The 115,343-nt window shown below is 42.7% G+C and carries 73 protein-coding genes, 13 tRNA genes and 2 pseudogenes (1 of these 88 running past the window's edge); 50 read left to right on the top strand and 38 right to left on the bottom strand.

What is annotated here, in order from left to right; all coding sequences use genetic code 11:
* The 5 genes from lnt to miaB all read right to left on the bottom strand — a co-directional run.
* Positions 1–282, bottom strand: the start of a protein-coding gene (gene lnt, locus OO184_RS06115; RefSeq protein ID WP_265378407.1) for an apolipoprotein N-acyltransferase. 1,248 nt of this gene lie to the left of the window's left edge; 282 of the gene's 1,530 nt are visible here — the first part of the coding sequence; its start codon is at positions 280–282; its stop codon lies beyond the left edge, outside the window.
* A 7-nt stretch (positions 283–289) separates the two neighbouring features.
* Positions 290–1,171 (bottom strand): CNNM family magnesium/cobalt transport protein CorC, encoded by an 882-nt coding sequence (corC, locus tag OO184_RS06110; RefSeq protein WP_265378406.1) that lies wholly within the window; start codon positions 1,169–1,171, stop codon positions 290–292.
* A 73-nt stretch (positions 1,172–1,244) separates the two neighbouring features.
* Complete coding sequence (gene ybeY, locus OO184_RS06105) at positions 1,245–1,712, bottom strand: rRNA maturation RNase YbeY (protein ID WP_265378405.1); 468 nt, start codon at positions 1,710–1,712, stop codon at positions 1,245–1,247.
* A complete protein-coding gene (locus tag OO184_RS06100; protein WP_265378435.1) occupies positions 1,709–2,686 on the bottom strand; it encodes a PhoH family protein in 978 nt (325 codons plus the stop codon). Before OO184_RS06100 ends, ybeY begins: the two co-directional genes overlap by 4 nt.
* 87 nt (positions 2,687–2,773) lie before the next feature.
* On the bottom strand, positions 2,774–4,204 hold the full coding sequence (miaB, locus tag OO184_RS06095; protein WP_265378434.1) for a tRNA (N6-isopentenyl adenosine(37)-C2)-methylthiotransferase MiaB: 1,431 nt from the start codon (positions 4,202–4,204) through the stop codon (positions 2,774–2,776).
* A gap of 198 nt (positions 4,205–4,402) precedes the next feature.
* Between miaB and ubiF the strand changes: the two genes are divergently transcribed.
* Complete coding sequence (gene ubiF, locus OO184_RS06090) at positions 4,403–5,584, top strand: 3-demethoxyubiquinol 3-hydroxylase (RefSeq protein WP_265378433.1); 1,182 nt, start codon at positions 4,403–4,405, stop codon at positions 5,582–5,584.
* A gap of 118 nt (positions 5,585–5,702) precedes the next feature.
* On the opposite strand, the gene OO184_RS06085 is transcribed toward ubiF, so the two are convergent.
* From OO184_RS06085 to OO184_RS06035, 11 genes are all read right to left on the bottom strand, one after another.
* Positions 5,703–5,777 (bottom strand) — tRNA-Gln (locus OO184_RS06085).
* Positions 5,778–5,782: 5 nt separating this feature from the next.
* Positions 5,783–5,859, bottom strand: a tRNA-Met gene (locus tag OO184_RS06080).
* Between the two features lie 54 nt (positions 5,860–5,913).
* Positions 5,914–5,988 (bottom strand) — tRNA-Gln (locus OO184_RS06075).
* Positions 5,989–6,040: 52 nt separating this feature from the next.
* Positions 6,041–6,115 (bottom strand) — tRNA-Gln (locus OO184_RS06070).
* 28 nt (positions 6,116–6,143) lie between these two features.
* Positions 6,144–6,228, bottom strand: a tRNA-Leu gene (locus OO184_RS06065).
* Between the two features lie 5 nt (positions 6,229–6,233).
* Positions 6,234–6,310 (bottom strand) — tRNA-Met (locus OO184_RS06060).
* Between the two features lie 151 nt (positions 6,311–6,461).
* Complete coding sequence (nagC, locus tag OO184_RS06055) at positions 6,462–7,685, bottom strand: DNA-binding transcriptional regulator NagC (RefSeq protein ID WP_265378404.1); 1,224 nt, start codon at positions 7,683–7,685, stop codon at positions 6,462–6,464.
* A 15-nt stretch (positions 7,686–7,700) separates the two neighbouring features.
* Positions 7,701–8,861 carry an N-acetylglucosamine-6-phosphate deacetylase gene (gene nagA, locus OO184_RS06050; RefSeq protein WP_265378403.1) on the bottom strand — a complete coding sequence of 387 codons (1,161 nt, stop codon included), beginning with the start codon at positions 8,859–8,861 and terminating at the stop codon, positions 7,701–7,703.
* A gap of 84 nt (positions 8,862–8,945) precedes the next feature.
* Positions 8,946–9,758: a glucosamine-6-phosphate deaminase gene (gene nagB / locus OO184_RS06045; RefSeq protein ID WP_265378402.1), complete on the bottom strand. Its 813-nt coding sequence runs from the start codon at positions 9,756–9,758 to the stop codon at positions 8,946–8,948.
* A gap of 279 nt (positions 9,759–10,037) precedes the next feature.
* Entirely contained in the window at positions 10,038–11,567 is a 1,530-nt protein-coding gene (nagE, locus tag OO184_RS06040; protein WP_265378401.1) for an N-acetylglucosamine-specific PTS transporter subunit IIBC, read from the bottom strand.
* 367 nt (positions 11,568–11,934) lie between these two features.
* Positions 11,935–13,233, bottom strand: a complete 1,299-nt coding sequence (locus OO184_RS06035; RefSeq protein ID WP_265378400.1) for a glycosyltransferase — start codon at positions 13,231–13,233, stop codon at positions 11,935–11,937.
* Positions 13,234–14,271: 1,038 nt separating this feature from the next.
* On the opposite strand from OO184_RS06035, the gene glnS reads away from it, so the two are divergent.
* Entirely contained in the window at positions 14,272–15,939 is a 1,668-nt protein-coding gene (gene glnS / locus OO184_RS06030) for a glutamine--tRNA ligase (RefSeq protein WP_265378399.1), read from the top strand.
* Between the two features lie 273 nt (positions 15,940–16,212).
* On the opposite strand, the gene OO184_RS06025 is transcribed toward glnS, so the two are convergent.
* Positions 16,213–17,106 (bottom strand): LysR family transcriptional regulator, encoded by an 894-nt coding sequence (locus OO184_RS06025; protein WP_139656191.1) that lies wholly within the window; start codon positions 17,104–17,106, stop codon positions 16,213–16,215.
* A gap of 424 nt (positions 17,107–17,530) precedes the next feature.
* Here OO184_RS06025 and OO184_RS06020 point away from each other — a divergent pair, with 424 nt between their 5' ends.
* The 4 genes from OO184_RS06020 (at position 17,531) to OO184_RS06005 (ending at position 24,136) form a co-directional block, all read left to right on the top strand.
* Positions 17,531–18,295, top strand: coding sequence for an iron-containing redox enzyme family protein (locus OO184_RS06020; RefSeq protein WP_265378398.1), 765 nt, complete (start codon positions 17,531–17,533; stop codon positions 18,293–18,295).
* 1,537 nt (positions 18,296–19,832) lie between these two features.
* A complete protein-coding gene (locus OO184_RS06015; protein ID WP_265378397.1) occupies positions 19,833–20,282 on the top strand; it encodes a cupin domain-containing protein in 450 nt (149 codons plus the stop codon).
* Between the two features lie 697 nt (positions 20,283–20,979).
* Positions 20,980–23,655 (top strand): beta-N-acetylhexosaminidase, encoded by a 2,676-nt coding sequence (locus tag OO184_RS06010; RefSeq protein ID WP_265378396.1) that lies wholly within the window; start codon positions 20,980–20,982, stop codon positions 23,653–23,655.
* Between the two features lie 217 nt (positions 23,656–23,872).
* On the top strand, positions 23,873–24,136 hold the full coding sequence (locus OO184_RS06005; protein ID WP_265378395.1) for a type II toxin-antitoxin system RelB/DinJ family antitoxin: 264 nt from the start codon (positions 23,873–23,875) through the stop codon (positions 24,134–24,136).
* A gap of 203 nt (positions 24,137–24,339) precedes the next feature.
* Here OO184_RS06005 and fur read toward each other — a convergent pair whose 3' ends face one another.
* The 7 genes from fur to OO184_RS05965 all read right to left on the bottom strand — a co-directional run bounded on the left by fur (position 24,340) and on the right by OO184_RS05965 (position 33,045).
* Positions 24,340–24,786 carry a ferric iron uptake transcriptional regulator gene (gene fur / locus OO184_RS05995; protein WP_036776678.1) on the bottom strand — a complete coding sequence of 149 codons (447 nt, stop codon included), beginning with the start codon at positions 24,784–24,786 and terminating at the stop codon, positions 24,340–24,342.
* Between the two features lie 365 nt (positions 24,787–25,151).
* On the bottom strand, positions 25,152–25,682 hold the full coding sequence (fldA, locus tag OO184_RS05990) for a flavodoxin FldA (RefSeq protein WP_049583609.1): 531 nt from the start codon (positions 25,680–25,682) through the stop codon (positions 25,152–25,154).
* Positions 25,683–25,856: 174 nt separating this feature from the next.
* Positions 25,857–26,144 carry a LexA regulated protein gene (gene ybfE / locus OO184_RS05985; protein ID WP_049583800.1) on the bottom strand — a complete coding sequence of 96 codons (288 nt, stop codon included), beginning with the start codon at positions 26,142–26,144 and terminating at the stop codon, positions 25,857–25,859.
* A 138-nt stretch (positions 26,145–26,282) separates the two neighbouring features.
* A complete protein-coding gene (locus OO184_RS05980) occupies positions 26,283–27,251 on the bottom strand; it encodes a GlxA family transcriptional regulator (RefSeq protein ID WP_265378394.1) in 969 nt (322 codons plus the stop codon).
* A 190-nt stretch (positions 27,252–27,441) separates the two neighbouring features.
* Positions 27,442–29,589: a type I secretion system permease/ATPase gene (locus OO184_RS05975; RefSeq protein ID WP_265378393.1), complete on the bottom strand. Its 2,148-nt coding sequence runs from the start codon at positions 29,587–29,589 to the stop codon at positions 27,442–27,444.
* Positions 29,590–29,591: 2 nt separating this feature from the next.
* Positions 29,592–30,947, bottom strand: a complete 1,356-nt coding sequence (locus OO184_RS05970; protein ID WP_265378392.1) for an HlyD family type I secretion periplasmic adaptor subunit — start codon at positions 30,945–30,947, stop codon at positions 29,592–29,594.
* Positions 30,940–33,045, bottom strand: a complete 2,106-nt coding sequence (locus OO184_RS05965) for a peptidase domain-containing ABC transporter (protein ID WP_265378391.1) — start codon at positions 33,043–33,045, stop codon at positions 30,940–30,942. The genes OO184_RS05970 and OO184_RS05965 overlap by 8 nt, the downstream gene beginning before the upstream one ends.
* Positions 33,046–33,368: 323 nt before the next feature.
* On the opposite strand from OO184_RS05965, the gene rtxH reads away from it, so the two are divergent.
* From rtxH to OO184_RS05880, 17 genes and pseudogenes are all read left to right on the top strand, one after another.
* Positions 33,369–33,719 carry a protein RtxH gene (gene rtxH, locus OO184_RS05960; protein ID WP_265378390.1) on the top strand — a complete coding sequence of 117 codons (351 nt, stop codon included), beginning with the start codon at positions 33,369–33,371 and terminating at the stop codon, positions 33,717–33,719.
* Positions 33,720–33,740: 21 nt separating this feature from the next.
* Positions 33,741–34,202 carry an RTX toxin-activating lysine-acyltransferase RtxC gene (gene rtxC, locus OO184_RS05955; RefSeq protein WP_265378389.1) on the top strand — a complete coding sequence of 154 codons (462 nt, stop codon included), beginning with the start codon at positions 33,741–33,743 and terminating at the stop codon, positions 34,200–34,202.
* 27 nt (positions 34,203–34,229) lie between these two features.
* Entirely contained in the window at positions 34,230–46,853 is a 12,624-nt protein-coding gene (gene rtxA / locus OO184_RS05950; RefSeq protein ID WP_265378388.1) for an MARTX multifunctional-autoprocessing repeats-in-toxin holotoxin RtxA, read from the top strand.
* Positions 46,854–47,500: 647 nt separating this feature from the next.
* Complete coding sequence (rtxA, locus tag OO184_RS05945; RefSeq protein ID WP_265378387.1) at positions 47,501–59,719, top strand: MARTX multifunctional-autoprocessing repeats-in-toxin holotoxin RtxA; 12,219 nt, start codon at positions 47,501–47,503, stop codon at positions 59,717–59,719.
* A gap of 653 nt (positions 59,720–60,372) precedes the next feature.
* Positions 60,373–61,236 (top strand): phosphoenolpyruvate mutase, encoded by an 864-nt coding sequence (aepX, locus tag OO184_RS05940; protein WP_265378386.1) that lies wholly within the window; start codon positions 60,373–60,375, stop codon positions 61,234–61,236.
* Positions 61,237–61,424: 188 nt separating this feature from the next.
* The gene (locus tag OO184_RS05935; protein ID WP_265378385.1) at positions 61,425–62,759 is read left to right on the top strand and encodes an LLM class flavin-dependent oxidoreductase; all 1,335 of its coding nucleotides are present in this window, start codon (positions 61,425–61,427) and stop codon (positions 62,757–62,759) included.
* Positions 62,760–62,795: 36 nt separating this feature from the next.
* Complete coding sequence (locus OO184_RS05930) at positions 62,796–63,932, top strand: hydroxymethylglutaryl-CoA lyase-like TIM-barrel protein (protein WP_265378384.1); 1,137 nt, start codon at positions 62,796–62,798, stop codon at positions 63,930–63,932.
* Positions 63,929–65,170 carry a 3-isopropylmalate dehydratase large subunit gene (locus OO184_RS05925; RefSeq protein WP_265378383.1) on the top strand — a complete coding sequence of 414 codons (1,242 nt, stop codon included), beginning with the start codon at positions 63,929–63,931 and terminating at the stop codon, positions 65,168–65,170. The genes OO184_RS05930 and OO184_RS05925 overlap by 4 nt, the downstream gene beginning before the upstream one ends.
* Positions 65,163–65,705, top strand: a complete 543-nt coding sequence (locus tag OO184_RS05920; RefSeq protein ID WP_265378382.1) for a LeuD/DmdB family oxidoreductase small subunit — start codon at positions 65,163–65,165, stop codon at positions 65,703–65,705. The genes OO184_RS05925 and OO184_RS05920 overlap by 8 nt, the downstream gene beginning before the upstream one ends.
* Positions 65,706–65,716: 11 nt before the next feature.
* On the top strand, positions 65,717–66,502 hold the full coding sequence (locus OO184_RS05915) for a class I SAM-dependent methyltransferase (RefSeq protein ID WP_265378381.1): 786 nt from the start codon (positions 65,717–65,719) through the stop codon (positions 66,500–66,502).
* The gene (locus OO184_RS05910; RefSeq protein ID WP_265378380.1) at positions 66,502–66,963 is read left to right on the top strand and encodes a GNAT family N-acetyltransferase; all 462 of its coding nucleotides are present in this window, start codon (positions 66,502–66,504) and stop codon (positions 66,961–66,963) included. The genes OO184_RS05915 and OO184_RS05910 overlap by 1 nt, the downstream gene beginning before the upstream one ends.
* Positions 66,960–68,126: an ATP-grasp domain-containing protein gene (locus OO184_RS05905; RefSeq protein ID WP_265378379.1), complete on the top strand. Its 1,167-nt coding sequence runs from the start codon at positions 66,960–66,962 to the stop codon at positions 68,124–68,126. The genes OO184_RS05910 and OO184_RS05905 overlap by 4 nt, the downstream gene beginning before the upstream one ends.
* Entirely contained in the window at positions 68,126–69,259 is a 1,134-nt protein-coding gene (locus tag OO184_RS05900) for an ATP-grasp domain-containing protein (protein WP_265378378.1), read from the top strand. The genes OO184_RS05905 and OO184_RS05900 overlap by 1 nt, the downstream gene beginning before the upstream one ends.
* A complete protein-coding gene (locus tag OO184_RS05895; protein ID WP_265378377.1) occupies positions 69,256–70,494 on the top strand; it encodes an MFS transporter in 1,239 nt (412 codons plus the stop codon). The genes OO184_RS05900 and OO184_RS05895 overlap by 4 nt, the downstream gene beginning before the upstream one ends.
* Positions 70,487–71,497: a hypothetical protein gene (locus OO184_RS05890; protein ID WP_265378376.1), complete on the top strand. Its 1,011-nt coding sequence runs from the start codon at positions 70,487–70,489 to the stop codon at positions 71,495–71,497. The genes OO184_RS05895 and OO184_RS05890 overlap by 8 nt, the downstream gene beginning before the upstream one ends.
* A 47-nt stretch (positions 71,498–71,544) precedes the next feature.
* Positions 71,545–71,999: pseudogene (locus tag OO184_RS05885) on the top strand (RNA-guided endonuclease InsQ/TnpB family protein); the annotation flags it as partial.
* Positions 72,000–72,780: 781 nt separating this feature from the next.
* Positions 72,781–73,584 carry an MBL fold metallo-hydrolase gene (locus OO184_RS05880; protein WP_265378375.1) on the top strand — a complete coding sequence of 268 codons (804 nt, stop codon included), beginning with the start codon at positions 72,781–72,783 and terminating at the stop codon, positions 73,582–73,584.
* Positions 73,585–74,892: 1,308 nt separating this feature from the next.
* Here the strand turns inward: OO184_RS05880 and OO184_RS05875 are convergent.
* Positions 74,893–75,015: a hypothetical protein gene (locus OO184_RS05875; RefSeq protein WP_265378374.1), complete on the bottom strand. Its 123-nt coding sequence runs from the start codon at positions 75,013–75,015 to the stop codon at positions 74,893–74,895.
* A gap of 46 nt (positions 75,016–75,061) precedes the next feature.
* Here OO184_RS05875 and OO184_RS05870 point away from each other — a divergent pair, with 46 nt between their 5' ends.
* The 11 genes from OO184_RS05870 to der all read left to right on the top strand — a co-directional run bounded on the left by OO184_RS05870 (position 75,062) and on the right by der (position 92,326).
* A complete protein-coding gene (locus tag OO184_RS05870; protein WP_265378373.1) occupies positions 75,062–80,095 on the top strand; it encodes an alpha-2-macroglobulin family protein in 5,034 nt (1,677 codons plus the stop codon).
* Positions 80,096–80,151: 56 nt separating this feature from the next.
* A complete protein-coding gene (gene pbpC, locus OO184_RS05865) occupies positions 80,152–82,473 on the top strand; it encodes a peptidoglycan glycosyltransferase PbpC (protein ID WP_265378372.1) in 2,322 nt (773 codons plus the stop codon).
* Positions 82,474–82,691: 218 nt separating this feature from the next.
* On the top strand, positions 82,692–83,117 hold the full coding sequence (gene ndk / locus OO184_RS05860) for a nucleoside-diphosphate kinase (RefSeq protein WP_046397558.1): 426 nt from the start codon (positions 82,692–82,694) through the stop codon (positions 83,115–83,117).
* Positions 83,118–83,298: 181 nt separating this feature from the next.
* Positions 83,299–84,477: a dual-specificity RNA methyltransferase RlmN gene (gene rlmN, locus OO184_RS05855; RefSeq protein WP_265378371.1), complete on the top strand. Its 1,179-nt coding sequence runs from the start codon at positions 83,299–83,301 to the stop codon at positions 84,475–84,477.
* Between the two features lie 79 nt (positions 84,478–84,556).
* Entirely contained in the window at positions 84,557–84,982 is a 426-nt protein-coding gene (locus OO184_RS05850) for a tetratricopeptide repeat protein (RefSeq protein WP_265378370.1), read from the top strand.
* A 120-nt stretch (positions 84,983–85,102) separates the two neighbouring features.
* Positions 85,103–86,131, top strand: coding sequence for a cytoskeleton protein RodZ (rodZ, locus tag OO184_RS05845; RefSeq protein ID WP_265378369.1), 1,029 nt, complete (start codon positions 85,103–85,105; stop codon positions 86,129–86,131).
* A 78-nt stretch (positions 86,132–86,209) separates the two neighbouring features.
* Positions 86,210–87,331 (top strand): flavodoxin-dependent (E)-4-hydroxy-3-methylbut-2-enyl-diphosphate synthase, encoded by a 1,122-nt coding sequence (gene ispG / locus OO184_RS05840; RefSeq protein WP_265378368.1) that lies wholly within the window; start codon positions 86,210–86,212, stop codon positions 87,329–87,331.
* A gap of 234 nt (positions 87,332–87,565) precedes the next feature.
* Positions 87,566–88,843 carry a histidine--tRNA ligase gene (hisS, locus tag OO184_RS05835; protein WP_265378367.1) on the top strand — a complete coding sequence of 426 codons (1,278 nt, stop codon included), beginning with the start codon at positions 87,566–87,568 and terminating at the stop codon, positions 88,841–88,843.
* Between the two features lie 11 nt (positions 88,844–88,854).
* Positions 88,855–89,475 carry a YfgM family protein gene (locus OO184_RS05830; RefSeq protein WP_265378366.1) on the top strand — a complete coding sequence of 207 codons (621 nt, stop codon included), beginning with the start codon at positions 88,855–88,857 and terminating at the stop codon, positions 89,473–89,475.
* A 13-nt stretch (positions 89,476–89,488) separates the two neighbouring features.
* Positions 89,489–90,661: an outer membrane protein assembly factor BamB gene (gene bamB, locus OO184_RS05825; protein WP_265378365.1), complete on the top strand. Its 1,173-nt coding sequence runs from the start codon at positions 89,489–89,491 to the stop codon at positions 90,659–90,661.
* A gap of 183 nt (positions 90,662–90,844) precedes the next feature.
* Positions 90,845–92,326 carry a ribosome biogenesis GTPase Der gene (gene der, locus OO184_RS05820; protein WP_265378364.1) on the top strand — a complete coding sequence of 494 codons (1,482 nt, stop codon included), beginning with the start codon at positions 90,845–90,847 and terminating at the stop codon, positions 92,324–92,326.
* A 30-nt stretch (positions 92,327–92,356) separates the two neighbouring features.
* Here the strand turns inward: der and OO184_RS05815 are convergent, their stop codons facing one another.
* The 3 genes and pseudogenes from OO184_RS05815 to hemF form a co-directional block, all read right to left on the bottom strand.
* Positions 92,357–92,674, bottom strand: coding sequence for a protealysin inhibitor emfourin (locus OO184_RS05815; RefSeq protein ID WP_265378363.1), 318 nt, complete (start codon positions 92,672–92,674; stop codon positions 92,357–92,359).
* 343 nt (positions 92,675–93,017) lie between these two features.
* Positions 93,018–94,100: pseudogene (prtS, locus tag OO184_RS05810) on the bottom strand (metalloprotease PrtS); the annotation flags it as partial.
* Positions 94,101–94,333: 233 nt separating this feature from the next.
* Positions 94,334–95,242, bottom strand: coding sequence for an oxygen-dependent coproporphyrinogen oxidase (hemF, locus tag OO184_RS05805; protein ID WP_265378362.1), 909 nt, complete (start codon positions 95,240–95,242; stop codon positions 94,334–94,336).
* 138 nt (positions 95,243–95,380) lie between these two features.
* On the opposite strand from hemF, the gene OO184_RS05800 reads away from it, so the two are divergent.
* Positions 95,381–95,812, top strand: a complete 432-nt coding sequence (locus OO184_RS05800; protein ID WP_265378361.1) for a GNAT family acetyltransferase — start codon at positions 95,381–95,383, stop codon at positions 95,810–95,812.
* A gap of 45 nt (positions 95,813–95,857) precedes the next feature.
* Here OO184_RS05800 and OO184_RS05795 read toward each other — a convergent pair whose 3' ends face one another.
* Positions 95,858–96,277 carry a YgiW/YdeI family stress tolerance OB fold protein gene (locus tag OO184_RS05795; RefSeq protein WP_376712541.1) on the bottom strand — a complete coding sequence of 140 codons (420 nt, stop codon included), beginning with the start codon at positions 96,275–96,277 and terminating at the stop codon, positions 95,858–95,860.
* Between the two features lie 169 nt (positions 96,278–96,446).
* Between OO184_RS05795 and OO184_RS05790 the strand changes: the two genes are divergently transcribed.
* The 6 genes from OO184_RS05790 (at position 96,447) to cysM (ending at position 102,111) form a co-directional block, all read left to right on the top strand.
* Positions 96,447–97,046, top strand: a complete 600-nt coding sequence (locus OO184_RS05790) for an RpoE-regulated lipoprotein (protein WP_265378360.1) — start codon at positions 96,447–96,449, stop codon at positions 97,044–97,046.
* A gap of 241 nt (positions 97,047–97,287) precedes the next feature.
* The gene (locus tag OO184_RS05785; RefSeq protein ID WP_265378359.1) at positions 97,288–98,310 is read left to right on the top strand and encodes a sulfate ABC transporter substrate-binding protein; all 1,023 of its coding nucleotides are present in this window, start codon (positions 97,288–97,290) and stop codon (positions 98,308–98,310) included.
* A complete protein-coding gene (gene cysT / locus OO184_RS05780; protein ID WP_265378358.1) occupies positions 98,310–99,143 on the top strand; it encodes a sulfate/thiosulfate ABC transporter permease CysT in 834 nt (277 codons plus the stop codon). Before OO184_RS05785 ends, cysT begins: the two co-directional genes overlap by 1 nt.
* Positions 99,143–99,988, top strand: coding sequence for a sulfate/thiosulfate ABC transporter permease CysW (gene cysW / locus OO184_RS05775; protein WP_265378357.1), 846 nt, complete (start codon positions 99,143–99,145; stop codon positions 99,986–99,988). Before cysT ends, cysW begins: the two co-directional genes overlap by 1 nt.
* 14 nt (positions 99,989–100,002) lie before the next feature.
* Positions 100,003–101,091, top strand: a complete 1,089-nt coding sequence (gene cysA / locus OO184_RS05770) for a sulfate/thiosulfate ABC transporter ATP-binding protein CysA (protein ID WP_265378356.1) — start codon at positions 100,003–100,005, stop codon at positions 101,089–101,091.
* A 138-nt stretch (positions 101,092–101,229) separates the two neighbouring features.
* Entirely contained in the window at positions 101,230–102,111 is an 882-nt protein-coding gene (gene cysM, locus OO184_RS05765) for a cysteine synthase CysM (RefSeq protein ID WP_265378355.1), read from the top strand.
* A gap of 170 nt (positions 102,112–102,281) precedes the next feature.
* Here the strand turns inward: cysM and crr are convergent, their stop codons facing one another.
* The 6 genes from crr to cysZ form a co-directional block, all read right to left on the bottom strand.
* Entirely contained in the window at positions 102,282–102,791 is a 510-nt protein-coding gene (crr, locus tag OO184_RS05760; protein ID WP_015833547.1) for a PTS glucose transporter subunit IIA, read from the bottom strand.
* Between the two features lie 47 nt (positions 102,792–102,838).
* The gene (ptsI, locus tag OO184_RS05755; protein WP_265378354.1) at positions 102,839–104,566 is read right to left on the bottom strand and encodes a phosphoenolpyruvate-protein phosphotransferase PtsI; all 1,728 of its coding nucleotides are present in this window, start codon (positions 104,564–104,566) and stop codon (positions 102,839–102,841) included.
* A gap of 121 nt (positions 104,567–104,687) precedes the next feature.
* Complete coding sequence (locus OO184_RS05750; protein WP_265378353.1) at positions 104,688–104,810, bottom strand: hypothetical protein; 123 nt, start codon at positions 104,808–104,810, stop codon at positions 104,688–104,690.
* Between the two features lie 64 nt (positions 104,811–104,874).
* Complete coding sequence (gene ptsH / locus OO184_RS05745) at positions 104,875–105,132, bottom strand: phosphocarrier protein Hpr (RefSeq protein WP_021323875.1); 258 nt, start codon at positions 105,130–105,132, stop codon at positions 104,875–104,877.
* 552 nt (positions 105,133–105,684) lie between these two features.
* On the bottom strand, positions 105,685–106,638 hold the full coding sequence (gene cysK, locus OO184_RS05740) for a cysteine synthase A (RefSeq protein WP_265378352.1): 954 nt from the start codon (positions 106,636–106,638) through the stop codon (positions 105,685–105,687).
* Positions 106,639–106,752: 114 nt separating this feature from the next.
* On the bottom strand, positions 106,753–107,523 hold the full coding sequence (gene cysZ, locus OO184_RS05735; protein ID WP_265378351.1) for a sulfate transporter CysZ: 771 nt from the start codon (positions 107,521–107,523) through the stop codon (positions 106,753–106,755).
* A 220-nt stretch (positions 107,524–107,743) separates the two neighbouring features.
* Between cysZ and zipA the strand changes: the two genes are divergently transcribed.
* The 4 genes from zipA (at position 107,744) to OO184_RS05715 (ending at position 112,577) form a co-directional block, all read left to right on the top strand.
* Positions 107,744–108,652, top strand: a complete 909-nt coding sequence (gene zipA / locus OO184_RS05730; protein WP_265378350.1) for a cell division protein ZipA — start codon at positions 107,744–107,746, stop codon at positions 108,650–108,652.
* Between the two features lie 61 nt (positions 108,653–108,713).
* Complete coding sequence (gene ligA / locus OO184_RS05725; protein ID WP_265378349.1) at positions 108,714–110,732, top strand: NAD-dependent DNA ligase LigA; 2,019 nt, start codon at positions 108,714–108,716, stop codon at positions 110,730–110,732.
* A gap of 235 nt (positions 110,733–110,967) precedes the next feature.
* Complete coding sequence (locus tag OO184_RS05720; RefSeq protein ID WP_132344189.1) at positions 110,968–112,152, top strand: NupC/NupG family nucleoside CNT transporter; 1,185 nt, start codon at positions 110,968–110,970, stop codon at positions 112,150–112,152.
* 209 nt (positions 112,153–112,361) lie between these two features.
* A complete protein-coding gene (locus tag OO184_RS05715) occupies positions 112,362–112,577 on the top strand; it encodes a DUF3820 family protein (RefSeq protein ID WP_088372462.1) in 216 nt (71 codons plus the stop codon).
* Between the two features lie 95 nt (positions 112,578–112,672).
* Here the strand turns inward: OO184_RS05715 and OO184_RS05710 are convergent.
* From OO184_RS05710 to gltX, 3 genes are all read right to left on the bottom strand, one after another.
* Positions 112,673–112,748: transfer RNA gene (locus tag OO184_RS05710), tRNA-Ala, on the bottom strand.
* A 56-nt stretch (positions 112,749–112,804) separates the two neighbouring features.
* Positions 112,805–112,880 (bottom strand) — tRNA-Ala (locus OO184_RS05705).
* Positions 112,881–113,130: 250 nt separating this feature from the next.
* Positions 113,131–114,549 (bottom strand): glutamate--tRNA ligase, encoded by a 1,419-nt coding sequence (gltX, locus tag OO184_RS05700; RefSeq protein WP_265378348.1) that lies wholly within the window; start codon positions 114,547–114,549, stop codon positions 113,131–113,133.
* A gap of 270 nt (positions 114,550–114,819) precedes the next feature.
* On the opposite strand from gltX, the gene OO184_RS05695 reads away from it, so the two are divergent.
* The 5 genes from OO184_RS05695 (at position 114,820) to OO184_RS05675 (ending at position 115,343) form a co-directional block, all read left to right on the top strand.
* A tRNA-Val gene (locus tag OO184_RS05695) sits at positions 114,820–114,895 on the top strand.
* Between the two features lie 30 nt (positions 114,896–114,925).
* Positions 114,926–115,001: transfer RNA gene (locus OO184_RS05690), tRNA-Val, on the top strand.
* Positions 115,002–115,046: 45 nt separating this feature from the next.
* Positions 115,047–115,122: transfer RNA gene (locus OO184_RS05685), tRNA-Val, on the top strand.
* Positions 115,123–115,164: 42 nt separating this feature from the next.
* Positions 115,165–115,240 (top strand) — tRNA-Lys (locus tag OO184_RS05680).
* A 45-nt stretch (positions 115,241–115,285) separates the two neighbouring features.
* Positions 115,286–115,343 (top strand) — tRNA-Lys (locus OO184_RS05675).

Below are 115,343 nucleotides of genomic sequence, written 5' to 3'. Positions count from 1 at the left end.
GACCAGCAGAATATTGACCGCAGTTGGCATGCCGCCGAAATTGGCAATGCTGACATACACCCAGTTTGTACCACTGCCAAACAGACCGAATCCCCAACAAAAAGCAATAAATGCCGCTTGTCGGGGTGTTCTGTTCAAAGTCAGAAGTTGTAGTCCAAACAGGGAGATAATAGCGGCAGGCCAGAAGTCAAAAGGCGAAAAAGCCAGTGTTCCACTGGCTCCAAAAAATAGTGCCAGTAGGGCGCGCAGCCGCTGGCAATTTAATAATGAAGCTTTGTTCATTCAGATTTTATTCTTCTTCGAGGTTAGGTATTGGCGCATCATCCGGTATCGTAACATAAACCTGAATAATTCTTCGGCTATCGGCCATAGCCACTTTAAAGAGATAACCATTGATATCAACGGATTCCCCTCTGGCGGGCAAATGACCAAATGCCTGCATAACCAGACCGCCAATAGTATCCACTTCTTCATCGCTGAATTGGGTGCTAAAGGCTTCATTAAAGTCTTCAATCTGAGTTAGCGCTCGTACCATATAGGTATGACGGCTCAAGGTACGAATATCGACATCTTCTTCTTCATCATATTCGTCTTCAATTTCACCGACGATCAGTTCAAGAATATCTTCGATAGTGACTAGGCCCGATACCCCACCAAACTCATCAATGACAATTGCCATGTGATAACGTTGAGAACGGAATTCTTTCAGCATGCGGTCAACCCGTTTACTTTCAGGTACAACGACAGCCTGACGCAGAACTTTATCTATGCTGAATGGTGGGGCATCGGTACGCATAAATGGCAATAGGTCTTTTGCCATTAACATCCCTTCAATATGATCTTTGTCTTCACTGATCACAGGGAAACGAGAGTGAGCCGAATCGATAATTACATCCAGACATTCGTCCAGAGTTTGATTACGTTTTAAGGTAACGATTTGGGAACGGGGGATCATGATATCCCGGACACGCTGATCGGAAATATCCATTACCCCTTCGAGCATATCGCGGGTATCAGGGTCAATCAGATCGTTTTGTTCAGAGTCACGGATCAATTCCACCAGCTCGTCACGGCTTTTTGGCTCACCGTGAAAAAGCTGGTTAAGAAGAAGAGTGAAAAACCCTTTCTTAGGGCCAGGGTTGTCGTTACTTGAAGGATGGTCGTCGCTCATGGCGTTTTAATGAAAATTTCCCACTAAATTAAGTTATTGTTGGTATTTTTTAGCATAAAAATGGTACGAATGGTTACTCTTTTTCTGCAAGGTAGGGGTCAGCATAACCTAACTCTTGCATAATTTCTGTTTCCAAAGATTCCATTTCTTCAGCTTCATCATCTTCGATATGGTCATAACCCAGCAAATGTAGACAGCCGTGTATAACCATATGCGCCCAATGTTCTTCTACGGTTTTTTGTTGCTCCTCCGCTTCTTTTTCAACAACCTGACGACAGATAATGAGATCGCCAAGCAGGGGTAAATTAACCTCTGGTGGTGCTTCAAATGGGAAAGATAACACATTTGTTGGTTTATCTTTACCACGGTAGGTCAGATTTAGATCGTGGCTTTCTGCCTCATCAACAATGCGGATAGTGACTTCACTTTCAGATTGAAATTGAGGTAAAACCCCATCCAGCCAGCGCTGGAACAGGGTTTCTTCAGGAAGACTTTGTGAATGTTCACAAGCAATTTGTAAATCAAGTATTACTGAACTCATTGTGCTTCCTGCTTGCGTTGCTCACTGAGTGCCTGTTTGCGTTTTTGCTCAGTTGCTTCCCACTCTTCGTAGGCAATGACAACTTTGGCAACAACCGGGTGACGGACAACATCATCACTGTGGAAAAAGTTGAAACTCAGCTCGCCGACGCCTGATAGAACTTCAATGGCATGGCGTAGGCCGGATTTCTGCCCACGAGGCAGGTCGATCTGCGTAACGTCACCGGTAACAACCGCTTTGGAGTTGAAGCCGATACGGGTCAGGAACATTTTCATCTGTTCGATGGTCGTGTTCTGGCTCTCATCCAGAATAATAAAAGCGTCGTTTAAGGTTCGTCCACGCATATAAGCTAATGGGGCAACTTCAATAACGTTACGCTCGATCAGCTTCTCAACTTTTTCAAAACCTAGCATTTCAAACAAGGCATCGTAGAGTGGGCGCAGGTACGGATCAACTTTTTGGCTCAGGTCGCCAGGTAGAAAACCCAATTTTTCGCCCGCTTCTACCGCTGGACGGGTTAACAGGATACGGCGGATTTCCTGCCGTTCCAGTGCATCAACCGCAGCAGCAACGGCAAGGTAAGTTTTTCCCGTGCCGGCAGGACCAATCCCAAACGTAATATCATGGCTAAGAATATTAGCAATATATTGTGCCTGATTGGGGGTGCGTGGTTTCACCATGCCACGTTTGGTGCGAATGTTAACGGCTTTACCGTATTCGGGTATGCTCTCGGCGGTTTGCTCCAGAACCCGACTTTCGGTAATTGCCAGATGAATCTGTTCTGGTTTGATATCAGGGATCACACCACGGATAGGAGAGGTTTCTGCATATAAATGCCGTAGGATATTAGTGGCTGCGCTAACGCACAGCGGTTTGCCCATCAGTTTAAAACGGTTATCACGACGGCTAATTTCAATACCTAACCGGCGTTCAAGCTGCTTCAAATTGTCATCAAACGGACCACACAGGCTCATTAGGCGCTGATTATCGGCGGGTTCGAGGAAAATTTCCTGAGTTGCTATTTGTGAATGAATTTGTTGAATCACTGATTATCTCTATATTTAGGGCTGATAAGTGCCGACTCCGATTTCATCTTCTTTACGGGTACGGGCTATAACGGACTCAGGTGATTCGTGTGTACGAAGATCCATTTGATCTTCGGTACGGATAACTTTACCGCGTAGTGAGTTGGCGTAGACATCAACAATTTCAACATCAACGAATTTGCCAATCATATCAGGCTGGCCTTCAAAGTTGACAACCCGATTGTTTTCGGTACGGCCAGAAAGTTCCATCACATTCTTACGGGAAGTTCCTTCAACCAGAATACGTTGTACACTGCCCAACATAGCACGGCTATAGCTCATTGCTTGTTGGTTGATACGTTGTTGTAACAGGTAAAGACGCTGTTTCTTCTCTTCTTCGCTGACATCATCAGGTAGATCGGCTGCTGGTGTTCCCGGACGAGCAGAATAGATGAAGCTGTAGCTCATATCGAAATTGACATCAGCGATCAGTTTCATGGTTTTCTCGAAGTCATCTTGGGTTTCACCTGGGAATCCGATAATGAAGTCAGAGCTTATCAAGATTTCGGGACGTGCTTTACGCAGCTTGCGGATGATGCTTTTATATTCAAGAGCTGTATGTGCACGTTTCATCAAGGTTAGAATACGGTCCGAGCCGCTTTGCACCGGTAGGTGTAGGAAGCTAACCAATTCCGGCGTATCTTCGTAAACAGCAATAATATCGTCTGTAAACTCAATTGGGTGGCTAGTCGTAAAGCGAATACGGTCAATACCATCTATAGCGGCGACTAAACGAATTAACTCAGCGAAAGAGCAGATATCGCCATCGTAAGTGGCGCCCCGATAAGCGTTCACGTTCTGACCGAGAAGATTAACTTCACGTACACCTTGCGCGGCCAGTTGCGCGATTTCAAATAGAACATCATCACATGGGCGGCTAACTTCTTCTCCGCGGGTATAAGGTACGACACAGAAAGTACAGTATTTGTTGCAGCCTTCCATAATGGAAACGAATGCAGATGGACCTTCAGCACGCGGCTCGGGTAGACGGTCAAATTTCTCGATTTCCGGGAAGCTGATATCAACAACCGGGCTGCGGGTGCCTTTCACCTGGTTGATCATCTCAGGTAAGCGGTGCAATGTTTGCGGCCCGAAAATAATATCTACACATTGAGCGCGTTGACGGATGAAATCCCCTTCCTGAGAGGCTACGCAGCCACCGACTCCAATGATGATATCTGGATTAGTATCTTTTAGGTTTTTCCAGCGGCCTAATTGATGGAAAACCTTTTCCTGTGCTTTTTCGCGGATTGAACAGGTATTCAATAGCAAAATGTCTGCTTCTTCGGCGACATCGGTTAACTGATAACCGTGAGTACTTTCCAGCAGGTCGGCCATTTTAGATGAATCATATTCATTCATCTGACAGCCCCAAGTTTTAATATACAGTTTTTTTATCGTCGACATTTTCTTGTGCATCCGAGCTTTCTACCGCGCTGAAAGGTGTTATTACACGGCAAAAGCAATTGTGTATTAGGCATAAAGTTGTCGGATATTGTAGTCATTTGCAGGAGCAGTGACCAGACTGTTAAACAGGATATTCTCTACCGGAGAATTAAAAATTCGGTACACTGTACTAATCAATGGGTTAATAGCATGACTGAGATGAATAATTCACAACAGATTTTTGATGTAGTGGTGGTTGGCGCAGGCATGATCGGCGCTGCAACAGCATTGGGGCTGGCACAGGAAGGTTGGACGGTTGCTTTATTGGATCATCAACCACCACAATCTTATGATGCACAGAGTCAGCCTGATATACGTGTGTCGGCGATCAGTTGTGCTTCTGTAGATTTGTTCAAACAGCTTGGCGCATGGGATGCGGTATTACAGATGCGCAGTGCGCCGTATCGAACATTAGAGACTTGGGAACAGAATGATTCTAATTTGGTGTTTGATGCACAAAGTCTAGGGCTGCCTGAATTGGGCTATATGGTTGAAAACCGTATTTTGCAATTGGCTCTGTGGCGGCAGTTTGAAAAATATCCCAATTTGACTTTGCTATGCCCGGCAGCATTGCAATCAATGCAGCGGCAGAAAATGGGTTGGTTAGTGACTCTGGCTGACGGAACGGAAATAACAACCCGCTTGATTGTCGGGGCTGATGGCGCTCGTTCTCAGGTTCGGCAAATGGCGGGAATTGGCAGTCGTGGTTGGCAATACAGACAGTCTTGTATGTTGATAACGGTAAAAACAGAACAGCCACAGCAGGATATTACCTGGCAGCAGTTTTTTCCTTCTGGCCCAAGAGCGTTTCTTCCACTGTTTGATCAATGGGCTTCGCTGGTGTGGTACGACAAACCGGCACGCATACGACAATTACAGGCAATGTCAATGGCTCAACTTGAGCAGGAGATTTTCCAGGCATTTCCCGTTCGGTTAGGTAAAGTGACTCCTATTGCCGCCGGTTCATTTCCTTTGGTTCGTCATCATGCTAACAGTTATGTGCGTGAAGGATTAGTGTTATTAGGTGATGCAGCTCATACCATTAATCCACTGGCTGGACAGGGAGTAAATCTTGGTTATCGGGATGTGAATACTTTGCTTAATGTTTTGATAAGGGCGAGGGAATTAACAGAGCAGTGGGATTCATTGGAAGTGTTGAAGCGTTATCAACGTCGCAGAATGCCGGATAATCTGATGATGCAAGCTGGAATGGATCTATTTTATACCGTGTTCAGTAATGAGTTGCCTGGGTTGAAAGTCGCTCGTAATCTGGCGCTGATGGCAGCTCAACGGGCTGGTGTAATGAAAAAAGCGGCGCTTAAGTATGCACTGGGATTGTAACGTATAAATTGATAGTGAATATCACAAGCACGTCGTAAATCTATTTATGGCGTGGATAATTTGCTTTTTTTAATATGCAGTTAATTGACAGGAGAGAAAAGTAACACATTGACAAATATGGCTGGGGTACCAGGATTCGAACCTGGGAATGCTGGAATCAGAATCCAGTGCCTTACCGCTTGGCGATACCCCAATGAATGGTGGCTACGACGGGAATCGAACCTGTGACCCCAGCATTATGAGTGCTGTGCTCTAACCAGCTGAGCTACGTAGCCTTTTTTGATGCGAGAAATTCACGACAAAACATTGAGTGGACAACATTCAGTTAATGGCTGGGGTACCAGGATTCGAACCTGGGGATGCCAGGATCAAAACCTGGTGCCTTACCGCTTGGCGATACCCCAACTGAAAGTAGTCACTGTACAACATGTTGTCAGAATTGTGTTATCAGGATTATGGCTGGGGTACCAGGATTCGAACCTGGGAATGCCAGGATCAAAACCTGGTGCCTTACCGCTTGGCGATACCCCATCTGAATAACGACAACTCGATGAATGAATGGTGCGGGAGGCGAGACTTGAACTCGCACACCTTGCGGCGCCAGAACCTAAATCTGGTGCGTCTACCAATTTCGCCACTCCCGCAAAGATGGTGGCTACGACGGGAATCGAACCTGTGACCCCAGCATTATGAGTGCTGTGCTCTAACCAGCTGAGCTACGTAGCCATCTTTTTTGCATTACCTTCATCGGCGTTGCGGGGCGCATTATGCGTATATCAGCTAAATGCGTCAACTGCTTTTTTCTCGAAATCTGCTTAAAGTCGCTTGTTTGTTTGGCATATAAGCATTTTGCTGACAAAACCAACAAAAAATGGTGTTACCCTTCGAGTAAGTGTTGTAACAGAACACCATTAAGCATAGCACGTTTAGTCAGAGCGAAGGCGCCAATAGCAGAACAGTGAACTAATTCAGAAACAACGATCGGCAGATCTTGACGAAATTCTTTCAAGACCTGAGAGTTGATACAACTTTGAATAGCGGGTAAAAGCACTTTCTGAGCTTCAGTAATTTCTCCCGCCAGAACAACCTTCTGTGGATTAAATAAATTAATCGCGATAGCGATGGCTTTACCGAGGTAATGGCCGACACTTTTTATCACTTCAGATGCTAATGGATCATTTTGATTAGCGGCTTGGCAGATAGCTCTGATATTGCAATTATTCAATGTTAGCTGGCTTGGAAAACCTTGCTTTAATTGATGTTGAACTCGCGCTTCTATTGCTGAGTTAGCGGCGATAGTTTCCAGACAGCCAAAATTGCCGCAGTGACAGCGTTCACCGAGTGGATCGATTTGGATATGACCAATTTCACCTAAATTTCCTCTATTATTGAGAAGTATCTGGTTATTGATAATCACCCCGGCGCCAGTACCTCGATGGATACGTACTAATATTGAGTCTTCGCAATCACGGGTGGCGCCGAAATAGTGTTCAGCCAATGCCAAACTGCGAATATCATGACCAACAAAACAGGTAATATTGAAATGCTTTTTCAAATTATCGACCAGAGTCCAGTGAGTCACTTTAATATGAGGCATATAACGGACGATGCCAGTATCTGGGTCAACTAATCCCGGCAGAATAACTGAAATGGCGATGAGTTCGCGGATCCTTGGTTGATTTTGTTGAATAAAATTTTCTATTGCGTTGATGAGTTGGTTTTCAACTTTTTGCTGAGTCGCTTCAGGCAGTGGATAATGTTCTTCAACCAAGGCTTTGCCACTCATATCATAAAGAGCCAGAGTAGCATCATGGCGGCCAAGACGAACACCGATAGTATGGAAGTGACGATTTTCTGTAACGATGGAAATGGCGCGGCGGCCTCCGGTAGACGCTTGTTGATCGACTTCTTTAATCAAGCCCCGTTCGAGTAACTGACGAGTGATTTTAGTCACACTGGCTGGCGCAAGTTGACTTTGCTCAGCAATTTGAATGCGAGAGATTGGCCCTTGCTGATCAATCAACCGATATACCACGGCCCCGTTAAGTTGCTTTACAAGGTCAATATTACCAATTTGTTTTTGTGTGTTGTTATAACTCATCAGCTATTTCGTCCGTTAAAGTTCAGTTTCTTTTCCGTTAACGATAGTTTTGCGGATTTTAAAATCGTGACTGAAAACACTAAAGTTAGCGATTTTCCCGGCTTCAATGGCGCCAAGATATTTATCAACACCAATTGCGCGGGCAGGGTAGAGAGTTGCCATCCTCAGTGTTTCATCTAGTGCAATACCAACATGTTCAACGCTATTTTTAACGGCATCGATCATAGTGAGAGAGGAGCCACTTAGGACGCCGTTTTGATCAACACATAACCCGTTGCGATAGTATATGGTCTTACCTGCGAAGGTGAAATGTTCCATTTCACAGGTGGTAGGATCGAGTCCTGCTGGAGCCACTGCATCGGTTACTAAAATTAATTTATCATTCTTCAAACGCTTAGTATTACGAATATTTGGCCATGAAACGTGTAAACCGTCAGCGATGATGCCAGCATAGATTTCAGGTGTATCAAAGATAGCGCCAATCAAGCCGGGTTGACGGCCCGAAATAGCTGGCATGGCATTATAAAGATGGGTTGAGATAGTAATCCCGTTTTGGAATCCCTGCCGGGCTTCTTCATAACTGGCATTTGAATGACCGGCGGAAACGACAATACCGGCCTCTACCAACTGCTGAATATATTTTTGTTCAACCATTTCTGGTGCGAGGGTCAACTTAGTGATGACATCAGCGTTATCGCACAGAAAATTTATCATTTCAGATGTAGGTTTACGGATAAGTTCTGGATTATGAGTGCCTTTCTTTACTGGATTGAGATAAGGTCCTTCCAGATGCAGGCCTAAAGCCTGATGCTGATTATGCTTAAGATAAGTGCGCATGACTTCAACAGAGGCCATCATTAATTCGTCTGTGCTGGTAATCAGAGTGGGTAAGTAGCTGGTGCAGCCAGAACGTTCATTAGTTCTTTGCATGATATCCAGCGTTTTTTCCGAAATGTTTTCCAACCGATCGCTGAACTGAACGCCACCACAGCCATTCACTTGCAGATCAATAAAACCGGGGGAAAGAATTGCACCATTCAGATCACGTTTTTCAATATGTTCAGGTAACTCTTGGGTTGGGCAAATTTGTTTAATTAAGCCGTCTGCAATGATAACGGCATGCTCATCTAGTCTGTTGTGACCGGTGTAGATAATGCAGTTGGTTAAAGCATACATCCTAGCCTCCTATGGAATCGGGAGATGATGATTGAAGGTAATGACGGTAATCAGCCTGCGAGAGGCATCAGGCTGCATAGATTCTTATTTTTTACTGGCGAATTCGCCGATAATATCTGCTTCCAGTTGGTAGAAGTATTTGACTGTTTTTACCTTCAATTCCATTGTTGCCGGTTCGTCACAGACAATGATGGATTTAGGATGCATTTGCAGGCAGCTTATGGTCCACATATGGTTAACATTGCCTTCAATTGCCGCCTGAATGGCTTGAGCCTTATTGAGACCTGTTGCAAGGATCATAATTTCTTCTGCATCCATTAACGTACCTACACCTACGGTCAGAGCATATTTAGGCACCTGATTAATGTCATTATCGAAGAAACGGGAATTTGCCGTACGGGTTTCTACGGTAAGTGTTTTAATGCGTGTACGGGAAGTCAAAGATGACGCGGGTTCATTGAAAGCAATATGACCGTCGTTACCGACCCCCCCCATAAATAGATGAATTTGGCCGTAAGATTTAATTTTGTCTTCATAACGTTGACATTCCGCTTCGACATCAAAGGCATTACCATTGAGTAGATTGATGTTTTCTTTTGGGGTATCAATATGATCAAAGAAATTTTGGTACATAAATCTATGGTAGCTTTGTGGATGATTTTCGTCGATACCGACATATTCGTCCATATTGAATGTCACGACGTGTTTAAAACTGACTTTCCCTGCTTTATGCAGAGTAATTAATTCTTTATAAGTTGCCAGTGGTGTACTGCCGGTTGGCAATCCTAAAATAAAAGGGTGCTCGGCGGTGGGGTTAAATGCATTGATTTTGCTAACGATATAGTGTGCGGACCATTTACCAACGTCACTTGCATTCGTTAGGGGGATCAGCCTCATAATTGCCTCTTAAAACAAGAAATTATAGCGGTTGGATAAATTAGCTGATTAACTAATCTTCTTATCGTGCGAATACGTAAATCATTTGTATAAGCAAGAGATATGCTGTACCTCAAAGATATTTTTTATCTTAAAATAAGATACAAAAAATAGCCAGAAAATTAATGGTAAAAGTAATGATTTTTACGGATTTCATCACTTATTAAGCCATCTTATTTTTGCAAGAAAAATAAAAGGGAACGAGAGATGGGTTCCCTTTTAAGTTCGAGGTATTTTTAACTACAACCTTTTGTTTGGCGACCTTTTGTTTAACCTATCTGGAGGTAGCTGAGTACGTATCTGCTCGGCAATGCTTTCTGCTTGGGGACCCAATACAACTTGAACACTCTGTTTACCTATTTTCAGGACGCCTTTTGCGCCTAACTGTTTTAACCGCTGTTCATCCAATTGTGTGTTGTCTTCAACGGTTAAGCGAAGACGGGTAATACAGGCGTCTACCGTATGAATATTTTGTGCGCCGCCAAGAGCGGTAATGTAATGTTGGATGGTTTCGCTGTCTTGGGCGGCGGAAGCCGCTTGAGTTGTTTCTTCAATTTCGCGGCCTGGTGTACGGAAGTTGAAAATACGAATCATGAGGGTGAAGCAAACAAAGTACAGTACAAAGAACAAGGCGATTAACGGGATTAATAACCACGGTTTAGTTGCCAGACCCCAGTTCAGTACAAGGTCAATTAATCCGGCAGAGAATCCAAAGCCATGCAGAATACCCAATAAATTAACGATGACCATGCTAACGCCAGCCAATATTGCATGTAGAACATATAAAGCTGGAGCCAGGAATAAGAACGAGAATTCTATTGGTTCAGTTATACCGGTTAAGAATGCTGTCAAAGCAACGGATAACAGCATCCCGCCAATCTGAGGACGACGTTCCTTTGGCGCGGCAAAATACATTGCCAGTGCAGCGCCGGGCAAACCGCCCATAAAGATGGGATAAGCCCAGGCCATGTAAACTCCGGCATGGGGATCGCCGGCAAAGAAACGGTTTAAGTCGCCGCGGCTCATATCGGTGGCTATTTGGGTAATCGTTGAGCCATCGATACCGGGAACCGCAGCGCCGATGGTCAGAGAACGGACAACATCTGGGGCCAGGCAGATATTATGTACGGAACTGGCTAAGTCATAAGTAATTTTCAGACAGTCACCCAGACTAAACCAGAAAACAGAATGCAGGATATAGTGCAAACCAAATGGAATGAGAGAGCGGTTAAGTACACCATAAGTAAACCATCCGACCATGCCGCTCTTTGATACTAAAAGGCTGAAAGAATCAATACCGTGCTGGACATATGGCCATACATAACCACATATCCATGCAATGAATAGACAAATAATGCCTGTCATGATGGGGACTAATCGCTTGCCAGCGAAGAAAGCAAGGAACTCTGGCAAGCGTGTCTCTGAGAAGCGGTTATAACAGTGACCGGCAACAATACCTGCAATGATACCGGCGAAAAAAGACATATTGATAGTCGAGTCTATGACTGAGGTGGCTTTAGTGAGTACTAAAAAGCCAACTACACCTGCCAGTGCGGCAGCGCCAGCATTATCTTTTGCTAAGCCTACTGCGATACCTAATGCAAATAGCAGAGGGAGGTTTTCAAAAATACCACCGCCAGCGCTGGCGATGAAAGGGATATTAAGTACATCGGGTTGGCCGAAACGTAGCAAAAGCGCAGCTACAGGAAGCGTGGCAATGGGAAGCATTAATGCTTTTCCCAATCGCTGCAAATAATTGAATATACCCATAATGCTTACCTTAGTTGTAGGACGTTTTATTGAAAAAATAGCTCGCTATGAACAACAGCAATACAACTTATTTTTAGTTGAAAAATAATAAAAAGCTACACATAAATGAGTAATTGTGATCACTGTAGCGATATTGTTTAAAATTGCATAAATTAAGTCATCTGCAATAAACGGATTCAAATTTTCAATTGAATTAACATAATGATTTATTTGATTTTATGGCTTTTAGCTATCGAAATAGATTGAGTGACATAAAACTTGATTATGAAAAGTATATAATTGGATCAGAAAATCACAGGAAAGTGTTGATAAAGTTCTGTGAATGGGCACTTGCATGTACCCATTGATTTAGTGAATAGTTTAAGTGTTATGATAGACACTCAGAGATGGAGTTTTGGTTTGACATATAACTTATTGAGATTTCTTCCCATGCTTTTTCCATACTATCTTCGAAGCATACCATTGAAATTAAAGAGCTTATGTGTTGTAACTGCTGGCTAGTGGTAAATAGATTTTTTTCGTATATTGATATTATCTTCTCAGTAAGAGAATCTATATTATATGTAAATTTATACTCTGAAGAAAAATAAGAAGCTGCTTCAATTAAATTTAAATTGGGTAAGATTGTGCATACGCCATTTAATGCAGCCTCTAATGGTGTAATGCCAAGGGTTTCATAGCGTGATGTACAGACAAAAATAGATTTATTTTTTATTTTATTGAAAACGCTGAGTAACTCCATTTGGGATAATTTATGCGATATAAAAAACTGTGACCGATATCTGGAGGGGACCATAGATATCAGGTTATTCCTTCTGGTATTATTGTTCTCTTCATCACCTGCAATGAAGACTTTAACGGGAATATTTTTATCCAGTAAAACAATGGCTGAATTGATTAATAATTCTATGTTTTTAAAATAATCTAATCTGGCTACCGCAGTAAATAACAACAATTCGTTTTTATTAGTTTTGATAAAATCATTAATATGTTTATTTTCTATATTCAATTTAGTATTTTCTTCAAGGAAAATAGGTGGGCTAATGTTTTTGATATTGTCTGGTTTTATGCCTTTTTTGAGTAAGAAATTACCTTGTAATTTTGAGTGTTGGAAAACAAAATATTTTTTATCAATTAATATTTCAATCCCTTTCATTTGTTGAATATTAAGGTGTTGAGCTTTATTTTTATTTTCAAAAGCATCATATGTCTTTTCCAAAGAATAGTGTTGCTGAAAGTCTTCTACGAAAGGGCCATGATGTGTTATACAACAAGGTATATGGGGAGGGTGATAGGATAATAATGTATCTGTTTGATAATAAACTATTGCAGGAACTATCTGAGCATTTTTTATCGATAATATTGAAATACATTTTTCTAGCATATTTCTTATGTCTGGAATTTTCATAGAGAAATTAAAAAATATATTTATACATTTTATACCTCTAATTATACCTTCGGTTATTTTAGGTGAAATTAATGATTCATCTCTTTTGTAGAGTATAAAGCCAGAAAGTAAGTTTCTTTTTATAAAATAATCAGCGACTTTTAGTGCAAATGATGTTGCTCCAACTTTAAAACCAGAACGATAATCATTTGATATGTAGTTGCCATTAATGACTATTACTGCTGGCGCTATTTTCTTGCTGGATATTATATTTATCATTTTTATTTCCCTTGGGATATTTTCTTAAGTAGGTGAAATTATTGAGTGTTATTTTTATGTGTTAATTTTTTGGTTTAATATTTAGAATGATTAGAATTGATTAAGTGTATCATATTATACCTGGATAGTTTTATTACAGATAAGATACTTGATAATATTATTACCATAATAATAAATTGCAAAGTATTTTATTGTTTATTTACGATGGTTTGAACATTAAAATGCGTGTATGTAACGTAACCCTTTATTATTCTTTAGTTTATTTTATTGTTCTAATTATAAATTTATTTTTAAATAGATACTCATTAGAACATCATTAATAGTGTTTCAATCATAAATTTGATATGTATAATTATTTTTTATATTTACAGAGTAAAAGTATCAATTAATAGGTAATTTGGAAATTTAAAATATAGATTTAATTTTCATTTTATCAAATGGTTACTTATAATAGATTATAGTATCGATTATTTATTCTTTAAAATTGGATGGTTGTTATTTAGAAATATTTTTTATATACCTTATGGATTTCAAGATGTATCGCGACGGCAAGGGAGAGAATCCCTGAAAGTATAGATAACTATGTGACCGGGGTGAGTGAGTGCAGCCAACAAAGAGGCAACTTGAAAGATAACAGGTATAGTTGAATTAAATATTGAAAACAGTCTCACTAATTATTTCATATCGTAAATTACTCAACTCTTTTTCGTTTTCACGGATAATTATCATAAAGCGTGCTGTATTGTTGATATGTGCTACTGTTGAGTGTTTTTTCAACATAAAGAAAGTTCTATTCGTAACTGTTTGTTATATATAAGATTATAGGAACATGGATAAATGAGTTTAGATTGCTAACTATCATGCTTATTTTTCAGTAAAAAATTATAAAAACAGTTCCTTATTCTACAGAGAGTCGTTTTTTCGCTTCAACTTTGTACTGAATCGCCATTTTACATGAACAAACGGTTGTTTCTCAGCACTGCTTGTTGGATTATAGGCGGTTATGTGACGCGTTTTTGCATTATTGAGGTATAAAAAATGAGTGAGGCAGACGCCCGCCCGACAAACTTTATTCGTCAGATAATTGACGAAGATTTGGCAACTGGTAAACATACATTGGTACATACTCGTTTCCCGCCTGAACCCAATGGTTATCTGCATATTGGTCATGCGAAATCTATCTGTCTGAACTTTGGTGTTGCAAAAGACTATCAGGGCCAGTGTAATCTGCGTTTTGATGATACCAACCCAGTTAAGGAAGATGTTGAATACGTCGATTCTATTAAAAATGACGTTCAGTGGTTAGGTTTTGAGTGGAGTGGCGATATTCGCTACTCTTCTAATTATTTCGATACGCTGTATCAATATGCTATTGAATTGATCAACAAAGGTCTGGCTTATGTTGATCAATTGAGTCCGGAAGAGATCCGTGAATATCGTGGCACATTGAAAGAGCCAGGTAAAAACAGCCCATACCGTGACCGCAGTATTGAAGAAAATTTGGTGTTGTTCGAAAAAATGCGTGCTGGTGAATTTGACGAAGGTAAAGCTTGTCTGCGCGCCAAAATTGATATGGCATCACCTTTCATTGTGATGCGTGATCCAGTTTTGTACCGGATTAAATTTGCAGAACATCATCAATGTGGTGACAAATGGTGCATCTACCCAATGTACGATTTTACTCACTGTATTTCTGATGCGCTTGAAGGGATTACACATTCGCTGTGTACGCTGGAGTTTCAGGATAACCGCCGCCTGTACGACTGGGTGCTGGAAAATATCACCATTGATTGTCACCCTCGGCAGTATGAATTCTCGCGTTTAAATCTTGAATACACGGTTATGTCTAAGCGTAAGTTGAATCTGCTGGTGACAGATAAGATTGTTGAAGGTTGGGATGATCCACGTATGCCGACCATCTCAGGCTTGCGTCGTCGTGGTTATACTGCCGCATCTATTCGTGAATTTTGTCGTCGTATTGGTGTCACCAAGCAGGACAACAATGTGGAAATGGCAGCATTGGAATCTTGTATCCGCGATGATCTGAACGAAAATGCTCCTCGAGCAATGGCTGTTCTCGATCCGGTTAGATTAGTGATCGAAAATATGTCAGAAGGAGAGCAGATTTTGAGTATGCCTAATCATCCGAACAAACCGGAGATGGGCAGCCGTGAAGTGCCATTTAGCCGTGAGATCTATATTGATCGGGCAGATTTCCGTGAAGAAGCGAATCGTCAATATAAGCGTCTGGTATTGGGTAAAGAAGTTCGTCTGCGTAACGCTTATATCATTAAAGCGGAGCGCGTTGAGAAAGATGCTGACGATAATATCACGACAATCTATTGCAGCTATGATGATCAAACGTTGAATAAAGATCCAGCGGATGGCCGGAAAGTGAAAGGTGTTATTCATTGGGTTAGCGCGGCTCATGCGGTTCCCGCGGAATTCCGTCTGTATGATCGTCTGTTCAGCGTACCAAACCCAGGTGCGGAAGATGATTTCCTGGCGACAATTAACCCAGAATCACTAGTGATCCGTCAGGGCTTTGTCGAGCCGAATTTAGCTGATGCTAAGTCAGAACAAACTTATCAGTTTGAGCGTGAAGGCTATTTCTGTGCTGATAGCTGCCATTCCAGCGCAGAAAATTTGGTATTCAACCGTACCGTTGGTCTGCGTGATACCTGGGCGAAAATTTCTCAGGATTAATTAAGATAATGAACTGTACCTCACAAGTTGGACATTTAATCCAGCAGTTGAGGTGCAGTTTTTTTGTGTATAAATTTGTCATTACTAAGAAGGCTAAGTTATGGGTAAACGAGTTATCAGGATTACAGGATAAAATCAAAAACATCAATTCATTACGTAGTTATTATGAATATGGTTATTATGAGTATGGTTATTATAAATATAGTTATTGTAAATACAGTTATTATGGCCGTTTTCATACATAAACACCTCTATAATTTGTTGATAGATACTTTATTTCTCTTTTGGGAATAAATTATCTGCCATGAAATCGACAAAAGCTCTGACTTTAGGTAATACCCAACGGTTAGATGGCCAGAGAACACGGAAGGTGCTTGAAGTACCCGCCCATTTATCCAGGATGGTTAACAATGCACCGTTAGCCAAGGCTTGTTTAACGGTAAAATCAGGCAAACAGGCGATGCCGTGACCTTGGATCGCCATGTGTAGCAGTGTTTCGACATGATTGCTGGTTATTTTTGCTTGAAGATGTATGTCTATTTCAGATTTTCCTAAGCACAGAGGCCATTTTTCTAAAAGGCCGGTAGTTGGAAAACGATGCATCAAGCAGGCGTGGTGTAATAGTTCGCCGGGGTGTGATGGTTTACCGTGTTGTGCAAAGTAGCTTGGAGCGCCAACGTAGACAAAACGGCTAGACCCTATACGTTTATTCATTAATCGTGAATCGTTGAGTTCTCCAGTGCGAACAACGGCGTCGAACCCTTCATCGATAACATCAACTAATCGATCACTAAAATCCAGTTCTAGTTCTATCTGTGGGTAACAAGCGGCAAAAGCAGATAATACGGGTAGCATCAGATTACTGAGCGATGGCAAACTCACTCGCAGGCGGCCTTGAGGGGCAGAGATGGAGCTTAATAGTTCATGTTCCGCAGTGGAAATCTCGTCCAGGATACGTTTGCAGCGCTCAAGGAACAGAGTGCCTTCCGCCGTCAGACTGACACTACGGGTGCTACGTTGGAGCAGACGGACACCTAATTTCTCTTCTAATCGGGATATGCTTTTGCTAACGGACGACGGAGAGAGTCCGAGTTGCCGAGCTGCTGTTGCGAAGCTACGAGCTTCGGCTACATGGATGAAGATTATGAATCCACTCAAATTATTCATTTGGGCCTCCTGGGATTTTTTTAGGTCACTATTGGTGACAAGAAAGTCACTTCAGAAGTGATTGTAGGTCTATTTATCCACTATTAGCGAATCTGTAGTATGAAATAAAATTCATTTTGTTTTAGCTGCTACATAGAGGAAAGCCGCACAGATTCAAGGCTGAAAATCGATATGGTCATGAAAACCAAAATGGATACGGGAGCGAGTGTAAGTAAAATTTCACTCGTCTTGTTTTATGGCTGCGATTATCCCTTTGAATACAGTGCGTGATGGAAGCACGGTATCTATATTCTTACCTACAGCATTGCAACAATCTGTGCTAACAGATTGATAGGATTACATAAACATAGAGCGACTATTTTTGGCTTGAGAATAGCCTTATATCATCCATTTCATCGGTTGAATGTTACTAAAAGGGTTTATTATGGGACTCGCTATCAACACTCAAAACGAGCTTAAAAAAGAAACTGGTTACTTTTTATCTCCACTATGGGAAGACGTTTTCTCTAAAGAACTATTGGAGGAGCTTAACTCGAATATATTTCTGGTCGCTTGCCGTTCTGGACAGGCGGACCAGAATTTATTAAGAAAGTTTATGATCCAGCACCATTACTATTCACAATATTTCACTCGCTATCTCTGTTCATTGATGGGAGGGTTAGCAGACCAAAAAGATTTTATACTGCTTTCTCACAATCTGTTAGAAGAGCTAACAGGAACCGATGCTGCAAAGGTATCTCACGCGGAGTTATATAAAAAGGCGATGGCAGCTATTAACGCTGTTCCTAAAAGTGACCCGATGCTTAACAGCACTCAGCAACTGATTGATGCCATGTTTCGCCACTGTCGCAGCGATGATTCTCTAAGAGGGCTTGCGGCACTGTGTTTAGGTGCTGAGGCGATCGTACCTTTGGTTTATGGCCCAATTTTGGATGCCTTGCAATTCATAAAGGCGTCTGATGATGCACTGCATTTCTTTAGAATCCATGTTGAAGAGGATGAAGATCATGCCATTGCGATGAGAAAAATTATTGATCGAATGATTGAAGAGAAACCTCACCGAATGGTAGATGTTATTGCAGTTGGTGAAGAAATGGTGCGTTTTCGCATTGCGATGCTTAATGAACTATATCAAAGCAATATCAGGGTAAATACAGATGTAATGACACTTTTATCCGAGTGTGATTGAGATACTTTGCGTCATAAATGACATGTACAGCAAAAGTACTTGATATGGTTTCTAGTGATGAAATATCAGCATAAGGTGTTGATGGATATATTTCTGGCGAAAGAGGTGATACAAACATTCGTCATCATATATGATGTAATAATTATTGGATTGAATTCATATGATATCAAAAATAAAAAATGAAATTAATAATTGTCGATTTTATTGAATAGAGAATGAACTTTAAATGTAAATATTGTTGGACAACAAATTATGCAGCTAATATTGGAAAAGGCTGAGAAGAAATACTATATTAGATGATATGTGGTTATTGTGAATAGCTTTTCAAATTTCTATGAGGATGATGGATTAAGTTCCGAAACGTAAGTTAAGGGATATTTTTGCTAAAATTCTTGATAGATATGAGAGAAATAAAAGAGTTTTATATGAGATTTTAAAAATTATTAATTACATACCCAGTAATTAGAATTGATTATATACCCAATGGATTTCAAGATACATCGCGACGGCAAGGGAGCGAATCCCCGGGAGCATAGATAACTGTGTGACTGGGGTGAGTGAGTGCAGCCAACAAAGAGGCAACTTGAAAGATGACGGGTATAAACAGGGTAATATATTGTAAATGGAGTTTTTCATGATAATACTGTTATCGAAGTTGTAAAATAAAAGTTGGCTTTTTTTGAATCTCCCGATGTCTATGAGTTTGAACGTATGGAGCGATTCTTTAATATTCACAAAGATGTGTTCCCACCAACTCATTTTCAGTCCACCGGTATTTTTATTAAGAATTCTAGATACCTCTTTTTGGGAATTAGGCTACTGCGTAATAGTGGTTGTTGTCGTGATAGCATTATAAGGGGTACTATCAATTTGTTGCTTATGATATTAAGGAAGCGATGAATAATATCTTGTTTAGTATAATGCGGTATAGGGGGGTAAATTTATTTCCGTGGGAAATGGCAATATATTTAACATATTAAAAAATGGTGGAAATTTTGATGCTGTTTTTTTTTTGAATTATAATCTTCTATTTATTCTTGAAGGTGATTCTTTTCAAAAGGGAATTTATCATGTGCTTAACACGCTAGAATATATAATACATAAATATTTCTTTAAGAAAGTATCTCAATTCCCAAGAGAAGGGGTTTGTGAGGTTTAGCTGTTAAGGAAATAGAGCAACGTTTAATGAATGACTCATAGAGCATGATCATAACTATTTTTATATGAATAGAGAGAGGAAAGTGATAATTCACAGATATACAAAATTTTTAACTAATATTTTTAGCCTGAAATGTTTATTGCTATATACCCTATGTATTTCAAGATGCATCGCGGCGGCAAGTGAATGAATCCCCAGGAGCATAGATAACTATGTGACTGGGGTGAGTGAAAGCAGCCAACAAAGCAGCAGCTTGAAAGATGAAGGGTATATAACATAGGAATAAATGATGACGGAGATATTTGTAAGATAAAATATTTTGAGTATTATTTCAGAATGAGAGTTTTACAATAAACCATGATATTGGAGGTAATTATAGTGAAAAAAACGTTTTTCTCATCTGGAGATTTTGGCGAAGTTCCCGGAAAATTAATTGAAGATAAACCTGCTAAATTGATTCATGAAGATGTATTGAATTCTGAAGTGAGTCAAGATTTAAATTTCTCAAATGAAAGACGCCATAAAGTGGCTATGGTTAATTTACCCAGTAAAGTTCTCAGTATGACTCTGGGAGGGTTACAACCTGGGCAGTCAACCCGTAAACACAGACACAGTTATGAAACCATAATATATATCGTTAATGGTGAGGGGTATTCACTCATTGGTGAACAACATGTTGCGTGGAAAGCCGGTGATGCGATATATGTGCCTGTGTGGGCATGGCATCAACATGTTAATAGTAGTGCTATTGATGAGGTACTCTATGTTGCATGTGAAAATGCGCCAATGTTACAAAACTTAGGTCTTGCTGTTCGTGAAGAGTTTTGAATTTAAATCAGTGTAGGTTGTATAGATTGTATTTAAAAGCAGATAATGATTCAACCGGGATAAAAGCTTATTAGTAATATCCCGGTATTTTATATATGTTAATTGCATCTCAATCACCACGTTTTTTATTCATTTAACCTCGTGTTATTAAACTATTTTCTATAATAGAAAAAACAAATCACGATTGGTAGTTTATTTTTTTATAATATTATCATTGGTAAATAATTTTATGTCTATTTTAGTTGAAAAACATTTGTATTAATCAATCTGTTTTTTAGAGCGTTTTTTATATTGTTAATCTTTCTTTTTTGTATTATTTTTTATTTTGATATCAATGGCGTATATAATTGTCGTTGCATTTATTTATAATGTGTTCTCTGTCATGTTTTACAAAAAATCCCTTTTTTACCATTGATAATTCATGACGCGAAAAATAGTCTTTATAGATGTTGATTGGATAGTTTTAATTTTCTTTCTTAATGTAATGTTTTTTATTTTATAAATAGATTTACATTCTGACCATAATTTCATGGTTATATATGGCGTAAAGATTGACATTTTTTCCAAAATGAGAAAGAGATTAAATTCAACGTCATCATGCCGTTTATTGTCTTCTCATGGCTCGTTGTTACTGCACTTAGTAACTTCTGGGCAGCGGCTTACCTTACATAACTTTTGTGTTTGAAAGAGGTAATTAATGAAGAAATTTAAATTGCATACATTAGCAGCGCTGACCGCGACAATTGGACTTATCGGTTCTGCATATGCTTCCCAAACAGCACAGCAAGTGGTAGATGCACTGAGTCAATTAAAAGTTAATTATAAAGTTGTTGATAATCAAGCTGGAGATCATGGTGTTAACTGTGCGGTATTGGAGGCCGACTGGGCTAAATGCAATCGAGTGGATATTACGTTAACCAATGGTAATCAGGCGATTGACGCTTCTGACTGGGCGATTTATTTCCACAGTATCCGTCAGGTCCTTAACGTAGATAATGAGCAGTTCAAAATCACGCGTATCACCGGCGATTTACATAAACTGGAACCAACCGAAAAATTCACCGGTATTAAAGCTAATGAGCAGGTAAAACTACCGTTTATAGGAGAGTATTGGCAGATTTATAGCACTGATTTTCTACCTCGCTGGTATGCAACGTCCGGTGATGCGAAACCTAAAGTGCTTGTTAATACGGATACAGAAGATCTAAGTCAATTTTTATCTGATTTCACCGGTGATCAATGGAAACGCACACAGACAGATAACAATATTCTGATGACGCCTGAAAATCGTTATATGAAGAACTTACAGGTTAAAAAGGTTAGATCAGAAAAATTGCGTGGGCAAATTATCCCGACTCCAAAAGAGGTTCAGATTTTTACCGAGGATGTTGATTTATCTGGTGGGGTGAGACTGGAATTGGGTGGTTTAAATGACGAGGCAGTTATTCTTGTTAGAAAACGTTTTACTGATCAAGGAATTAAATTAGAGAATAGTGGTTATCCCGTTGCGACTCAAATTGTCTCTTCAGATTTTATTGGCGATTGGAAAGTTAAAGGGGCTTACCGCCTGAATATTACCCAGAATGGAGCACAAATTGTTGCTTTTGACCAATCAGGGGTGTTTTATGGTCTTCAATCTCTGTTGTCATTGATCCCGGTTGATGGCGATAGAAAGATTGCTACTTTAACGGCAAAAGATGCGCCGCGCTTTGAATATCGTGGGGTTCTCCTTGATGTAGGGCGTAATTTCCACAGTAAGCAGGCTGTCTTGCGTTTGCTTGACCAAATGGCAAGTTACAAGCTGAATAAATTTCATTTCCACCTGTCTGATGATGAAGGTTGGCGTTTGGAAATTCCTGGATTACCTGAGTTGACGGAAGTTGGCAGCCAGCGGTGTCATGATTTAAGTGAAACTCAATGTTTATTACCACAACTGGGTTCAGGCCCTGATAACAACAACATGGGTAGCGGATATTTCAGCCGTCAAGATTACATTGATATTCTGAAATATGCCAAAGCCCGTTATATCGACGTTATTCCTGAAATTGATATGCCAGCCCATGCTCGTGCCGCTGTTGTTTCTATGGAAGCCCGTTATAAGAAATTAATCGCTCAGGGGAATGTGAAAGGGGCGAATGAATATCGTTTGCTGGACCCTGCGGATACCACCAGAGCAACATCGGTTCAGCTCTATGATCGTCGCAGTTATTTGAACCCGTGTATGGATTCTTCAAAACGATTTGTTGAGAAAGTTATTGGTGAAATTGCTGCTATGCATCAAGCGGCAGGCTCGCCATTGGAGACCTGGCATTTCGGCGGAGATGAAGCGAAGAATATCCGTCTGGGAAATGGATTCCAGGATAAAAATGGCCCTATCGTACCGGGCAAGGGTATTATTGATAAAAGTGTGGAGGATAAACCGTGGGCTAAATCTCCGGTTTGTCAGAAGCTGATAGAACAGGGTGTTGTGAAAGATATTGATCAACTTGCCAGCTACTTTGCAATTGAAGTGAGCAAAATTGTCAATGCTAATGGTATCGAGAGGATGCAGGCATGGCAGGATGGTTTAAAACATGTTGACAGCGCTAAAGATTTTGCTACTAAACGCGTTGGGGTCAATTTCTGGGACACTCTCTACGATGGCGGCTTTGATTCAGTCAATGATTGGGCGAATAAGGGCTATGAGGTGGTGATATCTAACCCAGATTATATTTATCTGGATATGCCATATGAAGTTCATCCGCAGGAGCGTGGCTACTATTGGGCAGCCCGTTTTAACGATGAAGCTAAGATCTTTAGTTTTGCACCTAATAACGTTCCACAAAATGCTGAAACTTCCGTTGACCGTGACGGTAATGTATTCCGTGCGAAAAGTGATAAGCCGTGGCCGGGCGCTTATGGGCTTTCAGGTCAAGGATGGAGTGAAACTGTTCGGACGGATGAACAGATGGAATATATGATTTATCCGCGCTTGTTACCGTTAGCAGAACGGGCATGGCACCGGGCCGGTTGGGAGTTGGATTATGTTCCGGGCCAGGTATATAAGCGAGGAGAAACGTATAAAGTCGATATAGATGCGCTTAATCGTGACTGGGCCCGGTTCGCTAACCTGATAGGGCAACGTGAACTTAGTAAACTGGATAAAGCAGGCATTGCTTACCGTCTGCCGGTTCCGGGGGCTAAGGTAAAACGTGGTATTTTGCGGGCTAATGTTGCGTTGCCAGGGTTGGTAATCCAGTATTCGACTGATGGCGGTCGTCACTGGGAAGTTTATAACAACCATAAACGTCCAAGAGTGAAAGGTGATGTGTTGATCCGTTCTGTCAGTCCGGATGGTAAACGTTACAGTCGAATTGATAATGTAAAGGCATGATCATGTTGTAGCAAGAGGGGAACCCTGATGGGTTCCTCAGATTATTGACGTTAGTTCTGTAAAAATTTTTCAATAGATAAAACTCAATTACCTCTTCATTTATTGAGCGAATGGGGGAAATTTATCGCGCGCGGCATCACTACTGAAGTGGAGTTGATTATAGACATTCATTGAATTACATTTGCATGACAATGTAATTCAACGAAAGATCTCTTATATGGCTACAAACCAATTAGTGCAAACCCGTATTGATGGAGAGATTAAGGCAGAAGCGGCTGCCGTTCTAGCTGCTATGGGTCTGACTGTATCAGATGCCGTTCGCATGATGTTAACGCGGGTAGCAAGAGAAAAAGTGTTACCTTTTGAACCGTTGATACCAAATGAGACAACAATAGCTGCAATGAAAGAAGCTCGCAAAGGTTGCGGTAAATCATTCTCCACTGTAAAAGATTTAATGGTCGATCTTAATGCGGACGATTGACTACTCAAGCCTGACTTGATACAGATTTATCAGAAACCCGATGCGGACACATTGTGCCTTGTCCGTCTTGGCTCTCACTCAGAGCTTGGCTTATAGCTCATCTTTGACAGGCATGAATCAACCTGAAATATAGCCCCTTTTTGGGGAACCCTTGATGGGTTCCCCTTTCTAGGTAGATAAAAAATTAGAGGTTCAGGCGTGAATTACTTCTCGTCATGTGCACTACTATCTTCGCGGCAATTACCGGCGGAGCAGTGACCATATAAATAAAGGCTGTGGTTTGAAAGTTTAATCCCATAACGCTCAGCAATGTTCTTCTGGCGTCTTTCAATATATTTGTCACTGAATTCAATGACTTTACCACAGTCCAGGCAGATTAAATGGTCGTGGTGGTGTTGTTGAGTGAGTTCAAAAACCGATTTGCCGCCCTCAAAGTTGTGACGGGTGACAATACCGGCATCATCAAACTGATTCAACACGCGGTAGACAGTAGCAAGTCCAATCTCTTCACCGTTATCAATCAGTTTCTTGTAGAGATCTTCCGCACTGACATGGTGGTATTCAGGCTCCTGTAACACTTCCAATATCTTAAGACGAGGAAGTGTAACTTTAAGTCCAGCATCTTTTAATGCTTTATTGTTGTCGGTCATGCGGATTCAGTCCTGTTACTCAGTAAAGTGAACTTAGCGATACTTCAAAAAGTACCAGTTAGTTATCAGATTATGATTATAGGCATGGCTAATGAAAATGAAAACCACGTTAACCTTAACTTTCATTACACATTTTGCCAGAATAATCATTTATAAAACGCAGGAATAACCTTACTATTTATCATGTTTAGGCTATTTTTTGCCGTTCTTCGTAATAAAAAGCGGATTTAAGCAGTGTTCTGATAAAAGTAATAGCCTTTGAGTGCGATCCCACAGGGCGAGTGAAGCGAGTCACTTCTCACCTACCGTGGGTTCACTATTGATAAGAAATGGCCTGCATCCATTACGCTTATTGGGATAGGCCGCTATCCTGCAAGAATTTCTGACAAACTCAGCTCTTCGTAAATCTGCTTAGTCCAGGCATTAACACGCTCTTCGGTTAATTCTGGTTGGCGGTCTTCATCAATAGCAAGCCCGATAAAATGGTTATCATCAGCCAGACCTTTTGATTCTTCGAAGTGATAGCCCTCAGTTGGCCAATGACCAACGATAACGGCGCCGCGGGGTTCAATAATGTCACGGATAGTTCCCATAGCATCACAGAAATATTCCGCGTAATCTTCCTGATCGCCACAACCAAAAAGGGCGACTAACTTCCCTTCAAAATCGATCTCTTCCAGAGTAGGGAAGAAATCATCCCAGTCACACTGTGCTTCACCGTAGTACCAGGTAGGGATGCCGAGTAGCAGAATATCGAACTGTTCGATATCTTCTTTACTGCTCTTGGCAATATCATGGACTTCTGCAATGTCGGAACCCAGAATCTTTTGGATCTTTTTGGCAATATTTTCTGTGTTGCCGGTATCACTGCCGAAAAATATACCTATAATTGCCATAGGATAATATAACCTCTTGTTTTATTTGTGTATTTCTGTATAAGATATACGTATAAAATGTTAAAAATCAGTAAAAAAGGTTCTGATTGTATTAATAAAAAAACAAAATCCTATTTTGACTAAACAGTCAGGACAATTCTGTCAAGTTTGTGTGATTTCGTGCCTTCAATGCTATCAAGTCGTGATGTTGCTTTCTGCTAACTGGGCCAGCAAAATTTGCTCGATGAGTTCACTGCGGCTGATGTTGCGTTGCTGTGCAAGAAAGTTAAGCGCATCTACTGCATCAGCATTTATTTTCAGTTCCACACGACGCAGACCACGCACCTTATCACGGCGAAGTTGGTTACGCTTGTTGACTCTGAGTTGTTCATCCCTGGAAAGTGGGTTGGTTTTTGGGCGCCCCGGTCTGCGTTCATTTGCGAACAAATCCAGAGTGGTGCGATCCATTTGTTCTTTTGCCATAAATTCAATTAGTAAAGGGCGTATACCATAAAATATAGCACGCCATGATACCCCAGCTTCTAGTGTATCGCTACTGCCTGACAAAGATAAAAGCGGCGTCACTGCTTATCCGTAAAGGATTGTGATTGAATTCCCGTTTTAGCGGTGCTGGTATTTTCTACGGTATTCTATGGGGGTTAACCCATTAAGTTTCTTAAATAACTCTCTGAAATAGCGAGTATCTTCATAACCAACTTCATGGCTGATCTCTTCTATGGTCTTGTTCGATTTTTCTAACCGGCATTTCGCCAGAGATAATCGAATCTGTTGGATATATTGAATAGGTGTCTGGCCGGTGGCCGTCTTAAAGCGTCTCTTCATCTGCCTTTCACACAGATGAATTTTATCGGCCAAATTGCCGACTGATAATCTGTCTGATGGGGCGGAATGCATCCAGTCTTGTAGTTTGTGGATTAATGTATCTGAATGCTGGCGATAGGGCACAAAACTTGCCAGAGTATGCGGAGGGCGGCCTTCCATATCGCCAAAGATAAGCTGACTACAGGTTTCTCTGGTATTTTGACCATATATCTGTTCAACAATATGCATCATGACATCGTTGTATTCATAAGTGCCAGAAGTACAAAAGATATTGTTATCTCTGGTGACTTTTATTTTCGAGTGTAACTGGACTTGTGGAAACATATCCTTAAATAAGTTGGTAAACAGCCAGTGTGTGGTGGCTTTGCGGTTATTGAGCAAGTTAGCTTTAGCTAGGATAAAGGAGCCAGAGCAAATGGAGACGATAGGGATATTTTTTTGTTCCATCATTTGCAGCCAATCTAAGGTTTCCTGAGTGCAAGAATCGAGATCGTTGTAGGGGAGCCCGATTGCCCCCACCAAGACAATATCTGTTTGTTTAATTTCTCCTATGAGTTTATTGGGTTTTAACCGAACACCGCCTAGCCCAATCACATCTTGATTATCCTGTGTGACGATATTGATTTCCGGCTCTGGCGCGCCGGCTAAGTGAGCAGCAATGGTTAAAATTTCTATCGGGCCGGTAATAGAAGTTAGAGATCCTCCTGAAAATGCCAAAGCGCTTAACGAAACTGGATTCCTATCCATAAGAGTTCTCCAACTTAAAAGTTAAGATGTATAAAGATATTTGATTTATCTAACATGTTAATAACTGGACGTTACAATTTAAATAATTTATTTACATTTTGTTAATTTATTGAACAAATAAATAAAAATAGACACATTTTGAGTCAAAATTTATTCTTCTCTTTTTTAAGAAATGAAACTGAATGCCAATTCAGCTTTCGCCAATTTGTTGATGCCATAAATGGGCGTATAGGCCGTCTTGTTGAAGTAGTTGATCATGTGAGTCAAATTCGACGATTTGTCCTTGATCTAACACGCAAATTTTGTCGGCATGGCGAATCGTGTTGAGCCGGTGAGCAATACTAATAACGGTTCTGTTACGGCATATTTCATCCATATTTGCCATGATTGCGGCTTCAGATTCATAATCTAATGCTGAGGTGGCTTCATCGAGGATCAGGATAGTGGGATTAACCAAAAGCGCTCTTGCCAATGCGATTCGCTGTCTTTGACCACCAGAGAGATTTGCTCCTTTCTCCCCGACTGGATGAGCAAAACCGTGAGGAAACGATTGGATAAATTCAATGGCGCCGGATAACTCAGCAGCGCGATAGACTTCTGCATCAGTGGCGTTGGGTTTACATAGTCGAATGTTATCGATGATGCTGCCAGAAAATAGGATACTTTCCTGGAGCACAACACTCATATTGCGGCGTAAAGAGACGGGATCGGCAATCGCTAAATCCATACCATCAATTAAAACTTGTCCATGTTGAGGGACATATAGCCTTTGCAGTAAGCGGGTGAGAGTACTTTTACCTGAACCTGATGGGCCGGTTATGCCAATAAATTGCCCCGATTTTATTGATAACGATAAATTTGCCAGAACCTCTGGTGTGTCGTCATGATAGCGAAAGCGAATGTTTCTGAATTCAATCTGGCCTTCCAGCTCGGGTATCGAAGCTAATCCCTGTTTACTGTTCTCCATCGGTTCATCAAGAATATCCCCCACACGTTTCAGAGCGATTAACGTATGCTGAAAATCCTGCCAAACCTGTGCCAGTCGAAGGATAGGTTGGGTGACATGTCCGGCTAGCATATTAAAAGCAATAAGTTGCCCCGGGGTCAGTTCACCACGTAAAACTTCTGTCACTCCCCACCATAAAAGGATTGCGGTAGTAAATTTTTGGACAAAATCGATTCCTTGCCCGGCAATTAAACCGCTTTTTTGTGCTGCAAAGCTTTTAGTCAATTGTTGGCTGAGAATACGTTGCCACTGATGTAAAAAACGCTTTTCAGTAGCGGTGGTTTTAATGGTTTCAATACCTGTTACGGTTTCGGTCAAAAAGCTCGTTGCATTCGCATCAGTTTCATATTCTGCTTCTACTTTACGGCGAATAATTGGCCCAGCGATGATCCAGAATATGAAATAAACAGCGAGCGAGCCAATAACGATCCAGGTCAGTATTTTGGCATAGTAAAACATGACGCCAATGAACATGATGACGAAAATCAGATCTAACAGCAGCATCAGGGTAGAACCGGTCAAAAATTGGCGGATTTGAGACATTTCTCTGACTCTGGCAATAATTTGCCCGGTTTGCCGTTGCTTAAAATATTGCAGTGGCAAGCTTGTCAGATGACGATACAACCGTCCGGAAAGTTCAGAGTTTATCTGGCTTGCCATGTGTCCAAACACGGTGTTGCGCATAAAGCTATACAAAGGTTCGGCAAGGGCGATAGCGAGCATAGCCATACCTAAGACATGAAGGCTGGATAAACTTCGTCCTACCAATACCTTATCGATGATGTTCTCAAACAGGATTGGGCTGACCAGCGCAAATAGTTGCAGAACAATGGCAAATAAAAATAGATCTCTGATCTGACTTTTCTGCCGGAAAATGGAGGGATAAAACCAGCTCAGGCCGAATCTGACATGTTTTTTAGTTAACTCTTGATCGGCGATTAAAAGGATCTTATAGGCATGTTCTTTATTATTATCAGCAAATAGAGAGAATGACCGCGTTTGTTCAGTAGCAGGATCGAGAACCGTAATGTGGGTGTTACTGACTTCAATAAGTACCCACCATTGTTGTTCCAGCTCAATCAATGCTGGCAGAGGTAACGTTGGCCCGGTATTGACAGTTAATTGCTCAATTTTACTGTGTAGCCCAATGGCGTCAGCGGCTTCACGTAGTTGTAAATCGTTCAGATGTAAAGAATCAAACCCCAGTTTGTGTTGAAGTTGATCGATAGTGGCTGACTTATGAAATTGTTTTCCCACATAGACAATACAATCCAGCGCCTGATTATGGGTGCTGTTACCGGAGTCGGTAGCGGAAGAGTGTAATCCGTTCACGATTATTTCTCCCTCAATGCTTCAGATTGATACTCTCTGATAGGACTCAGGAGATAATCGATAACGCGGCGTTGATCAGTTTTGATTTCAGCGACGATTGACATACCTGGGGTAATGTCAACACGTGTGTTGTCTATGACGATATTATTACTCTTAAGGCTTACCTGAGCCGGGAAGACCAACCCTAACCGCTCATCAGTGGTTGAGTCTCTGGATATACTTAGCAGTTCGCCATCAATCGTGCCATAACGTGTATAGGGGAAAGCGTCCACCTTAACAGTGACTTGTTGTCCTGGATGAATAAATCCGGCGTCTTTATTGAGAATTTGCACTTCTGCCAATTGCACATTGTCGTCGGGGACGATCACCATTAAGTTTTGTGCGGGTTGCAGAACTGCCCCTAATGTATGCACACTGAGTTGTTGAACGGTTCCTGTAACGGGAGAGCGAATGACTTCAAGTTGTTCTCGCACTTGAGCTTTTGCTAGCTCTTGCTCTAAAACAACCAGTTGAACTTCGGCCTGCTTTCTTTTATCAAACCATTCACGTTCTTTTTGCGTTTTCAGGCTGTTTAAGCGCTCTTCAAGGCTGATATATTGCGATTGCAGTACATTAAGTTCCGCGTTTTGTTGAGCAATCAGACGTTCTGTTTCCAGAAACTCTTTTTCCTGTTCAAGATATTCGACTTTACTGATCACTTGTTTTTGGCTTAAGGTCTGGCGTGCTTTTAAACGCTGGCTAATATTTTGCCGGAGCTTAGTGAGCGCATTGATATCGCTTTTCCGTGATTGTTGAGAAGAAAGATTGACGTTCATCTCGGCTTTCAGATTGGTTACGCTTGCGTCGTACTCTCTTTTTTCACGAGAATAATTTTCAATAACTTGTGTTTGTTGGGATACCGGCAAGGTTTGAAATAATGCCTGTTCTTCTGGCGCTTGTGCCTCAGTTAAAGCCTGATAACGAATCTTTTCATGGGCTTGATATTCGATCTGCTTGAATAACCGAGCAATATCTTGATTAACGCCGAGCGTGTCCAGTGTCAGCAATGGGGCATCTTTCGTTACTCGCTGTCCATTCTGAACGTGGATAGCTGTCACCCGGCTCTGTTCATAGGCTTGAATTATCTGAGAGCGGCCTGAGACTAACAGACGGCCGGTGGCCGTAGCCTGAACATCCAACTTACCCAGATAAGCCCAGAGTAAGGCGATGATGACGCCGACACTGAGCGTAATTGCGGTGTAGCGAGCAAATGGTGAAGGTGGGCGCTGCGATAACGCCAAATGTGTTGGTAAAAAATCGTAATGTTGCGGACAAGGACGCAATCGGGTTTTAATTTTATCCTTAAAAGCCTTAATCATGACAAGGCGTCTCCTGTTTTAATTCCTGTTGTAACTGCCAGAGCTTTCGGTATTGCTTGCCGTGGTTAAGCAACTGAGCGTGAGAGCCTTGTTCGATAATTTCTCCCTGATTAAGAACAATGATGCGATCACAATGACGTACAGTTGAAAGGCGGTGTGCGATGGTGATAACCGTTCTTCCTTGGGCGATTTCCGCCATATTGGACTGAATGAGTGATTGTGATTCATCATCAAGGGCGCTTGTTGCTTCATCAAGAATGAGAATTTTGGGATTAGCCAGAATCGTCCGGGCGATGGCGAGTCGCTGACGTTGACCGCCGGATAAGGATTGCCCGCCTTCTGCGATAATTGTGTCATAGCCCATCGGCAGCTTGAGAATAAATTCATGAGCGCCCGCCAGTTTAGCTGCTTTAATTACCGCTTCCAGGTTGGCATCGGGTTTTGACTGGGCAATATTTTCATATACAGTTTTGTTAAATAAGAAATTTTCTTGCAGAACTACACCGACTTGCTGTCTGAGCGTTTCAATATTTATATTTTGTAGTGGAATCCCATCTAAGGTAATTGCGCCTGTTTCTGGGGTATAAAGGCGGAGTAATAAACGAGCCAACGTGCTTTTTCCGGAACCAGAAGCACCCACAATACCAATAGTTTCTCCAGCTCTGATATTGAGCGTTAATCCCTTAATCGTCGGCGGAATATCGGGTTGATAGCGAAAGATAATATGGTTAAATGAGACTGCCCCTTGCAGCGTGATTTGTTGTTGGCCGGATTGCTGTTCGGTTGGCAGGTTTAACATATCTCCTAATTTATCGACGGCTACCTGTGTTCTGATAAATTGTCCCCATAACTCCACCAGTCTGGCTAATGGTTGGGAAGTGTGATTTACCATCATATTGAAAGCGATCAACTGACCAATGGTCATTTGCAGCGATAAAACCTCTGACGCGCCTAACCAGAGAATCGCTGCATTGGTGATTTTTTGCAGGAGCATCACAATATGGTTTGAACGGTTACTCAATTGCTGTACTGCATAGCTGGTATCTATCATCTTCTCCGTCTGGCTATCCCAACGGCGGACGAATCTTGGCTCTACCGCCAAACTTTTCAGGGTTTCAGAACCGGAAACCGTTTCAGTCAGAAAAGAGGTATTTATTGCTGCATGGGTGAACTGTTGTTCAACCGCTTTTTCCATACGAGGCGTCAGCCACCATGCCAAAATGGCATAAAAAGGGAAAGTTGCGAGAAAAACCCAGGTCAGTGTGCTGGATAACAAGCTCATCACGTAGATGAAAATAAACATAAACAGGACATCGACGGATAAGGTGAACATTGAACCCGTCAGAAATTCTCTGATGGTATTCAGTTCACGCACTCGTGTGACAATTGCCCCCACCTGACGGGATTTAAAAAAGAGTAAAGGCAGCCCGAGCAGATGCCGCACCAGTTTTAATCCCAGTTTGATATCAATGCGGTTTGCAGTGTGAGTATATTGGTACTCACGTAATCCGCGTAAAATCACCTCGATGATGCCGGCAATGATTAAGCCAAAAACTAATACATCAAGAGTCGATAACGCTTGATGGATTAAGACCTTATCCATAACCACCTGAATAACTAAAGGTGAAATTAACGCAAGAATCTGTAACACAAAGGAAAATAGTAATATCTCGCCCATATTTTTCTTTTGTGCTAAAAATTCTGGAATAAACCAACTGATGTTGAATCTGGCTTGTTTTTGTTTGATTTTAATCCATTTTCCATTCCATTCTTTTATTAGCCTTTCTTCGGGCCATATTTCGGGATTTTCTTTGTCAACCCTCTGTATTAATGAACTCTCTTTATTCGATTTGGCCAAAACAAAAGGTAGGCCATTATTATCAAACAAGATTGCGGGTAAAGGTATGTTATGATGCTTTTTGCTTACGGAATGTTTATTTGAAAGAGATAAGTTAAATTTTTTCTCTATATCCTTTATATAGGAGCGGTAACAGTCAGAGCTTTTTAAGTTATCAATGTCATTAATATTTTCTTTTCCATTACATATCATCAATATCAATCTTAATGATGCTATGGTTAATTTCTCAATTTTATTCATGAAAAATATCTTTAAAATTCACAAAAATACTAATTAAAACAAATTATTATATTAATTTTGCGTGGCGTTTAAGTAGCTGCTTATTATCTTATATTTATTGCGAGTAGCAGTGTGGGTAAATGGGACTATATGTGGGGGGTAAAATGACTTTTTGTGTATGAATATTGATTTTGAGTTTTTGCTCTATATTATTCTACTGATTTGCTTACTCTTAATGTATTTATAGATATACAAAGTCAGGATGCCGCTGAATTAAATGTTTTTCTTGTTGTAAATATTGTGTGGCCTTATTAACAAATTGTTTATTTTTGGTGAATAAAAACATGTCTGAAAAATTCGTACAAACTATCTCTAGCGTTAATTATAACAAAGGCGTTTTTTCTCTTTATTTCGTTGGTCAAGAACCCAATCGTATGGCGAATGGGATAATGGCGGAAAATGATAATGAACTTGAATTAAAACAAGTTATCCATATGCCAGCATCGGGATTTATGTATATGGTTTCGATGGTTAAAAATATGTTGGAAGATCCACGGATGGCGGCTGAATTTGACAAATTGGTTGCAGCCGGGTTTTTACCTAATCCACAAATGGCGGAAGAGCAAACTACATCAGAATTGATAGCAGAAGAACCTGCTAATGCTAAAAAACGCCCATCCAAAAATACAAAATAAGATCTCATGGTTGATTAGCGTATGGCGATTGTACATCAACCAGTGAAACTGAATAACGCAGAAATTCAAGCGATGATTGGCGGAGTAATGCTGCTGAGCCAGCATTCTCCCTTGCATCGGAGATACCTGGTGTCCGAGTGGCAACAGCGTATCTTGCCTGCGTTTGAGCTGAATCAGTTTTGCTATTATGAAGATGAACATGGGCGCCCAATCGCTTTTTGTAATTGGGCTTTTTTATCTGAGCAGAATCGAGATGAACTTCTTTCGGGAGAAAGAGAGCTTACTCACACAGACTGGCGCTCAGGTCCACATATCTTTTTTCCCGAAATGATTGCTCCTTTTGGTCACGGGCGTGAAGTGGCCAGAGATTTGCGCCGCCGTGTCTTTTTGCCGTGGAAAGGTCAGAAAGCGTGCACTGTCCGCGGGAAACTTGATATCCAAAACAACCGCTGTATTCGTCAGGTGCAGTGGTTTTTTGTTTAATTTTTGTATGGTTTAAAGGGATTTTTGATGGGGAAATCATCAAATAGAAGTACAGAGTACTTCTTTACTGGAAAATACTACGACGATAATGATGGTAATAGTATTACTGCTATTGGTGTTGGTGGTGAAGTTTATGCTTATGGCGGCAATGATGATGTTACTGTTGGTTCAGTTAAAGTCGATGTATACCATACAGATGGTGACCTTTCGGTAAAGGGAGCTTCAGGCTACGCCGGCATTAGTAAAACGGGAAATGGCAGTCTGTCATTTGCGGGTGCCGCCGGCGCCGTTATTATTAATCACACAGGTAATACGGGAAATCTAAATTATTCGGGTGCTGCCGGCTACAATAAACTGGTTCGTAAAGGTTTGTCTGGTGATACAAGTTTTAAAGGGGCCGGTGGATATAATAAGTTATGGCATGAAACGAACCGGGGAGATTTAGATTTTGCTGGCGCAGGGGCATACAATGACATTGATCGTACCTGGCTTAACCGTTATCAAGATTCTCAGGGAAATGTGACTTTTAATGGCGCAGGCGCGGCAAACAGCATCAGTTCAAGAGTAGAGACTGGTAACGTTACATTCAATGGAGCAGGTGCGGATAATCACATTATACGTAAAGGTAAAGACGGTAATATTATCTTACGTGGCGCGGGGGCATCGAATCGAATTGAGCGTGTACGCCAAAATAAAGACAGCTATGAACAGACGCGTGGCGATATTACTTTTGAGGGGGTTGGGGGTTATAACAAACTCTATTCTGAAGTCGCGCATGGCAATATTAATTTCTCTGGTGCTGGGGCTTATAATGAAATCACCAGAGTAGGCGTGAATAGCGATTTCTATGGTGAGACGCTGGAATTTGCTAAAGCTGAAGAGATCGTATTGACGACGGCAACGATGGGAGGAAGTTGGATACGGGAGTCACAGCAAGTGACAGGTATTAAATCAACTGTTGAGCCGGATACCTATCTTTTCGCATTTGCTGACAAAATGTACACTAAAATCAGCAAAGTTCGGCTGCAAAATAATCCCGCCACCGGTAGGCTCGGTTACCATGCCACCTCTTGGTATAAAGCAGGCAATCACCTTAAAAATATTGCTGCGAAAGACATTTCGTCGGGCAATGGATTTATCGCGGTAAACACGAATGGCGCTTACCGTCTCTCCAGTTTGCTCTTTGAGCATCAGCAACCTGTCAAGATTCATGCTATCGAGGAAAACCTGTTGATAGATCAGTGGGTAACCTATGCGGATGGCACGGAGGTTAAAGCAGAGGATATTTCGCTAGGTGATGCCAAAATGGGAGGGTATGCGATCTCCTCTGATGGCAGCAAAGTCGATGTTTCCGCAGTCAAATCGAACCGGCAGCCCAATACTTATGTGTATGCCAAGGTAATGGGGCCATATACCAAAATCGTTGAAGTTCAGTTGAAAAACGATTCTGATACAAAACAACTGAAATACAAAGCAATAACTTGGTACAAAGCAGGCGATCATACGGGTAATTTGGCTAATGAAGAGCTTTCCTATGCTAACGGATATACCTCTATCGGCCCCGGCTACACCTTAAGCCAGCTTCAATATAGCGCCAATACAATACGCCGAACTTCCCATCGATTAGTGCATAGCGAAGAATATAGTCAACAAGACCTTGTTGAGTCATCCGCAAGTAGTGGCTACGTTAATTTTAACGGTACGGGTGGTGGAAATGTTATTAAATCTAATGTCACGCGGGGAAATGTTAATTTTAAAGGCGCAGGAGCGGCGAATGTCATTTTGCATGGCTCAAAATTTGGCGATACGAACTTTGATGGTGCGGGAGCAGCCAACGTCATTGTAAAAAGTGGTGAAAAGGGCGACCTAACATTTCATGGTGTGGGCTTAGCTAATGTTCTGGTTCACCAAGGCCAGAGCGGGAAAATGGATGTTTACGCTGGTGGCGCGGCAAATGTTCTTGTGCGGGTCGGGGATGGACGATATCTGGCTCATCTTCTGGCCTATGGCAATATCTCGATCCACAAAGGCAACGGTAACAGCCGGGTGCTGATGTTGGGCGGGTACAACACGCATACCCAAATAGGCGATGGCAACGCGAACTGGGTCGGCGCAGGCGGTTTTAACCTTATCACTCAGGCAGGAAAGGGGGACATCTCCTCAATACTCTTGGGCGGTGCTAACGTGCTAACTAAACTCGGCGCGGGAGATCTGGTTTCAGGGATGTTCGGTGGCGCTAACATTATCACGCATATCAGCGATGAAACTGCCAACACCACCGCCATTGCGTTGGGTGGAGCCAATATTCTCACCAAAAAAGGGAAAGGCAATGCGCAGGCGGTAATGGGCGGCGGTGCGAACGTCCTCACGCATATAGGCGACGGCAATACCACGGGCGTTATGTTAGGTGGCGCTAATGTGTTGACCAAAGTCGGAAAGGGTGACACGACCGGCATCATGTTTGGGATAGGTAACGTGTTGACCCATGTTGGCGACGGTTTGACATTGGGCGTGATGGCAGCGGCGGGAAACCTCTTTACTAAAGTCGGGGATGGAACATCGATTGCGGCCATGATTGGCGCAGGCAACCTGTTTACCCATGTCGGCAAAGGGGAGGCATGGGCGTTAATGGGCGGCGCAGTAAATGTCTTTACCAAAGTGGGTGACGGCAATGTACTGGCATTGATGGTAGCCGCAGGCAATGTGTTCACTCATATCGGAGATGGCGCAAGTGTTGCGCTGATGCTGGCAAAGGGCAATATCGCCACGAAAGTGGGTAATGGCATGACCTTGGCGGCAATGATCGGCAAAGCTAATATTTTTACCCATGTTGGGGATGGCAATACCTTTGCCGCTATGATTGGCGGCGCCAATGTGTTGACCAAAGTCGGTAATGAGCTGACCGCCGCCTTAATGCTAGGGAAAGCCAATATCTATTCGCATGTGGGTAAGGGGACCAGTATTGGTTTGTTTGCCGGTGAACTAAACGTGATGACCAAAGTCGGCGAGGGGACAACGCTGGCGGCCATGTTTGGTAAAGCCAATATCATGACCCATGTGGGGGATGGTTTAACGGGCGTGTTAGCACTGGGTGAGGCCAATATCGTTACCAAAGTGGGTAATGATTTTATGGGCGTTGTTGCAGCGGCGAAAGCGAACGTTATCACCCACGTAGGCAACTCAACGACGGCGGCTGTTTTGCTTGGCAAAGGCAATATTCTGACCAAAGTGGGAGACGGCACGACAGTCGGTCTGCTTATTTCCGATGTGGGTAACGTGATGACTCATGTCGGTGAGGGTACGACGGTGGGTTTTGCCAGAGGTAAAGCCAATCTGATTACCAAGATTGGAAACGGCAATGGAGTGAATGCGGCTTGGGGTGAGGCGCATATCCTGACTCAAGTGGGAAATGGCGACCGTTACAACTTCGCGAAAGGTAAAGCGAACATTGTTACTAAAGTGGGGAATGGACAAGAAATCACGGTGGTTCAGGGAGATGCCAACATCATCACCCATGTGGGTAAGGGTGATGATTACACTGGCGCCTGGGGGCAAGCCAACGTTATCACTAAAGTCGGTGACGGGCGTAATGTGGTGCTTGCCAAAGGTAAGGCTAACATTGTCACTCAGGTGGGTAAGGGAGACAGCTTTAATGCCTTATGGAGCGAAGGCAATGTCGTCACCAAAGTGGGTGACGGTATGCAGGTTACGGCGGCAAAAGGGAAAGCTAACGTAACGACGACAGTAGGAAATGGTTTAAATGTAACTGCCGCTCATGGTGACGCTAATATTAACACTCATGTGGGTGATGGTATTTCGGTTAACGTAGCGTGGGGAAAATATAACGTTAATACTAAGGTTGGCAATGGCCTCAATGTTGCGGTCATGAAAGGCCAGGGTAACGCCAATATTCAGGTTGGTCATGGCTTAGATGTTAATGCTTCTTATGCGCGCAACAACGTGGCGATTAAGATTGGCGATGGTGATTTTTACAGCCTGGCTGTGGCATCGAGTAATACAGAAAGCCACAAACTTGCCTCTTTCTTCGACAATATCAAACAAACTGTGCTCGGTGTGGGGGGCAGTCAGGCGATCAACTACCTGGTGCAGGGGGATGAAGCCAATACATCGGGTACTCATAAGGGCAGAGGTGCGATTAACTTAACTGAAGTTTCCTCCATTGATGGTTTTAAGATGGATGAAATCGATCAAGTTGGTTCGGATTTAAGCACTCGCCTAAGTGGTTCTGTGACGGCGGTAGAAGCGCCGAATATTGACTCAATAGAAAGTTCTTTAGCAGGCTCGTTGAATCGAAAAACGCGATCGGTATCGGATCGGAACGAAAATCTGATCATCAATGGCAATTTTGAACAAGGTAATCAAGGTTGGCAGTCAACTCATGGTGTTGAAGCATATAATGCGGCAAGTGCTTACGGGCTTGATAATGCTGGTCATGGAAAGCGAGTCAGTGAACTTGATGTGAATGTGAACACCACGCTTTCGCAAGAATTGCAAAATTTGTCTGAAGGCGAGGTGGTTTCACTGAGTTTTGACTTTGCAAAACGTTCAGGTCTTGCTTCCGGCGAGGGTATGGCGGTGCTATGGAATGGCGAAAGTATCTTCTCAACGTCTGATGGCGAGGCCGCATGGCAAAACAAGGCCCTGCAATTAACCGCACAAGAAGGCACTAATCGAATCGAATTTAAAGGGACCGGTTGGGATGATGGGCTAGGTTATATCTTAGATAATGTCGTTGTGAAATCTGAGATGTCATTGATTTTGAATGGTGATTTTGAACGAGGTAATCAAAGCTGGCAATCGACCAATGGTGTTGAAGCATATAATGCGGCAGGTGCTTACGGGCTTGATAACGCAGGTCATGGCTCACGGGTCAGTGAACTTGATGTGGATGTCAGTACCACTATTTACCAGGATCTGAAAAACCGGTTTGAAGGTGAAGTTATTTCACTGAGTTTCGACTTTGCAAAACGTGCAAATGTTTTTATGCCTAATGAAGGCATGGAAGTTATTTGGAACGGTGAAAGTAAATTTGCCATGACTAATGGTGATACGGCATGGCAAAGTAAAACGCTGGAATTAATCGCCAAAGCAGGTACTAACCGCATTGAATTTAAAGGTATCGGCGATAGTAATGGTATTGGCTATATCTTGGATAACGTTGTTGCGAAATCTGTAGATACATTGCCAGCCAATAGTGTTACTAAAGATGCCCGGCAAGATCAGGCGGCGAAAAATGCGTTAAGTGATAAAGAAAAAGCCGAAAAAGATCGCCAGCTTCTCGAACAAGAAAAAGAGAAACAACTGGCAGCGATTGAAAAATCGCAATCCCAATTGGAATCAACGGATCAGGCCGCGCTTAACCAGAGTGGGCTGGCGCAAAGTGATGCGGTAAAAGAAGAAGCTCAAGCGGTTACTGAAGAGCTGACTTCAATAGCTGACAGATTTAAAGAACTTAAAAGTAAGATTGATGATAGTCGCGAGTTAGACAGCCATTATCTCGACTATGTGAGGGGAATCTCTGAGGACGTCCAGAAACGACTGGATGACATCAAACCAACATTAGAAAAACGGCTGGCAGAGATACATCGGGATACTATTGATACACAGCAAAAAGTTAAAGATGCCGTTGCGCTATCAGAAGCAGGGGTGGAAAAAGGTAAACAAAATCGTGATAAGGCAACTCTTGATGGTGTAGATGCGCAATTCAAAGCGGATCAGAGAAAAGAAGAAGCACTTTCACAACAGCAGCAGGCAGAAAGGGCGAAGGATAACGCCGATATCGCCTGTCAGGATGCAGAAAAGCGTGGTAAGCGTGATACTGCGGCGGCGGAAAGTAAAGCGGCTCAGACCCAAGCGGATGCTAAAGAGGCGAAACTGAGGGATTCCAAACCTGTTCGCATTGGCGCAAGCGGCAGCGGCTTGTTGGGGGAAAAAGCCTATGAGTCAACGGGCGCGGGAGAAACCGGCAGCCATATTGATCCTGAATCGATGTCAGAAGCGAGCAACCGATATTATCAAGGACTGACCGAAGAAGAATTGCAAGCGTTGAAGGATGCAAAACACGCTGTTAACCGGTTGCAGATTAACGCGGGAATGCGTGCAAAAAATACCGGTGTTTCGCTTACTTATCAGTCTGTTGCAACACCATCTGACAGCATTGTGTTACCTCCTGCGCATGAGACGCGTGAACTCATCAGAAAAGCGCCGATAATTTCTGGTATTAATCTGGAAGGATTGGGTAGCAGTAAAAAGAGGGCGATGGCTTCTTCCGTACTAAGTCGTGCACAAAAAATCGCCCACATCTACCGTTGGCTTGATAATGGTAACGCGAATACGTCAGATGAATATATTCCTGTTCCCGGATTTAAGCGTGTTAATGCGGATATTGCCGATAAGACCAGACAGCGGATGGTGACGTTTGTTGAAAGATATCTCAGAAATGCCAAAGTTAAAAACAACGTACCTGAGAATGAAACTGCATCTTTAGCGAAACTGTTTGTTGACGCGACTCTGGATTATGACTGGGATAAACGAGTTGAATTTATTGCCAAACTGGACCGTTATGGCTATAGCTTTGAAGCGGCCCGTGATGACAAAAGTATTGTTTCATTCTGGTCCGGGAAGAGTTTTAGAAGGCATCGAGATGTTCTTGAGGCAGCACAACCGGATGGTAAGAAAATTGTTTACGATGTCGATGTGCAAGGAAACGCTTTTGCGATTCAACTCAATCAGCAACTCATGCGCTGGGGAATTATGTACCTCTCTGATCCTGAAAATAGTGAACATAAAGCGCTAAGAGCGGCAATTGATGCTGCTACATATAGCAACACCGGTTTCTGGAGTTCCATCTATGCCGCAGGATCACGTGGTGATGTTTATTTGATCTCTGAGGGTGGCTTACGTCTTGGCAACTATTTCTGGAATGTTGAATTACCGGTATTGCGTAAACTGCAACGTGAAGGATTAGTAGGTGAAATTCTATTGCTGGATAAGCCGGCAAGTGAATATAAAGGGCTGCCTACAAAATCGATTGGCCGCAGATTAACAGAAGCGGGTATTACTGTGCGGTCGCGATTTGATGCTTTGACGATTGAAGAGCAGAAAAAACGGCTGGCGGTTAATCCCGACGGCTATAAAGCTGATACCGTTGTTGATCTCGATATTAACCTCAGCGCTGTTGACACGATGTTGAATCAAGCATTGCCGTTTTATGGATTACGTACAGAACGCAACTTATTAGTGCAAAAGAGTAATGAAGGATTTGAGGTGCGTTCATGGCCAGGTAATGGCAATGAATTTAAGAGAATCATTGTAAAAAATACAACCAGTAATAATCTGCTTAAAGCGGTTGAACGTTTTATTCTGGCTAATTACGACAATTATGCGCAATTACCTGATGAGTTATATTTCATTGAAGATCGGATTATATCTCATCATCAAGGACATACTCGAATTCTGACCGAGAAAGTGAATGGCATCTGGAAGCCGGTGCCGAAATTGATGTCGGTGAGTGAGTTCCAGGAAGCTGCATCCGTTGCAGGTAAAATTCGTGGCGACAGTTACCAAAAAGTAATTGATGCGTTAGAGAGTTATCACCATGTCTGGCAAGGAAGAAAAGACTATGAACTGGATGTGATTGAAAAATTATCCGATTTACGCCAACAGGTTGAAGGTTATCTCTTAGGTCATCCTGACTCAAGTCGTGTACCGGCAATGAAGGCCTTGTTGTCTCAAATTGACACGCGCTTTGAAGAGTCGACGGTGCTTGCTCAATCCACTGTGAGAATCCCAGATCAAGGCGATTTCAGTAGCCTGTATGATAAGCTTGGCAGTGCCAATCTTAAGGATTCGAAACATCTTTATGTTGATGAAAATGGTGATTTTGTCACTCGAGGTAAGGCAAATATTCATATTAACCAGAAAGTGGAAAGTGCTGATAAAGCGGTTGAGCAAGTCAAAGCGGCGGTTATTAAAGAATATGGTCAAGATGTTTCAGATGCCGTCTTCTCGCATCTGAAAGCCAGTGATTTATCGAATGATGGTAAGGGTATTGATATCTCTGGTTTAAGAAAGATCCATCAGGCGATTGAGAATGTGTCGGCACTTTCTGGTTCTCAGAGCAAAGATCATCATGTGGAAAAGAAAAGCTTATTCCAGGAAGTGGGTTATGCCATTTTTGACATTAAAGCAGATGGAAAACAATTGGCTGATTACTCATTTCACTTTAGTCAGAGTGAGGATTTATTGGGGGAGCTTAAGAAGCTTGTTCCAGAAATTGGTAATGTACTCGTGACCAAGGGCAATGACGTTCAGTCCAAAGAGTTTCTGGAAGGAATATGCTTTGCTTTGTCTTCCCGCTATATGATGGAAGAACGGGTGAATGGCGTGGGAGGCGGAAAAGCTTATATGGAGTGGTTGAAGGATGTCGCCAAAGCCTACAACGACAACTCCGTGAATAAGAAAACCGATATCAACTCTGTTGAATCTTCTTTGCTTAACCGATATCGCCGTCAGAAACTCGGCCCGGCCATGGAAAAGTTGTTGTCAATACAACATTTTCAACATCTTGATGCTGGCAGTTTGATCGAGAAAGCGAAAGGGAATATTGATTATAGCGCAAGGCTAAAAGCAAATGGGTTAACCGGGGCGAGGATCGGTGATCCGCTGAATTATGAGGTTGATGGCTATGAATCTGTGATGGAGCAACTGCGCAATGTGAAGCAATCGACTTATATGATGTTTATGTCTGAAGATCATGCGATGTCGGTTGTTGTACATAAGAACGAAGCTCAAACAATCTGGTCATTCTTTGATCCTAACTTTGGTGCTAAATCGTTTGATAACTATGATGATTTTCACCGTTTTATGGATTCTTTCCATAAGGGAATGATCACAGGTTACCGATCGCCTATAGGTTATAAATATACTTCTGCCAACCCAGAGGACAGTGCAAAATCGAGCTTCAATATTAACTATAATACATTTGAAGACAGCGCTATTACGGGTTATGACAATACGTGGAAACAGGCGCGTGAGGGTGAACAAAATCATGTATTGCACGCACTGAAAGAGCAGAAAATCGTGTTTTCGCTGGATTCAGGTGTCGAAGGGTGGATCGCGGATTACCGTGAAAATGTCGTCACTCTGGAAGTCATGGATAAGAAAGGCCAAAAGGTTTCTGTTGAAGTTGAAAGCAACAACTTTAAACAAGCCGCCAGTTTAGTGCAGTTGAATATTAGTAAGATATTTGCTGATCCAACCGTCAGTAAATTGACACTGAAAGACTCAGAGAATGATGCTGCTGCGGTGTCTGTACTGGAAAAATTATCGTCGGACGCTGTTCTAAAAAACAAAAATGTCGAATCTTGGGAGCGCATTTCAGTTACACCACAAACCGATGGCCGGGAGACGCGTTTTGATGGTCAACTCATTATCCAGATGGAGGATGATCCTGTAGCTGCCAAAGCAGCGGCAAATCTGGCGGGTAAACACCCGGATTCTAGCGTAATTGTTCAGCTTGATTCTGAGGGTAAATACCGTGTTATTTATGGTGATCCGGCTAAATTATCAGGCAAATTGCGTTGGCAGATTGTGGGGCATGGTCGTAGCGAATCAGAGCAGAATAACACTCGTCTGAGTGGTTACAGTGCCGATGAGCTGGCAATAAAACTCAAACAATTTGCTCAGAGCTTTAGTCAGACGGATAAACCAGACCACATTAGCATCGTGGGTTGCTCGCTGATTAGTGATGACAAACGAGATGGTTTTGCTCGTCATTTTATCACCGCCTTAAAGGAGCAAGATATTCACACGACTGTTTCGGCTCGTCGTAGTGAAGTTGCCGTTGATGTGACTGGTCGTAAATTTACCCGTGATGAAAATAATCAATGGATCAATAATCTGACTGATAACAAAGTCGTATTGAACTGGAATGAAAAAGACGAACTTGAAACTCATTCAGAGCGAGTGCGTCGCAATATTGCTGAAAGCGATATCAATCTTTCTCGTATCGGTATCGCGGGTGCAGATATGCCAGCCAAAGGTGCGATTGTGGATAATGCAGATATTTTCACTGCACCAGAGAAGCGCAAAAATAAAATTGAAACCGATTCAAGTCATATATCGAATAACCAGCTAAGTTACTCAGGCAATATTCAGGTGAATGTGGGGAATGGTGAATTTACTGCGCTCAATTGGGGAACATCGAACGTTGGCATCAAAGTAGGTACTGGTGGTTTTAAATCACTGGCCTTCGGAGATAATAATGTGATGGCGCACATCGGCAATGGCGACAGTCAACATAGCTTCGATATTGCCGGTTATCAGGCGCTTGAAGGGGCGCAAATGTTTATTGGCAATCGTAATGTCAGTTTCAACCGAGGCCGTAGCAATGACCTGATTGTGATGATGGATAAATCCCTGCCGACGCCACCGTTGGTTAATTCATTTGATGGCGCAGCCCGTATTTCTGGAGTATTGCAAAGCATTGCCCATTCTGGTGAAGAGCAGGATTGGCTAGCGGCGCAAGATCAGCAATGGACAATCGCTGGTGCGAAAAAATTTGTTCAGGATATGTCTGGTTTGGACCAAACCAGCAGCGTTGACTATAAGACGCTGGTTGATTTGGATTCTCAACATGAACGTAGCAGCCGTGGTTTGAAAAGTGATACTGAAGCAGCGCTGAATAAGAAATTCAACCAGTGGCTAGGCGGTCATGGCAACAGCGTTGATCCAGGCAAAATGAGCCGTGCAGATAAATTCCGTCAGGCTAATGAGAAACTGGAATTCAACTTTGCGGTCGGGGGACAAGGTGCGGATATTCAGGTGACTACGGGTAACTGGAACTTTATGTTCGGTGACAATATCCAGTCGATTCTCGATACTAACCTGGGTTCATTGTTTGGTTTAGCGACTCAGCAATACTCGACAACCGGTATAGCGAAAACAACGTTTACCTATAATCCGCAGGATTTGCCACGCCAGCTTAAGAACAAATTGCTTGGTCGGTTAGCCAGTGTGAATGCAGATACCACTTTAGCGGATATCTTTGATGTGGATTACACTGCCGATGGTGGTATTGTCTCCCGTGGAGGCGAGCCAGTGGACGGTGTGGCTATGCTAAAAGAGATGATTGAAGTCATTGGAAAATTCGGTGGCGAACAACTGAAAGTTTTCACTGATCCAGATAAATTGCTCGACGATCTGAAATCTCACCTCAATATGGGGACGGATGGCATTAAATCCTTTGCTGAGAGTCATGGCTTGAAACAGAAAGAGCCTGATGAAAATGAAAAAACGCAGAGCGGTACGCCAACTACTGTGGAGACGGATAACACCAAACCAGAGCATGCATTTGGTTTTTATTCGCTGAATTTGCCTAACTTGTTTGCGACGATGTTCAGCAAAGATAAACAAGAAGAGATGAAGTCATTAGTGACCAATCTGAAAGAAAATCTAACCGCAGATCTGCTTAATATGGAGCAGAAAACCTTTGATTTCTTGCGTAACAGCGGTCATCTGCAAGGGGATAGCGATATCCATGTCTCGTTGGGGAACTATAACTTCAACTGGGGCGGTGATGGTAAAGATCTTGGCGCCTATCTGGGGGATAACAACAACTTCTGGGGTGGGCGCGGTGATGATGTTTATTATTCAATCGGCACTTCCAACATCTTTACCGGCGGTGAAGGCAATGATCTGGGCGTCTTGATGGGGCGTGAGAACTGGATGTTCGGCGGTAATGGCGATGATACCGCAGTGGTTGCTGGTCGTATTAACCATGTATTTATGGGTGAAGGTAATGACCAAACGTTTGTCTTTGGCGAAGGCGGCTTAATTAATACCGATAAGGGGCAGGATTACGTCGTTGCTTCAGGCAACTACAACCGGGTGGATACCGGGGAAGATCAAGATTATGTTGTGACCATTGGTAATAACAACCGGGTTGAATTGGGTGCAGGCCATGACTTTGCCAGGGTATTTGGTAATGACAACCAGATTGATGGCGACGCCGGTAACGATGTCATCAAGCTGATGGGTTACCATGCGGTGATTAATGGTGGAGAAGGTGATGACCATCTGATAGCAGCCGCTATTTCGAAGTTCAGCCAGTTTGATGGCGGTAATGGTCAAGATCTGTTGGTGTTAGGAGGTTATCAGAACCGCTTCCAGGGTGGTGCAGGTGCAGATAGTTTTGTTGTCAGTAATGAGCTGATTGACAGTCAGGTTGATGATATCAATGTAGAAGATATGATCGTCTTTGACGGTATTAACTGGCAAGACCTGTGGTTCCAACGCAGCGGATATGATTTGGTGTTATCAGTAAACCGCCATACTGAGGATAAAACCGCTCAGGGTGCATTTGAATCAATAGGTTCAGTTACCTTTAGTGATTACTTTAATGGCCATCGTGCCAAACTGGTGACTCAGATGGGGGATAAGAATGCATCGGGAGAACGTGAGTTTACTGCGCTATCGGATAATGCAGTTGATACCTTGATCCAATCAATGAGCAGTTTTGCTTCGACAGCGGGCGATAATGGTTTTATTGAAAATCTGGACAATAGGGCGAAAATTGCCATTACAACGGCGTGGGCAGATACCACTATTGGCAAGGCGAAGTTTGTGTAATTAATTCTCTAGAATAAAAGTAAAATGAATAATAAAAATGGTTCACGGAATTGGTGAGCCATTTTTTACTATTGACTGACTAAGGGTTATTTTTATTAATGAATTTTATTTATCATTATTATTTCCTTACTGAAAAAGTAGGATATTATTATCTCATTTACTTACACAATTTAAATGGTTATAATCTGTGTGGTTATTTATGGCAATGGAACAAAGTAATTGATGAAAATTTGTATCTTAGTTTATAAGTGACTTTATTATTTTATCTGTATGTTCCATATTCTTATGGAACATATATCTGCACTAAATGTCTTTTTGGATTTTTTCTTGATTTTATTCGATGGATTTATTTGAAAGTGTTTATAGAGGCATCAGTTTGAAAATTTTCTGAACTTAGTATTTTTCTTGCTATATACAATACATTTTATTAATAAATTACTTTTGGAAAGAAGCATGTCTGATAAGTTCGTGCAAATAATCTCTGATGTTAATTTTAATAGCGATTTTTTTCTTTATTTAATTTATTGCTATTAAAAAGTAAGAAGATTTCACTGTTTCGTGACAACTTAAATATTCAAAATAACTGCTCTATCCATTAGATGCAGTGGTTTTCTGCTTAACCTCAATGATACATTAAAGGGCTATTGATGGGTAAATCATCGAATAGAAGTACAGAGTACTTCTTTACTGGAAAATATTACGACGATAATGATGGTAATAGTATTACTGCTATTGGTATTGGCGGTGAAGTTTATGCTTATGGCGGGGATGATGATGTTACTGTTGGTTCATTAAAGGTCGATGTATACCATACAGATGGTGAACTTTCGGTAAAGGGAGCTTCAGGTTATACCGGTATTCGTAAAACGGGAAATGGCGGCTTATTATTTACAGGCGCATCCGGTGCGGCTTTTATTGATCACACCGGTGAAACGGGAAATTTATATTATTCGGGTGCTGCTGGTTATAATAAACTGACTCGTAAAGGTTTATCTGGTAATACCAGTTTTAAAGGGGCTGGCGGATATAACGAATTATGGCATGAAACTGATCAGGGAAATATCTATTTTGCCGGTGCAGGAGCTGCTAACGAAATTGATCGTACCTGGTTTAACGATTATCAAGGTACTCAGGGAGATGTGACATTTAATGGCGCAGGCGCTGCAAATAGTATCGATTCGCGGATAGAAAGCGGCGACATTACTTTGAATGGTATTGGCGCTGATAACCATATTGTGCGCAAAGGTAGAAAAGGCAACATTATCTTACGTGGAGCGGGGGCGGCAAATCGCATTGAACGTATACGCTATAGCGAAGATGGGTATAAACAGACTCATGGCAATATTATTCTTGAAGGTGCGGGTGGTTATAACAAACTCTATTCTGATGTTGCTCACGGTAATATTCATTTCACTGGCGCAGGGGCGTATAACGAAATTACCCGAACAGGTGCGAAAAATGAAATAGCATTTGCTCAGGCTAAAGATATTATTATGACATCAGCAATAATGGAGGGACGCTGGATTCAACAATCTCAGCAAGTTAAAGCAGTTAAATCCGTTGTGGAGCCTGATACTTATCTCTTTGCCGTTGCCAATGAAATTAATACTAAAGTTGTTGCTGTGCGGCTGAAAAATGATCCTGATACCGGTAAACTTCGTTATTATGCGACTTCTTGGTATAAGGAGGGGGATCATCTTAAGGATATTGCTAAGGAAAATATTAATGTAAATAATGGATTTGTCCCTGTTAAATGGGAAGGTGCTATTACGCTTGCCGATATTAACTTTGTATATCGACAAGGAACCACGATACAGGGTATTGAAGAGGCATTATTAACCGATAAATGGGTGAATTATGCTGATGGTAACAACATTAAAGCAGAAGATGTCACACTGGGTGGCGCCAAAATAGGAGGATATGCGATTTCTTCTGATGGACTGAAAATCGATGTCTCTCCGGTTAAATCGAATAATCAGCCGAATACTTATATATATACAATATTTCTGGAACCTTATACCAAAGTGGTTGAGGTTAAACTGGCAAATGATTATGAAACAGGAAAGCTGAAATATATTGCAAGATCTTGGTATAAAAAAGGTGACTATACTAGCCGTATAGCGGACGAAAATTTTTCCTATCCCGGTGGTTATCGATCAATAGGAGCTGGCTATACGTTAAGTCAGCTTCATTATGATTTAAATGTAGCAGATGATATTGCTGATTGTTTGACGGATCTTAAAGGTTATTCTGAGCAAGATCTTATCGAATCATCAAAGAGTGGTGGGGATAGCTCTGGTGATATTTATTTCAACGGTGCAGGTGGTGGAAATGTTATTACATCCAATGTAACGCACGGTAATATTGATTTCACCGGAGCGGGAGCGGCTAACGTTATTCTGCACAGTTCAACATTCGGTAATACCTATTTCGACGGGGGCGGTGGGGCTAACGTCATTGTGAAAAACGGTGAAGAGGGCAATCTATCATTCCGTGGCGCGGGTTTCGCCAATGTCCTTGTTCATCAAAGCCAGCATGGAGAAATGGATATTTATGCTGGTGGCGCGGCAAATGTTCTTGTGCGGGTCGGGGATGGACGATATCTGGCTCATCTTCTGGCCTATGGCAATATCTCAATTCACAAAGGCAACGGTAACAGCCGGGTGCTGATGTTGGGCGGGTACAACACGCATACCCAAATAGGCGATGGCAACGCGAACTGGGTCGGCGCAGGCGGTTTTAACCTTATCACTCAGGCAGGAAAGGGGGACATCTCCTCAATACTCTTGGGCGGTGCTAACGTGCTAACTAAACTTGGCGCCGGGGATCTGGTTTCAGGGATGTTCGGTGGCGCCAATATTACCAGCCATCTCAGTGATGAAACTGAAACCGCCAATACTACTGCCGTTGCGTTGGGCGGAGCCAATATTCTCACCAAAAAAGGGAAAGGCAATGCGCAGGCGGTAATGGGCGGCGGTGCGAACGTTCTCACGCATATAGGCGACGGCAATACCACGGGCGTTATGTTAGGTGGCGCTAATGTGTTGACCAAAGTCGGAAAGGGTGACACGACCGGCATCATGTTTGGGATGGGTAACGTGTTGACCCATGTTGGCGGCGGTTTGACATTGGGCGTGATGGCAGCGGCGGGAAACCTCTTTACTAAAGTCGGGGATGGAACATCGATTGCGGTCATGATTGGCGCAGGCAACCTGTTTACCCATGTCGGCAAAGGGGAGGCATGGGCGTTAATGGGCGGCGCAGTAAATGTCTTTACCAAAGTGGGTGACGGCAATGTACTGGCATTGATGGTAGCCGCAGGCAATGTGTTCACTCATATCGGAGATGGCGCAAGTGTTGCGCTGATGCTGGCAAAGGGCAATATCGCCACGAAAGTGGGTGATGGCATGACTCTGGCGGCGATGGTTGGCAAAGGTAATATCTTTACCCATGTGGGTAATGGAGAGACATTTGCCGCTATGATTGGCGGCGCCAATGTGTTGACCAAAGTCGGTAATGAGCTGACCGCCGCCTTAATGCTAGGGAAAGCCAATATCTATTCGCATGTGGGTAAGGGGACCAGTATTGGTTTGTTTGCCGGTGAACTAAACGTGATGACCAAAGTCGGTGAGGGGACCACGCTGGCGGCCATGTTTGGTAAAGCCAATATCATGACCCATGTGGGGGATGGTTTAACGGGCGTGTTAGCACTGGGTGAGGCCAATATCGTTACCAAAGTGGGTAATGATTTTATGGGCGTTGTTGCAGCGGCGAAAGCGAACGTTATCACCCACGTAGGCAACTCAACGACGGCGGCTGTTTTGCTTGGCAAAGGCAATATTCTGACCAAAGTGGGAGACGGCACGACAGTCGGCCTGCTTATTTCCGATGTGGGTAACGTGATGACTCATGTCGGTGAGGGTACGACGGTGGGTTTTGCCAGAGGTAAAGCCAATCTGATTACCAAGATTGGAAACGGCAATGGAGTGAATGCGGCTTGGGGGGAGGCGAATATCCTGACTCAAGTGGGAAATGGCGACCGTTACAACTTCGCGAAAGGTAAAGCGAACATTGTTACCAAAGTGGGCAATGGGCAAGAAGTCACAGTGGTTCAGGGAGATGCCAACATCATCACCCATGCGGGTAACGGTGATGACTACACCGGAGCCTGGGGGCAAGCCAACGTTATCACTAAGGTAGGAGATGGACGCAATGTGGTGCTTGCCAAAGGTAAGGCTAACATTGTCACTCAGGTGGGTAAAGGAGACAGCTTTAACGCCTTATGGAGCGAAGGCAATGTTGTCACCAAAGTGGGTGACGGTATGCAGGTTACGGCGGCGAAAGGGAAAGCTAACGTAACGACGACGATAGGAAATGGTTTAAATGTAACCGCTGCGCATGGTGACGCTAATATCAACACCCATGTGGGTAATGGTGTTTCGGTTAACGTGGCGTGGGGAAAATATAACGTTAATACCAAAGTTGGCAATGGTCTCAATGTTGCGGTCATGAAAGGTCAGGGTAACGCCAATATTCAGGTTGGTGATGGTCTGGCTATCAACGCCTCTTATGCACGTAATAACGTGGTGGTTAAGATTGGTAATGGTGATTTCTACAGCTTCTCTGCGACAGAAAGCAGCAAACTTTCCTCCCTCTTTGAACAGATCAAACAGACAACATTGGGTGTGGGAGGCAGTCAGGCGATCAATTATCTGGTGCAGGGGGAGGAGGCCAACACGTCTGGCACTCATAAAGGCCGAGGCGCGATTAATTTAGCGGAAGTTTCTGCTATTGATGGCTTTCAGATGGATGAGATTACTCCGATAGATTCAGATTTAAGTAATCATTTCAGTGGTTCTGTAACAGCCGTGGAGACGCCTGATATCAGTTCAATAGAAGGTGCTTTGAGTCGAAAAACGCGATCGATATCAGAGTCAGCTCAGAATGAAAATCTGATCGTCAATGGCGATTTTGAACAAGGTGAGTTGGGTTGGCAGTCAACCAATGATATAGAGGCATATAATTCGGCGAGTGATTATGGTCTTGATAATACCGGTTATGGTGAACGAGTCAGTGAATTTAATGTTGATAAAAACACCGTAATTTGGCAGGAATTACAAAATTTGTCTGAAGGAGAAGTGGTTTCACTGACTTTTGATTTTATGAGTCATTTAGAGATGGTGGGGAGTGAGTTGAATGACAATGGAATAGTCGTGTTATGGAATGGTAAGCCTGTATTCTCAGCTTCTGGGGAGCGAACGATGTGGCGCACCCAGAAACTCGATTTAATGGCGGAAGCGGGTACTAACCGGATTGAATTTAAAGGTACAGGCCAGAATGATGGATTAGTCTATATCTTAGACAAGATCGTTGTGAAATCTGAGACGTCACTGATTGTGAATAGTGACGAACAAGGTAAATTAGGTTGGCAGTTAACCAATAATATTGCGGCCCATAGCCCAGTGAGTGCTGATGGACCTGATCATCCGGGTTATGGCGAACGAGTCAGTGAACTTGATGTTGATAAAAACACCACCATTTACCAGGATTTGCGAAATCGTTCTGAGGGAGAGGTGATTTCTCTGAGCTTTGATTTTGCTAATCGTCCCGATGCTTATTCAGCCGACAATGGTATGGATGTTTTCTGGAACGGCAAACTTGTATTCTCGACTTTTGGCGACGCAGCGAAATGGCAAAATAAAACACTAGAACTGATAGCAAAAGCAGGTAGTAACCGAATTGAGTTTAAAGGAACCGGTTTGGATGATGGCGTAGGCTATATTCTGGATAACGTTATTGCAAAATCTGAGAACTCACGACAAGCCAATATTATTACCGAACATGTGAAACAGGGTAAAGCGGCGCAAAATGCATTAAGCGATAAAGAAAAAGCAGAAAAAGATCGCCAACTGTTGGAACAGGAAAAAGAGAAACAACTGGCAGAAATTGCGAAATCGCAATCCCAATTGGAATTAACGGATCAGGAAGCAGTTAGCCGAAATGGGCTGACACAGCGTAATGCGATAGCAGAGGAAGCGCAGGCGGAAACTGACAAACTGGTTTCTATGACGCAAGGCTTGGATCTGCTTGATGACTATGCCAACTACAGCGGCAAATCAGGTGACCAGCGGCGCGATCAATTTGCGGGTAAATTCTTGGACCGTATTCAGGATGAGTTGAATTACACCAAATTTATTACTCAGAAAAGATTAGCTAATGCTCAACATACTATTACGGATAACCAACAACGAGTAAAAGAAGCGGTTGCGAAATCCGAGTCTGGCGTAGCACAAAGCGAGCAGCATCATGCCAGTGTAAAACAAGATATTGCAGAGGCTCAGGAAAAAGCGGCGTTAAGAAAAGAAGAGGCATTATTGCAGCAACAACGGGCTGAAAAAGCGGGAAATGACGCGAATGTTGCCTGTCAGGAGGCGGAAAATCGGGGTAAACGTGATACCGCGATGGCTGAAAGTAAAATTGCCCAAGTACAAACAGATGCCAAAAGAGCAAAACAGAGTGATGCCAGACCTGATCGTATCGGCGCCAGTGGTAGCGGTTTATCTGGCGAAGCCTACGAATCGATAGATGCAGGGGAAACTGGTAGCCATATTGATCCCGAATTCATGCTGGAAGTTGAAAACAGATTCTACAAAGGGTTAACCGAAGAAGAGTTACAGGGATTGTTTAGTGCTAAACAAGTAGTTGATCGTCTACAGATAAATACGGGTATTCGTGCAGAAAATACTGGTGTCTTAACGACCCCCAAATTTACCCAAGTACCGCCTGACGACTTGGTCATCCCCACGTCGAACAGTTCGGGGGAGCTTAGCAGAAGAGGGCCGCGGATTTCAGGCATTAATCTGGAATCGTTGGGAAATGATGTCAAGGTGGAGCAGAAAAATTCCGCTATATTTGAAAATGCAAAATTTAATTTATTGAAAGAGGGAAATAAGCTATTTATCAATCCCAATGTAAGAACATTGGGGCGGAAAAGGCAGCTTAGTAAAGCGCTGGTTGTTGTGCGTGATACTTTCTATAAAACGATGAGTCATTTCGATGAAGAACATATATTGCTGCTTGAACAGGCGATAACTGATTGGCAACAGCGTAGCCCAAAGGAATTTGCGCTACGCGCCAGTCAGGTGAACTTAGTACGTTTTAAAATAGGCCGAATGATTGAACACTTGCAAGCCGAGAGAGCCGAATCCGCAGGCGTGCTTGGAATTGCCGTGCCGCCTCAGCGCGCTGAACAACTGAATCAATGGGTAATATTTGATGGAACCGGACGTGTTGTCGGTTTAAAAGGCGGTATAACACAAAACGAAATTAATCATCTTATTGAGTGGCAGATGACTCCGTTGACCCGCACGAATTCAACCGCTGAACGGGAAGCGCCGAAAACCGAAAATGAAAGTCTGATTGCTTTTATGAGTCGATTGGAGACTGCTAATATCCCGGAAGCGTTGCCTTTGATTGGACGGGCGAGAAAACTCTGGCTCACTGGACAAGTCACATCACAGGAAACTATCAAATTATTTGATGATGCTGCCGGCCAGTTACAGGCATACCCTGAGTTACATGCTTTAGTATTGTCATTACAGACTGATGCTCACAGAAAAAAGTCAACTACCCAATATATTGATAACTTATTTGGTCGTCGTTTTGATTCCGAATTGGCCCATACTTTGGTGAAAACGGCATCACCGGATGCGATAGCGGCCTCCAGACAGATAGGACAATTCCTGGTGCAGGAGTTTGAGTCGTATATGCAAAGTACTACTGGCTCCACTGTACGTGACGGGCAGATTGCTATCAGGATGCAAGCTTTTGCCGAAAGAATTAAAAAGGATATTCGCCCTTGGTTCAGTCGGGTGCCAGAACTGACTACATTCCTGCAAAAACCGACCTTTGATAACTTTAAGATCATGATGACTAAGGTGGATAACGGTTTTGAAATGATCAAAATTCCGTTTCTGGCAGTAAAAATGTCGAACATTGATGGAATGGGATTACATTCATCTCAATGGAAGGCGGAAGCGGACATTTTCTATCGGGAGGAGATCTATAAGGCGCGTTCCACCAGTAGTAAGTTAACTAATATGGCGGATGTTACCTATAAAGTGAAGTTAACTGAACAGCAAACCAATGATTATGGCATTGCACTGCCTTACCAGCCATCCGGTGATCAATATGAGGATTTCCTGTATGGCAGAAAGGTGGCGGCGGGCAGAGTGCTGACGCCTGGGCAGGAAACAACACTTGAGCGTAACGCCTTGGCGCAAGGGCATTCCGTGGTGACGGGGGCATCTGGATCGACCAATATCATGGTTCATCTCAATAACTATATTGCTAGTCAAGATCCCACTTTCTCGCAGGAGCAGGCATATCTTAATACTTTGGTGTTCCTGGTCTTTGATGGCGGTCATTCGGTTAATGAAAGTTTGGTGGTTTACAAAGCGTTGCAGGAGACCGGTGATGAGCGCAGGCAGGTACTGCAAAACTACACCGCCAGTTATACGGATCTGATGGATATTGCCGGAGATAAAGGAGAGCGATGGATAAATCAGGCATTAAATAGTGCATTTGAGAAAACCCAACACCTTTATCGAGAATATTCCCCTGAGAGAGAACAGAATGACTCTCCGGTGGAAGCATTGCAGGCGTTATCGGGCAAGCATGAAGCGTCAGAGTCGGTATTAATTGAGGATGATGGTACTTCGCCACAGGATAAAGCCTCTTTAAACCCATTGACCCGATTCTTTAACAACGAACTGTATGGTTTTAAAGAAGAGCGTCGCTATATCAGTGATGAGACGCAAACCATTCTTGATGATGCTGTTGCTAATGGCACATCAAGCAAAATCACCCTAAAAGGCGAAGGGGGACGTTTAACGGGATATTATCATCAGGGTGACATAAAACCAGATGAGATCTCGACGGCAGCAGAGAAAAAAGTTGTGCTTTTCCTTCATGGCTCAGGTTTATCTGCGGAAGAGCAAGCTCATGATATCCAAAGCCACTATCAAAATCAGGGCATTGATATACTGGCTGTCAACATGCGGGGCTACGGTGGTAGTGATGGTAACCCCGGTGAACAAGGGTTCTATCAAGATGCCCGGACGATGTTTCGCTATTTGGTGCAAGATCGCGGTATTAAGCCGGGTAATATTATCATTCATGGTTATTCCGTCGGTGGACCGGTGGCGGCTGATCTTGCCCGATATGCGGCGCAAAATAATCAAGCGGTGTCAGGTCTGTTACTCGACAGGCCAATATCGAGTATGACCAAAACCATCACTGCACATGGCGTACCAAACCTTGGCGGCATGATTGGGGCATTGGCAAAAGCGATGAATGGACAATTTTCAGTAGAAAAAAACCTCAAAGGCTTGCCGGTCAATACGCCGATCATGTTGTTAACTGACAATCAAGGTCTGGGGCATGAGGGGGAAAAACTGCGAGCAAGATTGACCGCTGCCGGTTATCGCGTATCGGGTGAACAAACCTTTTATGGTCATGTCGAGAGTGGTGCTTTAATGAGCCAATATGCTGATAGGATTGTCTCGACGCTTTCCAGCTCTCAGAGTAAAAATCGGGATATGGTGAAGAACTCGTTGCAAAAGAGTGACAATCGAGGGGCACGCTTTGGTAGTCAGATCATTATTCAAATGGAGAATGACCCGATTGTAGCGAAAGCGGCGATCAATCTGGCGGGTAAACACCCGGATTCCAGTGTAGTGGTTAAACTTGATGCCGATGGAAAATATCATGTTATTTATGGTGATCCGACCAGATTATCAGGCAAATTACGTTGGCAGATTGTTGGTCATGGCCGTGAAGAATCGGCACAAAATAACACTCGCTTGAGTGGCTACAGTGCCGATGAATTGGCAATAAAACTGAAACAGTTCAGCCGGAACTTTAACCCGGCAGGTAAACCTGATCGTATCAGCATCGTGGGTTGTTCACTGATTAGTGATGATAAGCGAAATGGTTTTGCCTATCGCTTTATCACCGCCTTAGATAAACAGGGCATTCGTAGTGATGTTTCAGCGCGTCGTAGTGAAGTGGCTGTTGATGCGACAGGTCGTAAATTTACCCGCGATAAAAATAACCAGTGGGTTAACAAATTGAACGATAACAAACTGGTGTTGCGCTGGAATGAACAGGGTGAACTAACGACCACGACAGAAAGGTTGCGACGTGGTGTGGCTGAAAGCGATATCAACCTTGCTAAGGTGGGGTACACAGATGCTGATTCAATCACTAAAGGGGCAATTGCGGATAACCATGATGTTTTCACTGCGCCAGGGAAGCGCAAAAACAGGATAGAACTCGGTTCAAATTCTCAATCGGATAAGTCGCTGAGTTATACCGGCAATATACAGGTGAATGTAGGCGACGGTGAATTTACCGCGATCAACTGGGGAACATCGAACGTAGGCATCAAAGTGGGTACGGGTGGTTTTAAGTCACTGGCCTTTGGCGACAACAATGTGATGGTTCACATCGGGGATGGCGATAGTAAGCACAGCGTTAATCTGGGGGGTTATCAAGCATTTGAAGGGGCGCAGATGTTTATTGGCAACCGTAACGTCAGCTTCAACCAAGGTCGCAGTAATGACCTGATTGTCATGATGGATAAATCCATCCCTACGCCACCGCTGGTTAATCCATTTGATGGTGCTGCTCGTATTACCGGCGTACTGAAATCTATTGCTCATTCCGGCAGAGAGTGGAACTGGTTGGCGGCGCAAAATCGGCAGTGGACGTTATCTGGAGCGAAAAAATTTGTGCGGGACATGTCTGGTTTAGACCAAACCAGCAGCGTTGACTATAAGACGCTAGTTGATTTGGATTCTCAACATGAGCGTAGTAGTCGTGGTTTGAAAAGTGATGCAGAAGCAGCATTGAACAAGAAATACCACCAATGGTTAAGTGGACACGGCAACAATATTGATACCGGCAAAATGAGCCGTGCGGATAAATTCCGTCAAGCCAATGAGAAACTGGCTTTCAATTTTGCGGTAGGTGGTCAAGGGGCGGATATTCAGGTCACAACCGGTAGCTGGAACTTTATGTTCGGTGACCATATTCAATCGATTCTGGATACCAACCTGGGTTCTCTATTTGGTCTGATGACGCAGCAATATTCAACGACAGGCATAGCGAAGACAACATTTACTTACAATCTACAAGACTTACCGCGTCAACTTAAAAACAAACTGCTTGGTCGGTTAGCCAGTGTAAATGCAGATACCACTTTAGCGGATATTTTTGGTGTGGATTACACCCAAGAGGGACAGATTATTTCCCGTACCGGAGAACCTGTTGATGGTAAAGCTATTTTGCAAGAGATGCTGGAAGTGATTAAGCAGTTTGGTGGTGATCAACTACGTGCCTTCACTGATCCGGATAAATTGATTGATGGTTTGAAACAGAACGCCAATATGAATGCAGAGAGTATTGACTCATTTTTTGTCAGTCATGGGCTGAAAGAGAAAGCGCCTGACGACAATCGGGAAAAAAGTGTGCCGGGCGCCGCCAACAGTGGGAATATTCAGACTAATAACAAATCAGAGCGTGCATTAGGCTTTAATTCGCTGAATTTGCCTAACCTATTTGCGACGATATTCAGCAAAGATAAACAAGAAGAGATGCAATCGTTAGTGAGCAATCTGAAAGAGAATCTAACCGCAGATCTGCTCAATATGGAGCAGAAAACCTTTGATTTCTTGCGTAACAGCGGTCATTTGCAAGGGGATAGCGATATCCATGTCTCGTTGGGGAACTACAACTTCAACTGGGGCGGTGATGGTAAAGATCTCGGTGCTTATCTGGGCGATAACAACAACTTCTGGGGTGGACGTGGTGATGATGTTTATTACTCAATCGGCACCTCCAACATCTTTACTGGTGGTGAAGGTGATGACCTCGGCGTTCTGATGGGACGTGAAAACTGGATGTTTGGCGGTAGCGGCGATGATATCGCAGTGGTAGCCGGACGCATTAACCAAGTCTTTATGGGAGAAGGTAATGATCAATCCTTTGTTTTTGGCGAAGGTGGCTTTATTGATGCCGGTAACGGGCAGGACTACGTTGTCACCTCTGGCAACTACAACCGGGTAGATACTGGGGAAGGCCAGGATTATGCTGTGACTATCGGTAATAACAACCGGGTTGAACTAGGTGAAGGCAATGACTTTGGCAGGGTGTTTGGTAATGACAACCGAATTGATGGCAACATGGGTGACGATGTCATTAAATTGATGGGCTATCATGCGGTGATTAACGGTGGAGAAGGTGATGACCACCTGATAGCGGCCACTATTTCGAAGTTCAGCCAGTTTGACGGCGGTGATGGTCGAGATCTACTGGTTTTGGGGGGATACCAGAACCACTTTCAGGGTGGCGCAGGGGTAGACAGCTTTGTGGTCAGTAATAAGGTGATTGACTGTCAGGTTAATGATATCAATGCGGAAGATATGATTGCCTTTAATGGTATTGACTGGCAAGACTTGTGGTTCCAGCGCAGTGGATACGATTTAGTGCTATCAGTGAACCGCCGTACTCAGGATAAAACCGCTCAGGGTGTATTTGAATCGGTGGGTTCAGTCACCTTTGATAATTACTTTAATGGTAACCGTGCCAAATTAGTGACTCAAATGGAACGCAAGGATGCATCAGGAGAGCGTGGATTTACGGCGCTTTCTGACAATGCAGTTGACACTTTAATTCAGGCAATGAGCAACTTTGCTCCAACAGCCGGTGATAACGGTTTCATCGAAGGGCTGGACAGCAAGGAGAAAATGGCTATTACGACGGCTTGGACAGACACCACAATTGGCAAGGGTAAATTTGCCTAATTAATTTTCTACAACACTAAGTAATCGCAGTAAAAATGGCTCACTGGATAGGTGAGCCATCTTAATCCCGCAAGAGTATTATCGTTCTTGGGTAAATTGTTTAATGATTAATAAGAATGGATCATGAATAATAACTTATTATCAATTGAATTGAGCGCGGCCAAACTCTTATTTGATGATGAGAATAGATTTACCTTTATTCATAACATTGACAGCTTACAATATTTCTTAATTTATATGGTGGACATTTCCAATTGTACAAGCATTGGAGCAACCTCTTATCTTTTTCTCACAAACGTTTAAACGGGCGAAAGTTTATATTTGTATTTATGTGGCTGAAAGCCGCATAAACTCTGAGTTTGTAGCGATGTAGATCGCCGCCGGATTAATATTATCTGAACCCCTGTTTTGTTTTGTGATGATTATCACGGATAAATCGTCTTTATATGTTAATTTATGATTAACTAAAAATTGGTATTTTGCATAAGTTTAACTGTTATTTTTTCATTTACTGCATAAGCCTTCAGGACGGGAATATGGGCACCTAAATTTCATTTAGATAGAGCTATAGTCAAGCAGTGTTGGCAATAATACTCGTTGAACTATTTGAAATAGCGTCTTGATCTGATTGGTTTTTAAACTGGGATTGTTTTATGTTGAAGAAATTACTCAAAGAGAAGAAATCGCTTACTTTTATTGAAGCACATAATCCGCTTTCAGCACTCATTATCAAAAATACAAATTATACAGATGATAATGGCTGTACCCATAAATTTGATGGTATCTGGTCAAGTTCTTTAACTGACTCAGCTGTTAAAGGTATTCCTGATAATGAAACATTGGATATTAATAGTCGTTTACAAAATATTCATGAAATAAAATTACTCACTAAAATGCCGGTTATTATGGATGCCGACACAGGCGGACGGGTTGAGCATTTTGTCCATTATGTCAGAAAAATGGAGCAGGTAGGTATTGATGCAGTCATTATTGAAGATAAAACGGGCAATAAAAGAAATTCTTTGTTTGGCGCCAGCGTTAAACAAGAATTGGCTGATATTAAAGAATTCAGTAACAAAATAGCCAAAGGTAAAGCTGCACAACAAAAGAGCCGATTAATGATTTTTGCACGACTGGAAAGTTTAATTGCTGGTTACGGAATGGAAGATGCATTGGAGAGAGCCAATGCCTATGTTAAAGCAGGTGCTAATGGCATTATGATCCATAGTTGCCAGAATACGTCTGATGAAGTTATTGGTTTTAGCCAGTCATTCAGGAGGAAATATCCAAGATTACCACTGATATGTGTACCAACGACTTATTCAGCAACTTATCATAATGATCTGAGCGAAGCAGGTTTTAATATTATTATTTATGCCAACCATATGCTCAGAGCGGCTTATAAAGCAATGGAGCATGTATCTCACGAAATATTAAAGTATGGGCGTTCCGCAGAAGTAGAGAAAGATTGCATAAGTATAAAAGAAGTCATCAATCTTATTCCTTATGCTTCTTGATGCCTGAGTTTTAATATTTTTCTATCAAAAAATATATTCTCACATATATAACTTCTGGATTTCGAGTTGCATCGTGGTGGCAAAAGAGCGAATTCCCGAGAGCATAGATGACCGTATGTTTATAAAAACGGTGATTGCTGCAAGAAAAGAGGAAATTTGAAAGACGATAGGTATTATAAAAGGAAAATATGATGGAAAGTAACCAGAAACAACTCGTGCTTGGTGCTTATCTTACTTATGGCACTGGGCATCACCCGGCTGCATGGCGTCACCCTGATGTTAATCCACAAGCTGCACAAGATATCGGGCATTATCTGAATATGGCTCGTATAGCGGAAAAAGGTTTACTCGATTTAATTTTTCTTTCTGATACACCTTCGGTTTTTCAGGATGATCAGCGGGGTTATGGCAGCCGGGTAGTTGTATTCGAACCCATGACTCTCTTATCAGCATTGGCAATAGTGACTGAACATATCGGTTTGGTTGCTACCGCATCCACCACCTATAAACATCCATTTAATATTGCTCGTGAATTTGCTTCGTTGGATCATATTAGCCGTGGGCGCGCTGGCTGGAATCTGGTGACCTCGTCTAAATCTCATGCAGCGAAAAACTTCGGTTTTGCTCAACATCCTGAGCATGATGAACGATACCATCAGGCGGCTGAATCTTGGGACATTGTGACTGGATTGTGGGATAGCTGGGATGATGATGCTCTGCCACGTGATAAGCAGAGTGGTATTTTTTATGATCCATCAAAATGTCATGAATTAAATTTTCAGGGGCAATATTTCTCCGTAAAAGGGCCATTGAATATTTCTCATCCCCCTCAGGGGCACCCCATTATTGTACAGGCTGGTTCTTCAGAACCGGGAAAAGAACTGGCAGCCAGAACGGCTGAATTAGTTTTCACTGCACAGCCTGATATGAATTTAGCAAAAGCATTTTATAGCGATTTAAAATCCCGGCTCAGTCAATATGAAAGGCACTATAACAATATTTTAATTATGCCGGGGCTATGTTTTTTTATTGGCGCTGATGAAGAGAGCGCCAAAAAGAAATTTAACGATTTGCAGGCACTTATTCACCCAGAATTTGGTCTCAGCATGTTATCTGATTTGCTCGGTGATATTGATTTATCAGGCTACGATATTAATCAAGCTCTACCAGATCTTCCTGTTTCTAATGGAAATCAAAGTCGTCGGGCGATTATTGAAAAGATGGCTAGATCAGAGTCTTTAACGATTAAACAGTTATACGAAAAAATCATTATTGCCAGAGGCCATTTAATTTTTATTGGTTCTTACCAACAAGTTGCTGCGCAAATGGTGCAGTGGCTACAGGAAAAAGCTTGTGACGGATTTAATCTTATGCCTCCTTATATGCCCGGATGTCTGGAGGAATTTGTGACTCATGTTGTACCTGAATTACAAAAACTGGGCGTGTTCAAAACGGATTATAAATCAGGGACATTAAGGGAAAAGCTGAATATTCCAAAACCACCCAGCAAATTTCACGTTTAAATAATACTCATTAATAAAAAATAAGGTTATGACGCTATGACTATTCAACAGAATATTATTCTGGAAGACACAACGCTACGCGATGGTGAGCAGGCTCCTGGTGTTGCATTTTCAAAAGAAACAAAAGTGAGTATTTTTAATTTGTTGGTAGACTCCGGTGTTAAGTGGATAGAAGCTGGGATCCCAGCCATGAAAGGGGATGAAGTTCTGGCATTAGAAGAGATGCTGGAACGCAAGGATGAAGTGAATATTATCGGCTGGAATCGGGGGGTACTGGAGGATATTAAATATACTTTCTCTCTGGGATTTAAGGCGATACATATTGGCCTTCCGACTTCCAATATTCATCTTAAACACAGTGTGAGCAAAGACAGATATTGGTTGTTAACGACTGCTAGCGATATGATCAAATTCGCTAAAGATAAAGATGCGTTTGTCTCAATCAGTGCCGAAGATGTCGGCCGGACAGAAATCAGTTTTTTGCAAGAATATGCGGCTACCGTCGAGCGGGCTGGTGCCGATCGTTTACGTCTTTCAGACACTATAGGCATTCTGAATAGCCAGCAATATGCACAGCGGGTTTCTGCTGTTCGTCAGGCATCTGCCATTGATTTGCAGTGTCACTGCCATAATGACTTCGGGCTGGCTGTAGCCAATACGCTGGCGGGTCTTGAAGCGGGGGCTCGTTATTTCCATGTCTGTGTTAATGCGATGGGGGAACGAGCCGGAATGCCGGATTTAGCCCAGATGGTAATGGCTCTGCAACATTTCTATCAGATAGATACCGGTGTTGATACCCGACAACTTACCCGCCTCTCTCAGAAAGTCGCTCAGGCCAGTAAACATACAATTTCTCCCTGGCAACCTATTGTTGGTGATAATGTTTTCGCCCATGAGTCCGGTATTCATGTCAATGGGATGCTGAAAGATAGCAAAACATTTGAACCTTTTGAGCCTGAGCAGGTTGGCGGTCAGCGTCGTCTGGTTGTCGGCAAGCATTCCGGTCGGGCTATCCTACAAAATATGTTAGAAGAAGATAGCATAAAGACAGATCCACAGGCGCTGGAATATTGCCTGGCGCTGGTACGAAAGGTTGCCGGAGAATATCCCGGCGGGATCCCAATACATGTATTGCATGAACTCTATCAGCAGGCAGAAGGAACATCAGCATGATGATTCATGAACAACCTATCGTTAATCAGATTATTGCTGAACACAGCCGGAAACCTAGGGTTGTGGCTAAGGAGCTGATCACTGTTGATGTCGATAGAATTTATGTTCAGGATGGGAATTCACCGACTATCGCTAAACTCTTTCGCCAGCATAATTTGAAACGGGTTCTGCACCCGGAAAAAATTGGGTTTTTCTTCGACCATTCAGTGATTGTGCCCGATAAGTTAATGGCTGAACGTGTTAATGAAGCAATGGAATTTGCCAAATCGATTGGTGTCAATATTTTCACCAGAGGTGAAGGTATCAGCCATTTAATTGCCTTGGAAGAGCAGTGGTTTCAACCCGGCAACATTGTGATTGGAGCTGATTCTCATACTTGTACAGGGGGGGCCGTACAGTCACTGGCCTTAGGCATGGGAGCTTCAGATGTATTGGCAGCAATGCTGACTGGGCAGACTTGGCTGAAAGTGCCGGAAACAGTCAGTTTGAGTATTTCCGGTCAACCCCATCCGGCTACGCGGACTAAAGATGTGATGCTCGCTTTACTGCGACATTTCGGGCAATCCCCCTTTTTATACCGTTCAGTAGAGCTATGTGGGGAATGGAGCCAGACACTTTCCTTAGATTCTGCTGCCAGTTTCGCCAGTATGGGTGTTGAACTTGGCGCCAAATGTGTTTTTATGCCGGATGGGCCAGGCAGGCCAGCCAATATGCGGCCTATCAATCCAGAGGTTGTTGATCATCATCTGACATTTTCGCTGTCAGAACTGACGCCGCATATCTCTCTGCCACATTCCCCTGCTCAGGCGGTACCGCTGGAAACGCTGTCAGGGCAGAAGATAGATTATGTCTTTATCGGTAGTTGTACCAACAGCCGATTAGAAGATATTGCGGAAGTAGCGGCAATCCTTGATAAGCACTGCGTACATCAGGATGTTCATTGTATTGTTACGCCTGGTTCAAAACGTGTATATCTGGAAGCTATGCGACGTGGCTATATTGAAAAAATTGTTTCTGCGGGTGCTCTGGTGACTCCTCCCGGGTGTGGGGCTTGTGTTGGCACACAAGGTACCATTCCCGCCAAAGGGGAAAGGGTTCTTTCAACGATGAACCGGAATTTTCAAGGGCGTATGGGCAATTCTGAAGCGGAAATTTATCTTTCATCGCCTTTGGTTGCAGCAAATGTGGCATTACATGGCAGAGTGCCGCTGATTACGGAGCTTGAATGGCATGATTGATCAAAAAAACGATTTTGCAAAAAGGGATCTTAGCAAAAATCAACGTGTCAGGATGATTACGGGAGATATTTCTACCGACGATATTATTCCTGCGCGTTATAAACATATGTACACCGAGCCAGCTCAACTGGCTCCTCATCTATTTGAAAACCGGTTTCCTGAGTTTATCTCTACACTTCAACCCGGAGATATCATTGTCTGTAATGGTATTTTTGGTATTGGCAGTTCAAGGGAACAGGCGGTGAGCACTTTATTAGCAGTAGGTATACCTATGGTTGTTGCTCCCGCTTTCGGGAGGATTTTTTTCCGCAACGCATGGAATCTTGGCTTGTTAGCGATTGAAGCCGACATTGAAGGTTTTCGTGAAGGATTAGTTGTTGAATGCTTAATTAACGAAGGCCGTTTTATCGCTGAAACGTCATTAGCGGATTTTTATCCACCATCTGAACAAATGTTGGCTGTTGTCCGCTCAGGTGGACGACTCAATTACATTTTTAGTCAATTACCTGAAGACCCATCACCCAAAGAGAAGTAGCAGAGGATAATATGACACAGCATAAAGAAAAATTTGATGGTTTGGCTAAAAGTTATGATCGCTATCGCCCTCGTTACCCGCAGGCATTTTTCCGTGAAATTTGCCACTGGCTGCCTAAAGATAGGACACTGTCTGTTGTCGATATTGGTGCTGGAACCGGCATTGCTCTCGAAGGGCTGGCAAATCTGCTTGGTCAGCAACACCACTACACTGCCATTGATATTTCGCAGGATATGATCGACACCGGTAAACAGAAACTGCCGTGGGTCAGTTGGTTACATAGCAGTGCTGAACAGCATTTAGCCAATGTGGGTAATCCTGACCTGATCATGGCAGCCCAATCTTTTCAATGGATGGATCGGGCAACGGTATTAAATCTGGTTAGAAACAGTCTGGCAGATAACGGAATCATAGCGATTCTGCAAAATAACCGAGATTACCGGCATAGTGAATTTCTGAATGAGTATGAAAATCTGCTGGAAGAATTAAGCCCTAACTATAGCCGTCACTATCGGGATTTTGATTATGCGCAGGAATTGAATTCTGCATTCCTGCATGAAAATGCCCTCCATATTACACTCAATACCCGCTGGAGTATGCCTATTCTCGGAGAAGCATTTATCGGGATGAGTCGTTCATCGACTCAAGTGCAACGTGCTTTAGCTGCCCACGGTGAATTATTTATCGGAAGATTAAAAATGCTGGTGGATAAATATCAATTTGAGGGGAAATTGGCAATTTTATATGAAAGCCAACTGTTTATGGTTGTTAAGCAGGTTAATTATGGAAATGAATAATGTCAGAAATAGCGATCAGTTTCTCTATACCAACTGAGAAAGATATCAAGGGAATATTAGCACTCTTGCAAGACGTTTATCTGCCGTTTGTAGCTGATTTTATGCCGACAGCACTGAATGAAACGCCCGTCAGTATTATGGAGAAGTTAATTTATTGGAGAGTTGCTAAATATGATAATCAGGTTGTTGCGGCTGTATTAATTGAGCAAGAAGACGATAATTTAACGTTCAGTTATTTATCTGTATTACCGGCATTCAGGTGCCGAGGTATTGCCAGCAAATTACTCAATATCATTTGCCAAGAGGCAGTCCAGCAGGCGCAATTACCTATTATTATTGCATTACGTCGTTCACTGGAGATGAATATTCATTTCTTTACTCGACGAGGATTTGAATATTTAGGCCATTTTAATACCAACGAACACGATCTCTATATCTGGCGATCAGGAGAAAATAAATGAATAATACGGTTATTGTATTAGGATATCGTGAAGGTATTGCGACAGCTTTAACCCGTCAGGGATATCAGATTATTCATATAGTGGAAAGAGTTAAACCTGCCCTTAATGACACGAAATACTATATGGTTAAAAATCTGGAGGATGCACAAGAAGTTCTGCGGTGTGTATTAAACTTTTCCTTACATACAGTTATAGGTATTGTTACAGGCAACGAAGACGGTGTATTCACGGCGGCAATATTACGAGATATGTTGCAATTACCTGGCCCTAAAGATTATCGTAATACTTTATATTTTCGGGATAAATATTTACAGAAACAGAAGCTGGCATACCTTGTCCCTCATGCTTATTGCCGGTATGTAACCCGTGATGACGATTATTCACAATTGGTTGTTGAGTTGGGTACCCCTTTCATTATAAAACCAGCTAATGGCATGGGTTCTTTTGCTACTATTGCTATTAATTCAAGATCAGAGTATGAAACTTATTTCCAACAGTATGAAAAAAATCTAAGTAATGTGGCCTACGTTGCGGAAAATAAGATCACTGCTGCTGAATTTTGTGTTGATGGGATTTGGTCTGAAGGTAAATTACATTGGTTTTCTATCAGTCAATATGCTACCCCTGTGATGCAATGTAATGAAGGAAAAACACTGGCTTTACAAATACTGTCACGTCAAGATTTTCCAGATATTTACCAACAAATTGATCAGTTTTGTCCACGTATTTTGGAACATTTAAATGCCGCTAACGGGGTATTCCATCTTGAATTTTTTAAAAATGAGGAAGGGGTATTTTTTAGTGAATGTGCTTTAAGACCTGCTGGTGCCCGGCTACCTGAAATAATAAAACTGAGCTACAGTGTCGATCTATATAGTGCTCATGCCACACTTTCTTTGGGGCTACCTTATGAACACCACCTGCCTGAATATCCTTCTCAGCTTTTTGCTGTTGTGCTATTACGTGCTTTTGACGGTGTTTCACTGACAAAACAGGACTTTTACCAGAATTTTGATTTGGTTGAACTGGATTGGACAGAAGATACACAGATGCAATCTCAAGGCATTTATGGTCGTGCTGGCTACGCGATTATCACGCATAAGGATCACCACATACTAGTAGAAAATGTCAACAAACTTATTGCATTTACGGGAGCACGATAATGTTTGAACGAGCCCTTATTCTGGATACTCACAAAACAATGTTAGAACAATCGATTAATCAACATCAGGATATTGATTATATTCGTGTTTCTGAACCGCAGGTGTACTTTGCTCCACAGGAGGAAACGCTGGCAAAAATAGATAACATAATGAATCAGACACCTTTTCATTATGTGGTTGCAAGTTCAGAAAGTAACATGGCATTTGCCGGATTTCTCCGTAGTCGCTATGGATTGCCAGGCTTAAATTATGAACAGGCGTTATGTGTAACCAATAAATGGCGTATGCGTAAATGTCTTGAAGATGAATTACCTGCCCCAAGGTGTTGGCTTTCAGGTCATTTCTACAACAATTTTGCACAATGCACTCAAGGAGCAGCCACCCATTTTATTATTAAGCCGCTGTCTAGTTCTTCATGCCAGAATGTTGAACGTCTAACCGTCGATCAGCTGTATCAAAAACTTACTTATCTAGATACATTAATGTTGATTGAGGAAGAGATAGATATAGAAGAAGAATTCCATCTTGACGGTATCGTCAATTTGTCTGAGATCTCTGTAGCCTGCCTTTCTTGTTACAGCCTTCCTATCCTCAGTGCCAGAGGTCAAACAAGGGCAAGTATTCACTTACCTTCATCCCACTCAATGTTTTCAATAGCCTATTCTATGGCTCAACGAGCCATTGCCAAGTTAGCGCTAAAACAAGGCGTTTTTCATATGGAAGTTTACAGACGGGGTGAACGATTAATTTTTGGTGAAATTGGCCTACGGCCACCGGGAGTTGGCGTTGCTGAATCACTATTGCGTTTTACTGGAGTAGATTTATGGCAGGCTTTTGTTAACAGCCAGTTACTGCGTCCAATTAATAATATACCATCACAGGATTATCATGGTTATTCTGGGGTTATTGGTGTTTATCCAGAGGGACACAGCGCATCAGATTTATTATGTTTACCAAATGTTGTTGCTGTATCGGAATTAGAAAAAACACGCCATAAAATGACACGTACTGGTGCTCATGATTTTCACTATTTGGCATTCGCCTCATGTCAAAGTCTGGTTGAATTTCATAATTTGATTAATCAATTGTCAGAATCTTCCCCATCAACGCATGTTAAGAGAGAAGTACAATGAAGAATCAACAGTTATTGCGGAAAAAATTTATAGGGTTTCAAACCTATACGGCTTTTTCTGCCTTAGCTGAGGGGATGCAAAGTGTGATTATTCTCTGGTTGGTTTTCCAAATCACACACAGTCCGTTAGCTGTCAGTCTCACGATAATAGCAGGGTATCTTCCGTCTGCAATTATGGGTTTTTTTCTTCTTTCATTTGCTGATACTAAAAACCCTACCCGGCAACTCACTGTCAGTAATGGCATCCTCACTCTGTCAGCACTCTGCCTGCCGCTGTTTTTTTTATTTTCAGCAACACAATCTACACTACTTATGCTGGCAGTTGTAACTGTACAAAGTATTTTATCTCTAGTGAAGATGTTCAATAAAACGTCGGTTAACCGTATTGTCCGGGATAATTTTACGCCGGAGGATGGCAGTAAAATGTTGCAAATTTCGGCATCAAATATTCAGATTTCACAAACATTGGGTGCTGCATTGGGAGGGGTATTTCTCACATTGGATGCTGGTAATACAGGCTTATTTATTGCTGGTTTTTTTTATGCCGCCAGTACAATAGCGACCGGCTTTTTTACTTCTTTTACTTCATCAGTGATACCAACAACAGTTCATGCCGATAAAAAACAGAAAAAACTACTGGATAAAGCGTATCTCGTTCATGTATTTAGCCGACAGGAATTAAGAAAAATATTATTATTTTCCATTCCTTCCAGTGGTACATTTCAATTTATTAATACCTCTTTACCACCACTAGCTGATACTCTTACTGAATCGGGAGCGAATTTTTATGCGTCACTCAATATTAGCTGTATGATAGCGGGGTTTATCTCTGGGTTACTTCTGTCGCGAAAAATAGTCGGAGAAAAATTTATTCTTAATCATGCGCTGTTAATCAGTGCAATCATAATTGTATTAATGGCTGGAACAGAGAATAAATATCTTGTAGCGGCTTTGTTATTTTGTACAACACTGTTTATCACCTGTCATATTATATGTATTCAAGTGAAATGTAATCAGGTACCTGAAAAACAGGATGTCGGCAAATTTATTATGCTAAGAACATCCATTGCATCATTGTCTAAGATAACGTTTTCATTAAGTGCTGGGGCATTATTATCACTCTTTTCTCTGAGAACCACTTATTACCTGATGGTTGGTATCTTATTATTATTTTCTTTGCAATGGTATTTATCTCAGAGAGATTTACTTGATAAAGGAATAAAAAAACATGAATAATATAACTTATCGTCGGTTAGTTATTTCACAAATAAATAATAAAAAGTCTCTGCTTTTTCCAACCCTTCCGGATACATTATCACATAAAATATGGTCTTTATTAGGTTGGAATGAGATAACATTGAAACGTTTTCTCCGTGCGGAAAAAATATTTGTCACTTTACCTCATGCCAGTCCTAATATCTTTTTTCCACGCGCTGGTGTCAGCAAATTCGTTACCGACAAACAAAAGGAAGATCATGAAGTTTTTCATCTCCGGGTTGTGTTGACTCACACAAATTTTAGTGATCTTGGCTGGCGCCCTTATTCTTGGTGGTATCTCAATGAGGAAGGAGTATTAATAAAACAATCTATATTCAGTCGTAATAAAAAGAAAAAGCATTATATTATTGCCAGCCAACCTCCTTTATTGTCAGATAAACAGTATTATCCCCCTGTTTTTTGGCAGGGAATACAATTAGCGCAATATGCCGATAATCTGGCTCTCTCATATATTATTTTGCAGGCTTTTCAGGAACAGTTATCGGGATTTTCTCTTGCCGGCAGAACCCTTTATCTCCCATTGGATATATTGATCTTATTGATGCAGACACTTGCCAGACAGCAACCTAGTATACACCCTTGGTTATTGAATTTATTAACTCATGCACAAAGCCGAAAACTTAATGAATATCAGCTTGAAGATACACATCAGTGGGAAAATGCATATGTTTATGATAATTATACAAATATATCACTATTATTTCCGTTAGCTCCGACTGCAATCGTCGGGGGAATAAAGATGCAGAGGTATTGGCCGGATATTATTGATAGTGTCATCATAATTAATGAAAAAACCACAATGCCTTGCCCGATACCACAATATCTTACTTTTCCACAGTGTCAGGAATATCTGTTACCTTATCGGCCTAAACAGAAAACATTACGCCAAATTCAGATGGCAGATATTGAATACAGTCTTGCAATGGCAATAACCGAACATCAGCTTTATGTAACTTCATAGATCTGTTACTACATACTTAGGCGGGTAGTAAGAACGGGAAATATCTCTCCACGCTGATTGTGGGACTGGATGCCGGTGTGGAGAAGCTCGCCATACTGTCTGATGGTATAGTTTTCGAGCCGATAAACAGTTTTAAATCTTGTCAGAAGAAACTGACGACACTTTAGCGCCGGTTAAGCCTAAAGTAAAATTTAGCCGCAACTGGCAAAAGCATAAACGTAAAGTCCAGAGCATACACGCCTGTATCGCCAATATCCGCAAAGACTACTTTCATAAAGTCACCACGAATATTAACAAAAACTATGCCGTAATCGTCATTGAGGGCTTAAAGGTCAAAAATTTGTTAAAGTCAGCGGCGGGGATGGTTGAACAACTCGGGAGCCACGTCAGGGCAAAATCTGAATTAAATCGCGCGATATTGGATCAGGGTTGGTATGAAATGCGCCGTCAGCTTGAATACAAACAACGCTGGCGGAGTGGTCAGGTCCTTACCGTCCCTCCGCCTGAGTTACGAAATGCGAGGATGGGAGAGGATGTCAATGGAGGGATTAATTTTGCTGCTAAATTTATATAGTCGAATATAGAGAATGCTTAATATTTACTGTGTTAATTTATTGAGTTAAATTTATTTACAAGGTAGGGATAAATGTTTATATAAATTATTTTAAAATATATTAATTCTATTTTTACATAAAAATAATATATTTTTTATCGTATTAATAAAGGTGTTAATAATGGTTAGATATAAATGGATAGGTTATGTTTATAACGACATGTGATATTTCTATAATTATTGATTGTTCTATTTAGATATTTTTATGTAATATAAAGTCAAATTATATCTGATAAATATATTATGTTTTTATCTTATAATATAGATAAAGTAAGAGTGGAAATGTAAGTCAATTACGGGCTTAATAGTGATATTTTAAATTAAGCATTGTCAACTGAATTAGGTATTAGTATAGTAAATCTAATTAAATTGTCTGAATAACCTATCGTTGAATTTTATTTTTTAATAATATATTTTTCTTGGCTTTAAAAATATGTTGTACAGTAAGGGATAATATTTTCATGTTAATATTGCAAGGCAATAAGTATGATAAAGAGATAATCATTTTATGTTGAAAAATTAACGGTTATCAGAGGGCGGTAATTTGTGATCTGCTTATAAAAATGTGACGATATAATGGCTTTTCATTATTTTATTGATGTACGTCAATGCTATTGTTACCCGTATCGTTTAATAGAAGCATTACTTCAACAAAACTAATGGATATGCCATGTCATTAAAAATAACTGTACTCCTGGAAAATAAAACATCTGATTCATATTTGATAGCCAAGCCTGGTTTAAGCCTTTTACTTGAGGACGGTGAAGAGAAGATAATTTTTGATACTGGTCCAGATGGTAGCTATATTGAGAATGCGAATAGGATGGGAATATCGATTGATGATATATCCAAAATTGTTATCTCTCATGGGCATTCTGACCATATAGGCGGTGTTAACTATTTTCCGCATAATGCTAAATTAATATGTCATCCTGATGCATTAAGTGAGAAATATTATGGTGTTATGTTCAATAAAAAGAGTGTGTTAAAGTTCAAAAAAATATCGGGTAAAATTAATAAAAGAGTTAAGAAGCGAGTTTTTTTTCGCTTAACGAAATCGCATATGAAAATAAGCGATAGATTTATTTTTTCAGGCGAAATAGCAAATAGTCATCGAAAGTCCTATGGGTTAATTAGAAAAAGTTCTTGGGCTAATGATTATATACTTGATGATAGTGCATTAATTTGGAAGAGCGATAATGGACTGGTGATTATCATTGGTTGTGGTCATTCTGGTATTTGTGAAATTATTAACCACGCTAAAATGATTACTGGTGTAGACAAAGTATATGCGGTAATAGGCGGATTGCATTTAAGGAGAGCGTTACCGACAGAGTTATTGAAGATTAGAGAATTTTTCATAAAAGAAGGTATAAAACAAGTTTATGGATGTCATTGTACTGGTAGCTGGGGAAGACTTTGGTTACCGAATGTCAAACAACTGAAAACAGGGCAAGTATTGTTAGTTGAATAACATAATGAAAGTTATTAAGAAAATGGATGTTCATCGAGTTATTGCCCCATTTGCGATAGCGTTGGGGTTAGTGCTTTTTTCTGTTTTAAATAATTGGGATTATAATAACGATAGGTTAATATTTTTATTGCTAAATTTATTCACGCTTTTTATTGCATTTTTTCATCATAGAGGATTTTATTCATATTTTATAGAAAGAAATTTGTATAGTCAGTGTTTCACAAAAACAATTATTGCCACTTTTGATAAGAAAGTGGCACCCTATATCAATATATTGTGATTTTATTTAATGTCTATTTTGTTAAGTTTGATTTTATAATTCTATTGGGGTAATTTGTTATATCTCTATATTTTGAGAGTTATTTTTATATATTCTCTATTGCCGGGTTTATTTTGTAGTTAAGTCTGGAGTTGAAGGTTAGGTATGGTGATAATTTTTAGGAAATGAGTTTTTAATTAAATTGAATAGGTGGTTGATAATATTGGTTAATTAATGGTGATTTTTGTATAAAATATTAAATGTGTTTAACTTTTTTATTTGTATTTTTTTGTTTTTTGCTGTCATATAATTGAGGTAATGATTAATTCAGATCGTTGTTAATAATGAATTAAATGAATGGTTAAATATACCGTTGTTAAGATTGTTTATTGATTTTCTTGATTAAAGTAATTAATTCATAAAGGATGTAAATAATAGTAATAAACTATGAAATAATCATCGATATTGTTTGGTATACAATCCTATTGCCATACTTTGTCAGGAAAAGTAACAGTATGTTGGGGCCGAATATATTTAATTCGATAATGACAGTTTTCTGTTTTATTAAATTTGTTTTAACGGTCGATTTTATATTATTTTACTGCTTGTAAATTATCGAATAGGTCGTTTAGTAAAGGGCTATCTCCGGTCATTGAGGAAAATGACGAAAAATGTTTTTACTAAATACATAGAGTTCTTAATGAAAAATTGAATCGATAAATTTAGATTTATTTATCGTCTTGGTGATGTTTAATTCATTAAAATAACAGGCTATTATATAAACCCAATGTTTGTATGTTGCCTGTATAAATAGGCGGTATGTCGTTGATCAATGGGTATGTAGTTTCGATAGGTATATAGTTGATCGATAGGTATATAGTTGATTATGTCCGTTTGGTTTGAATCCAATATATACCCTATGGATTTCAAGATGCATCGCGACGGCAAGGGAGCGAATCCTCGGGAGCATAGATAACTATGTGACCGGGGTGAGTGCAGCCAACAAAGAGGCAACTTGAAAGATAACGGGTATATATACCCTATGGATTTCAAGATGCATCGCGACGGCAAGGGAGTGAATCCCCGGGAGCATAGCGAACTATGTGACCGGGGTGAGCGAGTGCAGCCAACAAAGAGGCAACTTGAAAGATAACGGGTATAAAGTTATTCATTAAATCCTGCCACTAGTTGGTTGGAGTTAAGACAGAGGTTATGGTTATGAATCAAGGTCAATTCTGGCAACGACCAGGAAGAAACAAGCGTTATTTGGCAGTGATTTTGGCTTCTTTGTTGATGCTTTCTGGTTGTGACCAGTCTGATAGCACTGATAGTAATCAATCTGCTCAATCACAGTCCTCAGAAATTCAAAGCGAAAAAGCACCTCAACAATCAAATATTCCACCAAAATCAGTAAAACAACAGAAAGACGCAGCATCACTGGCTGAATTAGCAAAACGTTATGCCGGTAAACCCGTGAAGATTTTGGATGCTTCTGAAGTTCAGCTTGATGGCGCTAGTGCAATGGTGGTGACATTTTCTGTTCCTTTAGATCCGAATCAGGATTTTGCGCAGAATGTCCGTTTGGTGGATGTCAAAGAGGGTAAACTTGATGGGGCGTGGGAACTGTCAGATAACATGATGGAGCTTCGCTTACGCCATTTGCCGCCATCTCGTGAGTTGCAATTGACCGTAGATAAGGGCGTTAAAGGTATCAATGATCGTCAACTCGAAACGGCTTATGGGAAAACCCTGACGACCACTACGATTTCTCCGTCTGTCGGTTTCGCCAGTAAAGGTTCTTTGTTACCCAGTAAGGTCGCTCAAGGTTTGCCGGTATTGTCCCTGAATGTTAATCGTGTTGATGTTAATTTTTTCAGGATAAAAGAGGCGGCATTACCAGCTTTTATTGCACAGTGGCAATATCGCAACAATATGGGTTCTTGGGAATCTGAAGAGGTGCTCAAAGGTGCGGAACTGGTGTATACCGGCCGTTTCGATTTGAATCCAACACTGAATACTCGCGAAAAATTACTGCTGCCATTAAATAATATCAAAGAGTTACAGAAAGACGGTGTTTATCTGGCGGTGATGCAACAAGCGGGTAAATACACCGACACTAATCCAGCAACAATGTTTACCTTAAGCGACATTGGTGTTTCTATGCACAGCTATCTGGATAAGATGGATGTGTTTACCCAATCTTTGGCGCAAGGTAGCAGCCTGCAAGGGGTGGAAATACGCCTGTTGGATGAGAAAGGGCAGTTATTGTCGAAGGCAACAACGGACGCTGATGGACACGTCAGCTTAGAGAAAAATGCGAAAGCAAAACTATTGCTGGCTACTCATGACCAGCAAATCAGTATGATTGATTTGGTATCGCCGGCGCTGGATCTGTCTGAATTTGATATCTCCGGCCCACAAGGATACAGCAAACAATTTTTTGTTTTCGGACCTCGTAATCTCTATCGTCCGGGTGAGACGTTGATTGTCAATGGCTTGTTGCGTGATGGCGATGGCCGCGCAATAAAAAGTCAGCCAGTTAAAGTGGATGTATTGAAAACCGATGGTCAGGTTGTTCGTAGTTTTGTCTGGCAACCTGACAATGGATTATATCAGTATCGCTATGCGATCCCTCAGTCAGCGGCTACCGGGCTCTGGTCGTTACGTTTTGATCTGGGCGATAATAAACCTCGTTATTACAAGTTTAATGTAGAAGATTTTATGCCGGAGCGCCTGGCGCTGGAGATTAGCAGTGAGTCGCAACCGGTGATGAAAGACCACAACGTGGATTTCGCGATTAAAGGCCGTTATCTGTATGGCGCGCCTGCTGCATATAATCGTCTGCAAGGGCAATTATTCTTACGTCCGGCTCGTAATGCGGTAGCAAAATTGCCCGGCTATGAATTTGGCGCGGCTACGGAGGACAATCTTAGCCGCACATTGGATGAGTTTGACTTGGTTTTAGATGATGGCGGTAAAGCCGCGCTTAATGTCAGTGCCGATAACTGGGGTTCAGTCTCTTCGCCGGTAAACGTGATTGTACAGGCCAGTTTGCTTGAATCGGGTGGCCGTCCGGTGACTCGTCGGGTTGAACAGGCCATTTGGCCGACAGAAAAGTTGGTTGGTATTCGTCCGCTGTTTAATCAGAAAGAGGTTTATGACTATCGCATAGGTCGTTACCAAAGCCGTTATAATGTGGATGAAAATTCACTGGCGCAATTTGCGGTGGTGTATGCCGATGCCAATGGAAAAAAATACCCTGCAAAAGATTTAACTGCCCGTCTGGTTTATGAACGCCGTGACTATTATTGGCGTTGGTCGGATGATGAAGGTTGGCAATCAGGCTATGACCAGAAAGATTTGGTGATGGCGGATGAACATATTCAGATTGCTCAAGATGGTACGGCACAGGTCAGTTTCCCGGTTGATTGGGGGGCGTACCGTATTGAAGTGGTTAATCCAGAAAATCAATTAGTGACCAGCGTTAATTTCTGGGCGGGTTACTCATGGCAGGACAATACCGGCGGCACAGGGGCTGTTCGTCCTGATCAAGTCAAGTTATCTCTGGATAAACCCGCTTATCAAGTAGGTGAGAAGATAAAATTGCATATGGTCGCGCCACAGGCCGGTAAAGGTTATCTGTTGGTGGAATCCAGCGAAGGGCCGCTTTGGTGGCAAAAAATTGATGTGCCAGAGCAAGGTTTGGATGTGGAAGTGCCGGTAAATAAAGAGTGGCGTCGTCATGACCTTTATTTAACTGCTGTGGTAGTGCGGCCAGAGGATAAATCCCGTCAGGCGACGCCGAAACGTGCCATTGGCGTGTTGCATCTGCCGTTAGTTGATGAAAATCGTAAGCTTGATTTGACATTATCCGCACCAGAAAAAATGCGGCCGAATCAGAATTTGACCGTTAAAGTCAAGGCGACGCCACAGCAAGGGCGGAAATTACCCAAACAGGTTAATGTGCTGCTTTCTGCGGTTGATACGGGGGTGTTGAATGTCACGAATTTTAAAACTCCGGACCCCTATGAAGCTTTCTTTGGTCGTAAGCGCTACAGCGTCGATCAATATGATGTGTATGGTCAGTTGATTGAAGGTGAAGGCCGTCTGGCGAATCTGCGTTTTGGCGGTGACGGTGATGATAGCGCCCTTGATCGTGGCGGTAGGAAACCATTAACCGAAGTTAAGATTATCGCTGAACAAGCACAGCCAGTGACATTGGATGAGAATGGGGAAGGGCAGATCATTTTGCCAATTCCTGATTTCAATGGTGAATTGAGGTTGATGGCTCAAGCGTGGAGTGAAGATGAATTCGGCCACGGTGAAAGTAAAGTTGTCGTTGCTGCTCCGGTGGTTGCACAGATGGCATTACCTCGGTTTATGGCCGGTGGCGATAGTGCATTGCTGTCGTTGGATTTAACTAATTTAACTGAACAGAGGCAAGATTTGATTTTGAACTTTGCCGCTAATGACCTGATTAAGTTAGAAGGGGAGGCGAGCAAAGAGATAACACTGGAAAAAGGCAAACGCACCACAGTGGAGATTCCGGTCACAGCGGATTTGGGGGTTGGTCAAGGAGAGGTTTCGCTGACGGTTGATGGTCTGAATTTACCCGGTGAGAATCTGAAACAGTATAAAAATAGTTGGCAGATTGGCGTGCGTCCGGCACAGCCAGCAGAAACGGTTCTGTTCGCTAATGTGATTCATCCGGGAGAGGATTGGCAGTTGCCGTCAGATGCCTTATCGGGTTTATCACCAGAAGGGGCCGAGGGGCAGTTGTTACTGAGCAGCCGTCCGCCGTTACAGATTTCACGCTATATTCGTGAATTGTACGCCTATCCGTATGGCTGCCTTGAGCAGACGATCAGTGGGCTTTACCCGTCACTCTATTCAAACAAATCAGAGCTAAATGATCTGGGTATTATGGCGGAAGATGATAATAAACGTCGGGCAAGTATTGATGAGGGAATTATTCATCTGGTGAGTATGCAGCGTCATGACGGTAGCTTTGCTTTATGGGATAAAACCGGTGATGAAGAGTATTGGTTAACGGCTTATGCCACGGATTTTCTATTCCGTGCAAGTCAACGAGGTTATAGCGTACCCAAAGAGGTGTTGATTTCTGCCAATAATCGCCTGTTACGTTATTTACAGGATAAGAGTGTTATTAACTATTCCTACAGCCAAAATCAGGAAGCAATGCGATTCTCGGTTCAGGCTTATGCCGGGCTGGTGCTTGCCAATCAACAGCAAGCGCCATTGGGTGCTTTGAGACAAGTTTATGAACGCCGTCAGCAAGCCGACAATGGTTTGTCACTGGTACAACTGGGCGTTGCACTGAAACTGATGGGGGATAACCCCCGAGCAGATGAGGCGGTGCGTTTGGGGATCAGTAAAAACCGTAATGATGATTTAGATTTAGGTGATTACGGCAGTGCCATCCGTGACAACGCAATGATTGTTGCTCTGTTGACTGAAAATAATATGCTGATAAAGGAACGTGACGAAAAATTGTTGGCGCTGTCTGATGAATTGACATCCCGCAATTATTTCTCAACTCAGGAGAGTAATTCACTCTATCTGGCGGGACGTTTCTTTATTGATACATCGGCGCAACCGTGGAAGGCTGTGATTAATCAACGGGCTTCAATAATAGGTAGGGACAAACCCTATAGTGAGATGCTGTCTCCACAGGATATTCAGCAAGATGTGAGTATCAGTAACCTTGGTGACAGCACGCTCTATTCACGAGTGAATGTGGTGGGCTACCCACTGCGCTCTCCGAAACCTTACGCTAATGTGCTGAAAATTCAGCGTAGCTATCTGGATATGCAGGGTAATCCGATTTCCATTGACCATCTGAAAAGCGGTGAAATGGTGGTTGTGAAGCTGGTGGTGAGTTCAGATAAACCTGTACAGGATGCTTTGATTGTTGATTTATTGCCCGCCGGTTTGGAGCTGGAAAACCAGAATTTGGCTAACAGCAGCGCCAAGTTGAGTGAGAGTGCCGCTAATCTTCAGGAGTTGATTGGCGATATGCAGCAGGCGACGATTCGTCATATTGAATATCGTGATGATCGATATGTGGCGGCAGTCGCGGTTGATCCGTCTCAGCCGGTGACGTTGCTCTATCTGGCTCGCGCGGTAACGCCAGGAATCTACACAATTCCTGCGCCACAGGTGGAATCTATGTATGTGCCTTACTGGCGTGCAGTTGGTTCTACACCTGAAAAACTGGAAGTTGTCCGCTAAATTTGTCAGCCCTTATGCTCAGGTGTAAGGGCTGATTTCTCATCAGGTATTCATCAATGAAGAAAACGCATCGCCTTATATGGTTGATTGTGCTGTTGTTGTTTCTGATCCAGGCGGGTTTATGGTTGGCAGATAAAATCTGGCCTTTGCCACTGCGTGAAATCAAGATGGCGCGTATTGTCGTGAGTGAGGATGGTACGCCGCTTTGGCGTTTTGCCGATGATGAAGGCGTTTGGCGTTATCCGGTGGCGTTGGATCAAGTATCGCCGGAATATATTCAAGCTTTGCTGACTTATGAAGATCGTTGGTTTTACCAGCATCCAGGGATTAACCCGATTTCTCTGGTCAGGGCTGCCTGGCAGGATATTCGGGCCGGTAAAATTTTATCCGGCGGCAGTACTCTGTCAATGCAGGTAGCCCGGTTGATTGACCCACATTCACGCACTTTAGGCGGGAAGCTGAAACAGATTTGGCGTACTTTGCAGCTTGAATGGCACTATTCTAAAGATGAAATTCTTGAGATGTATCTAAACCGGGCGCCGTTTGGAGGAACGTTACAAGGTGTCGGCGCGGCGAGTTGGGCATATTTGGCTAAACCACCCTCTGAACTTTCTGCGGGGGAAGCGGCTTTACTGGCTGTTTTGCCACAGGCCCCTAGCCGTTTAAGGCCAGATCGCTATCCTGAGCGGGCACAGGCTGCTCGTGATAAGGTGCTGCAACGGTTGGCGCGTTATAAAATCTGGCCGGAACAGACGGTTGCTGATATTCGGCAAGAAACATTGTGGTTGGCTCCGCGGCAGGTGCCGCAGCTTGCCCCGCTTTTTGCCAGACGAATGGCGAAAGGTATACGTCGGGAGATCATCAAAACAACCCTTGATGTGGGATTACAACGCCAGCTTGAAGATATGGCAGTGAATTGGAAATACCAGTTACCAGAAAAAACTTCGATTGGCGTGTTAGTGGTTGATCACACCGACATGGCGGTGAAAGCTTATATCGGCTCGCTGGATCTGCGGGATGATAGCCGTTTTGGTCATGTTGATATGATAAGTTCATGGCGTTCGCCGGGATCGACCCTGAAACCATTTCTGTATGCAATGGCGCTGGATGATGGGTTGATTCATGGGGAATCACTATTGCAGGATGTGCCTCGCCGCTTTGATTATTATCGCCCGGGAAATTTTGACAGCGGCTTTCATGGGCCAGTCAGCGCCAGTGAAGCGTTGGTTCGTTCACTGAATTTACCCGCTGTGCAGCTGCTTGAAGTTTATGGTGCTAAGCGGTTTACCGCCAATATGCGTAATGTAGGAACTGTATTGCGTTTTCCTCCCGGCAGTGAACCTAACTTATCATTGATTCTTGGCGGCACGGCAACCCGGATGGATCAACTGGTGGCGGCTTACTCGGCGTTTGCTCGTCAGGGTAAGGTTTCCCCCTTGAGATTCACTCCACAGCAGAAATTGCGTGATCGGCGACTTTTTTCCCCCGGCGCTGCATGGATAGTGAGGCGAATTATGGCTGGGGAAGCTCTGCCGCAACCTGATGATGTTTTGTCGGCACAAGTGCCGCTGGCATGGAAAACCGGTACCAGCTATGGTTATCGTGATGCTTGGGCTATCGGTTTAAATGCGCGTTATACCATCGGTGTTTGGGTTGGTCGGCCAGACGGCACGCCAGTTGTTGGGCAGTTTGGCTACGCTACGGCAATTCCCATCATGAATCAGATCAATAACTTGTTACTTGCCAATATGCGAAATGGAGCTAAACGAATCCCGGTTGATCCACGTCCGGCAAGTGTTAGTCAGGCAATTATCTGTTGGCCCGGAGGGCAGAGTTTGCCGAAGGAAGAAAATAATTGCCGTCAGCGGCGTCTGAGCTGGATATTGAATAACACTATTCCGCCTACATTGCCTGCGGTGGGGCAAGAGGCCATTTCAGGCATCAATGAACAGGTGTGGTTGGATAAGAATGGCTTGCGTGTGGCTCCTGATTGTCCCGGCGCTCAGGCTAAAAATATCGCTTTGTGGCCGATTACCCTCGAAGCATGGTTACCAGCACAAGAGCGGCGGGCGCAGCGTCTGCCGCCGATTAATCCTCAATGTCCACCGTTGAAATCAGATGAAGCGCCGTTGTTGATCGTGGGTATTCGCAACGGAGATGTATTGAAACGGCTCCCCGGTTTTAACCACCTTGATTTACGTGTTACTACTCAGGGCGGTAGTGGTGGGCAACAATGGTGGTTTCTGAATGGAGAACAGGTAATGACCACAGAGAAGAATCAGGGATTTGTTCAGACATTGACTCAACCGGGTAAATATCAGCTTAGTGTTTTGGATTTGGGTGGACAGATTGATTCTGTCAATTTTACCTTGAAGTAAACGATTCGGGTAAAAATGTGATTTGTACGAAAAAATGGTAATTTTCGCTAAGAAAAATTTAATGGAATGTTATGTTTTCTGTAGGCAACCGCTATCCATGCCCCTATAATCAACGCCGTTTTTGTCTCCGCTAAGGTTGCGGAATGAGTATTAACCGATTAACTTATCGGGAAAAATTAAAATTATCAGTTGCTGACAGAAGAACCAAGAGGTTATCCATGACGGTTGAACGTACTTTTTCTATTATTAAGCCTAACGCGGTAAAGAAAAATGCCATTGGGGCTATTTATGCTCGTTTTGAAAGCGCCGGGTTTGAAATTATTGCCGCCAAAATGCTTCACCTGACCCGTGAACAGGCTGAGGGCTTCTATGCGGAGCACAAAGGCCGTCCTTTCTTTGATGGTTTGGTGGAATTTATGACTTCTGGTCCGATTATGGTTCAGGTATTGGAAGGCGAGAATGCAGTACAGCGTCACCGCGACCTGATGGGGGCAACTAATCCTGATAATGCATTGGCAGGTACTCTGCGCGCTGATTATGCAGATAGCTTCACTGAAAACGCGGTTCACGGCTCTGATGCGGTTGAATCTGCAAACCGTGAAATTGCCTATTTCTTCACAGAAGATGAAATTTGCCCACGTTAATTGATTTGCGTTACCCGTAGCATCATTGCATTAAAGTTTGTACAATGCGGCGCCCCGTTGTTAATTCAACGGGGCGCTTATTATTTGTCACTATACTAAACTGATAGTGACCCGAATTGAAACTTCGCGTTGAATTCATCAACGCAGAGCCGAAAGTGTCACAACGAGGCGATATAAAAAAATGTCCCAACCAAATACTGCGGCACAGTTTGCTGCTTCTGTCGTGTCTGAAACTCCAGAAAAGAAAGGCGGTAAAATTAACCTGCTTGATCTGAATCGCAAGCAAATGCGCCAGTTTTTCCTTGATATGGGAGAAAAACCATTCCGTGCCGATCAGGTGATGAAGTGGATGTATCACTATTGCTATGATGATTTTGAGCAGATGACGGATATCAATAAAACCCTGCGAGCAAAATTGCAACAAGTTGCAGAGATCCGTGCGCCGGAAGTAGCAGAAGAGCAACGTTCGGCCGATGGGACGATTAAATGGGCGATCACTGTTGGCGATCAGCAGGTTGAAACGGTTTATATCCCGGAAGATGATCGCGCGACTTTGTGTGTCTCTTCTCAAGTGGGTTGTGCACTGGAGTGTAAATTCTGTTCTACTGCTCAGCAAGGGTTTAACCGTAATTTGCGGGTTTCTGAAATTATTGGTCAGGTTTGGCGCGCGGCAAAAATTATTGGTTCACTGAAATCCAGTGGTCGCCGCCCGATTACCAATGTGGTGATGATGGGGATGGGAGAACCTCTTCTTAACCTGAATAACGTGGTGCCGGCTATGGAAATCATGATGGATGATTTTGGTTTTGGTTTATCAAAGCGCCGCGTGACATTATCCACATCCGGTGTGGTGCCGGCACTGGATAAACTTGGCGATATGATCGATGTTGCTTTGGCGATTTCCCTGCATGCGCCGACAGATGATGTGCGGGATGACATTGTTCCTATCAATCGTAAATATAATATCGAGCAGTTCCTTGCCGGTGTACGTCGCTATTTAACTAAATCCAATGCCAATCAGGGACGTGTAACCGTGGAATATGTCATGCTGGATCATATTAATGACAGCGTGGAACAGGCTCATCAATTAGCTGAATGTTTGAAAGATACCCCGAGTAAGATCAATCTGATCCCGTGGAATCCGTTTCCGGGGGCGCCATATGGCCGTAGTTCCAACAGCCGGATTGATCGCTTTGCTAAGGTGTTGATGGAATATGGTTTCACTACTATTGTCCGCAAGACTCGCGGTGATGATATTGATGCCGCATGTGGTCAGCTTGCCGGTGATGTGATTGATCGTACCAAACGTACATTGAAAAAACGTCAGGCCGGTGAACCTATTCAGATAAGGGCAGTCTGAATAGGAATGTTGGTATATCCTGTCATGCAGTAACTGAATTGACTGTTACAATTGCATATCTTTGGTCGGTGGGGATGGAATGATAAGGAAATCGTTATCGGGAATGACGGTTGTTGCCGTGGTGGTTGCTATGTTGTTGGCAGGATGTTCCAATCAACCAATAAAAGGCAATCAACAGAGAACAGTCGCAGCAGAAACCCGGATTCAACTGGGAATGGCTTATTTGGCTAAAGGTAATTTGCCTGCCGCCAGATATCACTTTGATAAGGTTTTACTGGCAAAGCCAGACCATTATCAGGCTCAATTAGGTATGGCGTTGTATGAGCAATATTCTGGTCAGCCGGAAGCTGCCCGTCAACGTTACAAAATGGCGATGCAGTACGCGCCAGGAAATGATACGGTATTGTATCATTACAGCGTTTTTCTCTGTGAGCAGGGGCAGTATGAAGAAGTCAAAACTCTGTTTGCTGGGAGCCATGCTAACAGGCGTGTTTGTTATCAGTGATTTGCCGCTAGTAAAATAGCAAATCTATTTCGCCGCGCAGGCTATTGTGTAATTTAAAGATTATAGCAGGAGCCAGCGCGAAGTTTTTCACAACCTGAACAGAACCGCGTCTTCTTGCTAATGAATACAGAAACGACTCCAGAACAAGCTTATTTAACCGCAGGTCAGCTCCTGCGTCAGGCTCGTGAACAACACGGGCTAACCCAGCAGACTGTAGCTGATCGCTTGTGTTTAAAACTTTCTACTATCCGTGATATTGAAGAGGACAATATTCCAGCCACGATGGTACCGGCTTTCCTGCGTGGTTATGTTCGTTCTTATGCTAAATTGGTGCAAATTCCAGAAGCAGAAATTCTGGCGATTCTGGATAAGCATACCCCGGCAAAAACAGCGAAAGTTTCACCGATGCAGAGTTTTTCATTGGGTAAAAAACGTAAAAAACGCGAAAGTTGGTTGATGTGGATTACGTGGTTGATTATTTTAGTTGTAATTAGTTTGACGGGAGCATGGTGGTGGCAAAACCATATAGCTCAACAGAAAGAATTGATTTCGATGGCTGATCATTCTGCGGCTAAAATTGCCCAGAAAAAAGGTAGTTCAGTGGATTCGTCCACTGAAAGTCACGATCAGGCGGCACAGTTACCGGCTCGCGAGCAGGTAACAAGTGAGCCGCCAGTATCTGTCGCTTTAGCCGAAAATGCCGTGGTGGCGAATAATACGAGCAGTCATCATCAGGAAGTGACTCAATCTGTGGCGTCAACTCAAAATCAAGTGGTGAAAACACCTGAAACTCAATTAGCTGGTAACGGGCCACAAACTCAGACTGCTCCGTTGCCGGCTAATCAAGGGACAGCTCAGGTACCGAGCGTGTCTGAAAATAATTCAACGGCAGTTGCTGACAGTAATAAGCTGATGATGAATTTTAAAGCATCCTGTTGGCTACAAGTTGTTGATGCAAATGGAAAAAAACTATTTAGTGGAACTAAACATAAGGGTGACCATCTGAGCCTCTCTGGCCCATTACCTTATGAGTTAACTATCGGTGCTCCGGCTGTTGTGGATGTACAGTTCCGGGGGCAAGTTGTTGATTTAAGCCGCTTTATTAAAGAGAGTCGTATCGCGCGTCTTAAAGTGCCAGCAGCACAATAAACAATAAAAGGCCTGTTGCAGTAGGGCATAGTTGTAGTTTTATCAGTAAGCACATGGAAGTATGGGAGAAATACCAATATGCATAATGAATCGCCGATAAAAAGACGCAAATCTACGCGTATTTATGTAGGCAATGTGCCTGTCGGGGATGGTGCGCCTATTGCGGTGCAGTCAATGACAAACACACGTACTACAGATGTGGAAGCGACTGTTAAACAAATTAAATCGCTTGAGCGTGTTGGCGTTGATATTGTTCGCGTATCAATACCAACAATGGACGCCGCAGAAGCATTTAAGTTGATTAAGCAGCAAGCGAGTGTTCCTTTGGTCGCAGATATCCATTTTGATTACCGTATTGCGCTTAAGGTTGCAGAGTATGGTGTCGATTGTCTGCGTATTAACCCTGGTAATATCGGTAGTGAAGCGCGTATCCGTGAGGTTGTGGCTTCTGCCCGTGATAAAAATATCCCAATCCGCATTGGTGTAAATGGCGGATCATTAGAAAAGGATCTTCAGGAAAAATACGGTGAGCCTACCCCAGAAGCGCTGGTGGAATCGGCTATGCGTCATGTAGATATTCTTGATAGACTTAATTTTGACCAGTTTAAAATCAGTGTAAAAGCGTCGGATGTGTTTCTGGCGGTTGGTGCCTATCGCTTGTTAGCTCAGAAAATTGATCAGCCATTGCATCTTGGTATTACCGAGGCGGGCGGCGCCCGTGCAGGTTCTGTAAAATCAGCCATTGGCTTAGGTATCCTCCTGTCAGAAGGTATCGGTGATACCTTGCGTATTTCTCTGGCTGCTGATCCTGTCGAAGAAGTTAAAGTGGGTTTCGACATTCTGAAAGCATTACGTATTCGTTCCCGTGGTATAAACTTTATCGCTTGTCCAACCTGTTCCCGTCAGGAATTTGATGTTATTGGCACAGTTAATGCCTTGGAACAGCGCTTAGAAGATTTGCTCACACCGATGGATGTTTCTATTATTGGTTGTGTGGTTAACGGGCCCGGTGAAGCGGAGGTTTCTACTTTAGGTGTCACCGGCGCCAGAACAAAGAGTGGTTTTTATGAAGATGGCGTACGGCAGAAAGAGCGTCTCGATAATGCTGATATGATCGATCAGCTTGAGGCGAAGATCCGTGCTAAAGCATCAATGTTGGATGAAAATAAGCGCATTGGCATAAGTCAACTGGACAAATAATGTACCTGATACTGGCTCATCATAACGATGAGCCAGCGTTGTTTTGTTTGTTAATTGAAGCTCATCGGTATTCGCTTCGATTTCAAGATGCATCGCGACGGCAAGGGAGCGAAGCCCCGGGAGCATAGGTAACTATGTGACCGGGGTGAGTGAGTGCAGCCAACAAAGAGGCAACTTGAAAGATAACGGGTATATAATCAACATCATTTTTGAATCATTAACTAGAGATAAAACGTGGCAAAAAATATCCAAGCTATTCGAGGCATGAATGACTACTTGCCGGCAGATACGGTTATCTGGCAGCGTATCGAAACTATTTTGAAACGGGTACTGGCGGGTTATGGTTATAGTGAGATCCGTACACCGATTGTAGAGCAGACCCCGTTATTTAAACGAGCTATTGGGGAAGTCACTGATGTGGTTGAAAAGGAGATGTATACCTTTGATGATCGCAATGGTGAAAGTGTGACCCTACGCCCTGAAAATACCGCAGGTTGTGTGCGTGCCGGTATTGAACATGGTCTGCTGTACAATCAGGAACAGCGCGTGTGGTATTTAGGGCCAATGTTCCGTTATGAACGTCCACAAAAAGGCCGTTACCGCCAATTTTATCAGTTAGGTGCTGAAGTTTTTGGTCTTCAAGGACCTGATATTGATGCCGAACTTATTTTATTGACCGCCCGCTGGTGGCGTGAGCTTGGTATTTTTGAGCATGTAACGCTTGAACTGAACTCTATTGGTTCGTTGGCGGCACGCGCTAATTACCGTGAGGCGTTAGTGGCTTTTCTTGAGCAGCACAAAGATAAGCTGGATGAAGATTGCAAACGCCGTATGTACAGCAATCCATTGCGTGTTCTGGATTCAAAAAATCCTGAAGTTCAGCAACTTCTTAATGATGCGCCGGAACTGGTTGATTATCTTGATGCCGAATCAAAGGAACATTTTGATAGCCTGTGTGCGCTTCTTGATGGGGTGGGTATCAAGTATCGGATTAATCAGCGTTTAGTTCGTGGTCTGGATTATTATAACCGCACGGTATTTGAATGGGTAACGACGGCACTTGGGGCGCAAGGGACGGTTTGTGCCGGTGGTCGGTACGATGGGCTGGTTGAGCAAATGGGGGGCCGGCCAACGCCTGCTGTGGGTTTTGCTATGGGAATGGAACGTCTGATTTTGCTGGTGCAGGAAATCAATCCAGTATTTGCTGCGGAGCGGTCAGTTGCAGATGTTTATCTCGCTTCTTTTGGTGAAGGTAGTCAGCAAGCAGCATTGATTTTGGCTGAACAGGTACGTGATACGTTGCCCCAATTGCGTTTAATGATGAACCACGGCGGAGGGAACTTTAAGAAGCAACTGGGGCGTGCGGATAAACAAGGCGCCAAAATTGCATTGATTCTCGGTGAGGATGAAGTTCGTTCTGGTCAGGTAGCCATTAAAGATTTACGTACAGGTGAACAACAAACGTTGCCGCAAAGTGAAATTTCTGTTCGTTTGGCTGAACTGTTAGGTTAAGGAGAGACTCTGTGGAAGTCTATACCAATGAAAACGAACAAGTAGACGCGATCCGTCGCTTTTTTGCCAATAATGGTAAGGCCTTGGTTTTTGGGCTGGTATTGGGTGCCGGGGCGCTGATTGGCTGGCGTTACTGGCAATCTCATCAGACAAATCAGTTGCAGGAAAGCGCAGAAGCTTTTGAACGGGTAGATCAAGGATTAGTTGCCAGTACAAAAGAGGGTCATGCTGCTGCTGAAAAATTTGCCAGTGAAACTAATAACAGTTATGGCGTGATGGCGCATATGCATTTGGCTCAACTTGCTGTTGAAAAGAATGAGTTAACTAAAGCAGATCAATTTTTATCTGCGGCTGCCGGTCAGGCAAAGAATGAGGATTTGCAGGCTCTGGTGAATATTCGCTTAGCCAGGGTTCAATTGGCGGAAGATAAAGCGGATGCTGCGCTGAAAACATTGGAACAGGTCAAAGGTTCCGGTTGGGTTGCCGTCGCAGAGGATATCCGCGGTGATGCACTGTTGAAAAAAGGTGATATTACCGGCGCCCGTGCAGCGTATACCAAAGGCTTGAGTTCAGATTCACCGCAGGTGATCAAATCGATGTTAAATCTTAAATTGAATAACTTATCCAGCTAAGGGGATTCTTTCAATGCAACTGCGTAAAACACTCTTGGTTGGTTTGGTGGCTTCCGTTCTGCTAGCCGGTTGTTCAAGTGAGCAAGACACGGTAACGATGTCGCCATTGCCACAGGTCGAAAATCAATTTAATCCAAGCGAGGTTTGGGATAAATCTGTAGGTGATGGTGTAGGCCGTTATTATTCTCACTTGACGCCAACCTGGCAGGGCTCCGCTGTTTATGTTGCTGATCGTCATGGCATCGTTAAGGCGTTGGACATTGATAGCGGTAAAGAGATATGGTCGGTGAATCTGGCTGAAAAAGCAGGTTTCCTCTCTTCTCGTATACCTGCATTGCTCTCTGGTGGTCTGACCGTTGCTGGGGATCATCTCTATGTAGGTACTGAACGTGCCAAAGTTATTGCATTGAATACCAAAGACGGCCAGGTTGCCTGGCAATCTGACGTTGCCGGTGAAGCGTTGTCGCGTCCTGTGGTGAGTGATGGTTTGGTACTGATTCATACCAGTAATGGGATGTTGCAGGCATTAAGTGAGTCAGAGGGTAAAGTGCAGTGGTCCGTTAATTTGGATACGCCATCATTATCATTGCGTGGCGAATCGGCTCCTGCTGTAGCTTACGGCGCTGCCGTCGTCGGTGGGGATAATGGCCGCGTCAACGCCGTTTTGATTTCTCAGGGGCAGTTGATTTGGCAACAACGTATTTCTCAGGTAACCAGTTCTACAGAAATTGGTCGTCTTAATGATGTTGATACGACACCGGTTATTTCTGAGGGCGTGATATATGCAATAGCTTATAACGGTAATCTGGTGGCGCTTGATATGCGTTCAGGTCAGATCCTCTGGAAGCGCGATTTGGGTTCAGTGAATGAGATGGTTGTTTCTGGTGATAATATCTATATTGTTGACCAAAACGATCGAGTTATGGGGCTGCGTCAAAGTGATGGCGTCACTTTGTGGACTCAGACAAAATTGCAACACCGTAATTTGACCGCGCCTGAAATGTATAACGGCTATCTGGTTGTCGGTGACAGTGAAGGTTATCTGCACTGGCTGAATATGGATGATGGCAAGTTCGTTGCCCAGCATAAAGTCGATAGTTCCGGTTTAATGAGCCGTCCGGTTGTTGCTAGTGATAAACTGATGGTACAGGCGAAAGATGGTACGGTTTATCTGTTTACCCGTTGAGTATTGCTTACTGCCTGTTTATCGGAATATAGAGTAAAGCGTTAATTATAGTATTAGTTATAGTATAGTCCCACGGCTCCTGGAGAGAACAGGAGCCGTTTCGTCTTTTTAGTGTTCTGTTGTGATTAACGCTGTATGAACAGTGGAACGCTAATTTCAAATTAAGTCATGAGGCATCAACAAATGATACCTGTCGTCGCTCTGGTAGGGCGCCCCAATGTGGGTAAGTCCACATTATTTAACCGTTTAACCCGTACAAGAGATGCGCTGGTAGCGGATTTTCCAGGTCTGACTCGCGACCGCAAATATGGTCGAGCTGAGGTTGAAGGGCAGGAGTTTATCATCATTGATACCGGTGGTATTGATGGCGCCGAAGAAGGTGTAGAAACCCATATGGCAGCTCAATCTTTGATGGCGATTGAAGAGGCCGATATTGTTCTGTTTATGGTAGATGCTCGTGCTGGATTGATGCCAGCAGATCACGCGATAGCAAAACATCTACGTAGCCGTGAAAGAGCCACTTTTCTGGTTGCAAATAAAACCGACGGCGTTGATATTGATACCGCTGTTGCTGAATTTTATTCCCTCGGATTGGGGGATATCTACTCTATCGCTGCTTCTCATGGTCGTGGAGTCACCCAACTTATTGAACGAGTACTGTTACCTTTTTCTGGTAAAGGCGAAGAAGAAGAGGTTGAGCTGACTGAGGAAGAAGCCAATGCAGCTTATTGGGCAGAGCAGGAACAGAATAAAATTGAGATGGTAGAAGAAGAAGAGGATTTTGATCCATCAACTTTGCCATTGAAATTAGCCATTGTCGGTAAACCAAATGTGGGTAAGTCTACGTTGACTAACCGTATCTTGGGTGAAGAGAGGGTTGTGGTTTACGACATGCCTGGCACGACCCGCGACAGTATTTATATTCCAATGGAGCGCAATGGCCGTGAATATATCCTTATTGATACCGCAGGGGTACGTAAGCGCGGTAAAATCACTGAAACGGTTGAAAAATTTTCAGTTATCAAAACCCTTCAAGCGATTGAAGATGCTAACGTTGTATTGCTGGTGATCGATGCGCGAGAAGGCATTTCCGATCAAGATTTGTCGTTATTGGGTTTTATTCTTAATAGCGGGCGCTCATTGGTCATTGCGGTCAATAAGTGGGATGGCATGTCGCAAGAAGATAAAGAGCGTGTGAAAGAGATGCTGGATTATCGTCTTGGTTTTGTTGACTTTGCCAGAGTTCATTTTATCTCTGCTCTGCATGGTAGTGGGGTGGGGAATCTGTTTGACTCGATTCTTGAGGCTTATGATTGCGCTACTCGCCGTGTCAATACTTCACTGCTAACCCGTATCATGCATATGGCCGAAGAAGATCATCAACCGCCGATGATCCGTGGTCGCAGGGTGAAAATGAAATATGCTCATGCTGGTGGTTATAATCCGCCAATCGTTGTGATCCACGGTAATCAGGTAACCGATTTGCCTGATTCTTATAAGCGTTACCTGATGAACTATTTCCGTCGATCTCTGAAAGTGATGGGGACGCCGATTCGGATTCAGTTTAAAGAAGGGGCAAATCCTTATGCCGATAAACGTAATACGTTGACGCCAAATCAAATGCGTAAGCGTAAGCGTCTGATGGCACATCTGAAAAAGCGTTAATACTAAATTATAAGAAAAAAAGGGTGGCGATTAACCACCCTTGTTATTGTCATTCCATACCTGAGTAATGATTTCTGGTGCATCAGGTTCTGGAAGAGTGAAGTGGTATTCTTCATTTCCATTGGTAATACTGAGCAGATAATAATGTTGATCAGGATTTGGTGATGGTGGCATAGAATCAGAAAAATCTTGTTCTATGGCTTGAAGAAATAATTGCTGTTGGTGCGGAGACAATGATTTTAAATTCACTGTTTTATCTTGGTTAAGGCTAGGTATGGTGGCAAATCCTCCTTGTAGAGAAATTGTGATTTTACTATCAGTTGTGAGTTTAAGAGTTTTATTATTCATGATATACCAAATTTTTACGGTTATTTTTCAGGTCTCTCTAGTATAGCGTGAAATTCGGCGTTAACAATTTTGGCATCTTCTATTAGATGTATTTTTTACAAGCCAGGTATTACAAATAATAAAATATCGCTGGCGTTAAACCAGCGATATATTTATAGATTAATCTTCAGTTTTGTCCTTATTCGCCGCCTTTTTCTTCCTTATCGCCGCCTTTATCTCCCTTATCGCCGCCTTTATCTTCCTTATCGCCGCCTTTATCTCCCTTATCGCCGCCTTTATCTCCCTTATCGCCGCCTTTATCTCCCTTATCGCCGCCTTTATCGCCCTTGTCGCCGCCTTTATCATCCTTGTCACCGCCCTTATCGTCTTTATCTTCCTTCACTTTAACGCCCACTTCTTTCCAGCTATCAATTGTGGCTTTTTCAACATCCTCATCAAATAATTCACGAGCATGTTTAACTGTTAATTTAGCGAAGGATAAGAAGTTAGCATCGCGTGCAAGATCTTTATCCAACAATGTGTTGTACCATATTTTTCCTGCTCTCTCCCAGGCATATCCACCTAATTTTATCGCCAGATTATAGAAGGCTTTATTAGGAATACCTGAGTTAATATGAACCCCGCCATTGTCTCTATAAATCGGCAGCTCTTTAAAATCATCCATATGACCAGGCTGTGGATCTTTACCGAGAACTTCATCATCATATGCGCTGCCGGGTTTTTTCAGTGAACGAATCCCTACGCCTTTAACGTCTTTGCCCAGTAGCTCGCTTCCCATAATCCAATCTGCTTCATCAGCTTTTTGTTTCAGATAATGTTGTTTTACTAATGAGCCAAAAACATCCGCTATTGATTCATTTAATGCTCCAGACTGAAAGAAATAGACCAGATCCGCTGTTTTCTCAATAACACCATGAGATAATTCATGGCCGATAACATCGACAGAGGTTGTGAAATCATTGAAGGTTTTGCCATCTCCGTCGCCAAATACCATTTGTCCGTTGCCCCAGAATGCATTCATATATTCTTCGCCATAATGCACAGTGGCAATCAATTTCATTCCTTTATCATCTAATGAGTTGCGATTGAAAACTTCTTTATAGAAATTGTAAGTTGCTTCTAAATATCTATATGCGTTATCAACTGATTTATCTCCGTTATCTGGATCTCCTTCATCTCGTACTAATTTTCCTGGCAACTTGCGTTTATTTTCTGCATCGTGAATAGAACGATGTATAGTTGTATTGGTAACTTTATCGTCATCGCCGGAATCATCGGAAGATTCTCTAATAACATTGTCCAACATTAAACTCTGAGTGTGATTTAATGTCATTAATACTTTCTTCTTTTCATTGTCATTATTATAAATATTTTGAAGAATGTACGGCGGTATTACGCCTCTGTAGTTATTGTTTTGTATTTGCATAAAATATCTCCTGGAATAAATTTTTAGTTATTAATTAGAGGTACTCTTTAGGTACGGATTCATATTAAACACGTTTCCAGCAGATAGTCATCAGGTCCAACCTGATTCTTTTATGTTAAGGGTTTGTTAATAAATTGTTAAGTTTTTTTATGTGAGGGATTCTTGCATTGGCTGTAATAAAAATATAAATAGTTAGGAATAGTTTTTTATAATATTCCTAACATGATAAAAAATCATATCCAGTTTTTTACTGGTAGAAAGTCGATATATAAAGCGGCTTCCGCAGAGCCAGGTTCAGGGTGATAATCATATTCCCAGCGTACTAATGGTGGCATGGACATTAAGATAGATTCTGTTCGTCCCCCACTTTGTAATCCAAATAGGGTTCCTCTGTCCCAAACGAGGTTAAATTCTACATAACGACCACGGCGATATAATTGGAATTGCCGTTCACGTTCACCCCATAATATCTCCTTCCTTTTTTCCACAATAGGTAGATAGGCAGAAAGGAAACCTGTACCTATATCTTGAGTAAGATTAAAACAATGTTTAAAGTCAGGCGTATTTAAGTCGTCATAGAATAAGCCGCCAATTCCGCGGGCTTCGTTACGATGTTTAATATAGAAATAATTATCACACCATTTTTTATATTTTGGATAAACATCTTCTCCATAAGGACGACATATATTTCTGGCGGTGGTGTGCCAATGAATAGCATCTTCCTTAAAACCATAATAAGGCGTTAAATCAAAACCCCCGCCGAACCACCATACTGGCGCTTCACCTTCTTTTTCTGCAATAAAGAACCGAACGTTAGCATGACTGGTTGGTATATAGGGATTCAACGGATGAATAACCAGAGAGACGCCCATTGCCTGATAATGACGTCCGGCCAATTCAGGACGGTGAGCTGTTGCTGATAAGGGAAGCATGTCTCCTGATACATGAGAAAAATTAGCGCCTGCTTGCTCGAATATCGTGCCTTCTTTCATAATTCGGCTACGGCCTCCGCCGCCTTCTTTTCGTTGCCAGCACTGCTCAGTAAACTTCGCTTTGCCATCTGTCTGTTCCAGTTGTTGGCAAATTTCATCCTGTAATGAAAGGAAAAAAGACTTAATCTGATTAATGTTTGGTGTATTCATGATTCTTTTCCCATTATGGTATGGTGAACGTTATATTATAGCCATTCGTAGAAGAGAACGCATTTTCGTATTGATTCCGGTGTTAAAGCAGAGATAATGAGAAAATAATTATTGCAATAAAAACAGGTTGGTTTAGGGATGGAAATTCGGGTATTTCGACAAGATGATTTTGAAGAAGTGATCACCTTATGGGAACGCTGCGATTTACTTAATCCTGGTGTTGATCCTGAAGTGGATATCGAGCGTAAATTGACTCATGATCCTGACCTGTTTTTAGTCGCGGAAGTGGCTGGTGAAGTGGTTGGGACGATTATGGGGGGCTATGATGGTCATTGTGGTTCAGCTTATTATTTGGGAGTTCATCCTGAATTTCGCAGTAGGGGAATTGCGAATGCGTTAATTGCCCGGTTGGAGAAGAAATTGATTGCCCGTGGTTGCCCAAAAATAGTTCTTATTGTTCCTGAAGATAATGATGCCACTATCTATATGTGCGAAAAACTGGAATATGAAGATCGTCATCAAGAGAGTGTTATTTTCAGTAAACGTTTGATTGGTGATCAGGAATATTGAGTTTAGATATGGCTGAGTGAAAGAATACCACTCAGCCACAAACTATTAGTTCAATTTGGTGACTTTTTTCACATCAACTGTCATACCATTCCATTCTTTATCGACTTCGCCTTCAAGACGGACTCTATCTTGCGGCGTTATCGTTTGACCATTCCAGTATTTATGATCAACTTCGACTTCAACAATTCCTGCATTATCTCGGAATATGAAGTGATCGCTATGGATACGGGATTCAATATATCCTTCCAGCACGACCCAACTGTCATCTCTCATATTTTTAACTTGTTGAGTGGTGGAAACTCTTGCATTGTGATCGACAAAACCACCTTGTGGTGCTGATTGGACGGGAGGCTGTGCTGAATCGGGACCAGAAAAACCACCAAATTGCGTCTGTGAGGTTTGAGCCAGTGATGGCATACTGAACAAAGCAATCAAAGCGGTGGTTATAAATGTTTTTTTCATCATATTGACCTTACTAATAGTGATGATTTTTAGGGGAGGTAATGATACCGCTAAGTGGTATTTTATCAATAAAATATTAATCTAAAGTAATTAATTTAAATATTCTCTGAAACTAACAATCAGATGTGATGTCTCAGCACCTATCTCTGTATTGAGTCAAAGGGAGCCAATTATGCAGGAGTATAGTACGTTGTCAGGATTACGTTTTGCCACAATAGGCTGTGTGTTGTTACTGGCTGGTTGTGCGGGTTCATCGGGCTTTTCATGGTCGAATTTGTCTCCTTTTAGCTGGTTTGGCAGCTCCTTAAAAATCTCAGCTCAGGGCGTGGGAGAAATAAATGGTCTGACAGCAATGAATAAGGACGCGATAGAGAAAGGATTGGATGGAAAGTACCACTTACGCAGTGGCATGGAAACAAAAAATGGTCAATTGGTGACAGTATTTCAAGCAATGGATAGTGATCAATTGAAGGTAGCGCTATTTGGTCAGGAAGATGGAAAAGTCAGCCGCATTGAAGTGTTGGATGAAGATATTGAAACTGTCTGGGGAACAAAGGTCGGTATGCCATTCTCGGCGCTTTATAGCAGGGCATTTGGTGCTTGCCAAAATACGGTCAGTGAGTCAGAGAAGAGCGCTATTGTTTGCGTATCCCCGCAGAGCAAACATGTTAGTTATCTGTTTACCGGTAATTGGAATGGCCCTGAAGGTTTAATTCCTTCTGATGATGTGCTGAAAAACTGGAAAATAGAACGTATCATTTGGAAGCGATGAGAGTTTCTGATTAGAACATAAACCGAGTTGGTTTGGTGGATTTGATATTCCTCTTGCGGAGCTGTAACAGGCCCGCATTTTTCATTTAAAAACCTTACTGTTCTTGGCAGCTTATTGCGTTTCATGCTTTCTAATTGCAATTTGGTATATTAAACGGCGATAGTTATCTACCCTGTTATAAATAAACTGGATACATTAGTCACTGGCGCGTTATTTGATGGAATAACGGATAAGGTGAGAAATGAAAAAGTATTCAGTAAAAAACACGATACTAAACGGACTGGTAGTAGTGACTTTATTAGGCAGTAGTCATGCCTTTGCTGTAGAGTTGTTAAACAGCTCTTATGATGTTGCGCGTGAGTTATTTTCTGCACTGAATCCTGAATTTGAAAAACAGTGGAATGAGCAATATCCACAAGACAAATTGATAATCAAACAATCCCACGCCGGTTCTTCCAAACAAGCACTGGCAATTCTTCAGGGGTTGCGGGCTGATGTGGTGACTTACAATCAGGTAACGGATGTGCAAATTTTGCATGATCGTGGGGATTTGCTCCCGGCTGATTGGCAGAACCGTTTGCCAAATAGCAGTTCGCCTTACTATTCCACGATGGCGTTTCTCGTGCGTAAAGGTAACCCCAAAAATATTCACAATTGGGATGACTTAGTGCGTCAGGATGTCAAATTAGTCTTCCCAAACCCTAAAACCTCCGGTAATGGTCGTTATACTTATTTGGCCGCTTGGGGAGCTATTCAACAAGAAAATGGTGGGGATCAAGGTAAAACTCGCGAGTGGATGAAACATTTCCTGAAAAATGTCGCCGTGTTTGATACCGGAGGTCGCGGTGCGACAACGTCATTTATTGAACGTGGCTTGGGTGATGTGCTGATCAGTTTTGAATCTGAAGTTAACAACATTCGTAAGCAGTATGGTGATGATAAATATGAAGTGATCGTTCCACCGGTAGGTATTCTGGCGGAATTCCCAGTGGCTTGGATTGATAAACATATTGCGAAAAACGGTACAGAGGAAGCGGCTAAAGCTTATCTGAATTATCTTTATAGTCCACAGGCACAGCAGATCATGACCCGCTTTAATTATCGTGTCAGTGATAAAAACGTGATGGCTCAGCAGGGAGCCCATTTTCCAGAAACTAAGCTGTTTCGATTAGAAGATCAATTTGGTGGTTGGCCGCAAGTGATGAAAACTCACTTCAATACTGGCGGCATACTGGATCAATTGCTGGCCGAGGGGCATAAGTAATGTTTTCGAAATCCAGTAAGCGAGTATTGCCTGGTTTCGGGTTAAGCTTAGGCAGCAGTGTGTTCTATACCTGTTTGATCTTATTGTTACCCCTGAGTGCATTAGTTGTGCAACTTTCCAGTATGACTTGGGAACAGTATTGGCAGGTTATTGCTAATCCCCAGGTTGTGGCGGCTTACAAAGTGACATTGCTGGCAGCAGCGGTTGCCAGCTTGTTTAACGCGGTATTTGGTATGCTGATGGCATGGGTTTTAACCCGCTATCGTTTCCCAGGCCGTAGCTTATTAGATGGTTTGATGGATCTCCCTTTTGCGTTACCTACTGCGGTAGCGGGATTGACATTGGCAACGCTATTCTCTGTTAGTGGTTGGTATGGCTCTTTGCTTGGGCACTTTGATGTGAAAGTCGTGAATACTTGGTTGGGTATTGCAGTGGCGATGGCGTTTACAAGCTTGCCATTTGTAGTGCGAACTATTCAGCCAGTACTTGAAGAGTTAGGGCCGGAATATGAAGAAGCAGCTCAAACATTAGGCGCTAATCGTTGGCAAACTTTCTGGCGCGTTGTATTGCCAGAATTGTCTCCCGCTTTAATTGCGGGCACGGCACTCTCTTTTACTCGCAGTTTGGGGGAATTTGGCGCAGTGATCTTTATTGCTGGCAACATTGCATGGCAAACAGAAGTGGTATCGCTGATGATTTTCATCCGTTTACAGGAGTTTGATTATCCCGCGGCCAGTGCCATCGCATCAGTTATATTGGCAATATCCCTGATATTACTATTTAGCATTAATACTCTGCAAAGCCGCTTTGGTAAGCGGATTGGAGGGCATTAATGGTTGAATTATCGGAATCTTATGTAGCGCAACAACCACCTGTAAATTGGGGCAAGTGGACGTTGATCGTAACCGGCGTATTGTTTTCAATTTTATTGTTAGTGATCCCGATTGCCTGGATATTTATGACTGCTTTTTCTAAAGGAATTGAGGTAGTTACTCAGAATCTTTTGGATACTGATATGTTGCATGCCATCTGGCTAACGATACTGATCGCATTAATTACCGTTCCGGTAAACCTAATTTTTGGCGTCATGATCGCTTGGCTGGTAACGCGCTTTCAGTTTCCGGGGCGACAATGTTTATTGACGTTGATCGATATTCCGTTTGCTGTTTCGCCGGTCGTAGCGGGTTTGCTCTACTTATTGTTTTATGGTTCGAATGGTTGGGCAGGAAGTTTGCTGGAACCCTATGATATCCAATTGATGTTTTCCTGGCCGGGGATGGTCTTGGTGACGATATTTGTGACTTGTCCGTTTGTTGTTCGAGAGTTGGTGCCGATGATGCTTAGTCAGGGGAGCCAAGAGGATGAAGCTGCAATTTTATTGGGGGCGTCTGGCTGGAAAATGTTTTGGCGGGTGACGTTACCTAATATCCGTTGGGCGTTGTTATACGGTGTGGTTTTAACCAATGCTCGGGCTATTGGTGAATTTGGCGCTGTTTCAGTGGTATCCGGCGCTATTCGTGGTGAAACTTACACATTGCCGTTGCAGGTTGAACTACTGCATCAAGATTACAACACCGTAGGGGCATTTACTGCGGCGGCATTGTTGGCATTGATGGCAATTATCACTTTGATTGTTAAAAGTGCTTTGCAGTGGCGGTTAAGTCGTCAACATGGTTAAGGTAGGAGCAGAATATGAGTATTGAAATTAGCAATATCAGTAAATATTTTGGTCGGACTCAGGTTTTGAGCGATGTCACTCTGAATATTTTTTCTGGAGAAATGGTTGCTCTGCTTGGACCGTCAGGCTCTGGTAAAACAACCTTGTTGAGGATTATTGCTGGTCTGGAACAACAAACTGAGGGGGAGCTGAGTTTCCACGGACAAGATGTTAGCCGTATGCATGCTAAAGATCGGCAAGTTGGATTCGTATTTCAGCATTATGCCCTGTTTCGGCATATGACTGTGTTTGATAATGTTGCTTTTGGATTAACAGTACTGCCGCGACGTAAGCGTCCGAATATGGCGGCTATCCGCCGTAAGGTGATGGAGTTGCTGGAGATGGTGCAATTGACGCATCTTGCTGAACGTTATCCATCGCAACTTTCTGGTGGGCAGAAACAGCGGGTAGCGTTGGCAAGAGCATTGGCTGTTGAACCACAAATTCTATTACTTGATGAGCCATTTGGCGCACTGGATGCTCAGGTAAGAATGGAATTACGCCGTTGGCTACGTCAGCTTCATGAAGAACTTAAATTTACCAGTGTCTTTGTCACTCACGATCAGGAAGAAGCGATGGAAGTGGCTGACCGGGTTGTTGTCATGAGACAAGGGAATATTGAACAGGTTGGTACGCCGCAAGAAGTATGGCGTTATCCGGCAAGCCGTTTTGTAATGGAGTTTCTGGGTGAGGTCAATCATTTTAGTGGTGAAATTAAAGGTTCTCAGCTATTGATTGGCGGGCAGCACTTGCCTCTCAATGTGACGCCAATCCATCAGGGGAATGTCGATGTCTTCTTACGTCCGTGGGATATCATGATGAACTCGCAACCGACACTTTCCAGTCCATTACCAGTACAGGTGACTGAGGTTAGTCCTAGAGGGCATTTCTGGCAGCTTTCGGTTCAGCCTCTAGGCTGGCATCATGAATCGGTTGTTGTTGTTTGGTTTAATGAGACTTCAGTACCCACAAGAGGAAGCCGTTATTTTATTGGTGGCACTGAAGCGCGTTTATATGCGGGCGATAAACAATTGCAAACACTGAGTTTAGCCCAAACTGCCTGATAATTATTTAGATTTGGTTGGTACCATTTTGCTCATCTCCTTACCGCCAGGGATGGGCATTTTTTATTTAAGGGCTTGCGATATATTCCTGAATATGGTTATTTCGCTCTTCTATTAAATAAAATTTGGGTAATAGCTGTGGCAAGCTTGGAACATTTTATAGGTAACACCCCGCTGATAAAATTACAACGAATCACCGATAAGCTAGGGGTGGAAATATGGGTGAAACTTGAAGGTAATAATCCGGCAGGCTCGATAAAAGACAGAACAGCGCTGTCAATGATTCAGCAAGCTGAATTGCGCGGTGAGATTTCTCCCGGTGACGTATTGATTGAAGCTACTAGCGGAAATACGGGGATTGCGTTGGCAATGATTGCCGCAGTAAAAGGTTATCATCTTAAGTTATTGATGCCGGATAATATGAGCCTTGAGCGTCAGGCTTCTATGCGAGCTTATGGCGCAGAACTGATTTTGGTGAGTAAAGCAATGGGCATGGAAGGTGCTCGTGATTTAGCTCAGCAAATGGAGCGTAATGGTGAAGGTAAAGTTCTTGATCAATTCAATAACCCGGATAATCCTTTAGCGCATTTTACGACGACAGGGCCTGAAATTTGGCAACAGACGCAAGGGCGTATTACGCATTTTGTTTCCAGTATGGGAACGACAGGAACCATTACCGGTGTTAGCCGCTATTTAAAAACTCAGTCTAATAGTGTACAGATTATTGGTTTACAACCGGCGGAGAATAGCCATATTCCCGGTATTCGTCGCTGGTCGCCGGCTTATTTGCCAGGTATTTTCCGCAAGGAGTTAGTCGATCAAGTGCTGGATATCACTCAGAAAGAAGCTGAAGATACCATGCGTTTGTTGGCTCAGAAAGAAGGCATTTTCTGTGGGGTCAGTTCCGGCGGCGCTGTTGCCGGAGCATTAAGTGTTGCAGTACAAAATCCAGGTTCTGTCATTGTTGCCATTATCTGTGACCGTGGCGACAGATATCTTTCTACCGGAGTATTTAATTAATCTGGTCATATATTCAGCGTGAGTAGAGTAAAACAGGCGATAAGCTCTGCTCACATTAGCCAATTTCTAATAGGGAAAATGGTGTAAATCGAAGATAAGGGATAAAAAAACAGCCGTGATTGTCGGCCGTTTTTTAAGATGAAAATGGTATTGTGACAGTTAAAGTGTTGCTACTTTTTAATACGCATAATGGGGGTTTCACCAACAGTGACAGAACCACTCAACTTGGATAACTCTTTAATTTCATCCATGTTGGAAATAACAACAGGCGTCAGGGTCGATTTTGCTCTTTCTTCAAGAAGTTTAAGATCGAATTCCAAAACTAAATCACCTTTTTGTACACGCTGACCTTCTTCAGCAATACGCTTAAAGCCTTCGCCTTTAAGCTCAACCGTATCAATCCCAAAATGGACAAATAGCTCAATACCGCTGTCCGATTCGATAGAAAATGCATGGTTGGTTTCAAATATTTTACCGATTGTTCCATCAACTGGTGCAACTATCTTGTTGCCGGCGGGTTTTATAGCGATACCGTCGCCGACAATTTTCTCGGCGAAAACAACATCTGGAACATCTTCAATATTGACAATCTCACCAGATAAAGGTGCGATAATTTCAATAGTGCCGCTGTTTTTTTTATCATCTGAAACTAGAGATTTCAGTTTATCAAACAGACCCATGAATCTTCTCCTAATTGTTTATACTGGACCGCGTTTTAACCGTATTGTTAGCAAAGTGTTTTTTCTTTGATGAAGGTATCAACCAATTCTATCAACCCCTGAGCGGTAGACTGAGATAGAGCTTGCTCAGCTAGCGCTTTTGCATCTTCGTAACGAGTATTACGAATGATTTTCTTGATGCGGGGAATAGAAATCGCACTCATACTAAACTCATCCAGCCCCATGCCTAATAGCAACAGCGTAGCACGTTCATCACCTGCAAGCTCGCCACACATCCCCGTCCATTTACCTTCAGCGTGTGAAGCATCGATGGTTTGCTTAATCAGGCTCAATACTGCTGGTAGCATCGGGTTATAAAGATGAGAAATCAACTCGTTACCGCGGTCTACAGCAAGAGTATACTGAGTTAGATCGTTTGTCCCAATACTGAAAAAGTCAACTTCTTTTGCCAGGTGATGAGCAATAACTGCGGAAGCTGGTGTTTCTACCATCACCCCTACTTCGATCGCTTCATCGAATTTTTTACCTTCTTCGCGAAGCTGACCTTTCAGCAATTCAAGTTCTGCTTTCAGTTCCTGTACTTCTTCTACAGAAATAATCATTGGAAACATAATACGTAGTTTACCGAAAACAGATGCACGTAAGATAGCACGTAACTGAGAATGTAAGATCTCTTTTCGATCAAGGCAAATACGAATTGCACGCCAACCAAGGAATGGATTCTCTTCTTTCGGTAAATTCATATAGGGCAGATTTTTATCACCACCGATATCCATTGTACGTATAATAACCGCTTGGCTGCCCATTGCTTCGGCAACGGCTTTATAAGCTTGGAATTGCTCTTCCTCTGTTGGCAGCGCATCACGATCCATAAACAGAAATTCTGTACGGTATAAACCGACACCTTCGGCCCCATTGCGCTCAGCGCCGATCACATCACGGACAGTACCGATATTGGCACAGACTTCAACCTGATGACCATCGAGAGTCATTGCCGGGAGGTCTTTCAGCTTTGCAAGTTCAGTTTTTTCTGCCAGATATTCGCTTTTGGTCTTTTTTAGTTGTTCAATTTCTGCATCAGATGGATTGATATAAATATGGTTATTTACCGCGTCTAGGATTAGATAATCACCATTTTGGATTGTCGTCGTCGCCTGGGTGGTACCTACGATCGCTGGCAGTTCAAGAGAGCGGGCCATGATTGACGTGTGGGAGGTTCGGCCGCCTAGATTGGTAATAAAACCGAGTACTTTTTCCAGATTGAGTTGTGCGGTTTCCGATGGGGTCAGATCGTTGGCAACCAGAATAACTTCCTCTGAAATTGAGCCAAGATCAACAATGGGCATACTTAGAATGTTTTTCAGCAAGCGTTTACCGATATCACGCACGTCTGTGGCACGTTCTTTCAGGTATTCATCATCTAATTCTTCAAGGGCTTGGGCCTGAGTTTCAATAACGGAATAGACTGCGGCATCCGCAGTTTTGAAATCGTTTTTGATTAACGAAATAATTTCTTGCTCGAGCTCTTCATCTTCCAATAGCATGATATGCCCTTCGAAGATTTCAGCTTTTTCTTCTCCGAGGTTTTTTGCTGCTATATTCTTGATAATTTCTAGCTGAGATGAGGCTTTTTCACGGCCTTGCTTGAAATAGGAAATTTCTTGTTCGACTTGCTCTTGGCTGATTTTTTTCTGATTGACAATAATTGGGTCTTCTTTCAGTAATAGTGCTTTACCGAAAGCGATGCCTGGTGATACTAATATGCCTGAAATCATGATGTTACCTAACTACTAATAATTATTCTTTAAAGAGCCAGCCCGCAGATGGTTTGCTGTTTTAGGACATACATTTAAACTGATATCCCCAGATAAAAGTTTATCCGGGGATGAGGAACGGCTAAGTGAATACCTGTTTATACCCGTTATCTTGCAAGTTGCCTCTTTGCTGGCTGCGCTCACTCACCTCGGTCACATGTTTGCTATGCTCCCGGAGATTCGCTCCCTTGCCGTCGCGATGCATCTTGAAATCCATTGGGTATATTCACAATCTCTGAATCTTGACTGGCTTTGCGGTCAACGGAAAATTATTCCAGTTCTGCCATTAACTTAACCAGATGTTCGATTGCTTTTTGCTCATCTTCACCTTCAGCAGAAATGGTCACTACAGTGCCTTGAGTGAGTCCCAAAGTTTGTAGCTTAAACAGGCTTTTAGCACTGGCAGTTTTACCACCGGAAGTCAGTGTAATGTCGGAGGAGAAACTTTTGGCTTCTTTAACAAACTGTGCAGCGGGACGGGTGTGTAGGCCATTTGGCGCAGTAATAGTGACTTCTTGCTGGAACATAACGTTTCCTCAATAACTTAGATTTTTGCTGTGTAAGTTAAGAACTTGTAATGGACAAATTTTAACTTGAGTGTTTATTTACTGCCTATCCCATTCAAGACGATTTTTTTACCTAAAGAGTGAACTGGGTAATATTCTGGCAAAAGCGATAAATAGCTCCTGAACGCTCTTTAGTACGGCCCATAACTTCCGGGTCATGTGTGTGCTGCCTGTTTCACTTTTACTGATAAGAATGAACAGCGTTAACTACGTCTACTGAGATAGACTCTCAGGTCGATAATGTAATAAAAATTTTTATTCATTATCAAAAAAATTATTCTTTTCGATGCTTCTGGTTGATAGTTTGAAGTAAAGATAGATCGCGGAACTACTTAACTGAAACTACTACTCCTGTTAATTAATTTCGAGCATCGAAATAATTATTATTGGTTAAATACTAGACCCATTGTAAGAAATCATCTGGCAAAGTGTAAAAATTTGATCTACCACACAGAAAAAGCACCATTTAGGTGCTTTTTTATCAATAAATCTAAGTAACTTACTTAAAAACTTTTATTCATCAGACAAGTCAGTAAACAGTACGCTGCTTAGATAGCGCTCACCTGATGAAGCCAGAATGACGACAATATTTTTGTCTTTATATTCCGGTTCCTGAGAAAGTTTTACCGCTGCTGCAACGGCGGCGCCAGAGGAGATACCTGCCAGAATGCCCTCTTTTACCATAATTTCACGTGCGGTTTTAATCGCTTCCTCGTTGCTGATTTTGAAAACGCGATCAACCAGTTTTAAATCAAGGTTATCTGGAATAAAACCCGCACCAATACCTTGGATCTTATGGGGGCCAGGTTTCACTTCTTCGCCGGCCAGAGTCTGACTGATAACTGGCGAATCTTCAGGTTCTACAGCAACCGCAGTAATATTTTTACCTTTAGTATTTTTCAGGTAACGAGCAACGCCTGTTAATGTACCGCCAGTCCCTACACCGGCAACAAATACATCCACTTCACCTTCAGTGTCTTCCCAGATTTCAGGGCCTGTGGTTTTTTCATGGATTTCTGGGTTTGCCGGATTGCTGAATTGTTGCAGGATAATATAACGATCGGGATCGCTAGCTTTAATTTCGTCAGCTTTCTCAATGGCGCCTTTCATGCCTTTAGCGCCTTCCGTCAGCACCAGTTGCGCGCCCAATGCTTTCAATAGCTTGCGGCGCTCAATACTCATGGTTTCCGGCATAGTCAGCGTTAATTTGTAACCCCGAGCGGCGGCAACATAAGCAAGGGCTATCCCGGTATTGCCGCTGGTAGGTTCTACCAACTCTTTCCCTGGTTGTAGGATACCGCGTTGTTCAGCATCCCAAATCATGTTGGAACCAATGCGACATTTTACACTAAAACTTGGGTTACGGGATTCTACTTTTGCCAGAATACGCCCATTGCCAAAGTGTTTTAGGCGAATTAACGGGGTACGACCAATAGTCAAAGAATTATCTTCGTAAATTTTACTCATACTCGTCTTTCAACTCCCTTTAGTGATATCCGGTCAACAATACGCCAACAACCGGTTAATGGAAATATAACTTAAATATATTTTTATTGTCTAAAAGAATAACTTAAATGAATATCATGGCATAATACGGGGAGCATGTTGATTTCGATAGCGATCGACCCACATTGCCGTTGCAGCACATACGGCAATAGGCATAATCACCAAATTGACAATGGGTATCATGGTTAAAATACTTACTGTGGCGCCAAATTGCAGATTAATTACTTTGTTTTGGCGAAGGGCGCTACGCATTGTTGGAAAACTGACTTTGTGGTTATCAAAAGGGTAATCACAATACTGAATCGATAGCATCCAGGCACTGAAAATAAACCAGAGCACAGGTGCGACAGTCTGCCCGATAACAGGAATAAAATAGAGTAGTAATAACACCAGAGCGCGTGGAATATAGTAGCACAGCTTGGCTAATTCCCGTTTCAGGATACGTGGAACATCTTTGAAGAGTGCTGTAACACCGGTATCCGGTGCGGGGGTTCCTGTTAAATCCGCTTCCAGTTTCTCTGCCAGCAGACCATTGAATGGCGCTGCGATGAAATTCGCTATTGTGCTGAAAAAGTAAGTAAAAATCAGCAAAACAGAGATCAGGGCCAATGGCCATAAAATATAACTGAGCCATTGCATCCAATCCGGTATTTTGCTCACTATCCAATGAATCCAGTTCTCCAGTTTCTGATAGAGCCACCAAAATGAACCGCCGAGAAACAAAATATTTGCCAACAAAGGCAATAGGACAAATCGTTTAATGCCTGGGCGAGTAATTAATTTGCAACCTTGCATCAAATACTGAAAGCCGCTCAAATTTTTTGGCGATTTTGTCAAATTCAGCATACTTCCTATTCTCTCTTGTGTGATTGAAACGCTATCATATAGGGAGGATTTTCGACTGACTAGTATTGTTCTGTATAAAAAGAACGCAAAAGAGGCTTATTAGGCATCTTTCTGATAAGAAAAGTGTGTATAAGCTTGCACTTGTGTTATTTGACAAATACAGTTAATACAGAAAATATTCCGCCGTGGTGGCATACTTAATTAAACAACAGAGATAGCAATGATGCAGGATTTGCGTCTGATATTAATCATTGTTGGTGCGATAGCAATAATAGCTTTGCTGTTACATGGGTTGTGGACCAGCCGTAAAGAGCGTTCTTCGCTTTTTCGTGATCGCCCAGTTAAACGTCATAAACATGATCGTCAGAATAGTTTCGTCGATGACAGTGATGATGAAGCGTTCGACGATCAGCAAAAGCCTTATGCCCATAAGCAGGTGAAATCTCATCATGATAAAGCTAAGCCGGCTATCGAACGCCGTCAGCAAAAGTTGACTGAAATTGATGCTGCAACGTCTGAAGAAAGCGATGATCCATTGCTGACGGGCCGCCAGCCTGAGACGACAGAGAGAAGGGCAGTCATAGAAGAGCAGGAACCCCAACTCGGTCTGTTTGAATTCGAAGAGCAGAATGAGCCTGAAAAAGACAGATCTGCACTTGAAGAAAAGCCTCAGGAGACGGTTGGCGAAAAAGAAGCTCAGACTAAAGTGAAAGAAATTGTTTTGGTTCTTCACGTAGCAGCACACCACGGCCAGGAATTGAATGGTGAACCTTTGCTGCAAAGTATTCTACAATCTGGCTTCCAGTTTGGAGAAATGCAGATTTTTCATCGTCACGTGAACCCATCAGGTAGCGGCCCGATACTATTTAGCTTGGCAAATATGGTGAAACCGGGCTCATTTAATCCTGAAACAATGGCTGATTTTACGACGCCAGGGGTTTCTATGTTTATGGTGGTTCCTTCTTACGGAGAATCTAGCCAGAATTTTAAGCTGATGTTGCAGGCGGCCCAACGTATTGCTTCTGATGTTGGAGGCGTGGTGCTTGATGATGAGCGAAAAATGTTGACGCCGCAAAAAATCGAATTATATAAAGCACGCATTCGCAGCACACTTGGTGTTCAGGTATAATCAATTTATCGAATGTTCAAGCCTCCGCCAGTCGGGGGCTTTTTATCGCTGGTTATAAGTCATGAAATCAACTGCTCAACAAATAGAAAAACTCAGAACAACACTACGTCATCATGAATATCTGTATCACGTTATGGATGCGCCGGAAATCCCTGATGCAGAATATGATCGGTTAATGCAGGAATTAAAAGATTTTGAAGAACAATACCCTGAGTTAATTACATCGGATTCGCCAACGCAGCGGGTTGGGGCTGCTCCTCTGACGGCTTTTGAGCAAGTCCGCCATGAAATTCCTATGTTGTCACTGGATAACGTGTTTGATGAAGAGAGTTATCTGGCGTTTGATAAGCGGGTGCGTGACCGCCTGAAAGAAACTCAGGATTTAGAAGTGTGCTGCGAGCTGAAACTGGATGGTTTGGCGGTCAGTCTGTTGTATGAAAATGGTGAATTAGTACGTGCTGCAACTCGTGGCGATGGTACAACAGGGGAAAATATTACATCAAATATACGGACTATCTGTGCAATTCCACTGCGTCTGTTCGGCGAAAGTATTCCAGCTCGTATTGAAATTCGCGGTGAAGTTTTCATGCCGCAAAAAGGGTTTGAGAAACTGAATGAAGAGGCACGTCGCACGGGCGCAAAAGTATTTGCTAACCCACGTAATGCTGCGGCTGGCTCGTTACGTCAACTCGATCCCCGTATTACGGCTAAACGTCCATTGGCTTTCTTCTGTTATGGTGTTGGTGTATTGGAAGGGGGAGAGTTACCGACCAGTCACTACGAGCGATTGATGCAGTTTAAGAAATGGGGATTGCCGGTCAGCGATAAAGTTAAAGTTTGTACAGATAGTCAACAGGTCATTGATTTTTATCATGATATTGTAAACCAGCGTTCCGCATTGGGGTTTGATATCGATGGTGTCGTTGTCAAAGTCAATTCGTTGGAATTACAGGAAACATTAGGCTTTGTTGCCCGTGCGCCACGTTGGGCGACGGCATTCAAATTTCCTGCACAGGAGCAAATGACGATTGTTCGTGATGTTGAGTTTCAGGTTGGTCGTACTGGCGCGATCACACCAGTAGCACGTCTGGAGCCAGTATTGGTCTCTGGTGTGACTGTCAGTAATGCAACATTGCACAATGCGGATGAGATTGAACGTTTGGGTTTGCGGATTGGCGATACGGTTATTATTCGCCGTGCTGGTGATGTGATTCCACAAGTTGTCGGTGTCTTGGAAGACAGAAGGCCACAGGACAGTAATGAAGTTGTTTTCCCTGAACATTGTCCGGTATGTGGGGCAGATATTGAAAGGATTGAAGGGGAAGCTGTAGCGCGTTGTACGGGGGGATTGGTGTGTGGCGCTCAGCGTAAAGAAGCACTGAGACATTTTGTTTCTCGTCGGGCGATGGATGTTGACGGCATGGGAGAAAAGATTATCGATCAGTTGGTGGATAAAGAGTATGTCGAAACCCCGGCCGACCTTTTCAGGCTGACGGCAGGCAAGTTGACTGGGCTTGATCGCATGGGGCCAAAATCTGCTCAGAATGTGGTAGATGCGTTGGAAAAAGCGAAAAAAACCACTTTTGCCCGTTTCCTTTATGCGTTGGGTATCCGTGAAGTTGGGGAAGCGACCGCTGCTAATTTGGCAGCTCACTTTGGCGAACTGGATAAATTACGTTCCGCTGATGAGGAAACATTGAAAGAGGTTCAGGATGTTGGCGAAGTAGTAGCAAAACATGTTGTTAACTTCTTCAGTGAATCTCATAACCGAGCAGTCATTGACGATCTGATTGATAATATTGGTATCAACTGGGAACCGGTTGTCGTAACGAAAGCTGAGAAGATTGACAGCCCGTTTTCGGGTAAAACAGTTGTGTTGACAGGTTCATTGCATCAGTTATCTAGAGATGAAGCCAAAGCTAAACTTGCTGCACTTGGGGCAAAAGTGACAGGTAGCGTTTCTAAGAAAACAGATTTGGTGATTGCGGGTGAAGCCGCCGGTTCAAAGTTAGCTAAAGCTAATGAGTTGAATATTCCGGTTATTGATGAAGAAGAAATGATCCGCTTATTGGGCGAATAACTTTTTGTTTACATACTGATTATTGAGAGCTTTTCTCAATAATCAGTTATGAGCAATAAAGGTATTTTAGAATCTGGTTTTGTACGATCCAGTTAAAAATGTGATCAGGCTCGTTAAGTAAAGGTTTACAGTAAGAATTATCTCAGTTTAATGTGATATCTATCCTTATTTGCTCACCTTTTATTACATAGAATGCATTTATAAAAACTTGCTTTTTATCGTGTTTGGAGTAGATATGTCTCAAATCCTGCATTTCTTTTTAGCTTTAATTGTCATTGGCGGCCTTGCTATTTTGGCGAGTAGTGACCGTAAAAGTATTCGTCCTCGCTATGTTATTCAATTGCTTGTTATTGAACTTATCTTGGCTTGGTTTTTCCTGAATTCTGGTATTGGTCAGGAATTTGTCATGGGATTTGCTGGCTTGTTTGAGCATTTACTGAAATATGCGGGTGAAGGGACTGAATTCATTTTTGGCGGCATGATGGATGCAAAACTGGCATTCTTCTTTCTGAATGTATTGTGTCCGATTATCTTTATTTCCGCGTTGATTGGTATTTTGCAGCATATCAAACTATTGCCAATCATCATCCGGGTTATTGGTACCCTGCTGTCTAAAGTCAACGGCATGGGGAAACTGGAATCATTTAACGCAGTCAGTTCTCTGATACTTGGGCAGTCTGAAAACTTTATTGCTTATAAAGATGTACTGGGAAAAATGTCTGAGCGTCGCATGTACACGATGGCTGCGACTGCAATGTCAACGGTTTCTATGTCGATCGTTGGGGCTTACATGACAATTTTAGCGCCTAAATATGTTGTAGCGGCATTGGTGCTTAATATGTTCAGTACCTTTATCATCCTATCACTGATTAATCCGTATGCTGTTGACAGTGAAGAAGATATTCAGATGAGCAATCTTCACGAAGGTCAAAGTTTTTTCGAAATGCTAGGTGAATATATTTTGGCGGGTTTTAAGGTAGCCCTCATTGTTGCTGCTATGTTGATTGGTTTCATTGCCTTGATTGCGGCTGTTAACGCGTTATTCAGCATGGTATTTGAGAAGAGCTTCCAGGAAATACTCGGCTATGTGTTTTATCCATTTGCTTGGGTAATTGGGATCCCTACAGATGAAGCATTGAAGGTTGGTAGCGTCATGGCAACCAAATTAGTTGCTAACGAATTTGTGGCAATGCACAGCTTACAATCAATTGTGACAGAACTTTCTCCTCGTTCGCAGGGTATTTTGTCGGTATTCTTGGTTTCTTTTGCTAACTTCTCTTCCATTGGGATTGTGGCAGGTGCGATTAAAGGCTTGAATGAGAAACAGGGTAATGTTGTTTCCCGCTTTGGTTTGAAACTACTGTTTGGTTCAACGCTTGTCAGTTTCTTGTCTGCGGCTATTGCAGGTTTGGTACTGTAAAAGATATACCCAATGGATTTCAAGATGCATCGCGACGGCAAAGGAACGAATCCCCGGGAGCATAGATAACTATGTGACCGGGGTGAGTGAGTGCAGCCAACAAAGAGGCAACTTGAAAGATGACGGGTATAATGTTTTATCGTGGAATATTGCATCATGGATGATGCAGTTTCCCTTTCACATATTTCTCCTTATTAGACGTGCAAATTATGGAAAAAGAAAACCTGATAGAAATTGCTAATACTGCAATGCCGTTCGGTAAATACAAAGGGCGTATGCTCATTGACTTACCGGAAGAGTATTTATTGTGGTTCGCTCGTAAGGGGGAATTTCCACAAGGTAAATTAGGTTCGTTGATGGAGATGACTTTAGCAATAAAACTGGAGGGATTAGATTCGTTGGTGAAACCGTTGAAAAAAGGTTAACCAAGGAAAGAGTTTGTTTTTTATTCGATAATGGTGGTTAGATATGGTAACAACCAAAAGGCCCTGAAAGCATGGCTTTCAGGGCCTGATAATTTTGGTGGAGCTAAGCGGGATCGAACCGCTGACCTCTTGCATGCCATGCAAGCGCTCTCCCAGCTGAGCTATAGCCCCACGAGTGTGGTATGTCCTAATTTAGTACCAAATACTTTGTTTCAATATAAAGGATTTGGTGGAGCTAAGCGGGATCGAACCGCTGACCTCTTGCATGCCATGCAAGCGCTCTCCCAGCTGAGCTATAGCCCCAATCAAAATTAATGGAACGGGGCGCATAATATGAAACCCTGCAAATACTGTCAACGGCTAACTTATCATTCTCACCACAAGCGTTGAAAAAGCCATCAATTTTATGATCAATTAATAAAATAAAGACTGAGCAATGGGTTGAAGTTAAATAGAGGGTGTTTGGCAAAGTGGTAAAAAGATAGAGATTAAATAAGATTTTTTGAAAACAAAAAGGCATCACATGTGATAAGTGACGCCTTTGATGCATTAATTAAGACTGAGTTTCACGTTGAGCAATGAATTCCAGCGCTTGATTAATACGGGATAAAGTACGGGTTTGCCCGATAGCGTGAATAGTGACATCCACACCTGGAGATTGACCTGCACCGGTAGCAGCAACACGTAATGGCATACCGATTTTACCCATACCGACTTCCAGCTCATCAGCGGTGGATTGAATGGCATGATGAACATTTTCTGGTATCCAATCAGTAATTGAAGCCAGCTTTGCACGGACAACTTCAAGAGGTTGACGGGCAACCGGGCGTAAATGTTTCTTTGCCGCATCGGCATCAAATTCAGCAAAATCTTCATAGAAGTAACGGCAGGATTCAGCCATCTCTTTTAGAGTCTTACAACGTTCGCCCAGTAATTTAATCAGATCAACCAACTGTGGACCATTACGGGTATCGATGCCTTGTTGCTCCATGTGCCATGCCAGATGGACAGCCACTTTCTCTGGTGGAAGAGTATTAATATAGTGATGGTTCAGCCATTGCAGTTTTTCTGTATTGAATGCGCTGGCAGATTTATTGATAGCATCCAGGCTGAACAACTCAGTCATTTCTTCAATGCTGAAAATTTCCTGGTCACCGTGCGACCAACCCAGACGAACCAGATAATTCAGCAGTGCTTCTGGCAGGTAGCCATCATCACGATATTGCATAACGCTCACTGCGCCGTGACGTTTGGACAGTTTTTTACCGTCATCGCCTAAGATCATCGAAACGTGAGCATATTCTGGCACTGGAGCGCCTAGTGCTTTCAGAATATTAATTTGGCGAGGTGTATTATTGATATGGTCTTCACCGCGGATGACATGGGTGATCTCCATATCCCAGTCATCAATAACAACACAGAAATTATACGTTGGTGAGCCATCGGTACGACGGATAATCAGATCATCAAGTTCCTGATTGCTGAACTCAATTGGGCCCCGGATCTGATCATTAAAAACAACAGAACCTTCTTGTGGATTGCGGAAACGGACGACATGGGGTTGATCTGGGTTATGTTGACATAGATTGTCACGGCAATGGCCGTTATAGCGGGGTTTCTCGCCATTTGCCATTTGAGTTTCCCGCAATTCTTCCAGACGCTCTTTAGAACAATAGCAGCGATAAGCACTCCCTTGTTCTAACATTTGATCGATCGCCTGATTATAACGATCAAAACGTTTCGTCTGATAATAAGGGCCTTCATCCCAATTCAGATTTAACCAGTTCATACCGTCCATAATGGCATTGATAGCTTCCTGAGTTGAGCGTTCAAGGTCAGTATCTTCGATACGCAATACAAATTCGCCTTTGTTATGGCGGCTATACAACCAGGAATAAAGTGCGGTACGAGCACCGCCAACATGGAGATAGCCAGTTGGACTTGGTGCGAAACGGGTTTTGATTTTACTCATTGGGGATTGCCTTAATTACGTTTCACTTTTCAATGAACGTTATTGGTGATTTAAAGTAATAAAAGTGGGGGTTATTTTATCACTGCACCTTAATTCCTCAATGCTATTAACGGGAAGTTGTTGAGAAAAGTCAGAGTATTTGTCTAAACTGTACCCTATAGTGACGATAATTATCTCACCCTTGTTTAATTTTGAGACGAACGATATTTTTCTCTAGAAAAAGCGTTGACTCATTCTGAACTATCCCTATAATGCGACCCCATCACGACGGGGCGATTAGCTCAGTTGGTAGAGCATCTCCCTTACAAGGAGGGGGTCATCAGTTCGAATCTGGTATCGCCCACCATCTCGTTGTGATAAAAATGATTTTATGATTGGGCGATTAGCTCAGTTGGTAGAGCATCTCCCTTACAAGGAGGGGGTCATCAGTTCGAATCTGGTATCGCCCACCAATCATAAACTCAGTGGTATAGATGCAGTAATAGTCATCATGAAGTGGGCGATTAGCTCAGTTGGTAGAGCATCTCCCTTACAAGGAGGGGGTCATCAGTTCGAATCTGGTATCGCCCACCACTTCATTAAGATTGTTTCAGGCGGTATCACTATCTTTGGTGCGGGTCGTTAGCTCAGTCGGTAGAGCAGTTGACTTTTAATCAATTGGTCGCAGGTTCGAATCCTGCACGACCCACCACTCCAAAAGATACAATTAGAGTAATTCTCCTATAGATGGGTCGTTAGCTCAGTCGGTAGAGCAGTTGACTTTTAATCAATTGGTCGCAGGTTCGAATCCTGCA

The organism is Photorhabdus aballayi (genome assembly GCF_026153155.1).
GTDB classification, from domain to species: domain Bacteria; phylum Pseudomonadota; class Gammaproteobacteria; order Enterobacterales; family Enterobacteriaceae; genus Photorhabdus; species Photorhabdus luminescens.
Note: the sequence above shows the minus strand (reverse complement) of the source record. Positions and strands in the feature narration are given on the sequence as shown.

Excerpts from the sequence above, each read along its gene's own strand:
- cysZ (WP_265378351.1), bottom strand. The coding sequence starts at position 107,523 with ATGCTGAATTTGACAAAATCGCCAAAAAATTTGAGCGGCTTTCAGTAT.
- OO184_RS05890 (WP_265378376.1), top strand. The coding sequence starts at position 70,487 with ATGAATAATATAACTTATCGTCGGTTAGTTATTTCACAAATAAATAAT.
- rtxC (WP_265378389.1), top strand. The coding sequence starts at position 33,741 with ATGGCGATTGTACATCAACCAGTGAAACTGAATAACGCAGAAATTCAA.
- OO184_RS05895 (WP_265378377.1), top strand. The coding sequence starts at position 69,256 with ATGAAGAATCAACAGTTATTGCGGAAAAAATTTATAGGGTTTCAAACC.
- OO184_RS05875 (WP_265378374.1), bottom strand. The coding sequence starts at position 75,015 with ATGAATAACTTTATACCCGTTATCTTTCAAGTTGCCTCTTTGTTGGCT.
- rtxA (WP_265378387.1), top strand. The coding sequence starts at position 47,501 with ATGGGTAAATCATCGAATAGAAGTACAGAGTACTTCTTTACTGGAAAA.
- glnS (WP_265378399.1), top strand. The coding sequence starts at position 14,272 with ATGAGTGAGGCAGACGCCCGCCCGACAAACTTTATTCGTCAGATAATT.
- OO184_RS05850 (WP_265378370.1), top strand. The coding sequence starts at position 84,557 with ATGATAAGGAAATCGTTATCGGGAATGACGGTTGTTGCCGTGGTGGTT.
- OO184_RS06035 (WP_265378400.1), bottom strand. The coding sequence starts at position 13,233 with ATGATAAATATAATATCCAGCAAGAAAATAGCGCCAGCAGTAATAGTC.
- pbpC (WP_265378372.1), top strand. The coding sequence starts at position 80,152 with ATGAAGAAAACGCATCGCCTTATATGGTTGATTGTGCTGTTGTTGTTT.
- OO184_RS05795 (WP_376712541.1), bottom strand. The coding sequence starts at position 96,277 with ATGATGAAAAAAACATTTATAACCACCGCTTTGATTGCTTTGTTCAGT.
- OO184_RS05915 (WP_265378381.1), top strand. The coding sequence starts at position 65,717 with ATGACACAGCATAAAGAAAAATTTGATGGTTTGGCTAAAAGTTATGAT.
- ptsI (WP_265378354.1), bottom strand. The coding sequence starts at position 104,566 with ATGATTTCAGGCATATTAGTATCACCAGGCATCGCTTTCGGTAAAGCA.
- zipA (WP_265378350.1), top strand. The coding sequence starts at position 107,744 with ATGATGCAGGATTTGCGTCTGATATTAATCATTGTTGGTGCGATAGCA.
- OO184_RS06100 (WP_265378435.1), bottom strand. The coding sequence starts at position 2,686 with ATGAGCCTGTGTGGTCCGTTTGATGACAATTTGAAGCAGCTTGAACGC.
- OO184_RS05870 (WP_265378373.1), top strand. The coding sequence starts at position 75,062 with ATGAATCAAGGTCAATTCTGGCAACGACCAGGAAGAAACAAGCGTTAT.
- miaB (WP_265378434.1), bottom strand. The coding sequence starts at position 4,204 with ATGTCGACGATAAAAAAACTGTATATTAAAACTTGGGGCTGTCAGATG.
- OO184_RS05785 (WP_265378359.1), top strand. The coding sequence starts at position 97,288 with ATGAAAAAGTATTCAGTAAAAAACACGATACTAAACGGACTGGTAGTA.
- OO184_RS05980 (WP_265378394.1), bottom strand. The coding sequence starts at position 27,251 with ATGGATAGGAATCCAGTTTCGTTAAGCGCTTTGGCATTTTCAGGAGGA.
- OO184_RS05815 (WP_265378363.1), bottom strand. The coding sequence starts at position 92,674 with ATGAATAATAAAACTCTTAAACTCACAACTGATAGTAAAATCACAATT.
- OO184_RS06010 (WP_265378396.1), top strand. The coding sequence starts at position 20,980 with ATGAAGAAATTTAAATTGCATACATTAGCAGCGCTGACCGCGACAATT.
- OO184_RS06025 (WP_139656191.1), bottom strand. The coding sequence starts at position 17,106 with ATGAATAATTTGAGTGGATTCATAATCTTCATCCATGTAGCCGAAGCT.
- cysT (WP_265378358.1), top strand. The coding sequence starts at position 98,310 with ATGTTTTCGAAATCCAGTAAGCGAGTATTGCCTGGTTTCGGGTTAAGC.
- ybfE (WP_049583800.1), bottom strand. The coding sequence starts at position 26,144 with ATGGCAAAAGAACAAATGGATCGCACCACTCTGGATTTGTTCGCAAAT.
- nagA (WP_265378403.1), bottom strand. The coding sequence starts at position 8,861 with ATGTATGCTTTAACCAACTGCATTATCTACACCGGTCACAACAGACTA.
- nagB (WP_265378402.1), bottom strand. The coding sequence starts at position 9,758 with ATGAGGCTGATCCCCCTAACGAATGCAAGTGACGTTGGTAAATGGTCC.
- ligA (WP_265378349.1), top strand. The coding sequence starts at position 108,714 with ATGAAATCAACTGCTCAACAAATAGAAAAACTCAGAACAACACTACGT.
- rodZ (WP_265378369.1), top strand. The coding sequence starts at position 85,103 with ATGAATACAGAAACGACTCCAGAACAAGCTTATTTAACCGCAGGTCAG.
- OO184_RS06005 (WP_265378395.1), top strand. The coding sequence starts at position 23,873 with ATGGCTACAAACCAATTAGTGCAAACCCGTATTGATGGAGAGATTAAG.
- OO184_RS05790 (WP_265378360.1), top strand. The coding sequence starts at position 96,447 with ATGCAGGAGTATAGTACGTTGTCAGGATTACGTTTTGCCACAATAGGC.
- der (WP_265378364.1), top strand. The coding sequence starts at position 90,845 with ATGATACCTGTCGTCGCTCTGGTAGGGCGCCCCAATGTGGGTAAGTCC.
- ispG (WP_265378368.1), top strand. The coding sequence starts at position 86,210 with ATGCATAATGAATCGCCGATAAAAAGACGCAAATCTACGCGTATTTAT.
- ptsH (WP_021323875.1), bottom strand. The coding sequence starts at position 105,132 with ATGTTCCAGCAAGAAGTCACTATTACTGCGCCAAATGGCCTACACACC.
- rlmN (WP_265378371.1), top strand. The coding sequence starts at position 83,299 with ATGTCCCAACCAAATACTGCGGCACAGTTTGCTGCTTCTGTCGTGTCT.
- ubiF (WP_265378433.1), top strand. The coding sequence starts at position 4,403 with ATGAATAATTCACAACAGATTTTTGATGTAGTGGTGGTTGGCGCAGGC.
- crr (WP_015833547.1), bottom strand. The coding sequence starts at position 102,791 with ATGGGTCTGTTTGATAAACTGAAATCTCTAGTTTCAGATGATAAAAAA.
- OO184_RS05720 (WP_132344189.1), top strand. The coding sequence starts at position 110,968 with ATGTCTCAAATCCTGCATTTCTTTTTAGCTTTAATTGTCATTGGCGGC.
- OO184_RS05750 (WP_265378353.1), bottom strand. The coding sequence starts at position 104,810 with ATGCATCGCGACGGCAAGGGAGCGAATCTCCGGGAGCATAGCAAACAT.
- corC (WP_265378406.1), bottom strand. The coding sequence starts at position 1,171 with ATGAGCGACGACCATCCTTCAAGTAACGACAACCCTGGCCCTAAGAAA.
- aepX (WP_265378386.1), top strand. The coding sequence starts at position 60,373 with ATGTTGAAGAAATTACTCAAAGAGAAGAAATCGCTTACTTTTATTGAA.
- ndk (WP_046397558.1), top strand. The coding sequence starts at position 82,692 with ATGACGGTTGAACGTACTTTTTCTATTATTAAGCCTAACGCGGTAAAG.
- OO184_RS05715 (WP_088372462.1), top strand. The coding sequence starts at position 112,362 with ATGGAAAAAGAAAACCTGATAGAAATTGCTAATACTGCAATGCCGTTC.
- OO184_RS05910 (WP_265378380.1), top strand. The coding sequence starts at position 66,502 with ATGTCAGAAATAGCGATCAGTTTCTCTATACCAACTGAGAAAGATATC.
- bamB (WP_265378365.1), top strand. The coding sequence starts at position 89,489 with ATGCAACTGCGTAAAACACTCTTGGTTGGTTTGGTGGCTTCCGTTCTG.
- nagE (WP_265378401.1), bottom strand. The coding sequence starts at position 11,567 with ATGGGTATATTCAATTATTTGCAGCGATTGGGAAAAGCATTAATGCTT.
- gltX (WP_265378348.1), bottom strand. The coding sequence starts at position 114,549 with ATGAGTAAAATCAAAACCCGTTTCGCACCAAGTCCAACTGGCTATCTC.
- hemF (WP_265378362.1), bottom strand. The coding sequence starts at position 95,242 with ATGAATACACCAAACATTAATCAGATTAAGTCTTTTTTCCTTTCATTA.
- cysA (WP_265378356.1), top strand. The coding sequence starts at position 100,003 with ATGAGTATTGAAATTAGCAATATCAGTAAATATTTTGGTCGGACTCAG.
- ybeY (WP_265378405.1), bottom strand. The coding sequence starts at position 1,712 with ATGAGTTCAGTAATACTTGATTTACAAATTGCTTGTGAACATTCACAA.
- OO184_RS05970 (WP_265378392.1), bottom strand. The coding sequence starts at position 30,947 with ATGATTAAGGCTTTTAAGGATAAAATTAAAACCCGATTGCGTCCTTGT.
- OO184_RS05800 (WP_265378361.1), top strand. The coding sequence starts at position 95,381 with ATGGAAATTCGGGTATTTCGACAAGATGATTTTGAAGAAGTGATCACC.
- nagC (WP_265378404.1), bottom strand. The coding sequence starts at position 7,685 with ATGAGTTATAACAACACACAAAAACAAATTGGTAATATTGACCTTGTA.
- cysW (WP_265378357.1), top strand. The coding sequence starts at position 99,143 with ATGGTTGAATTATCGGAATCTTATGTAGCGCAACAACCACCTGTAAAT.
- OO184_RS05880 (WP_265378375.1), top strand. The coding sequence starts at position 72,781 with ATGTCATTAAAAATAACTGTACTCCTGGAAAATAAAACATCTGATTCA.
- rtxH (WP_265378390.1), top strand. The coding sequence starts at position 33,369 with ATGTCTGAAAAATTCGTACAAACTATCTCTAGCGTTAATTATAACAAA.
- OO184_RS05935 (WP_265378385.1), top strand. The coding sequence starts at position 61,425 with ATGATGGAAAGTAACCAGAAACAACTCGTGCTTGGTGCTTATCTTACT.
- OO184_RS05900 (WP_265378378.1), top strand. The coding sequence starts at position 68,126 with ATGTTTGAACGAGCCCTTATTCTGGATACTCACAAAACAATGTTAGAA.
- cysK (WP_265378352.1), bottom strand. The coding sequence starts at position 106,638 with ATGAGTAAAATTTACGAAGATAATTCTTTGACTATTGGTCGTACCCCG.
- fur (WP_036776678.1), bottom strand. The coding sequence starts at position 24,786 with ATGACCGACAACAATAAAGCATTAAAAGATGCTGGACTTAAAGTTACA.
- OO184_RS05920 (WP_265378382.1), top strand. The coding sequence starts at position 65,163 with ATGATTGATCAAAAAAACGATTTTGCAAAAAGGGATCTTAGCAAAAAT.
- OO184_RS06020 (WP_265378398.1), top strand. The coding sequence starts at position 17,531 with ATGGGACTCGCTATCAACACTCAAAACGAGCTTAAAAAAGAAACTGGT.
- OO184_RS05930 (WP_265378384.1), top strand. The coding sequence starts at position 62,796 with ATGACTATTCAACAGAATATTATTCTGGAAGACACAACGCTACGCGAT.
- OO184_RS05905 (WP_265378379.1), top strand. The coding sequence starts at position 66,960 with ATGAATAATACGGTTATTGTATTAGGATATCGTGAAGGTATTGCGACA.
- OO184_RS05925 (WP_265378383.1), top strand. The coding sequence starts at position 63,929 with ATGATGATTCATGAACAACCTATCGTTAATCAGATTATTGCTGAACAC.
- OO184_RS05965 (WP_265378391.1), bottom strand. The coding sequence starts at position 33,045 with ATGAATAAAATTGAGAAATTAACCATAGCATCATTAAGATTGATATTG.
- fldA (WP_049583609.1), bottom strand. The coding sequence starts at position 25,682 with ATGGCAATTATAGGTATATTTTTCGGCAGTGATACCGGCAACACAGAA.
- rtxA (WP_265378388.1), top strand. The coding sequence starts at position 34,230 with ATGGGGAAATCATCAAATAGAAGTACAGAGTACTTCTTTACTGGAAAA.